This window comes from Tenacibaculum dicentrarchi (genome assembly GCF_964036635.1).
Lineage (GTDB): Bacteria > Bacteroidota > Bacteroidia > Flavobacteriales > Flavobacteriaceae > Polaribacter > Polaribacter dicentrarchi.
In genome coordinates this window covers 115,344-230,686 of the sequence record NZ_OZ038524.1, presented here as the reverse complement: position 1 = coordinate 230,686, position 115,343 = coordinate 115,344, and the positions used below count along the sequence as shown (strand labels likewise).

The 115,343-nt window shown below is 30.2% G+C and carries 97 protein-coding genes, 1 tRNA gene and 1 pseudogene (2 of these 99 cut by a window edge); 31 read left to right on the top strand and 68 right to left on the bottom strand.

Going from position 1 to position 115,343, the window contains the following annotated elements:
- The 4 genes from ABNT14_RS00965 to ABNT14_RS00950 all read right to left on the bottom strand — a co-directional run.
- A protein-coding gene (locus ABNT14_RS00965; RefSeq protein ID WP_101901916.1) for an inorganic phosphate transporter crosses the window boundary here: on the bottom strand, positions 1-24 show its 5' end (the start). 2,226 nt of this gene lie to the left of the window's left edge; only the first 24 of its 2,250 coding nucleotides appear in the window; its start codon is at positions 22-24; its stop codon lies beyond the left edge, outside the window.
- A 72-nt stretch (positions 25-96) separates the two neighbouring features.
- Positions 97-1,323 carry a porin gene (locus ABNT14_RS00960; RefSeq protein ID WP_101901914.1) on the bottom strand — a complete coding sequence of 409 codons (1,227 nt, stop codon included), beginning with the start codon at positions 1,321-1,323 and terminating at the stop codon, positions 97-99.
- A 381-nt stretch (positions 1,324-1,704) separates the two neighbouring features.
- Positions 1,705-3,699, bottom strand: coding sequence for a DUF5689 domain-containing protein (locus ABNT14_RS00955; protein ID WP_101901913.1), 1,995 nt, complete (start codon positions 3,697-3,699; stop codon positions 1,705-1,707).
- Between the two features lie 38 nt (positions 3,700-3,737).
- Positions 3,738-6,524 (bottom strand): carboxypeptidase-like regulatory domain-containing protein, encoded by a 2,787-nt coding sequence (locus ABNT14_RS00950; protein WP_101901911.1) that lies wholly within the window; start codon positions 6,522-6,524, stop codon positions 3,738-3,740.
- A 175-nt stretch (positions 6,525-6,699) separates the two neighbouring features.
- On the opposite strand from ABNT14_RS00950, the gene ABNT14_RS00945 reads away from it, so the two are divergent.
- Positions 6,700-7,755, top strand: coding sequence for an endonuclease (locus ABNT14_RS00945; RefSeq protein ID WP_101901909.1), 1,056 nt, complete (start codon positions 6,700-6,702; stop codon positions 7,753-7,755).
- 50 nt (positions 7,756-7,805) lie between these two features.
- On the opposite strand, the gene ABNT14_RS00940 is transcribed toward ABNT14_RS00945, so the two are convergent.
- The 4 genes from ABNT14_RS00940 to rimP form a co-directional block, all read right to left on the bottom strand.
- Positions 7,806-8,150: a hypothetical protein gene (locus ABNT14_RS00940; protein WP_101901907.1), complete on the bottom strand. Its 345-nt coding sequence runs from the start codon at positions 8,148-8,150 to the stop codon at positions 7,806-7,808.
- Positions 8,151-8,292: 142 nt separating this feature from the next.
- Positions 8,293-11,154 (bottom strand): translation initiation factor IF-2, encoded by a 2,862-nt coding sequence (gene infB, locus ABNT14_RS00935; RefSeq protein WP_101901905.1) that lies wholly within the window; start codon positions 11,152-11,154, stop codon positions 8,293-8,295.
- 130 nt (positions 11,155-11,284) lie between these two features.
- A complete protein-coding gene (nusA, locus tag ABNT14_RS00930; protein WP_101901903.1) occupies positions 11,285-12,541 on the bottom strand; it encodes a transcription termination factor NusA in 1,257 nt (418 codons plus the stop codon).
- A gap of 12 nt (positions 12,542-12,553) precedes the next feature.
- Positions 12,554-13,015, bottom strand: coding sequence for a ribosome assembly cofactor RimP (rimP, locus tag ABNT14_RS00925; protein ID WP_101901901.1), 462 nt, complete (start codon positions 13,013-13,015; stop codon positions 12,554-12,556).
- A gap of 165 nt (positions 13,016-13,180) precedes the next feature.
- Here rimP and ABNT14_RS00920 point away from each other — a divergent pair, with 165 nt between their 5' ends.
- Positions 13,181-14,008, top strand: a complete 828-nt coding sequence (locus ABNT14_RS00920) for a universal stress protein (protein WP_101901899.1) — start codon at positions 13,181-13,183, stop codon at positions 14,006-14,008.
- A gap of 66 nt (positions 14,009-14,074) precedes the next feature.
- Here the strand turns inward: ABNT14_RS00920 and ABNT14_RS00915 are convergent, their stop codons facing one another.
- Both ABNT14_RS00915 and ABNT14_RS00910 read right to left on the bottom strand, forming a co-directional pair.
- On the bottom strand, positions 14,075-14,821 hold the full coding sequence (locus tag ABNT14_RS00915) for a glycosyltransferase (protein ID WP_101901897.1): 747 nt from the start codon (positions 14,819-14,821) through the stop codon (positions 14,075-14,077).
- Positions 14,822-14,836: 15 nt separating this feature from the next.
- Positions 14,837-15,886 (bottom strand): hypothetical protein, encoded by a 1,050-nt coding sequence (locus tag ABNT14_RS00910; protein WP_101901896.1) that lies wholly within the window; start codon positions 15,884-15,886, stop codon positions 14,837-14,839.
- Between the two features lie 102 nt (positions 15,887-15,988).
- On the opposite strand from ABNT14_RS00910, the gene ABNT14_RS00905 reads away from it, so the two are divergent.
- The 5 genes from ABNT14_RS00905 to recJ all read left to right on the top strand — a co-directional run bounded on the left by ABNT14_RS00905 (position 15,989) and on the right by recJ (position 20,461).
- The gene (locus tag ABNT14_RS00905; RefSeq protein WP_101901894.1) at positions 15,989-16,600 is read left to right on the top strand and encodes a thymidine kinase; all 612 of its coding nucleotides are present in this window, start codon (positions 15,989-15,991) and stop codon (positions 16,598-16,600) included.
- On the top strand, positions 16,593-17,693 hold the full coding sequence (gene alr / locus ABNT14_RS00900) for an alanine racemase (RefSeq protein ID WP_101901893.1): 1,101 nt from the start codon (positions 16,593-16,595) through the stop codon (positions 17,691-17,693). The genes ABNT14_RS00905 and alr overlap by 8 nt, the downstream gene beginning before the upstream one ends.
- 51 nt (positions 17,694-17,744) lie before the next feature.
- On the top strand, positions 17,745-18,146 hold the full coding sequence (mscL, locus tag ABNT14_RS00895; protein WP_198912915.1) for a large-conductance mechanosensitive channel protein MscL: 402 nt from the start codon (positions 17,745-17,747) through the stop codon (positions 18,144-18,146).
- A gap of 184 nt (positions 18,147-18,330) precedes the next feature.
- Positions 18,331-18,756, top strand: coding sequence for an OsmC family protein (locus ABNT14_RS00890; RefSeq protein ID WP_101901890.1), 426 nt, complete (start codon positions 18,331-18,333; stop codon positions 18,754-18,756).
- A gap of 19 nt (positions 18,757-18,775) precedes the next feature.
- Positions 18,776-20,461: a single-stranded-DNA-specific exonuclease RecJ gene (gene recJ / locus ABNT14_RS00885; RefSeq protein WP_101901889.1), complete on the top strand. Its 1,686-nt coding sequence runs from the start codon at positions 18,776-18,778 to the stop codon at positions 20,459-20,461.
- A 169-nt stretch (positions 20,462-20,630) separates the two neighbouring features.
- Here recJ and ABNT14_RS00880 read toward each other — a convergent pair whose 3' ends face one another.
- From ABNT14_RS00880 to tyrS, 15 genes are all read right to left on the bottom strand, one after another.
- Positions 20,631-21,500 carry an acyl-CoA thioesterase gene (locus ABNT14_RS00880; RefSeq protein ID WP_101902077.1) on the bottom strand — a complete coding sequence of 290 codons (870 nt, stop codon included), beginning with the start codon at positions 21,498-21,500 and terminating at the stop codon, positions 20,631-20,633.
- Between the two features lie 2 nt (positions 21,501-21,502).
- Positions 21,503-22,711: a GNAT family N-acetyltransferase gene (locus tag ABNT14_RS00875; RefSeq protein WP_234984976.1), complete on the bottom strand. Its 1,209-nt coding sequence runs from the start codon at positions 22,709-22,711 to the stop codon at positions 21,503-21,505.
- Between the two features lie 52 nt (positions 22,712-22,763).
- The gene (locus ABNT14_RS00870) at positions 22,764-23,723 is read right to left on the bottom strand and encodes a hypothetical protein (RefSeq protein WP_101902078.1); all 960 of its coding nucleotides are present in this window, start codon (positions 23,721-23,723) and stop codon (positions 22,764-22,766) included.
- A gap of 99 nt (positions 23,724-23,822) precedes the next feature.
- Positions 23,823-24,443, bottom strand: coding sequence for a hypothetical protein (locus ABNT14_RS00865; RefSeq protein WP_101902079.1), 621 nt, complete (start codon positions 24,441-24,443; stop codon positions 23,823-23,825).
- Positions 24,444-24,546: 103 nt separating this feature from the next.
- Positions 24,547-27,864 carry a class I tRNA ligase family protein gene (locus ABNT14_RS00860; RefSeq protein ID WP_101902080.1) on the bottom strand — a complete coding sequence of 1,106 codons (3,318 nt, stop codon included), beginning with the start codon at positions 27,862-27,864 and terminating at the stop codon, positions 24,547-24,549.
- Between the two features lie 155 nt (positions 27,865-28,019).
- Positions 28,020-28,562, bottom strand: a complete 543-nt coding sequence (locus ABNT14_RS00855; protein ID WP_200809369.1) for a DUF2911 domain-containing protein — start codon at positions 28,560-28,562, stop codon at positions 28,020-28,022.
- Positions 28,563-28,674: 112 nt separating this feature from the next.
- Positions 28,675-29,916, bottom strand: coding sequence for a PepSY-associated TM helix domain-containing protein (locus tag ABNT14_RS00850; RefSeq protein WP_101902081.1), 1,242 nt, complete (start codon positions 29,914-29,916; stop codon positions 28,675-28,677).
- Positions 29,917-30,002: 86 nt separating this feature from the next.
- Positions 30,003-32,381 carry a TonB-dependent receptor gene (locus ABNT14_RS00845; RefSeq protein WP_101902082.1) on the bottom strand — a complete coding sequence of 793 codons (2,379 nt, stop codon included), beginning with the start codon at positions 32,379-32,381 and terminating at the stop codon, positions 30,003-30,005.
- 33 nt (positions 32,382-32,414) lie between these two features.
- Entirely contained in the window at positions 32,415-33,392 is a 978-nt protein-coding gene (locus ABNT14_RS00840) for a hypothetical protein (RefSeq protein WP_101902083.1), read from the bottom strand.
- Positions 33,373-34,407: a cytochrome-c peroxidase gene (locus tag ABNT14_RS00835; protein WP_101902084.1), complete on the bottom strand. Its 1,035-nt coding sequence runs from the start codon at positions 34,405-34,407 to the stop codon at positions 33,373-33,375. The genes ABNT14_RS00840 and ABNT14_RS00835 overlap by 20 nt, the downstream gene beginning before the upstream one ends.
- Positions 34,408-34,481: 74 nt before the next feature.
- On the bottom strand, positions 34,482-35,282 hold the full coding sequence (locus tag ABNT14_RS00830) for an MbnP family protein (RefSeq protein WP_101902085.1): 801 nt from the start codon (positions 35,280-35,282) through the stop codon (positions 34,482-34,484).
- Positions 35,283-35,337: 55 nt separating this feature from the next.
- Complete coding sequence (locus ABNT14_RS00825; RefSeq protein WP_101902086.1) at positions 35,338-36,192, bottom strand: formylglycine-generating enzyme family protein; 855 nt, start codon at positions 36,190-36,192, stop codon at positions 35,338-35,340.
- 200 nt (positions 36,193-36,392) lie between these two features.
- Positions 36,393-36,782: a hypothetical protein gene (locus tag ABNT14_RS00820; protein WP_145993559.1), complete on the bottom strand. Its 390-nt coding sequence runs from the start codon at positions 36,780-36,782 to the stop codon at positions 36,393-36,395.
- Positions 36,783-36,926: 144 nt separating this feature from the next.
- Complete coding sequence (locus ABNT14_RS00815) at positions 36,927-37,082, bottom strand: hypothetical protein (protein WP_180948555.1); 156 nt, start codon at positions 37,080-37,082, stop codon at positions 36,927-36,929.
- A gap of 49 nt (positions 37,083-37,131) precedes the next feature.
- Positions 37,132-38,433 (bottom strand): tyrosine--tRNA ligase, encoded by a 1,302-nt coding sequence (gene tyrS, locus ABNT14_RS00810; RefSeq protein ID WP_058884113.1) that lies wholly within the window; start codon positions 38,431-38,433, stop codon positions 37,132-37,134.
- A gap of 161 nt (positions 38,434-38,594) precedes the next feature.
- Here tyrS and ABNT14_RS00805 point away from each other — a divergent pair, with 161 nt between their 5' ends.
- Together ABNT14_RS00805 and ABNT14_RS00800 are read left to right on the top strand one after the other, a co-directional pair.
- Positions 38,595-39,707 carry a hypothetical protein gene (locus tag ABNT14_RS00805; protein WP_101902087.1) on the top strand — a complete coding sequence of 371 codons (1,113 nt, stop codon included), beginning with the start codon at positions 38,595-38,597 and terminating at the stop codon, positions 39,705-39,707.
- Between the two features lie 92 nt (positions 39,708-39,799).
- A complete protein-coding gene (locus tag ABNT14_RS00800; protein ID WP_101902088.1) occupies positions 39,800-40,804 on the top strand; it encodes an NAD-dependent epimerase/dehydratase family protein in 1,005 nt (334 codons plus the stop codon).
- A 2-nt stretch (positions 40,805-40,806) separates the two neighbouring features.
- On the opposite strand, the gene ABNT14_RS00795 is transcribed toward ABNT14_RS00800, so the two are convergent.
- Genes ABNT14_RS00795 through ABNT14_RS00780 form a run of 4 tightly spaced genes read right to left on the bottom strand, consistent with a single transcriptional unit; the run spans position 40,807 to position 43,625 of the window.
- Positions 40,807-41,268 (bottom strand): DUF4296 domain-containing protein, encoded by a 462-nt coding sequence (locus ABNT14_RS00795; RefSeq protein ID WP_101902089.1) that lies wholly within the window; start codon positions 41,266-41,268, stop codon positions 40,807-40,809.
- Positions 41,258-41,527, bottom strand: coding sequence for a hypothetical protein (locus ABNT14_RS00790; RefSeq protein ID WP_101902090.1), 270 nt, complete (start codon positions 41,525-41,527; stop codon positions 41,258-41,260). Before ABNT14_RS00790 ends, ABNT14_RS00795 begins: the two co-directional genes overlap by 11 nt.
- Positions 41,528-41,545: 18 nt before the next feature.
- Positions 41,546-42,886 (bottom strand): dihydroorotase, encoded by a 1,341-nt coding sequence (locus ABNT14_RS00785; RefSeq protein WP_101902091.1) that lies wholly within the window; start codon positions 42,884-42,886, stop codon positions 41,546-41,548.
- Positions 42,887-42,902: 16 nt separating this feature from the next.
- On the bottom strand, positions 42,903-43,625 hold the full coding sequence (locus ABNT14_RS00780; protein ID WP_101902092.1) for a polyprenol monophosphomannose synthase: 723 nt from the start codon (positions 43,623-43,625) through the stop codon (positions 42,903-42,905).
- An 81-nt stretch (positions 43,626-43,706) separates the two neighbouring features.
- On the opposite strand from ABNT14_RS00780, the gene ABNT14_RS12365 reads away from it, so the two are divergent.
- Both ABNT14_RS12365 and ABNT14_RS00775 read left to right on the top strand, forming a co-directional pair.
- Complete coding sequence (locus ABNT14_RS12365) at positions 43,707-44,345, top strand: DUF4271 domain-containing protein (RefSeq protein WP_101931574.1); 639 nt, start codon at positions 43,707-43,709, stop codon at positions 44,343-44,345.
- 13 nt (positions 44,346-44,358) lie between these two features.
- Positions 44,359-45,105, top strand: coding sequence for a uroporphyrinogen-III synthase (locus ABNT14_RS00775; RefSeq protein ID WP_101902094.1), 747 nt, complete (start codon positions 44,359-44,361; stop codon positions 45,103-45,105).
- Between the two features lie 286 nt (positions 45,106-45,391).
- On the opposite strand, the gene ABNT14_RS00770 is transcribed toward ABNT14_RS00775, so the two are convergent.
- The 6 genes from ABNT14_RS00770 to ABNT14_RS00745 all read right to left on the bottom strand — a co-directional run bounded on the left by ABNT14_RS00770 (position 45,392) and on the right by ABNT14_RS00745 (position 56,998).
- Positions 45,392-46,114 carry an energy transducer TonB gene (locus tag ABNT14_RS00770; RefSeq protein ID WP_101902095.1) on the bottom strand — a complete coding sequence of 241 codons (723 nt, stop codon included), beginning with the start codon at positions 46,112-46,114 and terminating at the stop codon, positions 45,392-45,394.
- 72 nt (positions 46,115-46,186) lie between these two features.
- Complete coding sequence (locus tag ABNT14_RS00765; RefSeq protein WP_232114152.1) at positions 46,187-46,561, bottom strand: VanZ family protein; 375 nt, start codon at positions 46,559-46,561, stop codon at positions 46,187-46,189.
- The gene (gene gcvH / locus ABNT14_RS00760; RefSeq protein ID WP_101902096.1) at positions 46,527-46,907 is read right to left on the bottom strand and encodes a glycine cleavage system protein GcvH; all 381 of its coding nucleotides are present in this window, start codon (positions 46,905-46,907) and stop codon (positions 46,527-46,529) included. Before gcvH ends, ABNT14_RS00765 begins: the two co-directional genes overlap by 35 nt.
- A 24-nt stretch (positions 46,908-46,931) precedes the next feature.
- Positions 46,932-54,074, bottom strand: coding sequence for a cell surface protein SprA (gene sprA, locus ABNT14_RS00755; RefSeq protein WP_234984977.1), 7,143 nt, complete (start codon positions 54,072-54,074; stop codon positions 46,932-46,934).
- 6 nt (positions 54,075-54,080) lie between these two features.
- Positions 54,081-54,662: a Holliday junction branch migration protein RuvA gene (gene ruvA, locus ABNT14_RS00750; RefSeq protein ID WP_101902097.1), complete on the bottom strand. Its 582-nt coding sequence runs from the start codon at positions 54,660-54,662 to the stop codon at positions 54,081-54,083.
- A gap of 53 nt (positions 54,663-54,715) precedes the next feature.
- A complete protein-coding gene (locus ABNT14_RS00745; protein ID WP_101902098.1) occupies positions 54,716-56,998 on the bottom strand; it encodes an NADP-dependent malic enzyme in 2,283 nt (760 codons plus the stop codon).
- Positions 56,999-57,138: 140 nt separating this feature from the next.
- Between ABNT14_RS00745 and ABNT14_RS00740 the strand changes: the two genes are divergently transcribed.
- The 5 genes and pseudogenes from ABNT14_RS00740 (at position 57,139) to ABNT14_RS00720 (ending at position 64,215) form a co-directional block, all read left to right on the top strand.
- Positions 57,139-57,777, top strand: coding sequence for a PAS domain-containing protein (locus tag ABNT14_RS00740; RefSeq protein WP_101902099.1), 639 nt, complete (start codon positions 57,139-57,141; stop codon positions 57,775-57,777).
- A 155-nt stretch (positions 57,778-57,932) separates the two neighbouring features.
- Entirely contained in the window at positions 57,933-58,544 is a 612-nt protein-coding gene (locus ABNT14_RS00735; protein WP_101902100.1) for a PAS domain-containing protein, read from the top strand.
- Positions 58,545-58,712: 168 nt separating this feature from the next.
- Positions 58,713-61,352: an AsmA-like C-terminal region-containing protein gene (locus ABNT14_RS00730; protein WP_101902101.1), complete on the top strand. Its 2,640-nt coding sequence runs from the start codon at positions 58,713-58,715 to the stop codon at positions 61,350-61,352.
- A 96-nt stretch (positions 61,353-61,448) separates the two neighbouring features.
- Positions 61,449-63,914, top strand: a pseudogene (locus ABNT14_RS00725) (DUF5686 family protein).
- Between the two features lie 58 nt (positions 63,915-63,972).
- A complete protein-coding gene (locus ABNT14_RS00720; protein WP_101902102.1) occupies positions 63,973-64,215 on the top strand; it encodes a MoaD/ThiS family protein in 243 nt (80 codons plus the stop codon).
- 12 nt (positions 64,216-64,227) lie between these two features.
- On the opposite strand, the gene ABNT14_RS00715 is transcribed toward ABNT14_RS00720, so the two are convergent.
- The 3 genes from ABNT14_RS00715 to ABNT14_RS00705 form a co-directional block, all read right to left on the bottom strand.
- Positions 64,228-66,894, bottom strand: coding sequence for a carboxypeptidase-like regulatory domain-containing protein (locus ABNT14_RS00715; RefSeq protein ID WP_101902103.1), 2,667 nt, complete (start codon positions 66,892-66,894; stop codon positions 64,228-64,230).
- Between the two features lie 63 nt (positions 66,895-66,957).
- Complete coding sequence (locus ABNT14_RS00710) at positions 66,958-67,695, bottom strand: GLPGLI family protein (protein ID WP_101902104.1); 738 nt, start codon at positions 67,693-67,695, stop codon at positions 66,958-66,960.
- A 61-nt stretch (positions 67,696-67,756) separates the two neighbouring features.
- Positions 67,757-67,954: a hypothetical protein gene (locus tag ABNT14_RS00705; protein ID WP_101902105.1), complete on the bottom strand. Its 198-nt coding sequence runs from the start codon at positions 67,952-67,954 to the stop codon at positions 67,757-67,759.
- A 593-nt stretch (positions 67,955-68,547) separates the two neighbouring features.
- Here ABNT14_RS00705 and ABNT14_RS00700 point away from each other — a divergent pair.
- Complete coding sequence (locus ABNT14_RS00700; RefSeq protein WP_101902106.1) at positions 68,548-69,018, top strand: CYTH domain-containing protein; 471 nt, start codon at positions 68,548-68,550, stop codon at positions 69,016-69,018.
- Between the two features lie 2 nt (positions 69,019-69,020).
- Here the strand turns inward: ABNT14_RS00700 and trhA are convergent, their stop codons facing one another.
- Entirely contained in the window at positions 69,021-69,662 is a 642-nt protein-coding gene (gene trhA, locus ABNT14_RS00695; RefSeq protein ID WP_101902107.1) for a PAQR family membrane homeostasis protein TrhA, read from the bottom strand.
- Positions 69,640-70,425 (bottom strand): lysophospholipid acyltransferase family protein, encoded by a 786-nt coding sequence (locus tag ABNT14_RS00690; RefSeq protein ID WP_101902108.1) that lies wholly within the window; start codon positions 70,423-70,425, stop codon positions 69,640-69,642. Before ABNT14_RS00690 ends, trhA begins: the two co-directional genes overlap by 23 nt.
- A 115-nt stretch (positions 70,426-70,540) precedes the next feature.
- Between ABNT14_RS00690 and trpS the strand changes: the two genes are divergently transcribed.
- Both trpS and ABNT14_RS00680 read left to right on the top strand, forming a co-directional pair.
- Entirely contained in the window at positions 70,541-71,509 is a 969-nt protein-coding gene (gene trpS / locus ABNT14_RS00685) for a tryptophan--tRNA ligase (protein WP_101902109.1), read from the top strand.
- Between the two features lie 23 nt (positions 71,510-71,532).
- A complete protein-coding gene (locus tag ABNT14_RS00680; RefSeq protein WP_101902110.1) occupies positions 71,533-71,838 on the top strand; it encodes a DUF6370 family protein in 306 nt (101 codons plus the stop codon).
- Positions 71,839-71,914: 76 nt separating this feature from the next.
- Here ABNT14_RS00680 and ABNT14_RS00675 read toward each other — a convergent pair whose 3' ends face one another.
- The 4 genes from ABNT14_RS00675 to ABNT14_RS00660 all read right to left on the bottom strand — a co-directional run bounded on the left by ABNT14_RS00675 (position 71,915) and on the right by ABNT14_RS00660 (position 76,960).
- On the bottom strand, positions 71,915-74,113 hold the full coding sequence (locus ABNT14_RS00675) for a DUF5723 family protein (protein ID WP_101902111.1): 2,199 nt from the start codon (positions 74,111-74,113) through the stop codon (positions 71,915-71,917).
- 170 nt (positions 74,114-74,283) lie between these two features.
- Positions 74,284-75,324, bottom strand: a complete 1,041-nt coding sequence (locus ABNT14_RS00670; protein WP_101902112.1) for an NADP(H)-dependent aldo-keto reductase — start codon at positions 75,322-75,324, stop codon at positions 74,284-74,286.
- Between the two features lie 12 nt (positions 75,325-75,336).
- The gene (locus ABNT14_RS00665) at positions 75,337-75,762 is read right to left on the bottom strand and encodes a hypothetical protein (protein ID WP_101902113.1); all 426 of its coding nucleotides are present in this window, start codon (positions 75,760-75,762) and stop codon (positions 75,337-75,339) included.
- Positions 75,763-75,772: 10 nt separating this feature from the next.
- Entirely contained in the window at positions 75,773-76,960 is a 1,188-nt protein-coding gene (locus ABNT14_RS00660) for a phosphoglycerate kinase (protein ID WP_101902114.1), read from the bottom strand.
- 121 nt (positions 76,961-77,081) lie between these two features.
- Here ABNT14_RS00660 and ABNT14_RS00655 point away from each other — a divergent pair, with 121 nt between their 5' ends.
- A complete protein-coding gene (locus ABNT14_RS00655) occupies positions 77,082-77,504 on the top strand; it encodes a molybdenum cofactor biosynthesis protein MoaE (protein ID WP_101902115.1) in 423 nt (140 codons plus the stop codon).
- Positions 77,505-77,516: 12 nt separating this feature from the next.
- Here ABNT14_RS00655 and ABNT14_RS00650 read toward each other — a convergent pair whose 3' ends face one another.
- A complete protein-coding gene (locus tag ABNT14_RS00650; protein ID WP_101902116.1) occupies positions 77,517-80,282 on the bottom strand; it encodes a PD-(D/E)XK nuclease family protein in 2,766 nt (921 codons plus the stop codon).
- Between the two features lie 75 nt (positions 80,283-80,357).
- On the opposite strand from ABNT14_RS00650, the gene ABNT14_RS00645 reads away from it, so the two are divergent.
- Positions 80,358-81,122, top strand: coding sequence for a nitrilase family protein (locus ABNT14_RS00645; protein ID WP_101902117.1), 765 nt, complete (start codon positions 80,358-80,360; stop codon positions 81,120-81,122).
- Between the two features lie 224 nt (positions 81,123-81,346).
- Here the strand turns inward: ABNT14_RS00645 and ABNT14_RS00640 are convergent, their stop codons facing one another.
- The 15 genes from ABNT14_RS00640 to ABNT14_RS00570 all read right to left on the bottom strand — a co-directional run bounded on the left by ABNT14_RS00640 (position 81,347) and on the right by ABNT14_RS00570 (position 100,007).
- Positions 81,347-82,327 carry an acyl-ACP desaturase gene (locus tag ABNT14_RS00640; protein ID WP_101902118.1) on the bottom strand — a complete coding sequence of 327 codons (981 nt, stop codon included), beginning with the start codon at positions 82,325-82,327 and terminating at the stop codon, positions 81,347-81,349.
- Positions 82,328-82,363: 36 nt separating this feature from the next.
- A complete protein-coding gene (locus ABNT14_RS00635; protein ID WP_101902119.1) occupies positions 82,364-83,095 on the bottom strand; it encodes a lysophospholipid acyltransferase family protein in 732 nt (243 codons plus the stop codon).
- Between the two features lie 85 nt (positions 83,096-83,180).
- On the bottom strand, positions 83,181-83,588 hold the full coding sequence (locus ABNT14_RS00630; protein ID WP_101902120.1) for a hypothetical protein: 408 nt from the start codon (positions 83,586-83,588) through the stop codon (positions 83,181-83,183).
- 106 nt (positions 83,589-83,694) lie between these two features.
- Positions 83,695-84,792, bottom strand: a complete 1,098-nt coding sequence (locus ABNT14_RS00625; RefSeq protein ID WP_101902121.1) for a hypothetical protein — start codon at positions 84,790-84,792, stop codon at positions 83,695-83,697.
- A gap of 11 nt (positions 84,793-84,803) precedes the next feature.
- A complete protein-coding gene (locus ABNT14_RS00620; RefSeq protein WP_101902122.1) occupies positions 84,804-87,308 on the bottom strand; it encodes a TonB-dependent receptor in 2,505 nt (834 codons plus the stop codon).
- Between the two features lie 136 nt (positions 87,309-87,444).
- Positions 87,445-89,013, bottom strand: coding sequence for a glucose-6-phosphate isomerase (gene pgi, locus ABNT14_RS00615; protein ID WP_101902123.1), 1,569 nt, complete (start codon positions 89,011-89,013; stop codon positions 87,445-87,447).
- 39 nt (positions 89,014-89,052) lie between these two features.
- On the bottom strand, positions 89,053-90,297 hold the full coding sequence (locus ABNT14_RS00610) for a peptidoglycan DD-metalloendopeptidase family protein (RefSeq protein WP_101902124.1): 1,245 nt from the start codon (positions 90,295-90,297) through the stop codon (positions 89,053-89,055).
- 86 nt (positions 90,298-90,383) lie between these two features.
- Positions 90,384-91,166, bottom strand: a complete 783-nt coding sequence (locus ABNT14_RS00605) for a DUF3108 domain-containing protein (RefSeq protein ID WP_101902125.1) — start codon at positions 91,164-91,166, stop codon at positions 90,384-90,386.
- Positions 91,167-91,266: 100 nt separating this feature from the next.
- Positions 91,267-92,187, bottom strand: coding sequence for a tryptophan 2,3-dioxygenase family protein (locus ABNT14_RS00600; RefSeq protein ID WP_101902126.1), 921 nt, complete (start codon positions 92,185-92,187; stop codon positions 91,267-91,269).
- A gap of 103 nt (positions 92,188-92,290) precedes the next feature.
- Complete coding sequence (gene hppD / locus ABNT14_RS00595; protein WP_101902127.1) at positions 92,291-93,454, bottom strand: 4-hydroxyphenylpyruvate dioxygenase; 1,164 nt, start codon at positions 93,452-93,454, stop codon at positions 92,291-92,293.
- Positions 93,455-93,690: 236 nt separating this feature from the next.
- Positions 93,691-94,848 (bottom strand): homogentisate 1,2-dioxygenase, encoded by a 1,158-nt coding sequence (locus tag ABNT14_RS00590; RefSeq protein ID WP_101902128.1) that lies wholly within the window; start codon positions 94,846-94,848, stop codon positions 93,691-93,693.
- Positions 94,849-95,049: 201 nt separating this feature from the next.
- A complete protein-coding gene (gene glpK / locus ABNT14_RS00585) occupies positions 95,050-96,531 on the bottom strand; it encodes a glycerol kinase GlpK (protein WP_101902129.1) in 1,482 nt (493 codons plus the stop codon).
- A gap of 269 nt (positions 96,532-96,800) precedes the next feature.
- On the bottom strand, positions 96,801-97,478 hold the full coding sequence (locus tag ABNT14_RS00580; RefSeq protein WP_101902130.1) for a response regulator: 678 nt from the start codon (positions 97,476-97,478) through the stop codon (positions 96,801-96,803).
- The gene (locus ABNT14_RS00575; protein WP_101902131.1) at positions 97,447-99,420 is read right to left on the bottom strand and encodes a tetratricopeptide repeat-containing sensor histidine kinase; all 1,974 of its coding nucleotides are present in this window, start codon (positions 99,418-99,420) and stop codon (positions 97,447-97,449) included. Before ABNT14_RS00575 ends, ABNT14_RS00580 begins: the two co-directional genes overlap by 32 nt.
- 59 nt (positions 99,421-99,479) lie before the next feature.
- Complete coding sequence (locus ABNT14_RS00570; RefSeq protein ID WP_101902132.1) at positions 99,480-100,007, bottom strand: RNA methyltransferase; 528 nt, start codon at positions 100,005-100,007, stop codon at positions 99,480-99,482.
- Positions 100,008-100,071: 64 nt separating this feature from the next.
- On the opposite strand from ABNT14_RS00570, the gene mutS reads away from it, so the two are divergent.
- The 5 genes from mutS to ABNT14_RS00545 all read left to right on the top strand — a co-directional run bounded on the left by mutS (position 100,072) and on the right by ABNT14_RS00545 (position 105,550).
- Positions 100,072-102,681: a DNA mismatch repair protein MutS gene (gene mutS, locus ABNT14_RS00565; RefSeq protein ID WP_101902133.1), complete on the top strand. Its 2,610-nt coding sequence runs from the start codon at positions 100,072-100,074 to the stop codon at positions 102,679-102,681.
- An 8-nt stretch (positions 102,682-102,689) separates the two neighbouring features.
- Positions 102,690-104,024: an MATE family efflux transporter gene (locus ABNT14_RS00560; RefSeq protein WP_101902134.1), complete on the top strand. Its 1,335-nt coding sequence runs from the start codon at positions 102,690-102,692 to the stop codon at positions 104,022-104,024.
- 22 nt (positions 104,025-104,046) lie between these two features.
- On the top strand, positions 104,047-104,814 hold the full coding sequence (locus tag ABNT14_RS00555) for an enoyl-CoA hydratase-related protein (protein WP_101902148.1): 768 nt from the start codon (positions 104,047-104,049) through the stop codon (positions 104,812-104,814).
- 3 nt (positions 104,815-104,817) lie between these two features.
- Positions 104,818-104,991 (top strand): hypothetical protein, encoded by a 174-nt coding sequence (locus tag ABNT14_RS00550; protein ID WP_159459517.1) that lies wholly within the window; start codon positions 104,818-104,820, stop codon positions 104,989-104,991.
- 106 nt (positions 104,992-105,097) lie between these two features.
- Positions 105,098-105,550, top strand: a complete 453-nt coding sequence (locus tag ABNT14_RS00545; RefSeq protein WP_101902135.1) for a 6-pyruvoyl trahydropterin synthase family protein — start codon at positions 105,098-105,100, stop codon at positions 105,548-105,550.
- A gap of 70 nt (positions 105,551-105,620) precedes the next feature.
- Here ABNT14_RS00545 and ABNT14_RS00540 read toward each other — a convergent pair whose 3' ends face one another.
- The 5 genes from ABNT14_RS00540 to ABNT14_RS00520 all read right to left on the bottom strand — a co-directional run bounded on the left by ABNT14_RS00540 (position 105,621) and on the right by ABNT14_RS00520 (position 109,230).
- On the bottom strand, positions 105,621-106,376 hold the full coding sequence (locus ABNT14_RS00540; protein ID WP_145993508.1) for a hypothetical protein: 756 nt from the start codon (positions 106,374-106,376) through the stop codon (positions 105,621-105,623).
- Positions 106,377-106,381: 5 nt separating this feature from the next.
- Complete coding sequence (locus tag ABNT14_RS00535; protein WP_101902137.1) at positions 106,382-106,867, bottom strand: hypothetical protein; 486 nt, start codon at positions 106,865-106,867, stop codon at positions 106,382-106,384.
- Positions 106,868-107,012: 145 nt separating this feature from the next.
- Complete coding sequence (gene pth, locus ABNT14_RS00530; RefSeq protein WP_101902138.1) at positions 107,013-107,579, bottom strand: aminoacyl-tRNA hydrolase; 567 nt, start codon at positions 107,577-107,579, stop codon at positions 107,013-107,015.
- Between the two features lie 105 nt (positions 107,580-107,684).
- Positions 107,685-108,263 (bottom strand): 50S ribosomal protein L25/general stress protein Ctc, encoded by a 579-nt coding sequence (locus ABNT14_RS00525; RefSeq protein WP_101902139.1) that lies wholly within the window; start codon positions 108,261-108,263, stop codon positions 107,685-107,687.
- Between the two features lie 25 nt (positions 108,264-108,288).
- Positions 108,289-109,230, bottom strand: coding sequence for a ribose-phosphate pyrophosphokinase (locus ABNT14_RS00520; protein ID WP_101902140.1), 942 nt, complete (start codon positions 109,228-109,230; stop codon positions 108,289-108,291).
- Positions 109,231-109,356: 126 nt separating this feature from the next.
- Here ABNT14_RS00520 and ABNT14_RS00515 point away from each other — a divergent pair.
- Positions 109,357-109,438 (top strand) — tRNA-Leu (locus ABNT14_RS00515).
- A 121-nt stretch (positions 109,439-109,559) separates the two neighbouring features.
- Here the strand turns inward: ABNT14_RS00515 and ABNT14_RS00510 are convergent.
- Both ABNT14_RS00510 and ABNT14_RS00505 read right to left on the bottom strand, forming a co-directional pair.
- On the bottom strand, positions 109,560-109,856 hold the full coding sequence (locus ABNT14_RS00510; protein ID WP_101902141.1) for a carboxypeptidase-like regulatory domain-containing protein: 297 nt from the start codon (positions 109,854-109,856) through the stop codon (positions 109,560-109,562).
- Between the two features lie 46 nt (positions 109,857-109,902).
- A complete protein-coding gene (locus tag ABNT14_RS00505) occupies positions 109,903-110,610 on the bottom strand; it encodes an energy transducer TonB (protein ID WP_101902142.1) in 708 nt (235 codons plus the stop codon).
- Positions 110,611-110,930: 320 nt separating this feature from the next.
- Here ABNT14_RS00505 and ABNT14_RS00500 point away from each other — a divergent pair, with 320 nt between their 5' ends.
- Positions 110,931-111,065: a hypothetical protein gene (locus ABNT14_RS00500; RefSeq protein WP_256461449.1), complete on the top strand. Its 135-nt coding sequence runs from the start codon at positions 110,931-110,933 to the stop codon at positions 111,063-111,065.
- A gap of 178 nt (positions 111,066-111,243) precedes the next feature.
- On the opposite strand, the gene ABNT14_RS00495 is transcribed toward ABNT14_RS00500, so the two are convergent.
- Complete coding sequence (locus ABNT14_RS00495) at positions 111,244-112,422, bottom strand: acyl-CoA dehydrogenase family protein (protein ID WP_101902143.1); 1,179 nt, start codon at positions 112,420-112,422, stop codon at positions 111,244-111,246.
- A gap of 266 nt (positions 112,423-112,688) precedes the next feature.
- On the opposite strand from ABNT14_RS00495, the gene rnpA reads away from it, so the two are divergent.
- The 3 genes in view from rnpA to ABNT14_RS00480 are tightly spaced (at most 37 nt apart) and all read left to right on the top strand, a layout consistent with a single transcriptional unit that may run on beyond the window.
- The gene (gene rnpA / locus ABNT14_RS00490; protein ID WP_058884051.1) at positions 112,689-113,072 is read left to right on the top strand and encodes a ribonuclease P protein component; all 384 of its coding nucleotides are present in this window, start codon (positions 112,689-112,691) and stop codon (positions 113,070-113,072) included.
- Positions 113,062-114,687, top strand: a complete 1,626-nt coding sequence (locus tag ABNT14_RS00485; protein WP_234985019.1) for a S41 family peptidase — start codon at positions 113,062-113,064, stop codon at positions 114,685-114,687. The genes rnpA and ABNT14_RS00485 overlap by 11 nt, the downstream gene beginning before the upstream one ends.
- A 37-nt stretch (positions 114,688-114,724) precedes the next feature.
- A protein-coding gene (locus ABNT14_RS00480) for a DUF6909 family protein (protein ID WP_101903791.1) crosses the window boundary here: on the top strand, positions 114,725-115,343 show its start. 1,061 nt of this gene lie beyond the right edge of the window; only the first 619 of its 1,680 coding nucleotides appear in the window; its start codon is at positions 114,725-114,727; its stop codon lies off the right edge, out of view.

Below are 115,343 nucleotides of genomic sequence, written 5' to 3'. Positions count from 1 at the left end.
CATCAAAATATATGGATCTCCCATTTTTGGTTTTTATTTTTTTTTGCGAAATTACAAACAGTACTATACTGCCTATGTTAGGTTTATGTTATTTTTTTAAAAGTGTATGTCTATTTGTAAACGATACACTAGCTTATTGCTACTATTAACTACGTCTAAATAACTGATATCTGTCTGTACCTTAAGCTTATGACCTACTATATATTTTGACACGCCTAAGGTATATTGATTCTCTAAATTTCTTTTAGTAATTTTGTCTAAATCAATATTGGTGTAACGCCCAGATACTTCCCAGTTTTTTGCTAATAAATAAGCTGCTTGTAAATTTAAACCACTACCTATCTGAACAATAGCTCCTGTTGAAGTTCCGTCAGAATTTCTTGCAATAGGATTTTTAGCGTCTCTATAGGCGTATTCACCCATAAAAGAAAATCCTCTATATTTAAACATTGCATCAATAAATAAGGTTGAAATATCCGTTTTATGGTATATTCTGTCGGCTAATTTATGGTCTTTACTGTTATCAATATACATATAAGCTCCCTGATTACTTCTGTTTTTAACGGCATTATTGTTAAAATCATAACTCGTACCAATAGCTAATTTTGGCGTTTCTTCTCTTTTTAAATCACTTCCTTTATAATCGCCTTTACTTTTAAAATTTCCGAAAGGTAAAAATTCTAAACGTGCCGTATATTGATGCCCTCCAATATTTCCAGTGGTAATATTTCGTCCTTCTCCTTGTGCTATCGATAAAGTTTCACGAACAACAAAAGTATCTGCTATTTTAAAATGATGCCTTAATTGCAGCCCCATATCTCTATCGATATTAAAACGTTTATTTAATAAAGATCTATCTACTCCTTGAAGGTTTCCAGAAGAAACAATTCGTTCTCTGTTTCCTGGTAATTTAGTTTGCCCTAACCATAATTCAAAATTTTGATAAAAATTCCATTTTAAAACAGCATCTAAAATATATCGAGGTGCATTATTTGTAAATACCGATGCACCGCCAATATCTTTATTAGAAAGTCCTAATTCGACTTTATAGCTTAATTTTGGGGAAAATGCAAAACCATTAAATTTTAAACGAGCTCTTCTTATTAAAAATGAAGATTTTGGGTTTGATAAACCATTAGAATTTGAATGCCATTGTGCTGTTGTTAAAAACTGTACTCTTGCTCCAATATTCATTGACCAAGAGTTGTAATTTCCTTTTAAATTAAAGAGTCCTTTACCAAATTTAGGAGCATTTGATTCTTGTGTATAGGCACATGATAACACAAGCATGCTTACAATTGTAAATGCTATTTTTATGTTCATTAGTAGGTATTAGTTTTTGTCGATGCAAAGAACCATTACTAATGTTAACTTATCGTAAACACGATGTTAAATAAAAAAACTGCCTTGATCAGAGGCAGCTAGCCTAATAAAATAGTCGACAAAAACTAATATTTACCCAATGGCTTATTTCTCATAATAAGAGATACCAAAAATATTCCATTACATACAACTTGATATTAAGAGAGGTTTACTAAATTGTTACTTATGCTTTAAATGTATTTCTAAATAGGTTCAGTTATTTTTATTACTACTGTAATTATTTAATAAATAACTTATAAAATTAACTAATTAGATACAATCCTTTAATAAAAAACACCTCTAAAACACTTATTTTCGATGACATTTTTTCTGATTTTGGGCTTATTTTTTTCCTACGGATGAAAAATCATCTTGCTCTTTTACTTCCCATTGAGAATTATTGGTAGTTGTGCCAGCGCTTGTATCCCAAGTAATATTCCCTTTAACCACGCTCGATTTTCTAATTAAAGTATGATTTTGAGTCGCATTTTCAATACCTGCAACCGCCCAACCTTTGCCAGGATCTTCTCCTAATAAACCGATTACATCTATAACAGTATCGTTGTTTTTTAAAACAAGCGCATCATCACCATTAAAAGAAGCTACCGATGAGCTACTAGTTCCATTGTTTTTAATAACATCTGAAGCTCTCGAATTATAGATTACCAATACGCCACCTTTCGTTAAAACAACATTTACCAAACTACTTAATGCTAAAATTTTAGGCTTATCTGTTGATCCATTAATATGTAATTCAATCGTGTAATTAGACAGGTCTATATCGGTATTTGTACCATTGTAAATTTCAATATATTTGTTATTACTTGACCCTTCGGCATATTCTGAAAAGAATAAATCGCCCGTTGGTGCCGGATTAATTGGCGGAGGAATAACCACAGGCGTACATCCGTAATTTTCAGTAAAATTCACATCCAATTCGTCTCTGATATATAATTTAACACCATTATTTTGGGTTATTATTCCTGTAATAGCCCCTTTTTTAGTGCTGACTAAATTATTAGCAAACACAGCTTCTTTTTCTACGGATAAAAGCGCTAATTCATTTTCACAATTAGTAGTTAGCATGTTTTCACCTTGATAATTTTTAGTAATATCTTTAAACTGAACACCTTCAATTTTAACCAACTTACTTTGATAAACACCCGATAAAGCCTCTTCAAAAGTAATAGTTTCGGGCGTTGGTAATACGCTTGGTTGTGAGCTTATTATATTTGAATTTTCAACGTTTAAAGTAAGTACGCCATTTGGATTGGTTAATTTTAATCCGCCAACGGCTATTTCTACTTGATCGCCTATATTTAAGTTATGAATCGCTGTAAAATTTAATAAAATTCCTGCGGAAGCATCTTGTGCAAAAGCATTTTTAGTTGAAATATTGCCTTTAGAAGCATCCGAAGTTATACTTATTTTTAGTTTTAAATTATCAGAAATTACGGTTTCTTCTTCTTTAAAAAAAGCTTTTATCGTAGCAACATCAGCAAGTGTAGGATTATTAAAACAGCCATATTCTTCTGTGAAATTAACATCCGAAGTATTTCTAATCGTTAGTATTTTTTCACTTTCTAACATGGTAAAAACCCCTGTAATACTTCCTTTTTTATCAGGAATTAACAATCCTTTAAAATCTGAAAAAATACTATTTCTGAAAATTATTTTTTGCAATGAATCACAGGAAATTAATGTTCTATCAATTGAATAATTGACACTTCCTGCTTTTGGCCAGGCATATTGTAAACCTTTTGTTTCGGCTTGTATTTTATTAATTTTGATTAAAATATTTTGATGTTTTTCATTTAATTCACTTATTTTCAAAAGAACAGGCGTAATTTTTGCAATTTCAGCACCTCTGTCTATAAAACGAACATAATCGTTTACCCCAATTCTGTCAATGCCATTCCCGAAGCTATTTCGAACACCTATTTGATAACTTCCGTCTTTACTTTTACTTAAAAATAAACCTTTTAGTTTGATAAAAATTTTACGCCCAACAGCATAGCGTTCATGTAAATTGGTAGCGTTAATTTTCATTTCAAAACCAATTGTTGGGTTTTCAGGTGCATCTTGAATAAAGATAGATTTAAAAAAATTTCCTGACCTATCACTAGAAACCACATAGCCCGATGTTGTTAGTTCTTCTTTAATTTCAACCAAACTCCCTTGATATAAACTAGCAATTTGCGTTAATGATTTTAAATTTTCGTATTCTTTTTCCACTGATAAAGTTGGAAGTGAAAAATCGTCATCTCCTACGCAAGAAGAAAAAGGCACTACTATAAAAATGATAAAAACCAGGATACTTAGCTTAACTATTTTCATTTTTGATGTTTTAATTTTTTGAATTTTTAGAAGTATTTTTAAAACCTATAATTGATATTCAGGAAATAACTCGCCCCTCTTCCGTACCAATATTTTGTACCAAAAACAGGTGTTCCATTAGTATTATCAGTACTTTCTAAGCCATAATTAGCGGTTCGTCCCTGCTCGTATCCGCCTGTTTTATAGGCTTTATTTAACAAATTACTAACGCTTGCAAAAAAACCGATGTACTTATTTTGACCAACCCGCCAGGTTTTACCGCCAATGGCATTTAAGGTAAAATATCCGTCAAATTGTTCTTGAGTTAATAGTTTTTTAGCCAAATCGGCATCATAATTTGGGAAAAGCTGAGTATCATCTGAAATAAAAGAAGTCGTTCTTTTTATCGCCGAAGGAGCAACATATATTTTATCTAAATAATTACCTGTTAGCCCTACAAACCAATAATCAGGGTCTCGATAATCAAAACCAAAAGAATAACTTCTTTGCGGTCCTGAGGCTATTTTATAATTTTTAAGGCTTGCTTTTCCGTAGTTTTTGATACCTCTTTTATCAAAACCTGCCTTTTGTGAATCGGCACTTATTTCTGATGCTAACGTAATGTTTGGATTATTAGCATAAATATAGTGTCCTAAATTTGCGGCTGCCCGTAAGTTAAACGTTGATAATATGGGCGCTTCAACACCTAATTCGACACCTAAATGTTGCTTATTTATTCCTGTTAAAACCTCTTGAACAAAAAGATTCTCAGAACCTGTAAAATAAAAAGCAATATTACTAGCGTCTTTAATTGTAGTATAATATCCTGTAAGTTTTGCTTTTAAAAAGGGCATTCTTACAATATAACTGGCATCAAAAGTGCTTATTTTTTCATTTAATAAACGACTAACCGAAGCAACAGTTAAATTATTTGATCTTGAATTGGCAAAAGAATTTCGAATTGAAGGTGCTTTACTAGTATAACCCCCGTTAAAATTTAACAAATGCCGTCCTGAAATTTTATAAGTAGCCCCCGCTTTTGCGCCATAGCCCATAAAATTTAGCTTTTCAGAATATCCTAATGAGTTTGGAATTTTGATATTTGTAATATCACCAGGATAAATACCATTTTTAAACAAACCTTTTCGCTGATAACTGCTACTATTAACAGTTCCTGCGATAAAAAAATCTACTTTATTATATTTAAATTGTAATTGCACAAAACCGCCATATACTTTTGCCGCTATTTCATAATTATATTTAAATTTATCGCCAACTTTTGCTATTTTATTGGGGTGTAATAAGTCATTTTGATAATCATCTTCACCTAAATTTCCGAATTTATTGATATCTACATACCCCGTTGCGCCAAATAAATCAACAATACGTGCATAATTTTCAGAAGACAATATCGTATAATCTAAACTACCACTTAAGGTAATATTCTCATTTATTTGGGTATTTAGAATTGTTTTAAGGCTTAATTGAGTATCATCGGTACAATCTTCATAAAGTGAAAACAAGGCATTATCGGCAGTTTTTTCATTTCCTACATATAAATTTTTCCAATTTAGCTGTCCATCATTTTGAAAATTCACTAATGATTTATAGGCATTTTCAAAATCTTTACCGTAATAAGAATCTTTTAAAAAATAATTTGGCAATTTTCGATAATAAGTAGGGTTTGGATCATTTCCCCCGTTAAAATCAAGACGAGAATTGCCCATTTCTCCAAATTGATACGCAATTCCTGTTTCTAAAGTCGTTTTATTTGTCATATTCCAATAATGATTTAACATCAAAATAGGTTCTTCAATTCTTTTTACGCGTGCATTTCTAATTTTCCCGTTTTGATAGCCCCAATACGGATTGTATTTAATGCCCTTAATATCGTACACTTCTTGTGTATTTGCGGCAGATTTCCCTCTGCTATTTTTAGCATAAATAGCCGTGGTATTGATACTATGATTTTCATTTATTATTTTTTCTAAAGAGATAAAAAAGGAGTTTGCGTTATACATTGTACCGTTAATAAATCCTTGGGATGCCGTTCTTTTACTTGCTGATGCGGTAACTGCCCAGCCATTTTTTAAAATCCCTGAAGCATACATTGCCATAAAACGATGGGAATAACTTCTGTTAGAAGAAGCGTAGGAAATTCGGGCACTTTTTCTATAATCAGAAGCTCGAGTATTCATATTTGTTGCACCTAAAACACCGCCAAACGTATAATTTGAAGGCGATAAACCACTGCTAAAATTTTGATTTCGCAACACATCATTCAAACCGCCCCAATTACTCCATTGCGGACGACCGTTGTATAATTTATTCATTTCAAAACCATTGATAAGCACTTTTGAATTTTCAGACGCCAGCCCTTTAATACTATAAAAAGAAGCACTCCATTCGTAGGCGGCAGTTCGTAAATAAACATCTTTTGATGCCTGTAATAAACCTGCAATATTATCGGCCGTATTTGCATCATCGCTTAATTCATCATCTGTAAGTATAATAGTGCTTAAATCTTGGTATTGCGTAGTGGCTTCATATAAAAAAATAGTCCCTAAATTTATAGAATTGTCAGATACTTGCAACGGAAAAGTTTGAGTCTCAAACCCATTTAATGATACAGAAAGGAGTTGATTTCCTTTGGGTAAATTGTTTAAAATAAAAGTACCATCAACAGCAGTTGTACTGGTAATAGCTGTTTTTTTTATATGGATGCTAACGCCCGACAATGCTATTTCAGTATCGGCATGTACAAGGATTCCTTTTACACTATTTTGTGCATTTAAATCAAATAAACTTAAAAATAATAATAAAATTGTTATTGTAAATTTCTTCATAAATAACCCTTTACATATATTAAACCACTAGTACAAAACACCTTAGATTATAGCGTGTAAATTAAGCAGTATAGCTATTTTATTTGTTAAGCTATTATTAATAAATTTAGGTGTTTTTCATTACAGTATTTTTAAGCTTAAAATTTGATTTATTTTTGATGTAAAATTTCTTATGATGAAAAAAATAATAGTACTTACAATTATGCTAGTTATTAGCTTATTTTCTGACATACTATATGCTCAAAAAAAATATAAAATAAGAACTATTGGTTTTTACAATCTTGAAAACTTATTTGATACGATTAATGATACTTCAAAAAATGATGAAGCAAGCCCTATCATGGCTATCAAAGGAAATAAACAAAAGATTTATTGGGATAAAATTGATAAACTTAGCAGTGTTATTTTGCAATTAGGGGCTGAAAAAACAAAAACAAGCCCTGCTATTTTAGGTGTTGCCGAAGTTGAAAACAAAAAGGTTTTAGAAGATTTAATAGAATCGAAAAATCTTAAAAATAAAAAGTACGGCATTATTCATTTTGATTCTCCTGATAAACGAGGTATTGATGTTGGTTTATTATATCAGAAAAGATATTTTAAACCGATTCATTATGAAGCTTTCAATCCTCGTATTTATAAAAATAATAAAAAAGTTTATACCCGTGATATTTTGTGGGTTGCCGGATATTTAGATGATGAATTGATTCATATACTTGTAAATCATTGGCCGTCTCGCAGAGGTGGCGAAGCAAAAAGTAGGCCTTTACGAGAAAAAGCAGCCTACAGAGTTATCCAAATTATTGAAAAAATTAAAATAAATGACCCGAGCCCTAAGATTTTAATTATGGGTGATTTTAATGATGATCCGATTAATAGTAGCTTTAAAAAAGTTTTAAAAACGGTAGCGAAAAAGAAAAATTTAAAAAAAGAAGATCTTTATAATCCTTTTGAAAATATGTTTCGCCGAGGGTTTAATACTTTAGGGTATCGCGATAATATTAATTTATTTGATCAAATAATTATCAGCAATAAATTAGTTTCTTCTAGTAAAAGAAAAAAAGATTTTACGAGCTTTAAGATGTTTAAAACAGGGGTTTTTAATAAGCATTTTTTAACACAAAAAAAAGGGCGCTACAAAGGCTATCCTTTTAGAAGTTTTTCGTTTGGTAAATACAGCGGCGGCTATAGCGATCATTATCCTGTTTATATGTACTTAATTAAAGAAGACTAATTTTGTTTGATAAAAAAGATTGAGCTTGTAGAAATACAAGCTCCTATTTTTTAATTTTTACACAAATCGTCTAAATAGTTATTCATGCGCATTTGAAATAATGTTCCTTTCAATAAATCATCTATTTGCCCTAACTCAATATGTGATACTGCCATGCTTACTTTATCTGACGGGGTTTGTAGTAAAATAGATTTACAGTTATTTCCCCTAGTACAAGTAGCACAGTTTTTTTGACTTTTAGAATCGAGAACTTTTTCTAGAAATGATTCAATTTGGTTTTCGTTTAAATGAAAACCTGTATCTCTAAAAATTATTTGAATTAAAGTGTTCGTTGTGTCTTTCCAACAAAATGAAATACCTATTTCATTGTCGTATATTTTTATAATGTTTTCCATAGTTAAAGTTATTACGGCAACAAATATACATCTTATTTAGATTTACTCTAAATAAAATTAACGCTATTTTTAGTACTTATTATAAACAAAAAAAAGACACCTTAATAAGGTGTCTTTTTTTAATTATATATTTTAGAATGTTTTATTTCAACTTCTTCTTAACTGCAATTTCAGTATAAGCTTCAATAACATCTCTTTCAATAATATCGTTGTAACCTTTTATCTGAAGACCACAATCGTATCCTTTTGTTACTTCTTTAACATCGTCTTTGAAACGTTTTAATGAAGATAAGAAACCATCATGAACTACAATACCATCTCTAATAATACGGATTTTAGCATCTCTGGTTACTTTACCATTCATTACCATACATCCTGCAATATTACCAACTTTAGAAATTTTATAAACTTCTCTAATTTCAATATTACCAAGAATTTCTTCTTTCATTTCAGGAGACAACATTCCTTCCATGGCATCTTTAAGATCGTTAATAGCATCATAAATAATAGAATATGTTCTAATATCTACTTCTTCTCTATCAGCAATTACTCTTGCATTTGCTTGTGGACGTACATTAAATCCAACAATAATTGCATCTGAAGCTGTTGCTAATAATACATCAGATTCTGTAATTGCTCCAACTCCTTTATGTAAAATATTTACTTGAATTTCTTCAGTAGATAATTTCTGGAAAGAATCGGTTAAGGCTTCTACAGAACCATCTACATCTCCTTTTAAGATAATGTTTAATTCTTTGAAATCTCCTAAAGCAATACGACGACCAATTTCGGCTAAGGTTAATGTTTTTTGAGTTCTTACAGATTGTTCACGTTGTAATTGAGAACGTTTTGCAGCAATTTGCTTTGCTTCACGCTCATCTTCAAATACATTAAACTTATCACCAGCTTGTGGCGCACCGTCTAAACCTAAAATTGATACTGGTGTAGATGGCCCTGCTTCTTTTACTTTATTTCCTTTATCATCAAACATAGCTCTAACTTTACCACTATGTTTTCCTGCTAAAATATAATCTCCAATTTTTAAAGTACCTGCTTGTACTAAAATTGTTGATACATATCCTCTACCTTTATCTAATAAAGCTTCTACAACTGCTCCTTTAGCATTTTTATTAGGATTTGCTTTTAATTCTAATATTTCAGCTTCTAATAATACTTTTTCAAGTAATTCTTCAACACCTTGCCCTGTTTTAGCAGAAATTTCTTGCGATTGAATATTTCCTCCCCAATCTTCAACTAATAAATTCATAGCTGATAATTGTGTTTTAATATTATCTGGGTTCGCATTAGGCTTATCAATTTTATTGATAGCAAATATAATTGGAACGCCAGCTGCTTGTGCGTGAGATATTGCTTCTTTTGTTTGAGGCATTACATCATCATCGGCAGCAACTACAATAATTACTAAATCGGTTACTTGAGCTCCACGGGCACGCATTGCTGTAAAGGCCTCGTGACCTGGTGTATCTAAAAAGGCAATTTTTTGTTCTCCAACTGGTACAGCGTATGCACCAATATGTTGAGTAATTCCTCCTGATTCACCTTCAATTACATTCGCTTTACGAATATAGTCTAATAACGATGTTTTACCATGATCTACGTGACCCATTACCGTAATAATTGGCGCACGGTTTATTAAATCTTCAGGTTTGTCTTCAACTTCTTCAATAGACTCTTCTACTTCAGCTCCAACAAACTCTACTTTATAATTAAATTCTTCAGCAACAATAACTAATGTTTCAGCATCTAAACGCTGGTTCATTGTTACCATCATTCCTAACATCATACATGAAGAAATAATGTTTGTTACAGGAACATCCATCATTGTAGCAACTTCACTTACAGTAACAAACTCTGTTACTTTTAATATTTTGTTATCTAACGCTTGAGCTTCTAATTCAGCTTCGGTATGTTCTCTGTGAGCATCTCTTTTATTTCTACGATACTTAGCACCTTTACCTCTTTTAGACTTACCTTGAAGTCTTTCTAAAGTTTCACGTACTTGTTTTTGTACTTCAGCTTCAGTTGGTTCTTCTTTTTTAACGGCTGGTCTTTGGGCTCCTCTACCTCTAAAAGGTGTACGATTTCCACCACTTCTATTTTGAGCAGGTCTAACTGTTCTAGTAGTTCCTGGTTTTGTAGAAGTTCCTGGTTTACTAATACGTTTACGCTTTCTTTTATCTGCGTCTGTTTTAGCATCAGGTTTCTTCTTTTTAGGACGTTCAAATTGTTTTAAATCAATTTTAATTCCTGTAATTTTAGGACCGTCTAATTTTTTATACTGTGTTTTTAATTTCACAGCATTTTCGGCAGTAATTTCAACAGGTTTCTCTGCCTTTACATCCTCTGGTTTTGTTTCCGCTACCTTTTTTACTTCCTTAATATCTATTTTCTTAGGTGTTTCTGCTTTCACAACCTCGGGCTTAACTTCTTTAATCTTAATTTCTTTAGGTTCTTGAACCTTAACTTTAATTGGTTCTATTTTCTTTTCAGCTACCTTTATAGTTTGTTTTTCAACAACTTTAGTTTCTTGAACAGGCACTTCTTTTTTAGGTGTTTCTATCACCACTTTTGGTACTTCTTTTAGAGGCGTAGCTGGCTTTTTATTTTCTACTGATTTTCCAGTTTTAATATCAATTTTCCCTACGGTTTTAACCTCTAATCTTTTAGCTTTGGCTTTTAAAACTTCTTGTTTTTTAGCTTCGTCTTCTACTCTTTTCTTCTCCTGATCTTCCTCTACACGTAGGCGATTAGCTTCTTTTTCCTTACGCTTTTCTTCGCTTACTTCCTTAGAGGCTACTTTTTTAGATTTATCTGTTTGAAATCCATCAAGTAATATTTGATATTCCGCATCAGAAATTTTAGCAGTAGGACGTGATTCTACTTTATGACCGTTTTTAGCCAAGTGTTCTACAGCTCTATCTAAAGAAATGTTAAATTCTCTTAATACTTTATTAAGTCTTATTAATTTGTTGCCTTCAGCCATAAATTATTTTATACTTTATATTCAAAAAACACACTTTACACGTTAGTATAGTTACGTTTTTTTTCTTTGGTTATCAGATTTTGTATTGATTATTATCAATTTTTCAGGATACTGATTTCCTTTATGTTGATTATTCTTCAAATTCTTCTCTTAGAACTCTCTGAACATCTAATATTGTTTCTTCCTCTAAATCAGTTCTTTGCACTAACATTGAAACATCTTTTTCAAGTACGCTTTTCGCAGTTTCTAAACCTATTTTATTAAATTCGGCAATTACCCAGTCTTCTATTTCATCAGAAAACTCTGTTAACTCTACATCTTCTTCTTCTAACCCTTCACGTTGCACATCAATTTCGTACCCTGTTAACTCACTTGCTAACCGTATATTTACTCCTGAACGACCAATTGCTTTTGATACTTCTTCTGGTTTTAATAAAACGCTTACACGTCCTTTTTTACCATTTTTCTCTTCTTCGTACGGCTTAATATCTACAGAAGTTACTTTTGCAGGACTTAAGGCTCTTGCTACAAATAACGATTCATTTTTAGTGTAATTGATTACGTCAATGTTTTCGTTTCCTAATTCACGTACAATTCCGTGAATACGAGACCCTTTTACACCAACACAAGCTCCTACAGGGTCAATTCTATCATCGTATGAATCTACGGCAATTTTTGCTTTATCACCAGGAATTCTTGCAACACCTTCAATTGTTATTAGTCCATCAAAAACTTCAGGAATTTCTTGTTCAAACAACTTCACTAAAAATGCTGGTGAAGTTCTTGATAAGATAATAGCAGGTTTATTTCCTCTTAATTCTACCGATTTTATAACTCCACGAACAGAATCTCCTTTTCTAAAAAAGTCTGAACGAATTTGCTCACTTTTAGGTAAAACAATTTCGTTTCCTTCATCGTCTAACAAAATTACGGCATTATGACGAATATGGTGTACTTCAGCACTATAAATTTCTCCTTCTAAATCTTTAAATTGCTTAAATATGTTCGTGCTGTCGTGTTCTTGTATTTTAGATATTAAGTTTTGACGTAAAGCTAAAATAGCACGTCTTCCTAAATCTATTAATTTTACCTCTTCAGATACGTCTTCACCAATTTCAAAATCTGGCTCAATTCTTCGTGCTTCAGCAAGTTCTATTTCTTCATTATCATCTTCAGAAAAACCGTCTGCTACTACAATTCTATTTCTCCAAATTTCTAAATCTCCTTTATCAGGATTAATAATTATATCGAAGTTTTCATCTGATCCAAACCTACGTTTTAATGCAGCACGAAATACTTCCTCTAATATAGACATTAGAGTTACTCTATCTATACTTTTATTATCTTTAAATTCTGAAAATGACTCAATTAACGCAATATTTTCCATTTCATTCTCTTATTAAAATATGATCTTCACTTTTGCTTCACTAATATCTTGATACAACAAAACCATTGTTTTTTCTACCGTATGCTTTCCTTTACCTATTGGTTTAGGCTCTCTTGCTTTCCAAAACAGGGTAATATCGTTATCTGTTACTTGAATTAACGTACCTTCAAATTCTTCGGTTGTTGTTTTAACCTTTAAAATTCTGTTTATATTCTTTTTATACTGACGCTTAACAGTTAAGGGGTGTGCAATATCTGGTGTTGTTACTTCTAAAGAAAAATCTTCATCTTCTCTATCTAAATTATGCTCTATTTTTCTACTAATGCGCATACATTCGTTTAAAGGGACTCCTGAATCACCATCAATAATTACTTTTATTTTACTGTTTGCTAAGAATTGTAAATCAATTAAATATAATGATTCATTTTCTAATAATGCTTCGTTTAATAATTCTTTGACTTTGTCTTGATTCATGCTAAGGTATAAAAAGAGGGGACTCTCGTCCCCTGTATCAATCTAATTAATAAATTTGGTGCAAATATAGTAAGTTATTCATTAACTTACAAATGTCTTTTCGTTTTCTAATTCAGAATAATTTTCGTAATTTAACAGCAGTATCTATCTTTAAATCTTTTAATTATGAAAAAAATATTACTTCCTATCGATTTTTCTAAGCATTCTAAATATGCTGCTAAACTAACTGCTAAAATAGCAAAAAAAACAGACGGTGAAATACACTTAATTCATATGATTGAACTACCTACCGGTTTTAAAGGTATGGGGTCTGGTGCTAATATTAGCATCCCTGAAAGCATGCTATACATTAAGATGATTAAAGAAAAATTACTCGATTACAAAAATACTTTCTTTGCTGATTTTGACAATGTATATCATTCAATACGTTTTCAAAATCCGTATGAAGGTATTCGTGATTATTCTAAAAAAATCAATGCCAATTTAATTGTTATGGGCTCTAAAGGACAAACAGCTTTAGAAGAAATTATAATTGGATCTAACACTGAAAAAACAGTTCGAAATTCTGAAATACCTGTTATTATTACTAAAAAAGATAACGATAATTTTAAATTGAAGAAACTTGTTTTTGCTTCTTCTTTTGAAAATAAAGAAGCAAAAGCATTTAAAGGTTTCCTAGAATTTGCAACAAAGTTTAAATGTAAAATTTACTTATTAAAAATTAACACTCCCGATAATTTTGAAAACACAAGTGATTCAAAAAAGAGAGTTGAAGCTTTTATTGAACCTTACAAAATAGTGGGGCACACCATAAAAGTATATAATGACACTTCAATACAAGAGGGGATTTTAAATTTTTCAAATGAAAATAACGTTGATTTAGTTTCTTTAGCAACACATGGAAGAAGTGGTTTATCTCAGTTTTTCAATGCTAGTGTTTCTATTGATTTATCTAAAAATGTATTAAAGCCAATACTTACTTTTAAGGTATAGTAATAACAAATAAAGTGATGTTAAGTTTTTCAAGTCCCCCCTTAACTTTTTTTACTTTGTTTTAAATTACTCAATCCAATAATCTGCTACCCAAGGTGCAGGACGAACATACCTATACCACTTACCTCGACCTCCTTTTATCGCATTATGAGGGTTGATTTCTCCATGAAAAATAATAATTTTAGCTCCTTCAGGAATTGTTGGTTTTTTCCAAAAAGCTAAAGGAAATCTTGAAACACAATCATACTTAAAACTAGGGCACCATTTTTTATCCCAATATTGAAGGCTTGAATTATCGTTAATACTATGTGTTAAATACTCTTGTTCATTTCGATGAATTTTTCTTAATTCGTCAAAATTTTTGATAAAATCATTAAAAACATAGCCATGTTTTCCTATTTCAAACCTATAAACAGAAGAGTTTCCTGTTATTCTCCAGGTTCTCCAACTATGGTCTTTGATAATTCTGAAAGAACCCTCAACGTCAAAAAAGCAATCAATTTTATCAACAATAACAATATCTAAATCTAAAAATAAGGCAGTTCCTTCAAGCCCGTATAAATCATCTTTAAGTGTTGTTAATTTTTTCCACATTCTTTCAGGTATATCTGTACGGATATTCATTTCGGGAATATCATAACAATCAACATCGTTGATAATTCCTGTGCTATCATCAGTAAAACAAACCATTTTAAAATCATATGATAAATTCTTTTTTACCATAGCATGTAGTCTGTTTACGTATTCAGGACCGTACAACGTACCCCATTTCATGCAAAATATATACTTCATTCCTGTATTCTTATTACTCATAATGTACTGTTTTTTTTAAGCAAATCTTCTTTCAATAATTTCAAATAATCTCGCTTCGTGCATCTCTTTACCTGACCAATTATAGTCTGGTTTTATCATTTGATTGATAAAATTTTTAGCTTCTACTTCTGTTTTGAAAGTATTGAGCTGCGAAATTACTCTATTAAAATCATTTTGATTGCCATTAAACAAATGTCTTACAAAAACAATTCTATCGTTTAGGTCTATTTTAATAGTACTTTGCAAGAAATCGTTTAACGATTTTTTTGCTGGTGCTTTTTCAAATAAATCAGCCATAATATCAACAGAAATTGTTCCATCTAACTCTTCTTCAAGGGTTTTTGTTTTTAACTCCTCAATATTCCCTTTGTCATTTTCAACTTCGTTATTAGGTTCAGATAGCAAACGAGCTATTTCATCGAAAGGTTGTTCTATAATTTCTTCGACAGGCTTTAAGTCAATTGGTTTTTCTGATTTTTCTTCGGATATTAAATCAATCGATTCTTTTAAAGTATCCTTTACCGATATAGCCTCCTTTTTTTCGGCTATTTCTTTTGTTTTTTTAACGAATACTTCCTCAATCTTTTCCTCAAATTTTTCATCAAGTTTTTTTGTTGTTTTCTCTTGAATTTTTTCAAAAGGACTTGCTAAATGATTTTTAACAGAGGTATCTTTAATAATTTTACTATCAAAAACAGTAGTATCAGCAATTTTTGTTTCAATTATCTTATTTTCAGAAATTTTAAACTTAGGAGTCTCATCAATTTCTTCTTCTAAATGATAAACAACGGTTTCTTGTTTTAATAAAGAAATTTCAAGGTCTCTTTTTTCAATTTTAGTCCTAGTTTTCTTTTGCTCCGCTAATAAAACATCACTCAATAATTCTTCTTTTGATTTCGAAGGATTAGGCGTATTATTTATATACTCTTCTATATAAACTAAAACCGAAAGTTTTTCATAAACCTCATATGCCTTCTGCTTTAACTCAAACACATCTTCCTTATTTTTCATCTGTAAAATAGCGTGTGCTAAACTGGTTAAATCTGACGCTAGCTTTTTGTGCATAAGTTGTTCTTTTGATTTTAATTTTTACTGTTTAATTTTAATAAATTTGTTCTTTACTCGAAAGTAAGACAAAAATCAATAATTAGCGCCTAAAAATACAAAATGTTTCTCGAAAATACAGTAAATCATACAGGGCAATTTGGTTGGATTGAAGTAATATGTGGTTCAATGTTTTCAGGAAAAACTGAAGAATTAATCCGCAGACTTAAACGTGCCGAATTTGCAAAACAACGTGTTGAAATTTTTAAACCAACTATAGATACTCGTTATGACAATCAACAAGTAGTATCTCATAATGCGACCAAAATTAGATCAACTCCCGTTCCTTGTTCTTCCAATATCTTATTACTAGCAAACAATGTTGATGTTGTTGGTATTGATGAAGCACAATTTTTTGACTCAGGCATCGTTGCTGTTTGTAATGAACTAGCCAATAGAGGTGTTCGAGTTATTGTGGCAGGTTTAGATATGGATTTTAAAGGAAATCCTTTTGGCCCAATGCCCGCTTTAATGGCTACCGCAGAATATGTTACAAAAGTACATGCTGTTTGCACACATACGGGTAACTTAGCACATTATAGTCATCGAAAAGCAGCCAGTGATGACCTTGTTTTATTAGGTGAAGTACAAGAATACGAGCCTTTAAGCAGAGCTGCTTATTACAAAGCTGTGCAAGAACAACATAAAAAGAACGAAAATTTATCCGATGAATAATCATGTAACTATTTTAGAAATTGATGCAAAATCAATTGAGTATAATCTTGCTTTTTTTAAGCAGAAACTAAATCCTGACACTAAAATTTTAGCTGTTGTAAAAGCTTTTGGATACGGAAGTGAAGCTACAGAAGTTGCCAAATTAGTACAAGATAAAGTTGATTATTTTGCCGTAGCATATTCAAATGAAGGAATTGTTTTGCGAGAAGCAGGGATTAAAACACCTATTTTAGTATTACATCCGCAGCTTCAAAATTTAGAAGATATTGTAAAATATAGACTAGAACCAAACTTGTACAATTTTAAAATATTTGATGCTTTTTTAAAATTGGCAGATGAAAAACCTTTAATGAATTACCCTATTCATATTAAATTTAACACGGGTTTAAATAGATTAGGGTTTTGGCATACCGATACACCAAAGCTTATTTCTGAATTAAAAAAATCGAATAATGTTAAGGTAGAATCTATTTTTTCGCATTTAGCTGCTAGTGAAGACCCTAATGAACAAGAATTTACCATCGGACAAATTAATAACTTTGCTTATATTGTAAAACAAATTTATGAACACTTAGGCTACAAACCGATGATTCATATTTTAAACACCTCAGGCGTTGTTAATTACCCACAAGCCCAGTTTGACATGGTGCGTATTGGCATTGGTTTATATGGTTTTGGAAGTAATCCTAAAGAAACTGCTCAATTAAAAAACACTCATAGTTTAAAATCAATTATTTCACAAATTCATCTTATTCAACCTGGTGAAACTGTTGGTTATAACCGTGCTTTTGTAGCAAATAAACCTACCCGTAGCGCAACAATCCCTATTGGTCATGCCGACGGAATTTCACGTAAACTAGGTAAAAAAGAAGGCTTTATTTTTATCAACAATAAACCAGCGCCTATTATTGGAAATGTTTGCATGGATATGATTATGGTCGATGTAACCAATATTGATTGCAATGAAGGTGATGAAGTTATTATTTTTAACCATCAGCAACATATCGAATACATTGCCCATAAATGTGAAACCATTCCGTATGAAACACTTACCGCTATATCTCAACGTGTAAAAAGAGTGGTTAAACACTAATTTTTACTTATAATTGCAAAGTATTAACTATTAAATCAAAAAAACATGAGTATGCTTAAGGAATTTAAAGAGTTTGCAATGAAAGGTAACTTAGTCGATATTGCTGTCGGTTTTGTGATGGGTGCTGCTTTTAAACAAGTAGTAACTTCTTTTACAGGCGGAATTGTATCTCCATTAATCGGGTTATTGTTTAATGCTGACTTTAAAGATTTAAAATACATCGCTAAAGAAGGTGTTGCCGATGCAGCAGGAAAAGTAACTGGTGAAGTTGCGATTCTTTATGGTGAATTTTTAACTAACATTATTGATTTTATCATCGTTGCTTTTGTAATGTTTATGGTTGTAAAAGGTGTGAACGCTTTAAAGAAAAAAGAAGTTCCAGCTCCTGAAGCTCCAAAAGGACCAAGTCAGGAAGATTTATTAGCTGAAATTAGAGACTTATTAAAAAAGTAATATAACCACTAACTACTATATTAAAGGCGATAAAATTATTTTTATCGCCTTTTTATTTGATAAAAAATAAGATATTTTACTTTTCTACAAATATTCTAAATGATTTTTTAAGATAAATTTATTCGAATATTGAACAAGTATTATTATCGCTTCCTTAAATTTGCTTGTATTAAAAAAACAAAATATGGCTTCACATACAGTTACAACAGTTTGGAAAGAAAACATGCAATTTGAAACCGACAACCCTAGCGGGCATAAAGTTTTTATAGATGTTGGTGAAGAAAGTGGTGGAAAAGGCGAAGGTTTAAGACCCAAAGCTATGATGTTATCAGCATTATCAGGCTGTTCAGGCTTAGATATTATTCCTCTTTTAAACAAAATGAGAACTTCAATAACTGACCTTAAAATGGAAGTTACTGGCGAATTAACAGAAGAACATCCTAAATATTATCATATAGTTACTGTTGATTATCATTTTTATGGAACTGATTTAAATGAAGATAAAATTAATAAAGCAGTACAATTATCTGTAGATAAATATTGTGGTGTAATGGAAATGTTTAGAAAATTTGCCGAAGTAAAAATTACATCTCATTTTCATAATCAATAACAAATAAGTATCAGAAAATATGCGTTGGACTTTAAAAAAAGAACCCGATTTATTAAAAGTAAATCAATTAGCTAAAGAGTTATCTGTTGAAAAAACATTGGCTAAAATTTTAGTACAACGCAATATTGATACTTTTGATAAAGCTCGAAAATTTTTTCGTCCTTCTTTAGATGATTTGCACGACCCTTTTTTAATGAAAGATATGCATATCGCCGTACAACGAATTGAAAAAGCCATTGCAAACAACGAAAATATTTTAGTTTTTGGAGATTATGATGTGGACGGAACAACAGCTGTTTCGTTACTTTCTTCTTATTTAAAAACAATTCACCCGAAGGTTGCTACATATATTCCTGATAGATATGCCGAAGGTTACGGAGTTTCTTACATGGGAATTGATTTTGCTGATGACAATGATTTCTCTTTAATTATTGCCTTAGATTGTGGAATTAAAGCTATTGATAAAGTTGCTTACGCTTCCGAAAAAAATATCGATTTTATTATTTGCGACCATCATAAACCTGGTAAAGAAATTCCGAAAGCAGTTGCTGTTTTAAATGCAAAACAAGAAGATTGTTTTTATCCTTATGATGAATTATGTGGTTGTGGTGTTGGTTTTAAACTGATTCAAGGTTTAGCATCAAAAAGAAATCAAACTATTGATGATTTAATACCGTATTTAGATTTGGTTGCCACTGCAATTGCAGCTGATATTGTTCCAATGACTGGCGAAAATAGAACCTTAACTTACTTCGGATTACAGGTTATTAATTCAAAACCAAGAAACGGAATTAAAGCCATTATTGAACAATTAGATAAAAAAGAATTAACTATTACCGACGTTGTTTTTATCATCGCTCCGCGGATAAATGCGGCTGGTAGAATGAAACACGGAATTCATGCCGTAGAACTTTTAACAGAAATAAATTTTGATTCGGCTGTTGAATTTGCTTCAGAAATTGAAAAATTTAATGCTGACAGAAAAGGTCTCGATAAAAAAATTACTCAAGAAGCTTTACTTCAAATTGAAAATAATAATGAAACTGAAAAATTTACTTCAGTTGTTTTTGATGAAAATTGGCACAAAGGCGTTATCGGAATTGTAGCATCAAGATTAATTGAAACCTATTACAGACCCACCTTAGTTTTTACAAAAAGTGGCGATAAATTAGCCGCTTCTGCCCGTTCTGTAAAAGGATTTGATGTATATAATGCCTTAGAACAATGTGCGGAATTTATTGAACAATTTGGTGGACATAAATATGCTGCGGGTTTAACTTTAGTTCCTGAACAATACGAGAATTTTAAAAATAAATTTGAAGAAGTAGTAAAAAATACTATCGATAAAAACTTATTAATTCCTGAAATTAGTATTGATTCTGAATTAGATTTATCAGAAATATCACCTAAATTTTTTAGAATTATTAAACAAATGGCACCTTTTGGTCCTTTAAATATGAGACCTACTTTTTCGACAACTGCCGTTAGAGATAATGGTTTTGGAAAACAAGTTGGTGCTGATAAAACACATTTAAAACTAAATATTATTTATGGAGCTGATAATAGGACTTATAATTCTATTGGTTTTAGTTTAGGGAAAAAACTTCCTTTAATTCAAAATGAATTTGATATTGCATACGCACTAGATGAAAATACTTGGAACGGAAATACAAGTATTCAACTGCTTTTAAAAGATATAAAATAATTATCGTCATGCTGAATTTAGTTTAAAGTACAAATGCCTAGCCCCGATTGAAGCATTTGTTTGAGCTCTTTTTTGTTTTTCTTTTTAAAAAACAAAAAAAGCGAGTGCGGAAAGCGGGAAATTGCTTCAAAAAACCTTTAAACTTTTTTATATAATTCTGATTTTATTATTAGTTCTTTTTAATAGCTCGCATCAAACCTTCTTGCGCTACCGATGCTACTAAAACGCCTTTTCGAGTGTAAATATTACCCGTTGCAAAACCACGAGCGCCAAATGTATTAGGGCTTTCGATTGAAAATAATAACCAATCGGAAAAATCAAAATCACGATAAAACCACATAGAATGGTCTAAACTTGCCATTTGCGTATTTCCGAAATGAGCAACACTCGCATTTGGGTTTAAACAAGTCGTTAAAATATTATAATCAGAAATATACGTTAAAATCTGTTGCTTTAAAGCCAAGTTTAAATCTTGAGAAGCATCTTTTAACTTAAACCAAACATCAACTACGGGAGGTAAATCTTTTAAATCGAAAGGATTTACTATATGAACAGGTTTAAAATCGACAGGTCGCTCGATACTTAAAAAAGCTTTTAATTTTTTAGGTAAAAAATCGCTGAATTGCACCAACATATCCGACCAACTTAACAATTCTTCAGGCTGTTTTATGTCTTTTTTAATTGGCTTTTGATGTTCGTAACCTTCCTCTTTTTTATGAAAAGAACACGCTAAAATAAAAATAGTTTTATCTTCTTGAATTGCTGTAACTCTTCGAGTAGAAAAACTTCCGCCATCACGAATTACTTGTACATTATAAGTAATTGAGAGTTCTAAATTTCCAGCTTCTAAAAAATACGAATGCAAAGAATGTAAAATACGCTCATCAGAAACTGTACGATATGCAGCGTTTAATGATTGTGCTAAAACCTGTCCGCCAAATACAATAGGGCTTCCAATATCTTTACTTATTCCGTTAAAATTATTGTTTCCTAGATTTTCTAGCGTTAATATCTTTAATAATTCTGCTGTATTTTTCATAGTTATAATTTAACTTCTGATAGTATTTTTTTCTCTTTAAAAGGATATTGCTGTTTAAATTCAGATGGTTGAATTTTTTTCAAAAACAAACTTAAAATCTTGTTTGTAATCGTTTTTTTGTGGCGTAAATAAATAGTTAAATCTTGAGGAATAGCACCAACCGAACTTTTTATTTCGCTAGCTGTTCTTCCAAAATTTATTGATTTTACTTGACTCTCTATTCCTAAAGAAATATAATCGTACAACATTCGCTGATAAATAGCGTACTCTTTATTGTTCTGATAATCGATTCCTACAAAATGAGCATCTAGTGAATTTTGATTAAAAATTCCTGATAAAAAACCAACTAATTTATCTTCTAACCAATATGCTTTTAAAAAATAAGCATCGCCTAAATTATCTTTTAAAGTTTGAAAAGTTTGTAAGTTAAAATCGCCTAAATTAAAACTAGCTTTGCTTGAAACTGTTTTATATAATACCGTCATTTCAGGAAATAAATCTTTCAATCTATCTGCAGTAATATCTTCAGTTTTTAAAACAATACTATTTTTCAATGCTTTTCTAGCTTTTACTCTAAATTTCGTTTTTAAATCTGCTAAATAATCATCTAACGAATTCCAGTTTTGGGCTATATGTAAAACCATATTTGGCTCTACATTAAAAGCACTATAACTTTCTTCTTTTAACACCGATTTACTAAACAGTGATTTATTTTCAAAATCCTTTAGCATAAAAGCATCCGCTATATTTTCAGGTTTTAAAGTAGAAAATACGAATACTGCTTCGGCTATTTTAGGAAGAATTTCATTTCTATTCTGATTTTCTTTAATAAAAATACCATGCTCTCCACTTACAAAAGTGTTTCCACAAGTGAGGATTTTAAATATTTTTTCAGGAGGTAAAAACCTAAATTTTCGTCCTATACATTTAACCCAATGTACAATTGATTGCATCTCATTTTGAACGCTATCTAAATAAAAATCGACAATTTGAATAGTCGCCAAAGCTACGGCACTATTTTGTTCATCAAACAAAACAATATATGCAAATTGTATTTTTGAGTTGTTTTGCTGTAATGCTTCTAAATACTTCGGATGAAAATACCAGTTATTCGTACAGTTTAATTCTTTCCAAATATTAATTGATATTTCGTTGATATTATAAAAATATCGAACATTTAAAGAAGATTTATTACAAGATAAAATATACACAGGTTTTGATTCTATTTAAAATCGAAATTACTAAAAGTTTATGTAATCGATGTTATACAACACCATTATTCCAAACAGGTAATTTTAAGAGTTTACTAATTTTTATCATATCGCTTAAAATATAAGTTTTATCGCCGTGATTTAATAAATTATAACGTTCGCCATTTTTAGTAATTAGGTTTAATTCATAAGAAAAATAACTTCCTGAAGAACTATTTCCTGATGTAAATTTTTCTAAAATCTGTAAAGCGTATATTTGTTGAAATGTTAATACTTCTCCTCCAACAATAATTTTTCTTTTTCGAGTATATATATATACTTTTGGCGAAAACATAAATAATAAAACAATCCCTACAATTAAAAAAGGACCACCTGATATAAAAAATAATTTTCCGCCTTTCATAAAAGTAAGTGGAATATCAGAAGTTTGATAAAATTCATAAAATGAAACAATTAAATAAATTAATCCTATTAAAAAAAAACTCCATGCAAAAACTTTGGTAAACGAACTTCCTGTTATTTTATAACCTTGTGCTGTTTTTTTAAAGGTTTCACTAGCAAAATTACTACTCAAATTTTCTAAACTATTCCACGAAATAGTTCTTCCTACTTTATCGGTAGTAAAATCATCAAAAATAAAGTCAATTTGTTTGTTTTTAGAGGATGTTTTTTTTCTATTAGAAAAATAAATTGTTACTAGCATACCGATTCCCATAAAAACTAAAACAAGTAACATTCCGCCTGTTTTATAATATAAAAATTTTTGTTTACCATACACTTTTTGATGAACAGGCACAGTTATTTCTAGTTTTTTAAGTAAATGTGTGCCTTTTCTATTTAGTTTTTTTGCGTATTTTAAAGAATCTAAAGTTCGAATATCATTTTGAAGGTTTATTTGATTATTGTTATATCTTTCATATTGCTTTTGAATTTGTGGTACAAATACAAAATAAATCATTCCGATAGGTATCAATAAAAAAAGCCACGAACTTTTGAAAGGTAATTTTTGCATTTACTATTTTTTAGTACAAGTTATTAATAATTAAAACTATAAATTCTGATAAACAAACGGGGTATTTATCAGAATTTAAATTATAAAACAAATATTAAGTTAGTTTAAAACAACTATTTTAATTCCGTGGTATCCATCAGATCGTACGCCGATTAACCCTGAAACTGTTGCGCCTTTTTTAATGGTGGTATTGGTTATATTATAGTCGAATAAATCTTTTTTAAATTTTTTATTTGCCGAATTTGCAGCAATCATATTTCCTCCTGCTATTCCTGGTCCTACAATTAAACCAACAGGTGTTGAGCTTGTTTGTTGATTGTATCCATTGCTAGAATCGGTAGTGTAAAATCTTAAAGGTGTTAATAATAAATACCATAAATAAGAGGCTACGCTTTGTTTTAATGATTTAAAAACCATTTCATTTTCCATAATATATAAACCTGCGCCATCGTCGTAGGTTAATTTTAAGTCTTTACCAAAAATAATATCTTTATCAGAATTATTAGTCAATTTAACTGCAATTAACCGAATATCTTTTAAAAGTTCTTTTTGATGATATTTTTTTTTCAATAACTCGTATTTATATTCAAGAATAACCCCTTTATCGGTACTTTTTGATACATAATTAAGTGTTTCAGGATTAATTATCTTATAACCTGAAGCACAGCTTGTTGCTAAAAATAGTAATACTAAAATAGAAATTGTTTTAAATAAATTCATTTTATATATTTTTATGATTCAAAAATAGCTTAAAAAATAAAACCACAAACAATTAATCATTTGTGGCTTTATATAAAAATTTAGTTACTTATTTATAAGGAAATTACCCTACAATATTAATTATTTTCCCAGGAACTATAATTATTTTTTTAGGTGTTCTTTCTCCTAATTGAGCCTGTGTTCTTTCTTCTGCCATTACAATTTTTTCGATTTCTTCTTTCGATAAATCTAATGGTAACTCTAAAGTAAAACGCATTTTTCCGTTAAATGATACAGGGTAATTTTTTGAACTTTCAACTAAATGAGAAGCTTCAAATTTAGGGAAATCGACAGTTGAAATTGAACCTTCATGCCCTAATTGACTCCATAATTCTTCAGCTATATGTGGTGCATACGGAGATATTAATGTTAATAAAGGTTCTAAAATAGTACGTTTATTACATTTTAAAGCATTTAATTCGTTTACTGCAATCATAAAAGTAGAAACCGAAGTATTGAAAGAGAAATTCTCAATATCTTCTTCTACCTTTTTAATTGTTTTGTGTAAAACTTTTAATTCATCTTTAGTTGGTTCAGCTTCGGTTACAATAACTCCTTCTTCGCCAACATATAATTTCCATAATTTCTTTAAGAAAGAATATACTCCTGAAATACCTGAAGTTTTCCAAGGTTTAGTTTGTTCTAAAGGACCTAAAAACATTTCGAATAAACGTAATGCATCTGCACCAAATTCTTCACAAATTAAATCAGGATTTACAACATTGTATTTAGATTTTGACATTTTCTCAACCTCTCTATGACATACAAATTGCTTATCTCTTCCGAAAACAAACTCAGCAGTTTCAAATTCTGATCTCCAAGCTTTTAATTTATCAATATTTACATTGATATCTCCTTCTAAAGTACTTACACAAATATGAATTGGGCGGTACGTTAACGATGCTTCAGTTTCTTCTGTTAAACCTGCTTCTACTAATTTTTTATGTAATCGAGAACCTAATTTATCATCAGCTTCAGTATCTTCTATTTGATTTTCTCCTTGAAAATAATCAGATGAAACATATAAATTATGTTTTTTACCATCAAACAGTGCTTCGTAAACAAGTGCTGAAGTTCCTAAAATCATTCCTTGATTGATTAGTTTTTTAGCAAATTCATCAACAGGTAAAACTCCTTTATCAAACAAGAATTTTTGCCAAAAACGAGCATATAATAAATGTCCTGTTGCGTGCTCAGAACCTCCAATATATAAATCGATTTCTTTCCAGTAATCAGCCGCTTCTTTGCTTACAAACTCACCATCATTTGTAGCATCCATATAACGGTTAAAGTACCACGAACTTCCTGCCCAACCTGGCATTGTATTTAATTCTAAAGGAAAAATAGTTTCGTTATTAATTAAATCGTTAGAAACTACTTCATTTTTTTGAACATCCCAAGCCCAAAAATCAGCATTTCCTAAAGGTGGTTTTCCATCTTCAGTTGGCAAATATTTTTCAACTTCTGGTAAAACGATTGGCAAGTATTTTGCGTCAATCATTTGTGGCATTCCATCTTTGTAATATACAGGAAAAGGCTCTCCCCAATAACGCTGACGACTAAATACAGCATCACGTAAACGGTAGTTTATTTTTCCAAAACCGAAACCTTGCTTCTCCATTTCGTAGATAGCTAATTTCATGGCTTTTTTATATGATAAACCATCTAAGAAATCAGAATTTGCAATTTTAGTTCCTTCTTTATCTGCATGAGCATTTTCAGAAATATCAACATCAGCAAAAACATTAGGAATTTCTAATCCGAAGTTTTTTGCAAAATCATAATCACGTTGGTCACCACAAGGAACTGCCATAACAGCACCTGTTCCGTAATTTGCTAATACATAATCACCAATCCAAATAGGAATTTGTTTTCCTGTAAATGGGTGTAAAGCATACGCTCCTGTAAATACTCCTGAAATAGTTTTTACATCTGCCATTCTATCTCTTTCAGAACGCTTTGCAGTTGCTTTTATATACGCATAAACAGCTTTCTTTTGAGTTTCACTTGTAATTTTAGTTACTAACTCATGTTCTGGAGCTAATGTCATAAAAGATACTCCATAAATAGTATCAGGTCTTGTAGTAAAAACGTCTATTTTATAATCGTTTTGTACTGCTGTTTCTGCTACCTCAACTGTTGATTTTTCAATAGGTTTTGCAAATTGAATGGTATTATTAATTTTAGATACAACACCTAAAACATTTTCTAAAACCTCTTCATTTGTAAAACGAACTATATGAAATCCTTCGTTTGTAAAATACGCTGTTCTTGCTGTTTCATCTTCTTTACCAGAAAATTCAACTACAATATTTTTTGCTAAACATACATAATCTACTAAAAATGTACCAATAGTATATTTTTTTCTAAATTTTGATGCTCCTTTTTTATTTTTTAATTCATTCCAAAGTACTTCTTCCGCCTTTGATAAATTTAAACGCATTTCTTTTAATGCCTCTAATTCTTTGAATGATAATTTTACACCAGCTTCTACTTCTAAAGCATCAACTTTAAAAGTTACCATTGCTCCTTGGCTTCTTCCAATCCAATTTGTTTGGCTATCTTTTAAAGGTTGTGGCCAGTCGATGTTTTCTAATCCGTCTAATAAACGTTGTGAATATGCTGAAATTCGCATAGACCATTGGGTCATTTTCTTACGAATTACAGGATGTCCTCCTCGTTCTGATACGCCATTTATAATTTCATCATTTGCTAATACCGTTCCTAACTCAGGACACCAGTTTACTTCAGTATCCGATAAGTAAGTTAAACGATATTGTAATAAAATAGTCTCTTTTTCTTTATCAGAAAATGCATTCCATTCATCCGCAGAAAAAACAGTAATATCTTCTTCTGATACAGCATTTACAGATGCATTCCCTTGCGTTTCAAATACTGAAATTAAAGTTGAAATATCTTCTGCTTTATCAGAATCTTTATTATACCAAGAATTAAATAATTGGATAAAAATCCACTGTGTCCATTTATAATATTCAGGACTAGAAGTTCTCACCTCACGAGACCAATCGAAAGAAAAACCAATATTATCTAACTGACGACGGTAGGTTTTAATGTTTGTTTCGGTAGTAATTGCTGGATGCTGACCTGTTTGAATTGCGTATTGTTCTGCTGGTAAACCAAAAGAATCATACCCTTGCGGATGTAATACATTAAATCCTTTATGACGCTTATAACGTGCATAAATATCAGATGCAATATATCCTAAAGGATGCCCAACATGTAAACCTGCTCCTGATGGATAAGGAAACATATCTAACACATAATATTTAGGTTTCTCTGATTCATTACTGGCTTTAAATGTTTGGTTATCTGCCCAAAACTGTTGCCATTTTTTTTCTATATCTTGATGATTATATTGCATTGTATTTCGTTTAAGAAGCTACAAATTTACGTTTATTTTAAATAATATATTTGTTTATTTTTCATCAATAAAAACAATGTGAAATAAAAAAAACTAGGTTCAAAAATCGTATGATTTTCAAACCTAGTTTTTTACTATTATTTAATCGCTTATGATTATCCTTTTACTGGTACAGATACAATTAATTTTCCCCACCCTAAATACATGGTTGCATCATTTTCTTGTCCGTTGAATGCAATTGAAAATGCTTCAATCGATTTTTTTGATTTAGAAATAGTAGCTGGTACTCTTACCACATCTTCAGATTCACTATAAGAATAAGCACCCCAAACATTTTTTGCTGTACTTAAAATTACTGTCCATTCTTTATCTCCAGGAATGGTAAATAATGTATAAGTTCCTGATTTTACTTCTTTACCTCCAAAATTTACATCTTTATAAAACGTAATTTCTGCAGCTTCATTAGCACCTGTTCTCCAAACTTTTTCATTTGGTGCTAATTTAGAAATAGCTCTTCTTTTTAATTGTGGACGACTATAAACTACTTTTACTAGCTTATCTGAAATACGATAACTACTAGGATATGCCGCTACATCCATAGGACTTTTATCTAATCTTGGAAAACTTTGTGCATTTAGTTGATTAGAAAATAATACAGTTATCATTAAAATTACTATTCCTAAAATTCTTTTTATCATTATAACTTATTTTAAAGTAGGTATTATTAAAATTTTTATCTTCAAAATTACAAATCCTTACAGAAAAAAAATCTTAATAATTACCTATACTTATGTTAAACTTACAACGTACTTAATCGGTTTTTATTCTTTTAAATACTTGTTCAAATAACAAAATTAATAATATACTTATACCAAACATAGGTAGTAAAACACCTAATAAAACAAGTATAAAAATAATTAATTTACCAACTTTAAATTGAGATGAGACTTTTGGAACTCCCCAATTTCCTTTCTCTTTCCTATATAAATAGGATAATAAACCTGCAATAGTCATTAATGTTAGCCCTAAAGAAACTAAAAACATTAACCACCAATTCCAACCACCAAATTGCCCTTGATGAAATGCCATTACCCACATTCTGCCACGCATTAAAAAACCGACATCACTCCAAGTATGTTCCTTTACTAATTCACCTGAATACTGGTCGAAATGTAATTTTCTTTGAGCAGTTAACGGAAAAGTTTTATTAGCCACACTAAAAGTACTTTTTGTTGATTTTGGCAAACCAATACTAACAGTTCCTTTTAATTTTTGCTGATTTGCAATCGCAACCATTTCTTCAATAGAAATAGTTTTTATATTTTCTTTTACTTCGGATGTTAAACCACGTCCGCTCCATGTTTTAGGAAATCCTGTATTGGTTACTTTTTGAACCCATTTAAAATTACTTCCAAAAACATCTGTCCAAGGTAAACCACCCGCTAAAACAAGTAATAATAAAAGAGACATCCAAAAACCTGTAACAGCATGTAAATCTCTAAATAAAATTCTTTTTCCTTCTTTAAATCGGATTGTAAAAACACCTTTTATTCCACTAGAAAATGGCCACCAAATATAGATTCCTGTTAAAATTAAAACCACCATCCAACTGGCAATTAACTCAATAATTTTAGTTCCTATTTTGCCTCCTAATAACTCACCATGTAATTTTCTAACGGTGTACATCCAAGTATCTTTAGGACTAAAAGTTCCTGTAGCTTCACCTGTATATTGATTTACAAAAACTGTTGTTTTATGACTGAATCTTCCAACTACAAATTCTGTAGCTTTTTGAGGATTGTCATTAATAACCATTGAACTTGGTTTCTTTTTTAATTTTTCTTTAGCATTCTCCCACTGTTGTTGATACGAAATTGGTGTTTTATGCAAATTCTCAACGTCTTGAATTTTTGCAACCTCTTTACTTTCTACATCTGGATTAAATAAATAAATAGCTCCAGTAATAGACAACACCAATATAAAAGGCAAAGAAACTAGCCCTGCAATAAAGTGCCATTTCCAAAGCCATTGATTTAGTTTTCTATTTTTCATTTTATAAAATTTTAAAAGTCTTTTTACTTTAGTTATTAAAAAAATAAAAAGGGAGTAAAAAGACTTTTTATTTTAAAAATTTGATATTAAAAATTGTACTTGACTCCAAAATGAAATGCTCTTGGAGCACCTACACCATATTTGGTACTTCCATATCTATAAGAAGCCCTTGTTGAATATAACGTGTCAAAAATATTCAAGCCCTGTGCCCAAATATCAAATTTTTTGTAGGTATAATTTGCTTTCAAATTAAAAATCTGATGCCCGTCATAAGTACTTGTTCCCATTATTTTATTTCCTGCAGCATCCTTTGCTATAACAGCTTCATTTTCAAGACTCGTATTATACGCTCCTATTTGTTCGTGCTGAAGTGTTACTAATAAATTATCGATTGGCGTGTATTTTAACGACATCGAAGCAATGTAATTTGGTGCCGTTGGCATATCGGTATTTGAATGATCAATTTTTGAATATGCCTTTGTTTTTTTATCTTTTACAGCCTTGTAAAACTCCAGATATTTATGTGTAGCGTAACTTGCATTATAATCGAAAGTTAAATTGTTTAAAATTTTCCAATTAACCCCTAACTCAATTCCTTGCGAACGCGTTTTTCCTGCGTTTTGCTTTAAATAATTTCCACTAGCATCCGAAGTGGTAACCAGCCTGTTTTTACCATCTAATCTGTAGGCGGTAACATCTAATTTTATATCAGAATTTATAGCTACATATCCTCCAACTTCATAATTATCAAAATTGGCAGGTTTTAGGGCATAAACTACCTCATCAACACCACTATTTCTAAACAACGACCCTACTTGTGGCGGTGTAAATCCTTTTGAATAATTTGAATAAAAACCAATATTGTTGGTAACATTAAAATTCATTCCTATTTTAGGAGATACATTATTATAACTTACTTTCTGGTCTTTTACACCCGATTTTCCTTCATCTTTATTATCGTAATCATAGTTAAAACCATCATAACGCACCGCAGCAGTTACCTTTAAGTTTTCTAGCGGCGAAATTTCAAACTGTGCATATCCTGCATAATTTAAAATATCAGCCTGATAAAACATTTTATATAGCTCTGTTTGCTGATAATCAGTAAATTTCTTGGTTGTTTTATCATAATTCACCTTTATTTTTTTCGCATAATAATCTTGTGGCGAATAATCAACCGTACCTCCCACAATTAAAGAAGCATCTGCAAAATTAAAATCTAATTTATGTTGAACCAACGCTACTGCACTGGTAAATTTATTCGAATTAATTTCACCAAAATTACTTCTTGTTGACATTCTGTAAGAAGGAATTTGATTCATTTCATTATTTCTGTAGATAAAATTAAAAGACGTTTTATTGCTGTCATTCCATGTTTTATCTAAAGTCGTACGAAAACGCAATGCCGTTGCTTCTCTTTCAGCAAACGTATGATTACTCTTATATTTTCCTGCCAAATAATTTTCTTCGGATAAAGAGCTTGACCCCATATCAGAACGAAAATCGATAAACGAAACAGTATTTGTCCAACGTAAGGTTTCAGAAAAATCATTTACATTTTTAAAAGTAATGGCAAATTTTTCATAATCGGAATGTTCAAGCAAACCATTTACACGGCGCACCTTATGAACTCCTACATAAAAACCATGCTTGTCTAAAGCCGTTGTAGATACTTCTGCTTGTACTTTTTGTAAGCCCAAAGTATTGGCTTCCATCGCAAACGAACCGCCAAATTCTTTTCTAGGATTTTTGGTGATAAAATTAATACTTCCTCCAATTGCTTCACTTCCGTAAATACTCGATGCAGGTCCTTTTACCACTTCAACCCTACCAAAAGCAGTGCTGTTCATTTCCAACAACGCATTATGATTAAACACCGCAACAGGACGGATTGGCAAGCCATCTTCTAAGTATAAAAACAATGATTTTGTTGATATTGGCGTACGAATTGCCATCATATGTTGCTCGTTACTTGCCGCCATTGAAGTACTCATGTACACTCCTGGAACTTGATTTACTAACTGTTCTATTCCAAAAGCTTTAGACTCCTCAATATCTTTTTCACTAACCAAACCAATTGATGCAGGAACATCTTTTCTTTTTTGAGCTTCACGAGAAGCCGAAACAATAACTTCTTCTAAACTTTCTAAATCTTCTTCTAATTGAATTGTGTTTAACTTATTTAAAAGTGTTACAATTTTTGTTTGATACCCAACTGTTGTAATTTTTACTTTTACATTTTTCTGATTTTTTAAGCTTGTTAATTTAATAGAAAAATCTCCATTTAAATCCGAGGCAGTTCCTATATTTTTATTATTTATTGAAATAACAGACGCTCCAACTATTGGATTATTATTTTTATCAATAATTTTTCCCTTATATATTTTTTGCTGATGTTGTTGTGCAAAATTCTTAGAAATAGGCATAAGAAATGCTATTACTAGAATTAGTAATATTTTTTTCATTATTATTTTATTAATAAATTTTTATTATTATAATTAAAAATTATAGTTTAAGTATAAGCTTGTTCGGAATTTCACCTCCACCTTTGCTTGTGCTAAATTTTGATTTATTGGATACATTCCTGATGCTCCAAAAGTTATTTTATTGGTATTATATTCTAAGCCAATACTCGAAAACAAGGCGTGTCCGTCAGAGCCTTTTACCTCCATGTTAAATTGTTTATTAACATTGTAAAACTCTCCTGAAATTCCTAATGATGGAATAAATACATTGTTTTTAGTATCTTTTAAAACGTAAAAAAGGGTGCTATTAAAATTAAATTGATTCCCAAAACGGTATTTTTTATTATTCGTGTTTTTATAGTAATAACTTAGGTAATTTGTTACACCAAAATCATTATATTTAAAAACATACTGTAGGTTCGACATATAGTCAACACTACCAGTTCCTAATTGAAAACTTGGGTTTGTTGAATTGTTAATTTCTTGGGTATATTTTCCTGTAGGAAGCTTTACACCAACACCCACTTTTACAACATGATTTACCATCGATGTTTTTTCGGTTTTCTCGTTATAATCACCTTGTTTTTTATCAAGAATCGTATAATTTGAAAGCAATGTAATATCGCCTAAGCCCGTTATATTTGTTGTTTTATCAACATAATTTCTATGATGTGCATGATACGGCACAAATACCTGCAATTCTAAATTTGTAGCAATCGGAATTCTTGACCAAAACTGAATCGTATTAAAAGATTCATCAATTTTAGGCGAATCTGTAAAAATTCCATCTTTCGATTCATATTGTTGATACAAATACCGAACTCCTACAAAATTATTGTCGATAATCCCGCCCATTCCTAGGCTTCCACCGTTATTGCTACATCCGCAGGCATCGCATTCTTCTTCTAAAAAAGCTTTGTATGACTTTGGAAATATCGTATTCGAAAAACCTTGTATTGCAATACTTAAGATTGCTATTGTTAGTATAATTTTATTCTGAAAAACGTTCATCGTTTATAAATTCTAAATCGGTTAATGTGTTTAAAAAGACAAGAATATTTTCTTTTTCTTCTTCGGATAATGCAATTCCTAAGCGTCCGTCTGAATGTTTTAAAATAGGATCTAAATTTGGCGTATTTTGAACATCATTGCTATAAAAATCAAGCACTCTTTTTAGGGTATAAAAACGCCCGTCGTGCATATATGGTTTTGTTAAGGCGATGTTTCGTAAACTTGGCACTTTAAATTTAAAATTGTCTTTTTCATTTAAAGTAACCTTAGCCCTTCCTAAATCTTTAAGTATCGGATGTTCCGCCAAACCATTATTTCGAAAAGAATCGTCTGTAAATAAATCTGTTTGATGACAAGAAGCACACTTTTCTTTAAAGCTTACTAATCCTTGTTTTTCTTGAGCTGTAAAATTTCCACCTTCTTCATTTCTTACATATTTATCATATTTAGAATTTGAAGAAACCATCATCATCATAAACTGCGATAAGGCTTTAAGCATATTTGACATATTAATTTCACCATCATCAAAAGCCTGTTCAAATAATTTCTGATATTCATTATCGGCTTTTAATTTATCTAAAACGCCTCCTATTGTTTCATTCATTTCAACAGGATTTGTTATTGGTAATATCGAAAAACGATTAAGGTTATCGGTGGCTCCATCGGCCATAAACTGCTTTAAAAAAGCAGCATTTTGAATAGGCGGCGTATTTCGAACCCCTTGCTGATCATCAATACCATGGCTAAATTGATGCCCGTGATGTGTAAACGCATTTGCTTGCAGATGACAAAAACCACATGAAATAGTTCCATCCGAAGATAATTTACCTTCATAAAATAGCTTTTTACCCAATTCAAAACCTTTTTCGGTTGGTGGGTTTGCCTCTAAATTATATGCTAAGTCGGGGAAATTAGCAGGTTTTTCAAAAACTAATGGAATTTTCACATAAGGTGCTTCTGCTTCTTTACACGATAACATCAATAAGAAACTAAAAAAAAACAGTGTTTTTTTCATAAAAACATTTTAGAAACCTCATCGTTTTTTTAAAGCCGATGAGGTTGATCAATATATATTTTACAAGGAGCTAATTAATGGTGTGCTCCTGAATTATGCACGTGATCTACAGTGAACATATGGTCTAATAAGTTGTCAAAAACTTTTCCTGCTTTTACACCGCCCATAATACTACTTTGTTCTGATAATTTTATAATATTTTTTCCTGCTAAAGTTTTAGAAACATCTACTTTTAAATGTACTTGAGGTGCATTTTCATCAGATACTGCAACATGTTCAATTGCTAAGGTTATTTCTTGATATAAAACAGTGTTTGCAAGGTGTACAGCATAGCCTGTTTCTTCTTTATTCGTTTGAGAAGTAAAAGAACCTTCAAAAGCTAAATTTTTATAACCTGCTGTCCAACTCCAAGTTAAACCGTATTTTCTTGCAGCTACCCAAAGGTCAATATTATCACCTGATTCATCTGCTTTATACGTTTCTTCGTGGTTTAAATATGTTTTTTTATCAACACCGATTCCAAATTTCATTTTGGTATATTTCCCAGCAGGAACATCTTTTAAATCAACTTTTAAATTTTTCACTTTTGTACCGCCACCTTCACTAATAATATAAAAACCTGGTACTGCTACTTCTTTTCCTTCTTCGTTAGTTAATGTAAAATTCCCTACAATATAATCTAAAGCATCAGGAGTTATTTTTTCATCATTTAAAGTATAGGTAGTCCCTAATATAAAATCGCCATCGGCCATTGCATGGTCAAATTCAACTGAAATGTCGTTTTTTCCTTTTAATGCTAATTCATCATCATTATTACTACATGATACAGATACTAATAGTGTTGCTGCTGCAACTAAACTTAAAATTTTATTCATTTTTTAATTTTATTGATGTTTTTAATTTTATTGATGTTTTTATAAAAAAACTGCATTATTTTTTATCGTATGCTACACGAAATCCGCTTAAACTACCACTCGCAGAACGTGGATAACCAAGACGTGAAAATACTTGACAAAGATGCTCTCCAAAATGAAAATTTCCACCACGGATAATACGATTATCATCTTCTCCGCCTAACATAGCACTACCATCTGTTGGCGTACCAATGTATCCTTGATTGTACCATTTGTCTTGACACCATTCGGTTACATTTCCGCTCATATCATAGATACCCAATTCGTTTGGGGTTTTTTGCCCTACGGGATGTGCATCAACTTTCGAGTTATCACGAAACCAAGCTACTTCATCTAAATTGTTACTTCCTGCATATAAATAGTCATTTGTTTTAGCACCACCTTTTGCGGCATATTCCCATTCTGCCTCTGTTGGAAGCCTTCCGCCAACCCAATCAGAATAAGCACGTGAGCCATACCAAGTAACTACGACAACAGGTAGTTTTTCAGCACCTTCTTTTACTTTAAATGTGCCATCTATCTGTTCTATTTGGCATTCTTTTCGTTCAATATTTAACCAGGTTGTAGCGTTTCCTTGATTATCTTGTCCTTCTATTTGATTTCCTTTCTCGTTCAAAAAAGCAGCATATTGGGCATTTGTTACCTCATATGTACCCATATAAAAGGTAGCAACGGAAACTTTATGTTCAGGAAATTCATCTAATTCCCAGTTCTCTACAGGTTTGTTATCGTCTTTTTTACGGCCCATTAAAAAAGAACCACCTTCCACTAAAACGCTGTCTATTTTTGGTTGCTCTTTACCTGTATTTTCTTCACTACAAGAAGTAAATAAAATTGCTGTAACGGCAACTATTTTTAAAACTATGTTCATGTTATTTTTTTAATATATTGATCTCATTACTTTTAACGTAATGATCTGTTTTTAAACCTCACGCGTTGTAAAACAGTGAGATTATTGATTATTAGTAATGATAAATAAATATCTTTAAATTATTCTAAGATATTTTTAACCATCATAATATCAATTTAATAAACAGCCTATAAAACCTATGTTAAAAACACAAGTATAAATTAGGCTAACCGATATAAAAAAGAAGTGTTGGGCGGATGAAATGTAGCATTTTCAAACAGATAAGAATATGTTTGATTGTAGGTAAATAATGTTTTTTTATGATAAGCTGTTAAAGTGTTTTTTGGTAAATTAACCAACTCTATAAAACCTATCGGATAATCTTTAAGAACAATTTGAAGCGATTCAAAATCGTCTTGCTGCTGCTGTTCTATTTTTAACATTAATTGACACTTACCATTACAGGCAAGTTCAGGCTTGTCTTTATTAATACACAAAACTTTAGAAATATAATCATAATTTATTGCATACTCCACAAACGGAGCCACTGGGCGCAACATAGCTACCAGATACAATAAAATAAAAAAATAGATACTTAACTTTTGTAACAAAACGTGTTTTTAAAATATAAAGAGCAAATATAGTTTAAGTATTTTTTTTACTACATTTTTTAGAGAATATAATATTATTTTTATTTGTTCTAAATAATTATTACATTTGCAGCGAAATTACAGCAAAATGATTATATTTTATACTCAAAATAAGGATGTTACAAAATTAACGCCGATTATTCCAATACAACCAAAAGCAGTAGCAAAAGTACTTACAGCAACTTCTTGTAGTAGTGTTTGCTCTTCTAATTGTATAAAACCTAAAACTAGGTGTTGTAATAAGTACCAAAAAAAAGGCATCAACTGTAAGCGATGCCCTTTAACTTTTGATATAAAAATTGCTTCTTAATTAAAGAACTTTTAATAAAAAATAGCTCTTTTTTCCACGTTGTAATAACACGTATTTATCGGCTATTAAATCTTTTGATGTAATTAAAAAATCTTCTTTTACCTTTTCTTTATTTACCGAAACAGCATTTTCTTTTAAAGCTCTTTTAGCATCTCCGTTCGATTTTAAAAAGCTTGTTTTTCCTGATAAAGCATCAATCATTGATAAACCTGCTTGAATATCATCTTTAGAAACTTCGGCTTGTGGCACACCATCAAACACATCTAAAAAAGTTTGTTCATCTAGACTTTTTAAATCATCTGCTGTTGATTTTCCAAATAAAATATTTGACGCTGCAATAGCTTTTTCTAATTCTTCTTGCGAATGCACAAAAGTAGTAACTGCGTTAGCCAATGTTTTTTGAAGCGCTCTTTCGTGTGGTACTTCTTGATGTTTTTCAATCAAATCGGCAATAGTTTGCTGATCTAAAAATGTAAATATCTTAATATATTTAGCCGCATCTTCATCCGAAGTATTTAACCAAAACTGGTAAAATTTATAAACTGATGTTTTATCGGCATCTAACCATACATTTCCGCCTTCTGATTTCCCAAATTTTGAACCATCAGCTTTGGTAATTAATGGGCAGGTCATTGCGTAGGCTTTTGCTTCTTGTCCAACGTTCATTCTACGAACTAATTCCGTTCCTGTAGTAATGTTTCCCCATTGGTCAGAACCTCCCATTTGTAATAAACAGTTGTGGTTTTTATATAAATGATAAAAATCGTATCCCTGAATTAATTGGTAGGTAAATTCGGTAAAACTCATCCCTCCGGTAGTATCACCTGAAATTCTTTTTTTAACAGATTCTTTTCCCATCATGTAGTTTACGGTAATTCGTTTCCCTACATCTCTAGCAAATTCGATGAAGGAGAAATCTTTCATCCAATCATAATTATTTACTAATAATGGAGCGTTTTTAGCAGTGCTTTCAAAATTTAAAAAACGTGCTAAAGTTCGTTGAATTCCTGCTACATTTTTGGCTAATGCTTCTTCGTTTAATAAATTACGTTCGTCTGATTTTCCTGACGGATCACCAATCATTCCTGTTGCACCACCTACTAAAGCTACGGGTTTATGCCCTGCTTTTTCTAAATGAACAAGTAATATAATAGGTACTAAACTTCCAATATGTAACGAATCAGAAGTTGGATCAAAACCAATATATGCTGCCGTCATTTCTTTTAGTAATTGCTCTTCAGTTCCTGGCATCATGTCGTGAATCATTCCACGCCAACGTAATTCTTCTACTAAGTTATTCATTTTATTACTTTGTTAAAATTTGCTAAAAATGTGACTTTAAAACACAAAATGTTTCTACTATTTAGAAATATTTATGTTTTAACACAAATATAAAGCTCTTTGGCATATATTTTGAAAAAGAATATATAGTTTTATCAAAAATAATTTAAACTAAAAGAAGAATGAAAAATTTATTAAAACCATTATTTATTGCCTGTAGTGCATTTTTAATCGGAACGACTTTTACGGGTTGTCAAGATGATACAGGGTTAATTGAGGGTGGAGAAACAAGTACAGAATATAAGCTAGATGTAACTGCAACTAAATTAGACCCTGTTTTAAAAATCAACTCAACAGCAAACAGTTTTGAAACTGTAAAAGTACATTTTGAAGGTGCTGAAAACAAAATGAGACGCCTATACATTACGCAAAGTCTTGATGGTGCTGATGCTAAATTATACGATATTTCGGCATCAAATATTACTGTTAAATTAAATAATGACGACAGTTCTTTAAATTTAGGAGATGAAGCAAAACAAGGCTTTACCTATGACATTGTTTTTGATACTCCAGCAAGAAATAATCAAACTTATGTATATCAATTATGGACTACTCACGGAGGATTTGCAAACTTAAATAGTAAAGGAGATATTTCTAACCCATATCATAAAAACTCTTATGATGAGGGAGCTCTTGGTACGATTGTCATCAATACAGGAAATGGAATTGGCGATGTAGCTGTAACCGAATTTACTACGGAATTATCTAATTCTATTAAATTAAATGCTCCTGATAGTAATGGAAAAACACAAAGTTTCGTTTCTATTTTAAATGGAAAAACGTATAAAATTACACAACAAAACGTAAATTCTGCAACGCATACTTTTACAGATGCTGAAAAAGAAAAAAATGCTGAAAATGTAGCTTATTGGGATTTTGGTTATTATTATGTAGGCGGTGCAAATTTTGCCTCTACAAATGTATATTCTGATAAATTCGAATTTATTGATATTAATAAAATTTCTGGATTAAATCAAGAGCAATTAAATAAATTTTACTTCAAAAAATCTTCTTTAGATTTTGATGCTATTACTAAAAATTCTGATTTAGAAAGTGTTACTAAAGGTTCTCAAGATATTAAGAATGTTAAAGTAAATGATGTGATTGAATTTGTTGATGGTAAATCAGGTGCTAAAGGAGTTATTAAAATTAATGCTATTAATGGAACTCATGGTAATAAAGATAACATCAAATTTAGCGTAAAGGTTCAAAATGCTAATTTTCTTAAATTATAATTTTCAATAATTATACTTTAATAGTTCTAAATAATTTAAAAGAGGTCGATATTTCGACCTCTTTTTTTGGTTAAAACATTTATCTTTGAGTCATGATTTTAGTTACAGGAGGAACAGGCTTAGTAGGCGCACATTTATTATATCATCTAACTCAAAAAGAGGATAAGATTCGGGCAATTTATAGAACCGATGAAAAACGAGAACATGTAAAAAAAATATTTTCTTTTTATACTGATAATATTGAACATCTTTTTTCTAAAATACAATGGATTCAAGCAGATATTACCGAAACCCCTTCATTAGAACACGTTTTTAAAGATATTACACAAGTATATCATTGTGCCGCATTGGTTTCTTTTAATCCGAAAGATTACCAAAAAATGCGTCAAGTAAATATTGAAGGAACCGCAAATATTGTTAATTTTTCTATTGAAAATAAGGTTAAAAAATTCTGTTTTGTAAGCTCAATCGCTGCAATTGGCGATGCCATAAACTCCAAACCAATCGATGAAGAAAATGAATGGTCAGATAGCGATACGCACAGCGGATATGCCATTACAAAATATGGCGCAGAAATGGAAGTTTGGCGAGGCAGTCAAGAAGGTTTAGAGGTTGTAATTGTAAACCCAGGCGTTATTTTAGGAAGCGGTTTTTGGCAAGAAGGATCTGGTAAATTATTTACCCAAATAAACAATGGTTTTAATTTTTATACCCAAGGAATTACAGGTTTTGTAGGCGTGCAAGACGTAGTAAAAGCCATGCTTTTATTAATGAAATCAGACAATAAAAATGTTAAAAACGAACGGTTTATTTTGGTTTCAGAAAACAAATCGTTTAAAGAAATTTTAGATACAATTGCCGATAGTTTACATAAAAAACCTCCTACAATAAAGGTATCAAAAACCCTAAGCGCATTGGCTTGGCGGGTTAGTTTCTTGGTGTCGTTACTAACAAAAAAGAAGCCGTTGCTAACTAAACATACAGCGCGGGCTTCTCATAATATATCGTACTATTCTTCTTCTAAAATAGAAAAAGCACTAGCCTTTAAATTTGAACTAATTAGTTCGCAAATTGCTAAAATTAGCAAAACGTTTTAATTTTATTTTTCAATCAAATAAGGCTTTCTTTGAGGTCTTTTTTCTATTGATAAATTTTTAGAACCTTTTCTTAACTTTTTATCGAAAGGTATCAACTCTTTTTTAGCTAAAGAATCTTTTATTTTTCTTTTTTCCATATAAAAAGAAGCCAATGAATCTATATTCGACTTTACTATTTTCAGTAAATCGGTATATTCCTCTGGCTTAGAGGTATAATATACGTTACTTTGATTAAAACGAGTACTGTCAATACTATATTTTTGATAAACATAATACATATAATTTTCATCTCGCTTTAAAAACTTGTTCTTTATATTTTTAGCCGACGATACAATATACATATCGGTTAATAAAGCAACCATAGAATCTTTTGGAATCAGGTTTTTAGGCTTTTCATACATCGTATTACTTGTGCTACAAGACGCTAAAATTAAAACACAAACAAGTAGTATCTTATTTTTCATTTTTTAATGATTTTTTAAATAAACCTTCATTGGTTTTAAACTGATAAAAATTTAAAACAATACATAGTATCATAAAAAATACTATATTTTTAAATAAAGGCATTATTAAATTTTGATCCACCAAAAAAGCGTTATCGCTTAGCGCAAATAAAATAGGTAGCACTAGTAAAAATAAAGAAACTTTAAAATTATTTAATAAAAGAAACTTTATTTTATTTTTACGTTTTTCTTCCCAATAAGATAAAAAATCATTGTTCATATTTCTCTTGTTTATCTTTTATAAAAGTTTAAATTCTAAACGTTTTCCTTTGATATTTTCATCAAAAACACCATTTTCATACATTAAATTACCGTTTACAAAAGTATGAGTAATTTTACTTGAAAACTCAGTCCCTTCAAAAGGAGCCCAACCGCATTTATATAAAATATTATCTTTCGAAACCGTCCATTTTTGATTGGTATCTACCAAAACTATATCGGCAAAATAACCTTCTTTTATAAACCCACGTTTTTCTACTCTAAATAATTTCGCAGGGTTATGACACATTTTTTCAACCGCTTTTTCAATTGGTAAAACACCTTCTTTTACTTTTTCAAAAATTGCTGTAACAGCATGCTGTACTAATGGTCCTCCACTTGGCGCTTTGGTGTACACATTGTCTTTTTCTTCTAAAGTATGTGGTGCATGATCGGTAGCAATTACATCGATTCTATCATCTAATAAAGCTTTCCATAATTCATCTTTATCTGCTTGAGTTTTTACCGCAGGATTCCATTTAATATGTGTTCCTTTTTGGTCATAGTCTTTGTCGGTAAACCATAAATGATGCACACAAACTTCGGCGGTAATTTTCTTTTCTTCTAACGGAATATCGTTTCTAAAAAGATGCGTTTCTTTTGCTGTTGATAAATGAAAAACATGTAACCTTGCTCCTGTTTTTTTAGCTAATTCGATGGCTTTTGATGAAGATAAATAACACGCCTGTTCACTTCTGATAATTGGGTGATATTTTAACGGAATATCATCGCCATATTTAGCCACATATTCTGCTGTATTTTTTCTGATAGTTGCTTCATCTTCGCAATGAACCGAAATTAGCATATCGGTAGAAGAGAATATTTTTTCTAAAGTTTCTTCATTATCAACCAACATATTTCCTGTTGATGAACCTAAAAACAACTTAATTCCCGCTACATTTTTAGGATTTGTTTTTAATAATTCGTCTAAATTATCGTTTGTTCCACCAAACATAAACGAATAGTTTGCATACGATGTTTCGGCAGCTCTTTGAAATTTACTTTCTAATAATTCTTGCGTTGTTGCTTGCGGAACGGTGTTTGGCATTTCAATAAATGAGGTAATTCCACCAGCAATAGCGGCTTTACTTTCGGTACCAATATTTGCTTTATGCGTTAAACCTGGTTCACGAAAATGCACTTGGTCATCAATCATTCCAGGAATTAAATACTTCCCCTGAGCATCGATCACTTGAATAGCTGAAGTTGTATTTATTTGAGTTGAAATTTCTTTGATATAATTTCCTTCGATTAAAACATCGCCTTTAAAAACCTTGTTTTCATTAACGATTTTTGCATTTTTAATTAAGTATGATTTCATAGTTGTAGTTGTGTTGTTATTTTGGTAAGCCTTTTAATGTCATTTTTATCACTCCAAATACGGCCTCTTTAATAATTCCAGAACTTAATTTTGAAGTTCCTAAAACTCTATCTGTAAAAATAACCGATACTTCTTTAATGGTAAATTTATGCTTCCATGCTTTAAATTTCATTTCAATTTGAAAAGCATATCCTATAAATTTAATTTTATCGAATCGAATAGTTTCGAGTACTTTTCGTTTCCAACATACAAAACCTGCGGTGGTATCGTGCACTGGTATTCTGGTAATAAAACGCACATATTTAGAGGCACAATACGATAATAAAACTCGTTTCATGGGCCAATTTACCACATTTACTCCTACCGAATATCGAGATCCGACAGAAACATCAGCTCCATCAATAGCACAGGCATTGTATAACTTAATTAAATCAGCAGGATTGTGCGAAAAATCAGCATCCATTTCAATAATATAATCGTATTTTTTAGCAATTGCCCATTTAAAACCATGAATATAAGCAGTTCCTAATCCATTTTTCCCGGTTCTTTTTTCAATATAAAGCCTGTTCGGGTATTCTTTTTGTAAATTCGCTACGATATTAGCAGTACCATCGGGTGAATTATCATCAACAACTAAAATATCAAACTCTTTTTCTTGACTAAAAGTTGCTTGTATTATTGCCGCTATGTTTTCTTTTTCGTTATAAGTAGGTATTATAACTAAAGCGTCTGATTTCATGTAATTTTCATCTAAAACTAAGCAAATATACACTAATTTATCACTAATTTTGTGTTAAATTAAAGCATAAAACAAATACGATTGCAAGCAATTGAACGCATTATAACCGACAATAACTGGATTACCTTAGTCATTTTATTTGCTATTATTTTAGTAGCGATAATGAAACTACTTGCACCTGATAAATTGCGAGATTATACCTTTGCTTTTTTTACTTCGGGGTTTTTTAAAAAAAAAGTAGAAGATAATCCGAGTGTTTTTTCCGTATTTTATATGCTCCTATTTTTTTTCTCTACAATAACAATTTCGTTGTTCTTGTTTTTAATGCTACTTCAAAAATATTATTTGCCTACTTTTTTCAACTATACGATAGCCCTCTGTTTTGTGGTTCTCTATTATGTATTAAAATATTCTTTAGAAACTATTTTGGCTAATATTATTAAGGCTAATTATAATACTAACTATTTCTTAGCTACAAAATCAGGTTATTTAAGCAATCTTAGCTTATGGTTATTTCCAGCCATAATTATCTATCAGTATGCGTTTAACTCTCCTTTATTTTTACTTATTTATAGCCTTATCTTATTTATTTTCAGGGCTTTTTTAATCTTTATTAATAACAAAAAAATAGTTATACGTAAGTTCTTTTATTTTATTTTGTACTTTTGCACCCTTGAAATAGCACCCCTACTAATTGTTTATAAAATAACTACTACGTAAAAGAGAAAAACATATGAAAGTGAAAACTATTTTAGTCTCTCAACCTGCTCCCAAAACGGAAACTTCTCCTTATTTTGATTTAGCAGAAAAACAAAAAGTAAAAATTGATTTTCGATCTTTTATTCATGTTGAGGGTATCGACGGAAAAGAGGTTAGAACTCAAAAAATTGATTTAAAAAACTATACTGCAATTATTCTAACAAGCAGAAATGCTGTTGATCATTTTTTTAGAATTGCCGAAGAAATGCGTTTTACAGTTCCTGACTCAATGAAGTATTTTTGTCAATCAGAAGCAGTTGCTTTTTATTTACAAAAATATGTTGTGTACAGAAAACGTAAAATTTATGTTGGAAGTAGAACTTTTCCTGACCTAATTAAATTGATAAAAAAACATAAAGATGAAAAGTTTTTATTACCATCTTCGGATAAATTAAAACCTTTAATCCCTGCTGAATTAGACAAACTAGGAGTTAACTGGAAACGTGCTAATTTATATAAAACAGTTGTTAGTGATTTATCTGACCTACAAAGTGTTTTTTATGATGTTTTAGTATTTTTTAGCCCTTCAGGAATTGATAGTTTATTCCAAAATTTTCCTAATTTTAAACAGAACGAAACAAAAATAGCAGTTTTTGGAAACTCAACTGTTAAAGCTGTTGAAGATAGAGGCTTGCGTGTAGATATTGCTGCACCAACACCTGAAACTCCTTCAATGACTATGGCTTTAGATAAATATATAAAAGATGTTAATAAAAAATAACATTATTTTTTAAAAGTAACCTATTAAGAGAAGCCTATCAAAATTATTTTGATAGGCTTTTTTATACTTTTTAAAAAATAAGTATAAAAAAACCCATTCAAAAAATGAATGGGAAAAATTGCTATGAAAAAGAAAAATTAGTGATTTTTAAATCACTATACAAATATACAAAACTAAACAACTGAAAACAAACATCTTAATTTATTTATTTTCAATTTAAATAAATTATTAACCATAAAAAAAGCAATCCTATTGGATTGCTTTTTTATATTTTACTAGAAGTAAATTATTCTACATTAAAAGTAATAGGTAATGTATACCCTACTCTTACTGCTCTACCTCTTTGTCTACCTGGTTTCATTTTAGGTATTTTTTTAGCTACACGAATAGCCTCTTTTTTTAATCTTGGGTGAGGAGCTCTTGCATTTACACTTGTAATAGAACCATCTTTATCAATTTTAAATTGAACATAAATACGTTTTTTACCTGGTGATAAACCTAACTCATTTGCTAATTCAGCATCAAAATTACGTTGTACATGTTTCTGTAATTTTTTATTTAAACAAGCTTTTTTTTCTGTTTTTGATCCTGTACAACCTGGAAAAATTGGCACTTCTTCAATAATAGCAAAAGGTACATCTTCTACTACAACTTCTTCCTCTTCAACTTCTTCGATATCTTCTACCTCAACAGCTTCAGATTCATCAGTTTCAGTCGACTCAATAACAGTTTCTTCTACTTCCTTCTCATCCTCTACAACTTCAATTTTATCTGGAGCTGGTGGTGGTGGAGTATTTTGTTTTGGTTTTGGTGGCTCAATGGTTAATTCAATTGTTTCTTCTTCAATTTCAGATGCCATTTCAACACCTTCTAAAACGCCATATGTTTTATCATATGTTTTATTTTCAATTGCAACATATGTTACAAATAAAGCTAAAACCAAACCTAGCTGCATAAACAGTTTACTATAATTCTCTAAATTTGACTTTGGATTCTTCTTAATTTCCATCCTAAATGTTTTTTAATAGTTCGCTAATTTAATTAATTTATTTCAACTTTTACAAGCTAATTCTTTAAATAGTTACATTTTTCTCAAAAAAAGAAAGTACATCATATAAGCTATTAAAATACCCGTCGTATTTGCTACAATATCTAAAACATCACCTGATCGGTATGTTGTTATTGTTACCTGAAGCCCTTCAATAATTATGCCGTAAAACAAACAGCATAAAACAATTATAATTTTATTTGTTTTTTTTTTATCAAAGGCAATTAACCAAACAAAGCATAAAACAAAATAAGCAAAAGCATGCTCGTATTTGTCTAAATTTTTTATTTGAATAATAGCGGGTGGTTTTCCAATTTTAATTAAACTAAGAATAGCAATACCGATGCTTATCAGTATTGCTATTATCGTTAAATTATCCTTTAATAAGCTCTTGATACGCTTGAGCACTTAATAAATCTTCCGTTTGTGAAGTTTCTGATAATTTAATTTTTATCATCCAACCATCACCGTAAGGATCTGAATTTACTAATTCTGGCTCGTCTTCTAATTTCTCATTAAATTCGATTACCTCTCCTGATAAAGGCATAAAAAGATCAGATACCGTTTTAACTGCTTCTACCGAACCAAAAACTTCTTCAATATCTAAAGTTTCGTCTAAAGTATCAACATCTACATAAACGATGTCACCTAATTCTCCTTGTGCAAAATCGGTAATACCAATTGTTGCTACACCTTGTTCAATTTTAACCCATTCGTGGTCTTTTGTAAACTTTAATTCTGATGGAATGTTCATTGTACTATTTTTATTGTGTTTGTTTTAATTTCCTAAATTATATATAATATTGATTCCCGCATTAATTGACTGCCTTGGAAATGTAGTTGACACCGCGTATTTAAACGTTTGATGGTTGTAATAAAACGACGCTGTTAAACTACTACTTAAATTATAATCGGCAATAAATTTTAACCCAAATAATTTCTCTCCTCCTGTTATTTGACTATTCTCTTTATCAACACTTCGTATTAAAGTTAAATTATCTCTTAAAGAAACATCTGCCCTTAAATTAATATCTCCTTTCACGGTTTGCTTTTTCCCAGTAAATTTGGTTACAAATTTAACATCTTTAATTTTATATCCAAAGCCAACAACATATTCTGTTCCTTTAACATCAGTTAAAGTATTATTATTAAAATTTAAAGTTAAGCTTCTATCTCTTCGTATTTCTCCTTTAAATGAAAATGAATTTTTCATTCTAAAATCGACTTTTACCAAAGGAGAAAACTCATCGATTAAAGTTGCTGACGAAAGTAGTAGTTCTGACTGATAATTACCAGAATTATTTGTATTTGTTGCTACCGATGTATCATATTGTAAATTATTGGTGTAATTTCCTATTGTATAAGATGATTTATACCCATGAGATACGGTAAATGATGAAAATGATTTTTTAAACCACTTATATTGCATTAACCCATTAAAACGCAATGTCCAGTTAGGAATTGGAATATTTTTAAACACATTGGTACTTACCTTACTGGCATTAATTCCTGAATATGCTGCTATAAATGCAGGAAGCATTACTTGTTGACCTGTTATTTTATATCCTGCATCTGGTGTGTTTGGTAATTTTGATGCAGCAGATAAGCGTTCTGAAATTGTTGCTCGGTTTGCTAAAAAGGTATCGTATAACGCATCATTGTTTGTAAAAATAGTTCCCATCATAAAATGACTCGTACTGTAATTACCTGTTTCGAAGGCTTTAATTTTTGGGTCTTGCTCAAAACCGCCAGCTCCATCAGAAATTATATCTAACTGTTGATTTAAATTACTGGTATGAATTTTATTTGCTCTTAAATCAATCGTTAAATTTTTAAAAGGTTTTACAGACACTGTATAATCTAACTTTTTATAGGCTGTTTTCCCGTAATTCTTACTATAATAAGGTTGTTTTTTATCTGTTTGACTTGTTCTTGTAACCAACCATCCGTTTTCAATAGCAGCATTTAAAATATCTGTTTGACTACCAAATACAAACCCTAAAGATGGCGCAGTACCACCAGCATAATTGTTTCTTCCTAAAAAACCAACTGAAGGTTTGTACCCCTGTAATAAAGTACCATTATTTTGAGAATAACTAATTTTACCTCTTTTTACTGATGTTAAAATATTATAGGTTCCTTTCAATATTTTACGCCCAAAAGAAGCATTCTTTTTTAAACTTGCTTTTTTAACAGGGCTCTTTTTAGTTCCTTTTAATAGTAGTTTATCAAGCTTTAAGGTTTTATAAAAACGCCCAAAATCAATCGTAGCATTTAAGTTGTGCGTGTTGGTATTCTGAATCATATTACCAACAACATCTTGGTAATCAATAGTGGTAATTTCACCCGTTAATTCATCTTTCTGATTAATGACACTCTGCGAACCTGCTTTCCAATCAAAATCGGCAGTGTAGCCGTAATCGGCAGTTACAAAATTCAAAAACGGTATTTTTTTAAGCGGTAATTTATAGGTGGTATTTAATTTCTGATGATAATTATCAGGGCGTCCAACGGTAAAAAACTGATCGTAGATTTCTAAATTTTCTTCCGTTCCAAAACTATCATAAATATAATTATTGGTTGCATTAAAATTCAATTGCAATGATTTTGTTAAATCAAAACCAACAGTATAATCCCAATTAAATAAAAATCTACGTTGAATTAATTCGGGCTGTGCAGTTAAACCTTCAATTAAATTTCGTGATTGTTGAGTATTATAACTTCTATTAATTTTAGAATTAACAGCAATTGTTTTAGGAACAGGATTTATATTTAAGTCTTTTATCAATTTTAAATACTTACTTTTAAATACTGTCGATTTTTTAAACGGTTCAATAACAAAAGGCTTGAAATTAAAATTATAACTCGCACCTGCCATTACATTGGTGTTTTCAAATTTTTCAATATTATAATCTCGATGTAACTCTTCATTATGCGCATAAGAAACCGATACATTTTCTACATCATAAAACTTTGGCGTTTTTTTACTTTCAGGATTTTTATTCTTTTTAACATTGATAAAGCTAATACTTTTTCTACGCGTATAGTCTTGCGCATTTTTACTATTTGGATTTTTATCTAACGCTTCTTTTAGTTCAATATCCTGAAATTGAGGATCGTATTTAGGATCTCTAAATTCTTCGCCATAACTGTAAGTCATCGGCAATTGAATATTCCATTTTTTAGGCATCATTTTACCCAATTGAACATTCGTGGCAACGCTATATTGCTTGGTTTGCTCAATACTTCGTTGCTGAACTCTATCTTCAATACTACCAAAACCAATGGTTGACATCCTACCTGCTAAAGATACATCCATTACATCGGCAAGGTTGGCATCGGCATTTACAACCGTTGCCCATCCTCCTTTATTATCAAAACCAACTGCTCGTAATTCGTTAAACCAAACCTCAGCTGTTTTGGTTGAATTCGATGTGTTTTTTACCCCTAACATTACCGTTTTTATTTGTGCCAATGTTGGGTTTCCTTTTACTGATATTTTTAAACCAGCTACTTTTGATGATGAAAATATTTCGGTAATACTCGCATCTAAAGGTCTTAATAATTTTAAGTTAGCAAGCTCTTTTAAAGGGATTTCTAAATTATTTTCTGCTGGCAACCAAACATCTTCAGAAGTTGCATTAGAAGTTGATAAACTTAACGGTTTTTCAATTTCGTAATAATTATCATTCAAATCTGTACCTAGGCGGATAACGGCAACCATATCGCCACTTTGAGTACCGCTACCCGTAGGAGTTTCGGCATGCAAAAACATTCGTAGTTTTTTATATCTACGCATATCAATACTAATATTTTTATAAATTGTTCTTACCTGATCGGCAGGTAAATCGGTTACTTTTAAGGTTACCGATTGCTCATTTTGACGTTGAATTCTGTTTGTTCCTTGTAATTCTTCTCGTTGAATTCCTGGAGGTAATTGATATCTTTCCTGATTTTGCTCAATACTAACAACACCCACTTCAAACTTATTAAGTTCGCTCGGTTTTAAAGCAACAGGAACACCATTTTCCGGGAATGTTTTGGTGTAACGTCGCCAATCGCCACGCACCAATTCTAATTCACCAAATCGTAAAACAACAGGCATTTTAAATTCGGTTAAAAACATTCTGATAAAGCGAATACTATTAAAATCAGAAATTCCATTTATTTTTTGATCTTCAGTAATATTTCGAATAGGTATTCTAAATTGATACCATTTAGGCGTTATTTTTTGTCCGTTTGATAAACTAACCGATACTCCTTCTTTAACATCAATAATATGATTTTGACCTTTTATTAAATCGGCTTTATTTAATGAAACTTCGTATTCAAAATAACTATTAACAGGGTTCATTGTTTGATCCTTATTAATATCTTCAGTATCAGGATATGCTGTTGATGATGTAGGATATGACTCCCCCGATTGGCTTGCCGTTGGCGAATTTCCTTGTGTACCGTTAAAGTTTTTATATCGTGATAAAATTGACGGATTTAACGCCTCTATTGCGCCTCCTCTAAAATATTGAAAATTATCGCCCGCAGGGTCATTTCCAAAGCTTGCTATTTGCTGATCTGTTAAATTATGTTTTCTTTTAAGAAAAGCTGTTTCTTCGGCATCATTCAATCCATCTAAACCAATATCCTGATTTTTTCTATGGTTGTTATCATTATCAAAAGCATATAAAATCGATGGATTAATTGGTATATTTCCCCAAGCGGTTTCGTTTACATTAAGCCCTTCGGTTTTATCACCATCTTCAGGTAAACCATTTTCATATTGCTTTCTACCATCTTTTAAAATATCTTCAGAAACATTTCCTAAATTGATAAATAACTTTCCTACCTGATTGCTAAAATCTTGAGGATTTACACCTGTTGGCAAACCTTCCGCCTGAGTAATCGAGTAATTTTCATACGGATCCATCAGCCAAAATTGAATATACTCCACATTTGACTGTTCAAAGTTATTGGTTGTTAACGGGCGCATAATTCCTGCCCAACGTTTTGTTGCTGTTTCTTGACCTACATTGTAATTATAAGGACCTCTTTCTGACGGATAATACGCCAAATCTAAGGTTCTTACTAAGTTTTGTTGGGTAATATCTAAATCTGTATTTGGAAATAATTCATTGTAACGAATTTGACGCACTTCATTTCTTGACAGTTCATTTTCATCAATATTTCCTGGTCTGTTTGATCCTGCATAAAAAAGCTGATCTACATTATACCAAGCTATTTTTGCCCTATTATAATTGTATGATAAATCGCCTGAACCACCATTTAATTGTTGTGATTCTGGCGTACTTGCCAAAAACCATTGCTGTGGCGAACCTAAATTAATAGGAATTTGAGACGCTTCAAAATCATCTAAATAAGAAGTTGCCGTTCCATCTACATTAATTCCGCTTGGCGAACCAGGAATTAAATATGCCAAATCGGCTCGAACCGATACATTTGACGGCGCATCCGTTTCTACAAAGGGTAATTTGTTGGCTAATTTTGTTAAAAAAGGCACTTCAGAAGAATATGCTAAATTAAACCCTAACATAGTGTTGTTAATTGGTTCACCTCCAAAATTCACCTTTGGTGTTATTGGTTTTTCGCTTACATTCAAATACGTTCCTCCTAAAGTAAAGTTTTCTGAAAAACGATGTTCTACATCAATTCCAATAAATGTTTTTCGTTGCTGACTAAATAAATTATTACTTTCGGTAGTCGCATTAATAGGAATCCCTGATGCTTCTAATCCTGCGTCTAAAATTTGTACACGCCCTAGTTGATAATCTACCACATAATCAATTCCTTCTACTAATTGTCGTCCGCCTGCGGTAACACGAACCGAACCTCTAGGAATGTTAAATCCGCCAAGCGATATTCCACGACTTGTTGCAGCTTTAAAATATCCTTTTAAAAAGAATTTATCTTTATTTTGATATTCGTTTTTTGCCTGAATTTTAGTGGTTAAATATAGTTCTTCAAAAAGGTATTTTTTTTGATCGCTTGTATTGGTCAAAGCATCTTTTAAACCATTTCCAAAAGGTTCTGGCTCTGGAAAAATAACATATCCTCTTTCAGAATTTACTGTTATTCCATCTACATAATCAAAAAAACCATCTCCTTTGGGTACGGCATATTCACTTTGGTCTAATTTATCTAAATTGAATATTCGCAGTAATGGTTTTTTTCGCACTGCTTTATCGGCATCATTTTTATCAGTTTCGGCATTTTGTAAAGTATTTTGTAGGGTTCCTGTTTGATCATCTCTATATAATAATTCAATACGAAAACCTTCACGTTGTAATGGAAAAGCGCCTAAAGCATACACGTTTTTCATCATTAATTGCCAGGTAGGAAATGCTTCTCCTAAAAAACCAGGCGCACTTGTATTAGGGCGAATGGTGTTTAAAATTTCACTACGCAGTAATTTTACCACTAAGTTAGACGGCGCAACTACGCCATCGTTTGAAAATTCTCCTACTTTAAAAACTGTTTCACCATTTGAAGCTCCAACAACAGTATATTCGTAGGCAACCGCTAAAACTTCACCATCATTTAAACGTCTGTTTAAAGAGATAAATCCTAGTTGATTGTGTACTCTAAATTCATTGGGTTGTAACTTTCGAGCATTTTGTAAATAGGAATAATTATAGCCTTGTTTTGCTATAATTCCTTCGCTTTTTATAGCGGCATCTATGGTAGCTACATCTCTAATTTGCCCTGATTCTGTTAATAAATTTGCTAATTTATTTACCTTATTATCAGGAATGTTAAAACCATTTGCAGTTACAGGACTACCGTTTAATTTTTTAACTTCAGTATTTACTAAACTCTTGGTATTCGACTCTCCTAAATCGGCAAGTCCTACAATACTTCGGTAATCGGTTACGTTTTGAGAGGTATTTGTTACCCAAACCTCAACCCTTGTAATATTTATCGGACTGTTTACTAGCGGATAATTAACTAAGGCTTCTTTGTAATTTTCTCTAAAATAATGCCCTAAAAAGAAGTGACGGTCATTGTCATAATCAGAAGCACGTAATTCAAAAGGTTCAATGGTAGCGCCTCCTTGAGCTACTACAGTTTTAGATTGTGAGTTTTGCTGCGAAAAAGCGGCAGTTATATGTGTTTTACCAAATTGTAGTTCGGTTTTTACTCCAAACAATGTTTGCGCACCGTTTATTAATGAGTTTTTAATAGGCATGCTAACATTTCCCGCTTCGATATTTCTAATAATATCATCTTCGGTTGGGGTATATTCTAACTTGATAATGTTTTGAAAATCAAAGGTAGATTGGGTATCGTAATTTGCGGTTACTTTTAGGCGTTCCCCTATTTTTGCTTGTAAACCAACACTTAATTGCTGATCAAAATCAAAGGTGAAATTACTTTGATTTTCAATAGATATTTGCGGGTTTTCATTTTTCTGATAAACCCCACCCAACTTAATATTTACCTGTCCTGTTGGCTTAACATCTACGGTATTTCCTCCGAAAATAGATTCAAAAAACTTTGAATTTACATAATATTTTGGTAATAAATTTTTTCGAGCTTTTTTACTCCCTTTACTCTTTGGGTTTGTTGCGGCTACTTTTTCTTGAAAATATGCTTTAATATCGTTTTTTAAGCGATACTTTTTATATTCATTAGGCGTCATAAAAATGGGTGTACCAATAGTATAATCACCAATTTTTTCTACCATCACAAATTTATTGATTGCCTTGTCATAGCGCACAATTTTTTCTGATGGATTATTTAAAAAAAGTGCCCCTTTTTGAGTATTGCTAAAACGATACTTTAAAGGTATAAGTGTATCTTTTTTTACAATATTATTGGCAGTACTTCCTGTATTTTGCGAAAACGAAACAACACTTACCAATAAAGCAAGTGTTGTTAAGAATATATTGATGATTTTTTTTTCCAACCCGTTTTATAAATTTTTCAACGCCTGTCTTATAAGTGTTTCAACACTTGCATCAGGTGTTTCTTTTAGTATATTTCCAATAACTTTTTCTGCTTGCTTGCGTAAAAAGCCTAAGACCTCTAAAGCTGATAACGCTTCTTCTTTATTTGTATTGTTTTGTGTGATTGAAACTTCATCTAAATCAAAAATCTTTACAATTTTATCTTTTAAATCAACAATAACACGTTGCGCTGTTTTAATTCCGATTCCTTTTACAGATTGAATTGCTTTTACGTTTTCTGAAGCAATAGCCTGTTGTATTTCTTCGGATGTCATTGACGATAACATGGTTCGGGCAATGCTTGGTCCTACACCAGATACAGAGGTAAGCAATCTAAAAATTTCTCGCTCTACTTTATTAAAAAAACCATATAAAGTGTGCGCATCTTCGCGGATAGCTAAATGTGTGTATAACAACACATTTTCATCCGCAGGTAAATTGGAATATGTATGTAAAGAAATATGTAATAAATAGCCTACTCCATTGCAGTCAATAACGGCATGTGTAGGGCTTTTTTCTACTAATTTCCCTTTTATTTGTGTAATCATTTAAATAAGTTTTACCACCTATAAATATAGGTGGTTTTTTGAACATTAAATTGTTATACCTTAGCTATTCGCTCTTTATTTTGAGCATCTACAACGGCAACTGCTGCCATATTAACCATTTCATCAACACTTGCACCTAATTGTAAAATATGTACAGGTTTACTCATTCCTAATAAAATAGGTCCGATAGATTCTACACCCTCCGCCTCTTTCATTAATTTATAAGTAATATTTGCTGATTCTAAATTAGGGAAGATTAAAATATTGGCTCTTTTTCCGTTTAATTTAGAAAAAGGAAATTCTTTGGCTAATAATTCTGGATTTAAAGCAAAATCGGCTTGTAATTCTCCATCAACAATTACATTTGGATGATTTCGATGTATGTAAGCAACGGCTTCTCTAATTTTTACAGAACTTTCTGATTTTGATGAGCCAAAATTTGAAAAACCTAACATAGCAATATGCGGGGTCATTCCAAACATTTTTGCCAATACAGAGGTTAACTGTGTTATTTTAGCTAAATCTTTTGCCGTTGGATTAATATTAATGGTTGTATCGGCTAAAAATATAGGTCCTTGTTTGGTTAGCATCATATTTGTTGCTGCAACCCTAGTAACACCTTTGTCTTTTTCGATTAACTCTAACATTGGTTTTACAACCGATGCGTATGACCTAGAATATCCTGTAATTAAAGCATCTGCTTCGCCAGTATTTACCATCATTGCGGCAAAATAATTACGCTCACGCATCCATTTTTGTGCCTCTAAAAACGTAATTCCTTTACGCTGTCTTGTTTTCCAGAAAAATTCAGCATATCTATTTCTTCGAGCTGATTCTTCATCTGTTTTAGGATCAATAATAGTAACTTCGGCATTAAAACCTAGTTCTTCTTTTAATTCTAAAATAACTTCTTTTCTACCTAATAAAATAGGGATTGCTATTTTTTCATCAGAAACACGTTGTGCAGCCTTTAATACATCTATATGATCTGCTTCAGCAAAAACAACACGTTTAGGATTTTTCTTTGCCCTGTTGTGTAATAACCTGATTTCTTTATTTCCATTACCCGACCTGTCCATTAATTGTTCACGGTAGGCTTTCCAATCGGTAATTGGTTCTTGAGCAACACCCGATTCCATCGCTGCTTTTGCAATTGCTGGTGGAATTTCATAAATTAATCGAGGGTCAAATGGTTTTGGAATAATATATTCACGCCCAAATGAAAGACTCACCTCATCATACACAATGTTTACCTGCTCTGGCACTGATTTTTTAGCCAAATCGGCTAAAGCATGTACGGCTGCCATTTTCATTTCTTCATTAATTTTGGTGGCTCTAACATCTAAAGCTCCTCTAAAAATAAACGGAAATCCAAGTACGTTATTTACTTGATTCGGATGGTCAGACCTTCCAGTTGCCATAATAATATCATCACGAGTATCAATGGCTGTTTGGTATTCAATTTCAGGATCAGGATTAGCCATTGCAAAAACAATCGGGTCTTTTGCCATTGCTAATAACATTTCTGGTGTTACCACATTTCCTTTAGATAAACCTATAAAAACATCGGCATTGTGCATTGCTTCTTCTAAAGTATTTAAGTCTTTATCGGTTGCAAATTCGGCTTTTTGTGACGTTAAATTATCTCTATCTTTTCGGATAACTCCTTTACTATCGCACATTACGATGTTTTCTCTTTTAGCTCCTAGCGCTAGGTATAAACGAGTACATGAAATTGCTGCTGCACCTGCTCCGTTTACAATAATTTTAATATTGGCAATGTTTTTATCAATAATTTCGATAGCATTTTTTAAGGCAGCTGTAGATATAATTGCAGTTCCATGCTGGTCATCGTGCATTACTGGAATGTCTAATTCTTCAATTAATCTTCGTTCTATTTCAAAAGCTTCAGGAGCTTTAATATCTTCTAAATTAATCCCTCCAAAAGTAGGAGCTATTGCTTTTACTGTTTCTACAAATTTATCTACATCAGTAGTATCTACTTCAATATCAAAAACATCAATATCTGCAAAAATTTTAAATAACAATCCTTTTCCTTCCATTACTGGTTTAGAGGCTTCAGGACCTATATCTCCTAGCCCTAGCACTGCTGTTCCGTTAGATATAACCGCTACTAAATTTCCTTTAGCAGTGTATTTATAAACATTGTTTTTATCTTTTGCTATTTCTAAACAAGGTTCTGCAACCCCAGGTGAATATGCTAATGCTAAATCGTGTTGTGTTGCATATTTTTTAGTAGGTACTACTGCTATTTTCCCTGGTTTTGGCTTGGCGTGGTATAACAAAGCTTCACGCCTTTTTCTAGAATCACTCATAGGTTCGTTCTTGTTTGTTTGAACTCACAAATATACATTTTTGTTATTTAGTTTAAACTTTAAAATATTAGTAAAAGAATCTCTATAGAAATAATTTTCTTCTTAAATTTGTATATATTATATAAATTAAACTACTAAATATGGAAACCCCTCCTATAAAACACATCATTGATGAAGAAGTTAAATGGAATAAAAACCAAACAATTGTAAGTAAAACAGACACTGCAGGAACAATTCTTTATGCAAATAGTGTTTTTACGGATGCCTGTGAATATACTGCTATTGAGTTAATTGGTGAGCCTCATAATATTATTAGGCACCCAGATATGCCTAAAGTTGCTTTTAAAGCACTTTGGGATGCTTTAAAACAAGGAAAAAATTATCATGCAATTGTAAAAAATTTAACAAAAACAGGTAGATATTACTGGGTTATTACTGATTTTACTATCGATAAAGATGATGCTGGAAATATTACAGGATACACTGCTCGAAGAAAATCGGTACCTACTAGTGTTGTTAAAAAAATTGAACCTTTATATAAAATATTGTTAGATATTGAAAAGCTTAAAGGTGAAAAAGCAAGTGAGTTATATTTTAATGCCTACCTAGAAGAAGAAGTTGGTAAAAGTTATGATGAATTTGTGGTTGATTTATTTAAAGAAGAAGCTTTAAATGAACAAAAACTTAAAAAAATAGCAGAAATAAAAGAAATAGAACCTGAACACGAAAGTAAACTTAAAAAAGGTTTAAATTGGTTTTTCTTTGGTGATTTTATCTAAAATATTAATTAATCAACTAGTAATAAGACTACTAAAAAAACAAGAAACTGCTTACTTAAAATATAAGCAGTTTTTCTGTCTTATACAAATAATTAATTTAACATTGCCGTGTTAAGTAAATGTTATAATTTCGCAACGTTAAAGATAAAAAAACCATGATAAAAAACCCACTTCGCCCCCAGCAAATTCTTGATGAAGAAATAAAATGGGATAAAACACAAACCATAATTAGTAAAACCGATGCTTCTGGTACTATTTTATATATGAACGATGCTTTTGAAACAGCTTCTGAATATAATAAAATTGAGCTAATCGGTGAACCTCATAATATTATTAGGCATCCTGATATGCCTAAAGTTATTTTCAAAGTATTATGGGAAAATTTAAAAGGGAAAAAAAACTTTCATGCAATTGTTAAAAACCTTACCAGAACAGGTAGGTATTACTGGGTAATTACCGATTTTACAATTGATAAAGATGAAAAAGGCAATGTAGCTGGTTATACTGGTCGTAGAAAAGCATTACCAAATAGTGTTATCGAAAAAATAGCTCCTCTTTATAAAACACTTTTAGAAATAGAAAAAATAAAAGGAGAGCCTGCTAGTCAATTATATTTTGAAGCTTATTTAAAAGAAGAAATTGGTAAAAGTTACGATGAATTTGTTGTTGATTTATTTACTGATGAATCTATGAAAAATGAAAAAATAGTTACTGAAGAAGTAGCAAAACCTAAAAAAGGGTTAAGTTGGTTTTTTTCTAAAAACTAATTAAATTTTCAAAATATAAAAGCCACCTAAGTTCATGAATTTAGGTGGCTTTTATTGTTAAAAACAACTCGAAAAAACTTATTTTTAGAGCTATTTATTATCTTTTTCTTAACAAATAATTTCGGAACTTTGTAACTTATAATAATCGATAGTCTAAATTTTTTATCCATGAAAAAAATATATAAAATACTGCTAACCATATTTATTGCATTATTAATGTTACTTATTTTAACGCCATTTTTATTTCAAGATAAAATTATTACACTGGTTAAAAAAACTGTTAATAATAACATTACTGCTCAGTTAGATTTTTCAAACTCTAACCTTAGTTTATTTAGAGATTTCCCAAATGCCTCTGTCCAACTTTCTAATGTGTCAATTATCAACAAAAAACCTTTTGAAGGAGACACCTTATTATTTGCTAAAAAGATTAACTTAGAGTTAAAACTTACTGAGTTATTCAAAAAAACATCAGAACAACTTAATATTCAGTCTTTTTCTATTGATGATGCAATTGTACATGTTTTAATCAACAAAAAAGGTATTGCTAATTATAATATTACAAAACCTTCGGATGTAAAAACTGAAAATACGGATGAAACTCCTTCTAATTTCGGACTTTCTATAAATTCGTATGCAATTAACAATGCATTAATAAAATACCATGATAAAAAAGGAAAGTTAAAAGTAAAATTAACTGATTTTAATCATAGCGGAAGTGGCGATTTTTCTCAAAAAAAATCAGAATTAAACACGAGTACATCAACATTAGTTTCTTTTGAAATGGATGGCGCTTCCTATGCCAAAAATCAAAAAATAACTTTAGATGCTATTTTAGGAATGGACTTAGTTAATAGCAAATTTTCATTCCTAAAAAACGAAGCTAAACTTAATAATTTACCTTTAATATTTGATGGTTACGTTCAAATAAATGACAATAATCAAGAAATTGACCTTAACTTTAAAACACCATCATCAGACTTTAAAAACTTTTTAGGATTAGTACCTGAAACATACACTAAAAGTATTGAAAATGTAAAAACAAGTGGTGATTTTAGCGTTGCAGGAACTGTTAAAGGACTTATTACAAATAAGAAAATTCCGCTTTTAGACATCAGCCTTAAATCGAATAATGCTTCATTTAAATATCCCGATTTACCTAAAAGTGTACGTGATATTGATATTGATGTACAATTAAAAAACACAAGTGGTTATCTTAATAAAACCTTTGTTGATATTAACAAATTATCTTTTAAAATTGATGAAGATGTTTTTTCTGGTAACGGAAAAGCATACAATATTACCACTAACCCAACTATTGATGCTAAATTAAACGGAACTTTAAATTTAGCCAATATCAATAAAGCATATCCTGTTGATTTAGAAAATGAATTACAAGGAATTTTAAAAGCCAATTTACATACTAAATTCGATTTAAAAGCAATTGAAAATAACACATTAAGTCGTATTAAAAATAATGGAAATATTGAGCTAAACGATTTTGTATATGCTTCTAAAGATATCGTTAATTCTATTAATATCAAAAACTCTAACGTAAGTTTTACTCCTGCTAAAATCATCTTAAATAAATTCAATGCAACTACTGGTAAAAGTGATTTAAACGCTACTGGAAACATTAATAATTTATTAGGATTTTTACTTGCTGATAAAAAATTACAAGGAACTTTTAACTTAAAATCGAACGCTTTTCATATTAGCGATTTTATGCAAGAAAGCACTGATGATAATCAAAAAGAAGAAGAAAATACTAAAGAAGAACAACAACCTGATACCGTTTTAAAAATTCCTGCTTTTTTAGATTGTAAAATTTTAGCAGATGCAAAAACAGTTTATTACGACAACTTAACATTAAAAAATGTAAAAGGAACTCTATTAATAAAGGATGAAAAAGCAATTTTACAGAATGTAAATGCAAATATGTTTAAAGGTCAAATTTCTTTTAACGGTGAAGTAAATACCAAAGAAAAAACACCTGTTTTTAATATGAATTTAGGAATGAAATCTTTTGATATTTCAGAGTCTTTTAACGGATTAGATTTATTAAAATCGATTAGTCCGATAGCAACAGTTTTAAACGGAAAGTTAAATTCTGATATTAATTTATCAGGAAATTTAAACGGCGACTTTACACCCGATTTAGCATCTGTTTCAGGAAAAGCTTTAGCAGAATTATTAAGCACTAAAATTGAACCTAAAAACAGTAAAGCTTTAAGTTTATTAAATAATAAATTATCTTTTTTAGATTTAAGTAAGTTAGATTTATCAGATATTAAAACAAAATTATCTTTTGATAAAGGTCAAGTATCTGTAAAACCTTTTAAGTTAAAATATAAAGACATCAATATAAATGTTGGCGGAAATCATAGTTTTGACCAAAAGATGAATTATAACGTAACTTTAGATGTACCTGCTAAATATTTAGGAAGCGAAGTTCAAGGATTACTTTCTAAAGTAAGTGCAAAAGACCAAAATACAACTGTACCTATTACTGCTAATATTACAGGAAATATGAAAAATCCTGCTGTAAAAACAGATTTATCATCATCAGTAACTAAATTGAGTCAAAAATTAATTCAACAACAAAAAGATAATTTAATTAACAGTGCTATAAGTAAAGTTTCTGAAAGTAAAACAATTGATAAAATCAATACTAAATTAGATAGTAAACTTGGAAATTTATTAGGAAATAAAAAAACAGATACCACCAAAACAAGTACTACTAAAACAGAAACTGTTAAAAAAGTAAAAGATGTTTTAGGCGGATTATTTGGTAAAAAGAAGAAATAAAAACGTATTTACTTTAGAGCTTAAACACTCTAAACAAAATATTTAACAGGTTTTAACAGTTAGTTGAAACCTGTTTTTTTATGTTTGTAATAAAAAATGAAAAGATTAATTCTTCTATTATTTGTAGTATTTACCAATATCACTATTGCTCAAATTAAAGGAAAAGTTACCGATACAAATAATAAAAATTTATCTTTTGTTAGTATTTATTTAGAAAATACAATTACAGGAACTACCACAAATAATAACGGTAATTATGAATTATCAGTAAATAAAAAAGGAGAATACATCGTTATTTTTCAACTTTTAGGATACAAAACAATTAAGAAAAATATTATTGTTAAAAATTTCCCTACTATTCTAAACATTGTTCTTTCTGAAGAAGAAGTTACTTTAGATGAAGTATTAATTTCATCCGAAGAAAATCCTGCAAATAAAATTATTCGAAATGTAATTGCTTCTAAAAAGAAAAATACAGCTAAATTTTCTCAATATACCGCCGATTTTTATTCTCGTGGATTATTTAAAGTTAAAAATCTTCCCAAAAAATTTCTAGGTAATAAAATTGATGATATGGGCGGTGGTTTAGATTCTACAAGAAGTGGAATTGTGTATCTTTCTGAAACCATTTCTAAAATTTCATATCAGAAAAAACCAACAAATTTTAAATAACATATTATTGCTTCTAAAGTTTCGGGAAGTAATAACGGAATTAGTTTTAATCAAGCTAAAGAAGTTGATTTTAACTTTTATAAAAACTCCTTTAATTTAGCAGATGCTCAAATGATTTCGCCAATTGCTAACGAAGCTTTTAGTTATTACAATTATCAATTAAATGGAAACTTTTATGATAAAAACGAAAAATTAATCAGTAAAATAAAATTACTTCCGAAAAGAAAAAACGACCGTGTTTTTAGCGGATTTATTTATATATCAGAAGATGATTGGGCTATTTACGGAACCGATGTTATAGTTACAGGTGCACAAGCAAATACACCTATGATTGATACTTTACACATCAAACAAAGCTATAATTATTCACTAAAAAATAAAGTTTGGATTCCTGTTACACAAACAATCGATTTTAAAGCTGGTATCTTTGGATTTAATTTTAACGGTCGTTTTTCGGCAGCATATTCAAATTATAATTTCGCACCTAATTTCACTAAAAAATCATTTAGTAATGAAGTTTTATCTTTTGCTGAAAATGCCACCGAAAAAGATAGTTTATATTGGAATAAAATTCGTCCTGTTACTTTAACATCCGAAGAAAATGCAGATTATAAATTAAAAGATAGCATTAAAACTGTCCGAAATTCTAAAAAATATTTAGATTCTACAGATACAAAACATAATAAATTTAATCTTATAAATATTGTTTCAGGTTATTCTTATTATAATACTTACGATAAATGGGGAATAGATATTTCTTCTCCTATTGAAGATTTAAACTTTAACACGGTACAAGGATGGAATTCATCTCTTGGAATTAAATATTCTAAAACAGTCAATAAAAAAGGAGAAAAATTTAATATTGGTACAAAAATAAATTATGGTTTTTCTGATAAAAAAGTACGACCAACAGCAAACTTTTTTTACAAATGGAATAATACAAATAAACCTATTTTAACTGCTTCAGTAGGTATTACTACTTCTCAATTTAATGCCCAAAAACCTATTTCAAAATTATGGAATACAATTAGTAGCACTTATTTTAAAAAAAATTACCTTAAAATTTATGAGAAAACATTTACTAAAATTGCTTTTTCAGAAGAAATAAATAATGGTATTCGTTTTTATTCTTCCTTAGAATACGCAGATAGAAAACCTTTATTTAATACAAGTGATTATGTGATGTTTTCTAATAAAGATGTTAATTATACAGCTAATAATCCGCAAGAACCTAAAAATTTTACCACTTCATTTACACCACATCATATGTGGTCTTTTAAGTTAGGAGCAAATATTAATTTCGAACAAAAATATATGTCATATCCTGATGGAAAATATAATATAGGAACTAATAAATATCCTACTTTATTTGTCGGATATACTAAAAATTTTGGTTCAGGAAATACTACATTAAATTCTGATATATTCTATTCTCAATTATCTCAAAAAATGAATTTAAGTAATTGGGGGGAATTTAAATATAAAGCTAAAGGGGGCGTGTTTTTAAAGAAAAAAGACATTCCGTTTATAGATTATACTCATTTTAACGGAAATCGCTTATTAATTGCTCCAAAAGATAATTATTTAGATAACTTTTATATGCTACCTTATTATCAATTAAGTACTAATAATAAATACGGAGAACTACATGGAGAATACAATTTTAAAGGTGCTTTATTAAGTAAAATTCCATTAATTAATAAATTAAATATTCATTTAATTACTAGTGCAAAAGGATTATTTACAGCAGAAAACAAACCTTATTCTGAATTTGCTATTGGTTTAGGTAATATCGGATTTGGTAAATGGCGATTTTTACGTGTAGATTTTGCCAAATCTAATTTCAATGAAAAATCTGAAAATAGAATACTTTTCGGAATTAATTTGTAAATTAGACTTTTAATCTGCTTATAGAGGTTATAAGCGAAAAAAAAATCAAAATACGAATATGAACATAACCGTACTACTTTTTGGTATTGCTACCGATTTGATAGGAAATACTTCTTTAGAAATAACACTTCCTGAAAATTGTAGCGTAAGCCATTTTAAAGAATTACTTACAGAAGAATATCCGAAGTTAGTAAAAATTAGCGCATATGCCGTGGCAATTAACGAAAGTTATGCCAAGCAAGAAACCCTTATTAAAAAAAATGATGTTATTGCCATTATTCCTCCTGTTAGTGGCGGATAAACCTATATTTTTTTACAACTTATAACCGATACTAAATAATACAACTCTTGGCATCATATAGGTTTTAGCATCAGTAATTAAATAATCAGAAAATCGATTACTTTGCTTAAATGTGGTGTCAAATAAGTTCTGAATAGTCAGCTTAAATAACCAAGGGCTATCTTGTTTTTGATACGACAACATTGCATTGGCAACTTCATAATTATTATAAGCTTTTTGTGCTTTATTTTGATAGTTATAATGCGTATAATCGGCATTGAAAATGAAACCGTTTAAAAAATCATAATCGATGTTTATATAAGGTTCGTTGGTCGTAAATTTAGCCTTGAAATTATTAGAAGTGTAATTTCCGATACTCTTTTTAAAGCCCATTTTTAAGGTTGGAAATTTATCAAATAAAGTTTCAAAACCTACATCAAAAGAATAATTATCGCTTTTGTTAGCTGCCAAAATAGTATTTATTTTCTGTGTAAAAACTGAACTACTATAACTTCCTACAAGCTTATATCTTATTTTTTTAATACGCTTTTTAAGCGATGCTCTAGCACGCCAATTTTCATTCGGATTGTCTAAAATTTCGGGCGATATAAACCTGTTTATTCCATCGAAATTAACCGAATTATTAAAGCCTTTAATTTTTTTAGTATAATTAGCACTGGCATGTAACATTAAACCTCGATACATACTAAAACGGCTATATCGTATACGTGCCGAATGAAATAATTCATTTTCTAAAGTTGAATTTCCTTTAAACACCGAATTATAAGATTGTAAATAAAATCGATTAGCGAGTTTAGAGGCGTCCGAAAAATTGGTTTTTAAATTATAACTTAATTCCACTTTTCTCGATTTATTAAAGGCGATTTTCATTAAAAAATCGGGTAATAAAATCCATTTATTTTTTTTAAAAATATTTTCTTGACTTATTTTCCACTTATAATTATGTAAATAAGCACCTTGTTTAAAGGTAAATATCCCTGTTCTAAATTTATAATGGATTCCTGCAAAAAAATCGTTATGCTTTAAAACTGTATTATTGTTAAAACCTCCTGTTGAAAAATTGTTAATTGTAGTATCATCTAATATTTGAAAATTATGGTTGCTAAATTTTTCTTGTTGATGTGTATTTCCAATAGTCGTATAAATATGGTGATTTCTATTTAACACCCAAAAATCTTTAAAAACACTGTGTAAATAATGCTTTTCAGTTTCGTTTAATTGCTGAATTTTCAGTAAATCCTGATTACTATTTAAAGGTTGAATAATGGGTTTAATTCGCGTTAAAAATGCTTTTGAAGCATTCCAAAAAGTAGTTGGATTATTTTTATCAAAAGTATAATTTACTACGGATGAAAAAGTATGATTTTGCGATTGGTTTTTATGCCATTCTATATTTTGATTTACATACCAAATATCATTTTCTTTAGTTGTTTCTATGTTATTTATAGCATTGTTTATTGATGAAGAAATAGCATTGTTATTATGTACACCTGATTTTTTAACCTGTGTTCTTAGCATCCATCGTTCTTCAAAATTTGGTGTATATTCAATACTTAAATTCCCGATTCCTAAAATATTATTTGACGTATTTTCATTTTTTTTATCTTCTAAAAAAGTAGTATATTGATTGTGTTCTTCTGTAAAACTCGTAGTATTATTATCAGAAAAAAGAGCATATCCTGAAACATCAAATTTATCGGCAACGGTTTTTGTGATGTTTAAAGCCGCAAAACGTTGTGTACTTTTTAAAATATCTTTGTTTTCTATAAATTGCGAGAAATCGCCACCTTTCCAATTAAAATTACCGCTAAAAACAGCATTTACACCTCCTTGAAAACTCATATAATCTTTAAAAGTGAAGGTTTTTTCACCGATATCGTTTAAGTTTCCTATAAAATTCACATTGGTTTTAGGCGAGTAATAAAATAAATTGGCATTGGCTTTATAAGAAGACTCATAACCAACACCCGACCCCGCTTCAACATCTCCAAAAATAAAGCGTTTTTTATCTTCTTTAAGCTGAATATTCATTGCCATTTTATCAGAATCGGTTAATCCTTTTAAAAATGACACTTCATTATAATTATCGATAACTTCAACTTTAGCCACTGCATCGGCAGGAATATTTTGAACACCTAACTTTGTTGCGCCACTAAAAAAGGCTTTTCCATCAACTAATAATTTGGTTACTTTTTTTCCTTGAACAGTAACCCCGCCATTTTTATCGACTTCAACACCTGGTAATTTTTTAAGTATATTTTGAAGTTTACGCTCGCTACCATTTACAAATTTATCGGTATTATAAATAATTGTGTCTTGTTTTGTAATTACTGGGAGTTCAATAACAACTTCGTCTAGCTGATTTTTAGCCTCTTTTAAAATAAAGTTTTTAAGCGTGTTTTCTGTTGGTGTTATTTCAAAGGTTTTTTTTTGATAGCCTAAATAACTGATATCAATGGTATATTTTTTATTTTTGCTAAGCTCTAAACGATACCGCCCTTGCTGATCAGTAATAGCAAAACTGATGTTTTTACGAATATCTTTTGGTTTTGCTATGATATTGGTATAAGACAACGGATTTTGTAAACTATCTTTTACAACACCTTTAAAAACGATAGTTTGAGCGTTTAAAGTACTAGCGATAATCAATAAGATAAACAGCATTTTTTTTTCTAACATATATTATTTTATCTTATAAATCATTAAAATAGTCTTAATAACAAATTGCAATAAGCCAGCCTTTTAATACCCTTTATTTTTCTTAAAATTACCCATAGCTTCACTTATCATTTCTCCCAATTTTTTACGAGTTATTTTTTTACCTTTTGTTAGTTTTGTAATCTTTATATTTTTTTTAGGATTTAAATTAATTTTAGTAGCTCTATACTTTATGTTTCCTTTATTTACTTCTAAAATTAAACCAGGTAAACCAGCAACACCAATAGGGCCAAAAGAACTACTTATTTCAGGGCAATACCAAGCCATGACAGGATACTCTTTCATTTTACCTCTATACATTTTTTTCTCTATTGCTATTGCTTTATAACATAAATAATCTCCTATTTTTTTTGTTTCATTTTTTAGTTGCCAATTCAACTGCTCATTACTGATTAAAAAATCTTCTCCAAAAATATTTTCCTCTGATAATCTTTCATTTTTAGCATTGTAAAACTTATTATTTCCAGAACCTGCCAAAGCTAATTTACCCCATCGACTTTCCTCCAAAGCCAAAGAAGGAATAACCGCAAAAAAACTTTCTTTTACATTAAATTTAAGCTCAAATTCTATATTTTTAAGTAGTTTATCAATTGATTTATTTACTCTTTCAAATTTATTAAAATTTGAAGCTTTTTTATCTTTTTCTGTTGGTATTTTTCTTTCAATACTTTTTTTATAAGTAACTATTCCTTGTTGTGACTGAGCTATGATATTATTTATAAAAAATAGCGTTATTATTGTTATTAATTTTATCTTATCCATAATATATATGTTTAGGAATATGCTAAATAATATTTAGCATATTCCCTTATTAAATTTATCTTTAACCTACACATCCAACATAATATGCATCCATTAATAGATATTCAATTTTCTCATTTCCTCCTCCATTTTTAATTCCATAATTCCATGCCTCTGAAGCACAATCATTAAACATAGCTTCACTTACTTCACTCGTATTCGCATTTACTAAACTACCTGTAGCAAATACCATTGCTACTACTAAAATTACTTTTTTCATTTTTTAAATTTTAAGTTTATTCATTAATTTTTACTCCTGTTATTTTAAAAACAAGGGTATTACATCAAAAAAATTAAAAAGAAAAATGCGCGCAATTTATAAACATCCTTCTTCTTTTTACTAGCTAGCAAGTATTAAAAAATAATTACTTCTTTAATACTGTTGTAAAACTAAATTTTTTTTATTTAAAAAATGTTAACGTTTTAAGGGTTAACCCTAATTGGATTAGGGTTAACCCTAATTATAAATTCATGAGATTAATGAGATTAATGAGATTAAATGTTAAAAAACACCTCTCAAAAACACAAACACCTTTAAGTCACACAATTAAAAAGTTAAATAAATGTTAACGTTTTTAGGGTTAACCCTAATTGAAAATAAGAAAACACAAATGTTAATTAAATGTTAATTACACGTGAATCATTATAAACCAACACACGGAGTATTCACAAGTATTTTACTTTTGATAAAAAACACGTTACAGCGATAATAAATTTATAAGTGACAAACCTGTTTAACTTGAATTGGAATATCTGTTTCGCTACACTATCTTTGATTTATTTACAAACGATTACCAATCCTCAAAAAAAATTATGACCTTTGAAATAGAACGTAAATTCTTAGTAACTTCGGATGCTTATAAGCAAGTTGCTTACAAAAAAAGCTATATAAAACAAGGTTTTTTAAACTCTCAAAAAGAACGCGTTGTACGAATTCGAATAAAAGATGATAGCGGTTTTTTAACCATCAAAGGTACATCAAATAAAAGCGGAACAACTCGTTATGAATGGGAAAAAGAGATTCCTTTGCAAGAAGCAAAAGATTTATTTAATTTATGCGAAGAAGGAATTATTGAAAAATATCGCTATTTAGTAAAAGCCAATAACCACACGTATGAAATTGATGATTTTCTAGGCGATAATAAAGGTTTAGTAGTTGCTGAAATAGAATTATCCGAAGAAAATGAACTCTTTGAAAAACCAACTTGGCTAGGAAAAGAAGTTACAGGAATTGTAAAATATTACAATTCTAATTTAAGTAAACTACCCTTTTGTAAGTGGTAAAATTACACATATTTATAAATTGCCCAAAAATGACTAAAGCTTCCTAAAAGCACAAAAACATGAAAAATAGCATGATTATACGGCACTTTTTTAATCGAATATAAAACAGCGCCAATCGTATAAAAAACACCACCTGCAATTAAATAAAATAACCCATTATAGGGTAAATTTTCCATTAATGGATTTATTAAAAAGATAACCTGCCAGCCCATTATCAAATATAAAGCCGTTGATAGTTTATCGAATTTCCCTGTAAAAAACAACTTTAAAATAACGCCTATCAAAGCAAATAACCATACAAAAACGAATAAATACCAACCTGTTTTTTCGGGCAATACGACCAAACAAAAAGGCGTATAACTTCCTGCAATTAATACATAAATTGCCGCATGGTCAAAAATATTAAGCCTTCGGCGGATTTTAGAGTTTTTAGCGGCATGGTAAAAAGTAGAAGCAGCATATAAAATAATTAAACTAAAACCAAAAATACTAAAACTAGCAATTTGCCAAAATCCTTGGTAAAAAACTGATTTTAAAATTAACAAAGGCAAGGCTATCATTGCCAATAACAAGCCAAAACCATGGGTTAAAACGTTTAATTTTTCTTCGATATTGCTATAATTATGATTTAATTTTTCGCTCATTATTTGCTAAATTAGTATCTTTCATATACTTTTTATCATTTAATAATTCATTCTCTAACAAATCAAAAGCTTGCTGATTTAAAACTTTTCTATCTTTTATCACTAAGCCTTTTACCTGTATAAAAGGAAGTTGTTTTACTCTAAAAACACCTGGGTGTCCTTTAAAAATATCCCAAGAAAACAAGCGTTTTGCATCAAAATATACCTGCGGTACAATTGGCATTTCATATTGTATTGCTAAATTAAATGCACCATTCATAAAAGGCGCTAAAACCACCTCTTCGGTTGGCACTAATCCTTCAGGATAAATGGCAATACTCAAGCCGCTATCTAATCGTTTTTTAATTCGGGCATAAACTTTTTTTCTACTATTAGGGTCGCTTCTGTCAACCATAATTACCGCTTTTTTATAAAAAAAACCAAATAAAGGCACTTTTGACAACTCTTTTTTTCCTACAAATAAAATCGGATTTTTACTAGATGCAATCATTATCCACGGGTCTAATAACGAAGTGTGATTTGCTATAAATATGTAACTTTTTTCAAGATTAAGCTTTTCTTGTCTTTCAAATTTAAGCCTAAAACCCATAGCGTAAATTAAAAAAAATGACCAAGCTCGCATTAGTTTCCAAAAAGAACCATAATATTTTTCATCAGATAAAAGCACCAATACAAAAGGCGCTATTACAAGCACCGAAACAATCATTAATAAGTAAAACCAAACTCGCCAAATTAATCGAAAAGGAAAAAGTATGTATTTCATAAATGCGAATGTAGTAATTTCTTTTGTTTGAACAATTTTAAGCCTATTTTTGCTAGTATAAAAATAGTAATTAATAATCGTAAAAATTACTATATAATTTTTTCAAAACAACCATATGTCAAGAATTTTAACAGGAGTACAAAGTACAGGAACTCCACACTTAGGAAACTTATTAGGTGCTATTTTACCAGCCATTGAAATGGCAAATGATGCTAAAAATGAATCGTATATTTTTATTGCTGATATGCACTCGTTAACCCAAATTAAAGACGGAAACGAATTAAGAGAAAACACTTATAGTGTGGCGGCTACTTGGCTTGCCTGCGGAATTGACATTAATAAAACTGTTTTTTATCGACAAAGTGATATTCCTCAAGTAACAGAATTATCTTGGTATTTGAGTTGTTATTTTCCGTATCAACGTTTAACATTGGCACATGGTTTTAAAGATAAATCTGACCGTTTATCAGACGTAAATAGTGGTTTATTTACATATCCTATGTTAATGGCTGCCGATATTTTATTATATGATGCCGAAATTGTTCCCGTAGGAAAAGACCAATTACAACATTTAGAAATGGCTCGTGATGTAGCTAGTAGAGTAAATAATACTGTTGGCGAAACCTTAATTTTACCTCAAGGAAAAACCAACGAAAACACCAAATTAGTGCCTGGTACTGATGGTGAAAAAATGAGTAAATCAAGAAATAATTTTATCAATATTTTCTTAGCAGATAAAAAATTACGCAAGCAAATAATGGGAATTCAAACAGATAGCAAAGCCCTTGAAGAACCTAAAAACCCTGATACAGATAATGTTTTTGCTATTTATAAATTATTAGCTTCGGATACTCAAATTGCTGAAATGCGAGCTAATTATGAAGGTGGAAATTATGGTTACGGTCATGCAAAACAAGCATTATACGAGTTAATTATTGAAGAGTTTGCTGAAGTTCGTGCAAAATATGCTCACTATATGGAAAACAGAAATGAAATAGATAAAGCCTTAGCAATTGGTGCCGAAAAAGCCCGTGTTGTAGCTACTGATGTTTTACAAAGAGTTCGTAAAAAAATAGGATATTAATTTGATGAAAATTTTAAAATAACATGAAAAAATTACTTTTTATATTTTTATTCGCAATAATAGCTTCTTGTTCAAATTCTGCTGAAAAAGCCTTTATTACAGAAGCTTCTTGCGGACAATGTCAGTTTGGAATTGATAGTCAAAAAGGCTGTGATTTAGCCATAAAAGTTGACGACAAAGCCTATTTTGTTGACGGTGCTAAAATTGATGATTTTGGTGATGCTCACGATAAAAATATTGGTTTATGTAACGTTATCAGAAAGGTATCAGTTACAGGGAAAATTGAAAATAATCGGTTTAAAGCAAGCGCTATTAAAATAGTAGAGTAGTTTTAAATTTAATCTTATAAACTAAAAAAGCCTTGAATTTCTTCAAGGCTTTTTTTTATAAAGTAAAGCGTTCTAATTATTTTACTAATTTTATTTCTACACGCCTGTTTTCTGCTCTTCCTGCTCTTGTTTTATTAGTTGAAATCGGATTGTTTTCACCATAACCTACAGAGGTTAATCTATCGGCTTTAATTCCTGCTGTTTTTACTAAGTAATCTAAAACTGCTTTGGCTCTTTTATCAGAAAAACGTTGATTAGTTACTGCTGAACCTACACTATCTGTATGTCCTTCAATGTTAAATTTTGCCGTAGCATATTCTTGCATAATTTTAGCCATTAAATCTAGTTTTGATGTAACGCCTGGCTTAAAAGTTGTTTTACCTGAGTTAAAATAAATAGCTCTTGCAAATTCATCTAATTTCGCTTTTGCTGCTTTGGTAATTACTACCTCAGGGCATCCTTGCTTTTCTAACAATCCTGCTACAGTTGGGCATTTATCATCCTTATCGGCAACGCCATCTTTGTCGGTATCGCTCCATGGACATCCTTTGTTTTCTAGAGGTCCTGCAAGGTCTTTACAGGCGTCTTTATCATCAGAAATTCCATCTTTATCAGTATCAGGGCAACCATTATTTTCAGCTGTTCCTGCTAATTCTGGGCAAGTATCATCTTTATCTAAAATAGTATCGCCATCGGTATCTTTCCAAGGGCAACCTTTATTTTCAGGCGTTCCTGCTACTTCTGGGCAGGTATCATCTTTATCTAAAACAGTATCGCCGTCGGTATCTTTCCAAGGACAACCATCGTTTTCAAGAGGTCCTGCTTGCTTAGGACACATATCTAACTTGTCAAAAATACCATCCTTGTCTTTATCTTTTAATTTCCCTTGATAAATAGGAATTTTTAAACCAACATATACATCTGCTGACTTCGATTCTTTTGAAATTAAATTTGATAAAACAGATCCTGACCCTACAAATAAAGGTCCTGCACGAAGCCCTGCTCCCCATGAAAAATTATTGTGTTTATTAATTCCGATAGGTGAATAAAAGCTAAACCATTTTGATTCAAATCGTGGTGTTAAAGTAATACTACTTGCAATATTATTGGTGTTTTCTGCTACTTTTCTTAAACCTGCATCGTAGTTTAAATTTACATAAAATAGGTTGTTAATATTATAATCAACCGCCATATGTAAAGCCGTTGGAAGTGAAATACGAACATCTTCTGTAGTAGTTGTTTCAGTATAAATGTTCTCTAAAGCAGCCTCTAAATCGTCATAACTATTAAAAGTGTCTTCATTAATATTAAGCCCTAATAAATTATAGCTGTTTTTTTCTGATCCTTTATAAGAAATTCCACCGATATCAGTTACCGATAATGACGCTTTTAATTTGTATTTATTCTTATTTTTAAAGTCAAATGATTTCCCATTTTTATTACTTACTTTATAGTCTTTATGATCAGGACGCCATTCATATACAAAACCAAAATCAGCAGCAAAACTCGTAGCACCATCAATAAGTTCAAAATCGTTTGAATCGTCTATTAAATTACTACTTCTTGAATACGATAATGCTCCATCTGAATCAATAGAACCTGTAGTTTGACCATTTGGTAAAGCAGTTCCATCTACATCATACTCAAATTGAACATCATTACCTTGAGCTGTGTAAAACCCTATCCCTTGAAGGTATTTTAACGACAAACCTCCTTTTAAAAAGTGCTCTTGATTATTAAAGATTACTCTTGCGTAAGAAACGCCAACTTCTGCCCAAGCATGAGCGCTTCCACTGAAGTCTCCTTCATTAATATTAAAGTCTTTTTCATCATCAAAATCATTACTTAATTCATCAAAAAGATTTCCATTTATTTCAGATATATTTGCAACCGATCGGGCTCTAGTAAAAACAGCAATCGAATTATTTTTGTTGATATTAAACATAAACGAAGGTCCCATAACATCTACATTTGCAAACAAATTATTGTTGTTTGTTGGTGTTTTTAAGGTGTTTCTATCGTTATCAAAGGTGTTTTCATCAAAAGTATTGCTATCTATTTTATTTAGATTAAGCCCAAAATAATCATTACTTAAAAGCGCACTTGCCGACACTATATTTACATCGGTTTTAAAACGAGAATCTACAATATTTGCAGGGTTAAAAATTACACCATGCACCCCGTTATAATTATCAGAATGAAAGCCAACATACGATTGTGCTTTCATAATTAAACTACTACATAAAAGAAATCCGAAAAGTCCTATTTTTTTCATATTATTTTTTAAAAACAAAAATATACATTATATTTCAATCAGACCTTTCTTAATAGAATTCTAAACAGATAAATTTTACTAGAATAAATATAAAATAGTCTCATAAAAAAATCCGAAGTAAAATTACTTCGGATTTTTTTATCTATAAAACTCTATTAAAACCGCATTTATTACGGTGCAGGATTCGGAATTAAAGCATGAACAGCTTCAATTTCGTTTAAAATATCTTCGGATAAATCAATATTTATAGAATTGATATTTTCTTTTAGCTGACTCATTTTAGTAGCTCCAATAATATTACTTGTTACAAAAGGTAATTGATTAATATATGCTAATGATAATTCAGCAAGTGTTAAACCATTTTTTTCTGCAATTTTCAAATATTCGGCAACCGCTTTTAATGAACCTTCACTCATATAACGTGCTATAAAGCGTGGAAATAAGGTTCCTCTTGCCCCTTCGGGATGTTTTCCATCTAAATATTTTCCTGATAAAACACCTTGTGCTAATGGCGAATATGCCAATAAACCGATATTTTCACGCATAGAAACCTCGCTCATTCCCTGCTCATAACCTCTATGAATTAACGAATACGAATTTTGAATTGTAGTCATTCTTGGTAAATTATATTGCTCAGAAGTTTGCAAATATTTCATTGTACCCCAAGGAGTTTCATTTGATAAACCAATCTGTTTTATCTTTCCTTGCTTTACTAAATCATTTAAAGTTTCTAAAATTTCTAAATGATTTTCAGCCTCTTCTGCCGATGTTTTATAAGGATAATCACGCACACCAAAACAATTTACGCCACGAGAAGGCCAATGTAATTGATACAAATCCATATAATCGGTTTGTAAACGATTTAAACTTCCTTCAACAGCATCAATAATATTTTGTTTTGTAAATCCACCAGTACGAATATGTTTGGTATAATCGCCACCACCAGCAATTTTACTTGCCAATACTATTTTATCACGATTTCCAGTTTTTTTAAACCAAGAACCAATGATTTTTTCCGTTGCTCCATAAGTTTCAGGAGTTGCAGGAACGGAATATAATTCGGCTGTATCAAAGAAATTTACACCTTGCGATAAAGCATAATCCATTTGCTGGTGTCCATCAGCTTCTGTGTTCTGATTTCCCCAAGTCATGGTTCCTAAACAGATTTTAGAAACTTTGGTATCGGTATTTGGTAGTGTTGTATATTTCATACTAATTTTAGATTATTTATATAATTGACCACATTTACTTCTAACTAACTTACTATAAACTACTCTTTCGTATGGTGTTATTACTCTTTTTTCTCTTAGAATTAAACCGATAGATCTTCTATTAAAAGGCTTAAATACAAAAGCTGAATCTATCTTTGGGTAAAATAAAACAAGAGTTTGACTTTTCTTATCATCCTCAAATTCATAAATAAAATCGGGATATTCTCGTTTATTTAAAAAATTATATAAATCTGTTTTTCCATGATGCCCTAAATGGTATTTAATTCTTCTATTACCAATAAATTTATCATTTTTATTTATCAAAATAAAACTGTTTATAGCTCTACCGTGGGTATATCCAAGGTTAAAACTAGAACAGCTCATCATAAAATAGATAAACCCTAGTAAAAGAAAATATTTTAAATTCAAAAATTTCATATTTTAATTTTTACTTTAAAATAGCATCAATTCCTGGTAATGTTTTTCCTTCTAACATTTCTAACATTGCACCTCCACCTGTAGAAACATAACTTACTTTATCACCAAAACCAAACTGTTTTACAGCGGCTACAGAATCTCCTCCTCCAACTAAAGAAAATGCACCGTTTTCAGTTGCTTTTGAAATAGCATTTCCTAATTCAATAGTACCTTTTGAAAAATTTTCTAATTCAAAAACACCTAAAGGACCATTCCATAAAATAGTTTTCGATTTAGCTATTACTGCTGCAAAATTTTCTGAAGTTTTTACTCCACAATCAAGTCCCATCCATCCTTCAGGAATTTTTGTAGTATCTACTGTTTGCGTATTTGCATCATTAGAAAAAGCATCAGCAATTACAGCATCTACAGGTAAGTGAATTTCTGTATTTTTTTCTTTTGCTAATTTCAAAATAGCCAATGCTAAACTTAATTTATCATCTTCCACTAATGAATTTCCGATGTTTCCACCTAATGCTTTTATAAAAGTAAAAGTCATTCCTCCACCAACAATAATATGGTCTACTTTTTCAATAATATTTTCAATAACTCCAATTTTAGATGATACTTTTGCACCTCCTAAAATAGCTGTTACAGGCTTTTCAGAATCATTTAAAACCTTATCAATACTTTCTATTTCAGTAGCTAATAAATTACCAAAACATTTATTATCAGTAAAAAACTGAGCAATTACAGCTGTTGAAGCATGCGCTCTGTGTGCTGTACCAAAAGCGTCATTTACATAAATATCTCCCCACTTTGATAACTTTTCAGCAAAAGCAATATCTCCTGTTTTTTCTTCTGGATAAAAACGTAAGTTTTCTAATAATAAAATTTCGCCACTTTTTAAATTTGCTACGGCATCAGCAACTTCATCACCAATACAATCATTTACAAATTTTACTTGAACGCCTAAATTTTTAGTTACTTCAGCAACAATATGACGTAGTGAAAAGGCATCTTCTTGGGCTTTAGGACGTCCTAAATGCGACATTAAAACACAGCTTCCACCATCTTCTAAAACTTTAATAATTGTTGCTTTTGCTGCCTGAATTCTTGTAGCATCAGTTACTTCAAATACATCATTTAAAGGCACATTAAAATCTACACGGATTAATGCTTTTTTATTTTCGAAATTAAAATCGTTAAGTGTTTTCATATATTTTATTAAAAAGGTGTCTTCTTTTATTTTAAAGCTACAAAAATAATTATTTAAATCTTATTCATTTGTACTATTTAACTTTTCAAACATATATATTTGTAAATGTTTATTATTTAATATGAATACGACCTCAATAAAAGTAACTGCTGAAAAACTAAATTTACAAGAATGTTATAATTTTGTAGAAGATTCTGCTTGTGGTGGAATTGCTGTTTTTGTTGGAACAGTTAGAAATGCTACACAAAACAAAAATGTTACACAATTAGATTTTTCTACTTACAAACCAATGGCAATTAAAGAAATGCAAAAAATTGCCGATTTAGCAATGACTAAATTTAGCATCAAAAAAATTGCTATTCATCATGCCGAAGGAATGTTACAAATTAAAGATATCCCTGTAATTATTACCGTTTCTTCTCCGCACAGAAATGCTGCTTTTGAGGCTTGTCAATTTGCTATTGATACTTTAAAAGAAACCGTACCAATCTGGAAAAAAGAATATTTTGAAGATGGTGAAGTTTGGGTAAATGCACATCCTTAAAATATAGTTTTATTAGTAAAGCAAATCAGCTGGTTCAATAAAATCAACTTCAGAATTGTATATTTCTAGTAAAAACTGTTTTATTTCATCCATAAAATCGGCTAATTTTTCTTCTGTAACTAAGTTATCAACACCTCCTCTTTTAGGTGAAAAATTCATCTTCAAAAACCCATTATTTAAATTTTTAAAGGATATAATTCCTGCTTCTAAATTCTTCGAAAAATCAAAATTCTTATTTTTAGTATATAAAAAAGCGTACAACATTACTTGAATTGCTTTATGATGTTTTAAATCTCTGATATTTGTAAAATCAGAAGCTTTTAAGTTAGCTGAATTTACCATTCCTGTTTTATAATCTATAATTCTAATAACGCCATTTAACTCGTCTATTCTATCTACTTTTCCGTGTATTTTTATAGGAAAATCAATACCTTCAATCATAATTTCAGTAGCTAAAAAATCTTCTACTCCTATAATTTTTAGGCGATTATTTTCATCCTTTAACAGTTCTTTTTCTTTGGATAAAAAATTTTCAACAAAACGATTTGCTACTTCAAAAATTAGTCTATTTTTTCCTGTAATAATATTTCCATTTTTAAAATGTTGTGAAAAATAATAAACGACTAATTTTTTTGTTTTTAATTGCATTTTAGCAATATCGGCAACTGATAAAAATTTACCAACATATGGTTTATACAAATTATCTAAAACATCATGAACTACATTACCCATAGTATTTGAAGCAACAGTTTCTTCTACATTTTCAAACTCATCTATTTTTAAAATTTTCTGCTTATAAAATGCTATCGGATTGTATAAATAATTAGTTAAAGCCGATGGAGATATTCCTTTTTGAGCAAGTTCTCGCAAACATTCTAATGCTTTTGTATCTTTTTTTATCTGTTTTAATTTTACAGGTGATGTTACTAATTTAGGAGTAATTGTTTTTTCAATAATATCATTTCGCATCATTTCTAATTGTGTTACGAAACGACTTTTTTCACCGCTTCCAAACACATCATGTTCGGTATTATATAGAATATAAATATTTTTAGCTCGTTGTAATAATCTAAAAAAATGATACGAAAAAAGTGCATCTTTTTCTTTGTAAGTAGGCAAGCCAAATTCAATTTTTACATCAAAAGGAATAAACGTATTTTGTTGACTACTTGCAGGTAACACACCCTCATTTACAGATGTTATAATTACATTTTCAAAGTCTAACATTCTGGTTTCTAAAACTCCCATTAATTGTAATCCTTGTAATGGTTCTCCTTGAAATGATAAACTTTCAGATTGAATTAATTGTTTAAAAAACTGATGTAAAGTTTTTAAATCTTGTACATAATTAAACTGATTATGTAAGGTTTGTAATTGTGTAAAAGCGGTATAAAAACGGAATAAATATTCCTTTTCTAAATCGTTTGCCCTATCTTTTAAAACATTTATTAACTGTAATATTCTTGATAAAAATTCTGATATTGTTGAAAACTTCGAAAAAACAAGCCCAATAATTTGTTTAATTTCATCATCTAAAGGCGCTAAAAAATCATTGATTTTAGTGCTACTTATAAACGTATTATTTTCTTTAACAATTGCAGATGCTATAATTTCTGCTACATTTTCAAGATCATCAATTTGTAATAGTTTATATATTGCCGCATCTTTTACAAAACGAACCACATCTTTATGATAAAACAGATTTTCAGTTTGTTTTTGTAATTTTTCTTGATTATTGAACAGCTGAAAAATAGCGAAAATTAAAGTAGTTGTAGGAATATCTTTTAACGGATATCCCATGGTAATATTAATCGCCTTCACACTTTCTGGCAATGAATTTAAGGTAATAGGTAGTAAAGTTTCATCTGCTAAAACCAAAGCAGTATTATTATAGCTTGGTAATTTTGCTAAAATTTCGCCTGCATATTTTACTTGTGTTATATTTTTTGAAGCGCCAATTACTTGAATATTTTTAGTTTCAGCAAAATAATTTTTAATGGTTTCAAGCTTATTTCCTGTACTTTTTTCGTAATATTTCCAGTTTTTCTTATACTTCCTTAAAAAACTTCCCGCCTGATGATTTGTTTGATAAAATGATTTATCAACATCCCAATATACTTTGGTATTTCCTTCGGATAAAAAGGCTTGAAACAAAAATTCTTCAGCAGTATTTAAGGCATTAAATCCGATGAAAAAATATTTTTTATGTTCATTTTTTTTAAGAAAACTCGTTACTTTTTTAGTTGCTTCACGATATAAAACACCTTGATACCCTATTTCATTTTCAAGTAAAAACTTATAAAATACTTTATAAAATTTTTCTAATCGTTCTATAAAAGAGAAATGATCTTTTATCAATTCGGTTTCTTTAAACTCTCCTTTTACCGACCATTTTTGTAAGCGATGAATATCTCGTAAATACACGAAAATTTTAGTCGGATCAATTAAATGCTGGTCGATTTCATTAAAATCTGTTAAAACAGTAAAAGCCCAAGTAGAAAAAATATCAAAAGAAACTGGATTTTCTTCTGCTTGTTTATAAATCGTATAAAAATGAAATAATAATTGTACCGAATCTACTTTTGTAATTTCAGATATATCTTCCACTAAATCTCCAATATTAATAACTTCAGGTAAAAAACCTGCAAAAATTTTATCTTTAAATGTTTGTTTTACAAACACCCCTGCTCTTTGAGAAGGAAGAATAAATACAACATCTTCAAATGATTTAGTGGTTTCTAAAATGGCATCTAAAGTTTCAGAAATAAACGAATTCATAGCTTTTTTTTAATCAACCCAAAGTACAAATTTTATCTTATTTTTGATAAGAATAACCACTTCATTTTTTGAATAATGAATACTTATAATAAACTTAAAGCAGTACTTATACAATCTGATTTAGTTTGGGAAAATCCGACCGAAAACAGAATAAAATTTGAAGAAAAAATAAATAAACTTTCTTCGGATGTCGATTTAATTATTTTACCTGAAATGTTTACAACTGGTTTTAGCATGAAAGCAAATCATTTAGCAGAAACCATGAGTGGCGATACTGTAAATTGGATGAAAAGACTATCCAAAGAAAAAGAGCTTTATTATAACAGATTATTATTTGTGTATCCTTCAGGTAAAATTGATTTTTATGATAAAAAACACTTATTTACCCTTGCTGGAGAACAAAAAATATTTACCGCTGGAACTAAAAAAAATATTGTTAATTATAAAGACTGGAAAATTTGTCTGTTAATTTGTTATGATTTACGTTTTCCTGCATGGGCTAGAAACACCGATAATTACGATTTATTACTATATGTAGCAAGTTGGCCAAGTTCAAGAATTGAAGCTTGGAATACTTTATTAAAAGCTCGTTCCATAGAAAATATGAGTTATACAATTGGTGTAAATAGAGTTGGAACAGATGCTAATGGACATCAATATAACGGAAATTCTGTTTGTTATGATATGCTTGGAAATTGTATTTCTAAAAATAATAACAGTGAAGAAATTTCATTATCAATTACTTTAGATAAAGAAAAACAAACTGAAATTCGTAGTAAATTTGGTTTTTTAAATGATAAAGATGCGTTTGTTTTTAAAGCCTGTTTAAATTTCATCTGAAAAAAAATATAACATAAAAATAAGGAATTGAATCCGTCAAACTAAATTTATTTCAGTTTCACATCCTGATTTTCCGTAGTTCTCCTGTTGATGCGATGCTGAAATAAATTCAGCATGACGAGAATTTAATTTTAATTTTTAAACATATTATTAATTAATTTCTTCAAGATTTTTAAATAAAAAAAGCAACCTTAAGGCTGCTTTTTCTCTTGAATATTTATTTTTTATGCTGGAATCATCCATTTAAAGTTGAATTTTGTATCAGGAATTATCATTCGTTCTGTAATTCGGTACATTCTGTCTGGTAATTTCATTAAATAATCACGGGCTTTTTCAGCCTCTGGCGTTAAGCCTGTAATTTTATCAATTTCCCAAGCAGCATTTAACTTTTTAAGAATATCAACATAGTCAAAACCTGTATAAACGCCAACTCTTTGTGCTACTGTTGAAAAATCATCAAATAAAGTTCCTTTTGCAGCAAAAGACTCTCTTAAATGATAAGCTGGCATTACAATTTTATGCTTCATCATGTGTTGAAAAGCCAACATCATTTCGCTAGGGTCAATCGCAAAAATTTGCTTAATAAACTCGGTATATGCCAAATGATGACGCATTTCATCTCCAGCGATAATTCGAGACATTTTAGCCAACGATTTATGCCCTTGTTTTTTTGCTATTTTCCCAACATTTAAGTGTGAAATATAAGTAGCTAATTCTTGAAAACTCGTATAAACAAAGTTTTTATACGGGTCACTAGCAGTTCCAATATCAAATCCATCGGTAATTAAATGCTGTGTGGTAATTTCTACTTCACGCATATTTACACGTCCTGAAAGATATAAATATTTGTTTAACACATCACCATGACGGTTTTCTTCTGCTGTCCAAGCACGAATCCATTTTGCCCAGCCGTTATCGGGGTGTTGTGTAACTCCATCTAAATCTAACAACCATGATTCGTAGGTTGGTAAAGCTTCTTCTGTAATGGTATCACCTACTAAAACCACCCAAAAATCATCGTCTAATTCTTTCGATAATTCTCTAATTTCTTCTACTTCCGATATAAAAGTATCTTTTTGTGAGTTTGGTAAAAAATCAGTTGGTTGCCAAATTTTTTCAGCAGGGATTAAAAATTTATCTACGAAAAGATCAATGTTCTTTTCGAGCGTTTTCATTACTTCCTTTCGGATGTTTTGTATTGACATAATATATATTTTATAGTTGTTTGTTTTGTTTCTATTTTAGTAATCGATTGCTTCTTTAATGGTGTTTTCCACACTATCTATCAACTCTTTAAACGGTAAACTATTCACTTTTATTGGCGTATGTGTTTTAATTTTGATAGGACTTCCTAAGCCTAATGGAAATTTCCCATATTTAAACACTTTCCATGAATTATTTATGGTTAACGGAACAATATAAGCTTCGGGATTGTATTTTGCAATCATTTTTAAGCCGTTTGGTGAAAATGATTTTGGCACGCCTGTTACACTTCTTGTTCCTTCAGGAAAAATAGCCGCAGACCAGTTATTTTTATCAATAGTTTTTGAGAAATTTGCCAATTCGGTTAAAGCTTGTCTTGGGTCTTTTCTATCGATTAAAGCTGCTCCTCCGTGTCTTAAATTAAATGAAATACTTGGAATACCTTTTCCTAATTCTTTTTTAGAAACAAACTTTGGATTGTTCTTTCTAAAATGCCAAATAATTGGCGATATATCAAAAGTACTTTGATGGTTTGATACAAATATTAAACTGGTGTTTTCTGGCAATTCTTGCTCATTTTCTACTTGTACTCGAATCCCTAAAATTAATAATGATTTAATTAAAAACCAATTCATAATATTCACTACTTTTTGATGCCCTTTCTGCCCAAAAAATTTCAATCCTAACCATTGTATAGGATGAAATATTAATAGTAGTGAAAAGAAAACTACTGCAAATATTGAAGAGATAATATAACTTATAAATTTCATTAGTATTATAGTTTAGTATAATACAAAAATAAAAAATCCCACGAAAGTGGGACTATATATTTCAATTAAAACGAATTAAGTACTATTAAAACCAATTATTCCAAGGGATTCTTGATAATATTACTACTAATGCTAGCCCATAAAAGATGGTAAAGGTTTTAAATTTATCTTCACTTTTTACTTGTTTTTTGTGTTTTGACCATCCTACAGTAATTAATACGATTGCGATAATCATCATTAATGGATGCTCTAAAGCTAATAATCTTACAGGAGCATCTTTCATTTCACCTAACCCTTTTTGAAAACCACCTATAAAATACACAAAAAAACCTAATAATAATTGAATATGTGTAGTAATTAAGCTAAACAATCCTAAACGAAACTCTTTGTGTGTAAATTCTTTTTTCTGAATTAATCCTATAATGGCATTTACTACTGTAAAAATTAATACTGCTAGCACAATATATGCCCAATAAGAGTGTAATGTTTTCATCATGATGTGTCTGTGTTTATTTTTGTTATTGGCAAATTTAGTGAATTTTAAGCATAAAAAAACCACCCCGATTGAGGTGGTTTTTAAATTGTTTTATTGAATATTTTTATGCTTGTTCTTTTTGAATAACATAAACAGTACCTTCTTTTATAAGTTTCATTGTAAAAACTTTATTAGATCCATCATATACTGAATATGAAACAATATATTTTTGACCTTCAAGATCTGTAGGGAAATTGTTTAATAAAATTGTATTAATTTTATCTAAACGAACAGCTTCTGTTTCGTCATCTTTACCTGCTCTTACATCAAAGTTATTGTATCTATCATTACCAATTAAAGCGTAATCAGCTGCTGTTAAAGTATATTTGATAGTATTATCAGGCACCCAATTAGTTCCGTCATGCCCAAACTTAACTGTTTGTTCAATAGTATTGGTATATTTAGCCCATTTAGTTCCATCATAGATAAAATAAATTACTGAACTATCTGTTACACCTCCACCAAGATACATTTTGTACATAAATCCTTGAATAGTTCCTGCTTCTTTTGGCTCGTATTTATATTTATCTAATAAAAATACTGGAATTTTAGCATAGGCTTCATCTTTACTAGAAAAATTAGGATGAGACTCCCCCATTTGCTTGTATTCTTCTTTTGAAAAACCTGTAACTAATTCCCAAGCACCATTGTTAAATAAAAAACCGTTGTTTAATGTTGATACAGCCCCAGAATAATATTTATAAGTTAAAGAAACTAATAATCTGTTTGCTGGATTTGTGTATTTACGGTTTAAAAAATCAGTAATATGAGAAAACTTACTAAAGTTACCATATTTCTGTCCTGCTTCAGTATAATCTGCTTTTGTTACTTCATAGCTTTCTAAACTTTTTTCAGTATTTTTTTTGCTATAAACTTTAAAAGTTACTACTGCTGATGATTTTTTTCCAAAAACAGGATACTTGTTTGCTAAAAATGCAGGTAATTCTGCTTTTGCATCTGCTTCCGAATTAAAATTAGGGTATTTAAAACCTAATCCTCCTTTTGTAATTTTGTTTGTATAATCGGCATCTTCAAGAGTATACTCTACATCTGCTACAATAGCATTTTCTTGTGCATCAATTTCTGCATTGATATCTTCCAATGGTTCACATGAAGTAAAAACCATTGCAAAAACAGCTACTAATAAAAATATATTTTTCATGATTCTATTTTTTAAAATTTAACTTTTAATCCTAAACTAAACGTTCTTCCTGCTCCGTAATATACCGTAGCATCTTGTGCTGTATGGTTTAATCCATCAAAAGCATCTGAAATATATTCTGTATCTAAAATATTATTTAATTTACCGTTTACAGTAGCGTTAAAGTCTCCTATTTTAAATCCATGTCTAAAACCTAAATCAAATAAATGATAATTTGGCATTTTCCAAGAATCTTGTCTGTCTGTACTTTCGTTGATATTCAATTTAGAATAGATATCACCTGCATAATTATAATCAACAAAAAACTTTGTCTTTTTAATTGGCTCATACGATAATCCTGCGGCATATGTAGTTTGTGCTGCGTCATTTACTTTTAACCCTTTCGCGTTAATTTCTATTTCTTTTCGCTTAGTTCCTAATTCATTTTCAATGATTCCTTTTACATCACTTTGCCATGTCCAATCTCCAAGAGATGCCATACCTGTTAACTTTAACTTATCTGTTACTTTATAAACAAAGTCAAATTCTACACCTTGGTGTAAAGCATCTAAACCTGTAAAGTTACCATACAAACGTTCATCTGTAACACGGTCTACAATAGAGCTGGTAACCGACTTGTCTAACCAAGAAGTTCTATAAACATTTAAATTAGCTGAAAAAATTTCCGATTTAAAACCGTACCCTAATTCTGCACTAAATACTTTTTCGTTAACAGCTTCTTTATTGAATTCATTATTTCTTTGATTTGTAAATACGGCATTCATAAATGGTGCATTTGATAAATACCCGATGTTTCCGAATACGTTATGCTTTTCATCTATATTATAATTAACACCACCTTTGTTACCAAAACCAATAAAATTATAATTATCAGACATTCCTAAAGCATTCATATTTTCTTCTTTACTGTAGTTTGTATTTGATACAGAAGAAGAGAAAAATGCTGATAAATCTCCATTAGAGTATTCTAATTGTGTAAATACTCCGTTACGTTTTACATAACCATCGTAATCTTTACTAAAACGATCACCAACTTTTAAGGCTTTGTTATTGTTTAACCAATAGTCACCTCCTAATAAATCGTTTACTTCATAATAATGAGAACCTACATAATATCTTGCGTCTAAACCTCCAGAGAAAGTAAATTCTTCATCGATATCATATTTTAAGGTAGATAATACCCCGTACCATTTATGATCGTTCATTGAAGATGTAAAAACATTAGAAGCTCCATTTACCCCATTTGCAATATTTTCTTGAACAATTTTATCATAACCGATAGGTTGATCAACACCACCTAATCTGTAATTATCAAGTTGACTAGCACTAAACGCATCTCCTTGAGTTCTTCTACCTCCTCCTGAAGCTACAGAAGCGTACAAAGCAGTCGTTACAAATGCCTTCTCAGAAATAGTCCAATCATGGTTTAATGATAACTGAGGTTTATGGTAAAAGTTATAAGATGAATTTTCAATTTTTCCATTTCTATATCCCCAATCTGGATTAAATCTTCTTCCCCCTTGTTCGGTATTTCTATTAAATTTAATAGATTTTCTATTATAACGCTGTCCGTGCTCTTGTTTTGCACCAAAACCTGTAAAAGATAACTTATGTTTAGCGTTTATACGTTTTGAGATATTTAAAAAATAATTAAACCCTTCAAATTGCGTTCCATCTACGTATCCGTCTCCTGACATCTTATTTAAAGAAGCAGTAACAGCTAAACCATTATCTAATAAACCTGTAGAGAGTGTCATTCCGTATTTAAGGTACCCATCATTCGCTACTGAACTATTAATACTCCCACCTTTTTTAACATCAGTAGATTTTGTAATGATATTAATCGTACCACCAATAGAAGGCACAGCTACTTTAGAAGCACCTAACCCTCTTTGAACCTGCATTGCTGCAGTTACATCTGATAAACCAGCCCAGTTAGACCAATATACCTTACCACTTTCCATGTCATTAATAGGAACTCCATTAATCATAACCGCTACATTTGCAGAAGCAAAACCACGTAAATTAATTCGAGAATCTCCATAACCTCCTCCTGTTTTGGTAGCATATACTCCAGGGGTAGATTTTAAAATTTCAGGAAATTCTTGTGTTCCTAATTTTGCTTGGATATCAGCCGATTTAAGGGTTGATACTGCTACTGGAGTTTTTCTACCAACCGCAAAAGATGTTGCTGTAATTACAACTTCGTTTAAAACATTTGAAGGCTCTAATTTAATAGTACCTAAGTTACTTTTTGAAGCTGTATAAGCTATTTTTTGATTAACGTATCCAATAAATGATACGATTACAACTCCTGATTTCGATTTAGCACTTAGCTTAAAATTCCCATCAAAATCTGTTGCTGTTCCGTTCGCAGTTGCTTTAACGATAACACCAGCTCCAGGAAGGGGTTGTCCCATTTCGTCAACTACTTTACCTGTAAGTTGAATTTGTCCTAAAACTGTTGCAGCCACAAAGAACAGCGCTATTAGTAAAACATTTTTAATTTTCTTCATTTCTAATCTAAATTATTATTAAATGCGCTGCAAAGGTCTTGCTTTTACACCTTGTCAATATTAACTTAATGTTAAGCTTTTAAGTAAGTAGCAACTAATAAAAAAAGAAACAAACAGATTTTAAATTATATTTATACTAATTAACTAGCATTTTTTTTGCTAATTCCTTACCTAATTCAACTCCAAACTGGTCATATGAAAAAATATTCCATAAAACTCCTTGTGTAAAAATCTTATGTTCATAGGTTGCAATAAGCATTCCTAACGATTTTGGTGTTAACTTTTTAAATAAAAATGAAGTACTCGGTCGATTACCCTCAAAAGTTTTATAAGGTAATAATTGATTTATTTTATCTAATTTATTTGCTAATTTTAATTCTAAATGTATTTCTTGTTTTGTTTTACCATATGCCAAAGCATCCATTTGTGCATAATAATTAGCCATTAATTTTTTATGTTGCGCTGTTAAACCATGTAAAGGTTCTTCAAAACCAATAAAATCTGCGGGTATTAATTTTGTTCCTTGATGTAATAACTGCATAAAAGCGTGTTGAATATCAGTACCAGCACCTCCCCAAATAACGCCACCTGTTTGATAGTTAATTTCTTTACCATTTCTATCAATACTTTTACCATTACTTTCCATAATTGCTTGTTGTAAATATGCTGGTAATTTACATAAGTATTGACTATATGGTAAAATGACTTCAGTTTCTGATTTAAAAAAATTATTATACCAAATACTTATAAGAGCCAATATTACAGGAATATTTTTATCAAAGTCGGTTGTTTTAAAATGTTCATCAACCTGTTCGGCACCATTTAATAACTCTTTAAAATTATCATATCCGATAGATAAACTAATAGATAATCCTACAGCTGACCATAGAGAGAATCTACCACCAACCCAATTCCACATTGGAAAAATGTTTTCTTGATTAATTCCAAAACTTATCGCTTCTTCTATATTAGACGATACAGCAACAAAATGCTTTGAAACATCAGTAATTGTTGCCGATTTTAAAAACCAATCTCTAATTGTATTTGCATTTGTAATTGTTTCATCAGTCATAAATGATTTTGAAACTATTACAAATAATGTTGTTTCAGTGTCAAGTTTTTTTAAGATTTCAAATACATGATCACCGTCTACATTTGATACAAAATGTGAATTCAATTTATTTCGATAAAATTGCAATGCCTCTACTACCATATTTGGTCCTAAATCAGAACCTCCTACACCTATATTAACAATATCGGTAATTGGTTTACCAGTAAACCCTTTCCAATTTCCAGAAATTACAGTATCAGTAAAAGCCTTCATTTTATTTAATGTTGCTTTTATTTTTGGTTTTATATTTTGTTTATCAACTAAAACTGGTTCTTTCGAATTACTTCTCAAAGCTGTATGTAATACAGCTCTATTTTCTGTTACATTAATTTTATCACCTGAAAAATATTTAGAAATCGCGTCTTTAAGCTTTACCTCTTCAGCTAATAATACTAATAAATCGATGGTTTCTTTGGTAATGTGATTTTTTGAATAATCAACTTTAAAATCATCTAAAGAAATAGAAAAACATTCTTTTCTATTTTTGTCTTTTTTAAAAAGCGTTTTTAGCTCATATTCCTTTGCTTTGGTAAAATGAGTCGTTAATTTTTTCCAAGCATCAGTTTCAGTTGGGTTAATGTTCTCTAGAGACATAATTTATGTTATAGCTTTTTTATTTTTGTTTGAAGATGTCTAAATTGTATCTTTTTCAATTAAACTTATAGCATCTAATTTTATTTTCAAGGGTTTTATAAACTCAAAATATTTTGGTTTAATTTTAGGGTCTAAAGGTTCGGCTGTTGGAAGTTTTTCACGAAAAGGATCTACTTGTTTGCCATTTTTCCAAAAACGATAACAAACATGAGGACCACTAGTGTTTCCTGTCATACCTACCCAGCCTATTATATCGCCTTGTTTTACATAATCGCCTACACGTACATTTCTTTTCTTCATATGTAAATACTGTGTTGTGTAGGTAGTATTATGCTGAACTTTTACATAATTACCGTTTCCTCCTCGTCTTGCAGAAGCTACAACAGTTCCACTTGCGGTTGTCATTATTGGCGTACCATATTTTGCTGCAAAATCTGTTCCTTTATGTGGGCGTACCCTTCCATAAAGCGCAATTTTTCTTCTTAAATTATATCGTGATGAAATTCGATATTGAAATTTGATTGGTGATTTTAAAAATGCCCTACGAAGCATATTTCCTTTTTCGTTATAAAATTCTGGTGTTTTAGAAATAGAATCACCTACAAATTTATACGCATATAAATTTTCTCCTTTATGATTAAAAACGGCTGCTTTTACTGCACCATAACCTACAAAAGTAGTATCATTAATAAATTTTTCATCATAAATTAATTTAAAACTATCTCCTTTTTGTAGGCTATAAAAGTCAAGAGTCCAAGCATAAATATCGGCCACGGTATTTGTTAAACTAGCTTTTAAACCTAAGCTATCCATAGTTACAGATAAATTTGATGAAATTTTACCTGTCACTTGCTTTTCTTTAGTTGTAATTTTTTTCTGAATTTTATAAGCTGATATAATTGAGTCGTTAAAGTTGATAATTGTTGCATCGACTTTATTATGTTTATAAATAAAAACACGTGCTTTTTCTAGCGAATCTTTTGAAGTAAGAACTGTATATTTTTTACCTGAACGAATACGACGAACATCAAAAGTATCTTTAATTGTACTAGCAATTTCATTAATTTTAGGATACATTACATGATGACGGTCTAAAATAACACCAAAACTTTCTCCTTTTTTTATGGTATCATTAATAATTTTAAAATTATCTAAATTAAAACCGTAGGCATAAACTGATTTAGGTTTTATTATTTCAACAGGAAGTTTTACATTTTTTTCAACATCTTTTTTACAAGAGAAAAACAAACAACAAACAAGTAGTAAAAGAATATATTTTTTCAAAAAAGATGATTTAAAATTATAAGCATCTGCAAAAATACAAATAAAAACAATTGATTATTGTACTTTAACAATAAGTAAATAACTTATTATTTTGAATCTAAAACTGTTTTGAATGGATTTGCTAATCCTTTATAAGAAGAAAGCTCAGCACGGAGTGAACCTACAGCTAGAGATGCTTTTATTTTTACAGGAATTTTATTTTCATCGGCGGTTATCCAAACGGTAACACTTTCTTGTTCTTTAAACACTCGCCCTGCTTTTACGATGGGTCTAAATTTTTGAGTTTTTACTTTTCCAAACTTTGTTGTTAGTATTTCGCTTCCTAAAAAGCGTAATTTAAAGGGATAAGTATGATTATCAAAAAACATATCAATTTTTATCTCTTCTCCTTTTTTCATCTTTTTGGTACCATAACTTCTTAAAAAATAAAAAGCAGAAATCATGTCTTGCACATTTACAGCGCTAATTAGTGTATCTTTTTTGTTCCGAAAGTTTTGAACATATGCCGTATTTTCTTGCTGATTAAAGGTTATTTGTTTGTGTTTTTTATGTCCACCTTCATTTATTTTCCTTTTAAAAACATATGGTTTTCCTGATTTTTCATCAAAATAAGATTGATAATCATCATTTACTTTAAAAAACCACTTAATCATACCAGTAGTCCAACCTTTACCTGTAGCATGGAATACTTTTTTATCTTTAAATTGTTCTTCTTTTAATGCTAAGGTAGCATTCCCTGCTTTTAAAAAACCACTATAGCTCATTTTAAATTTAAGAAACTCACCATCTTTAAACGGTTCATTTTTTTCTTGACTAAACATCAGTATGCTAAAAAATAATACGGAAATAAATAATAAGTGTTTTTTCATAATATTCAAACTTGTATCTAAAGTTAGACAAATATTATTCCAAAAAAAAAGACTACTTGAATTTAAAATTCGAACAGTCTCTTTTTTATTTTTATTATGATTAAAAAACACCCCAATTTTTTAACTCTTCTTCACTCCATAAATAAGGAAAAAATATTCTTTTTTGGTATTTTGGGTGCATGTATTTGCGCCAATTACTTCCGCCTGTAGCTTCTAAATCTTTATCGCCACCACCTAAATACTTTCCTGCAGCATTGTAATGTGCCATTACCCATTTTATATTTACTGTATAATCATAATGACGCATTGCTGCTATTAATTCAGTATTATTTTGAGCTTCTTTAGGTAATTCTTGAAATTTTTTAGATAAATTACACTCTTTATAATTCCCCATAAAGTCTATCAAGTTATCCATATATTTGTTTTCGAATAAACGTAATACTGTTGATTTTTCGCCAGTTTTATAATCTTTTCCTGCAGCTTGCCAATATAAATGGTCAAAGGTGTTTTTTAAAGATGATTCTTTATCCATCGTATTTCTAAAACGTGCATCAATTAAATTAATTAGCTCTGTCGATGCAAATTCAATTTTACGATATTGTGCACTTTGATACCCACTTGCTGGCGTTAAAGTATTTCTAAATTTCAAATACTGCTCTACATCCATTCCGTCTTGCATTACGCTAAAAGAATTGCAAAGCATGTCAAAATAACGACTTACACGCATTAGGTGTTTTGAAAATTTTTCGGCAGTAATTGTTTCTTTAGCCAATGAAATTTGGTCAATTTCCCACAAAACCATTTTAAATAACAACTCATTTACTTGATGATACATGATAAAAATCATTTCATCTTTTTGAGTTGTTCTTGGAATTTGTAAACTTAATAAAGCATCTGTTTGAATATAATCCCAATATGTAATTGGAATACCATGAAGTAATCCTTCTAGTAGGGTTTCTAACGGAACTCCTATTTTTTTAGATTTTTCTTCTATTGCTTTTAAAATTTCTTCTTTATTCATTTTTATATTTTATATAAAAATTAGTATTAAAAGAACCATTAAAATAAGCTGTTTAACTTATTATAATGGCTCTTGATTTATCTATATTATAATTAGATTCTAATTATAAGGTTCCTCTTTTTGATTGTTCTCTTTCTATAGATTCGAATAAGGCTTTAAAATTACCTGCTCCAAAACCTTTAGCTCCCATTCGTTGGATGATTTCAAAAAATAACGTTGGACGGTCTTCTACTGGTTTTGTGAAAATTTGTAATAAATATCCTTCTTCATCGGCATCAATCATAATTGATAATTCTTGTAATTTAGAAATATCTTCTTTCATCATGCTCATGTGTTCGCCTAAACGCTCAGGAATACCGTCATAATATGCCTGTGGTGGTGGTGGTAAAAATTCTATTCCGTTTGCTTTTAATTGCGATACTGTTTTAATAATATCATCGGTAGCAACTGCTATATGTTGTACACCTTCGCCTTCGTAAAAATCTAAATATTCTTCAATTTGTGAACGTTTTGCAGCTTTTGCAGGCTCGTTAATTGGGAATTTAATTCGACCGTTTCCGTTACTCATTACTTTACTCATTAAAGCCGAATATTCAGTGTGAATTTGCTTGTCATCAAAAGATAAAAAATTAACAAATCCCATAACTTCTTCGTACCATTTTACCCAAACGTCCATTTGATTCCAACCTACGTTTCCTACCATATGGTCAATGTATTTTAAACCAGCACTTGGCGGATTATAATCGGATTTCCACTGAGTAAATCCTGGCAAAAATACACCTTTATAATTCTTACGCTCTACAAACATATGAACTGTTTCGCCATAAGTGTAAATACCTGCACGAATTACCTCACCATGTTCGTCTGTTTCAACGGTTGGCTCTAAGTATGATTTGGCACCTCTTTTAATGGTTTCTTCGTAGGATTTTCGAGCATCTTCTACCCATAAAGCGACTATTTTTACGCCATCTCCATGTTTTACAATATGGTCGTTAATTGCTGATTTACTGTTTAATGGTGATGTTAATACTAAACGGATTTTATCTTGTTTTAACACATAACTTACCGTGTCTTTTGAGCCTGTTTCTAAACCTTTATAAGCATGCGATTGAAAACCAAAAGCTGTTTTATAAAAATGTGCCGCTTGCTTTGCATTACCAACATAAAATTCTACGTAATCTGTTCCTAAAAGCGGTAAGAAATCTTGTGCTCCTTCAAATATTTTTTCTAAACCGTAGTTTACTGATGTTACTTCTTTTTTACTCATTCTTTATATTTTTATGAACCTCAAAGCTTTTTAAAAGCTGTGAGGTCTTTTATTTTTTAATAGATATCTATCTTTTCTATAAATGATAAATTATTAAATTAGTACTAAACTTTGTTGAGGAGTTTAGCCCTGATTGAACGGTTTGTTTGAGCTCTTTTTTTGATTTTTCTTCAAAAAAAAGCGAGTAGTGAAAGCAGGATTAGCTTCTAATAATTATTTTTATAAATCTAGTTTTATTATTCTAACCACGATTTATAATAATTTTCATCGGCAATTTTCATGGCTTCTTCGGTTACTTGTAAGGGCTTAAAAGTATCTACCATAACGGCTAATTCTTCGGTTTTTTTATGCCCAATACTTCTTTCAGCGGCTCCTGGATGCGGTCCGTGAGGAATCCCTGCTGGATGCAAGGAAATATGTCCTTGATCGATGTCGTTTCTGCTCATAAAATCGCCATCAACATAATATAAAACCTCATCAGAATCGATGTTACTATGATTGTAAGGCGCAGGAATTGCATTTGGATGATAATCATACAAACGAGGTACAAAACTACAAATTACAAAGGTGTTTGTTTCAAAAGTTTGATGCACTGGTGGCGGTTGATGCACACGTCCTGTGATAGGTTCAAAATCATGAATTGAAAAGGCATATGGGTAATTATAACCGTCATAACCAACCACGTCAAAAGGGTGTGAGGCATAAATCATTTCTATAATTTCGCCTTGTTTTTTTACGTTGATTAAAAAATCACCAAGTTCATTATGGGTTTCTAATTCTTGTGGTCGGCGGATATCTCTCTCGCAAAAAGGGGCGTGTTCTAATAATTGCCCAAAATGATTTCGATATCTTTTTGGTGTATAAACTGGCGAATATGATTCAACAATAAAAAGCCTGTTATTTTGATCGTCAAAATCTAGTTTGTAAATAATACCTCGTGGAATTACTAAATAATCGCCATATTTAAAGTTGATATTCCCTAGCATGGTACGCAACTTTCCTGTTCCTTTATGTATGAAAATTACCTCATCGGCATCGGTATTTTTATAGAAATAATCTGTTGTTGATTCCTTTGGCGCTGCTAAAATAATATTACAATCAGTATTTGTTAAAACGATTTTTCTACTTTCTAGATAATCATTTTCAGGGGCTACCTGAAACCCTCTAAAACGATACGATTGAATATTATTAGCTTTGGCTATTTTTGGTTTTACCGAATATTGTCTGCGAATTTCTTTAACCATGGTTGGTCTAAATTCGTGATAAGAATTTGTTGACATTCCATCAAATCCTATTGTTCCAAATAATTGCTCGTAATATAAGCTTCCGTCTTCTTTGCGAAATTGGGTGTGACGCTTGGGTGGTATTTTCCCTAGTTTATGATAAAATGGCATAATTTTAATGTTTTAAATTAATAGATTATTGTAATAATTACAGTGCGCTATTAATTTTATTCAGGATTACGCTTTATCAGGTATTTTAAATATGATAGCAGGTCTATATACATTTTTTGTGTTTTTAAGATGCTTTTTACAAATATACAGTATTTATAAAAACTATGTAAACGCAAAAATCTGTCTTAAAACAGGGTGTTTTCAATCAATCCAATCTTTAGTACGTGCCACTGCTTTTTGCCATTTTGAGTATAATTTTTCACGTTTTTCTAAACTAAAAGTAGGCTGAAAAGTTTCAGGAATTTTTCGTTTTTTTAAAATATCTTCTTGTTTCCATAAACCAACGCAAATACCTGCTAAATACGCAGCGCCCATAATAGTGGTTTCAATAATTTCGGGACGTTCAACTTTTACATTTAAAATATTCGCTTGAAACTGCATTAAATAATTATTTGCACTCGCACCACCATCTACTTTTAATGATGTTAGTTTAACCTGACTATCTTTTTGCATTACCTCTAAAATATCTTTTGTTTGGTAGGCAAGGGAATCTAAGGTTGCTTTTATCAAATGGTTTTTACCTGTGCTATGCGTTAAACCAAACACAGCGCCACGGGCATACATATCCCAATAAGGAGCGCCTAAACCAGCAAAAGCAGGAACTACATAAACAGGGTTTTCATCGGTAATTTTTTTTGCATAAATTTCACTTTCTTCGGCATTTTCAATTATTTTTAAACCGTCTCGCAACCATTGAATTGCCGACCCTGCAACAAAAACACTTCCTTCAAGGGCATAATATATTTTATTTTCAATTCCCCAAGCAATTGTCGTTAACAATCCATTTTTAGAATATTCAAGATTTTCGCCAGTGTTCATTAGCATAAAACAACCAGTTCCGTAAGTATTTTTTGCATTGCCTTTTTCAAAACAAGCCTGCCCAAAAAGTGCTGCTTGCTGATCGCCTGCAATTCCTGCTATCGGAATTTTATAGCCATCTAATTCATAATCGCCAAAATAATGAGAAGACGGTTTTACCTCTGGTAACATTGATATAGGAATATCAAGAGCTGCTAATATTTTTTTATCCCAGCATAAATTTTTAATATCGTACAACATAGTACGAGAAGCATTACTGTAATCGGTAGCATGTACCTTACCCTTAGTTAAATTAAAAAGTAACCAAGTGTCAATCGTTCCAAATAATAAATTTCCATTTTCAGCTTCTAGCTTTGCTCCTTGAACATTGTTTAAAATCCAATGTATTTTTGTTGCCGAAAAATAACTATCAATAACCAACCCCGTAGTTTTACTCACATGGTTTTCTAATCCTTTTTCTTTTAATTTTTCACAAATATCTGCTGTTCGTTTGTCTTGCCAAACAATAGCATTGTAAATAGGTTCCCCGTTGTGTTTATTCCAAACTACGGTAGTTTCTCGTTGGTTTGCAATACCAATACCCATTATTTCTGATGGATGAATTCCTGCTTTTTTAGTCGCTTTTTTTAAGGTAGAAAGTTGTGTTTTTAAAATTTGTAGAGCATTGTGTTCTACCCAACCCGATTCTGGAAAAATTTGTTCAAAATCTTGCTGATTCATTCCAACAATAGCCCCGTGTTCATTAATAATTACCGAACGAGAACTAGTAGTTCCTTGATCTAGGGCGACAATATATTTAGCCATTTAAAATTTATATAATTAAATAGCAATCTACAATTTAAAGTTTGGCTATTAAAAAAAAAGGTAAATTTTAATAAGAAGCTTCATTTTTTATAGTAAATAGTAACATTATTGGCAAAAAAACCTTTCAGAGTAAACTGAAAGGTTTTTTAACTTTTTTCTTTTTCAAAATATTTCCCCAAATAATATTGAATTGTACTGCAAATATACAAGCAGTTTATTAACTTTAAAAAGGGATTACCGCAATAAAAAATGCAGATTACCGCAATATTCTAATCTAAAACACCTAATTCTTTTGCTTTTAATACTAAATCAGTATTATTACATGCTTGTAAATCTCCTCGAAGTTTTGCTAACTTAGCTTCTATAGACCTTGTTTTAACTAAAGATCCATCTGTTTTTTTTATAAATCCTTCTAAATTTGTAATTTTAGCATGTTTTGGTAATTCTTTTAATATTTGAATAGCAACATCATCCATTTGAATTTCAATTAAAGCTCTTTTTAACAATTTTTGATGTATTTCATGCGTATAATATAGCTCATCTTTTAGCATTTTTTTTATAGCAAATGTTAATTCATCTGTATTACAGCTTCCTTTTAAAATATAAGCATTAGGGCTTAAGTTACTAATAACATTAAAAACCCGATTGGTTTCAAAATGCCCTGTAATAACACCTGTTTTAATAGGTATGTTTTCTTTTTGAATAGCTTTTATTAAAGCTTCTCCACCATCTAATACAGTACATCCTTTTGTATCTTCAAAACTTAAATCAGTAAAAACAATATCAAAAGGCTTGCTATGAATTGCTGTTTTTATTTTAGAAAAAGCTTCATCACAACAATTAGTTGTTTCTATAACTAAATTATCAATATTTTTTAGGCAGGAGAGTATTCCTTCGAGTATTAATTGATGATCATCAACTAAGAGTATTTTTGTTGGTCCAAGCATTTAGGGGTATTTGAATACTAGTTAAGGTTCCAGTACCTACTTCACTTTTTATCTGTAGAGTTCCGTTTAACTCTTCAATACGTTCTTGTAGATTTTGTAAACCAATTCCTTTTTTATTGATATTGGCATCAAAACCAATGCCATTATCTTTAATTTGTAAAAATACATGATTTTTATATATTGCAAATGTTATTATTACTTTACTAGCTTTTGCATATTTTTTACAATTTTGAATAGTTTCCCGTACACTTAAATACAATAATCTGTTAATAGCGTTATTTAATTCTTGCCAATTATGTTCCTTTAAACCTGTAACACTTATTCTAAAATTAATTTCAAAATAATCACTTACTAAATTAATTATTTGATCTTTAAAAGAAACTTTATTAAAGCTAATACTACTTAATTGATGCGATAGATTTCGAACATTTTCTTTAACTGCATTTAGTTTTTTAGCTTCTTCTAATAAGTTAGATTTTTTTAATTTTTGATGTAATAAACTTAAATCACCCGCAACTTCATCATGTAATGATTTTGCAATTTGTTGTCGTTCATCTTCTCTAGCTGTTATTATTTCTAATTGCGCTTGATACAACAATTTTCTTTTTCGATAAAAATAGAACAAAACACTACTAATAAATAATAATAAACCAGTTGCGGCAACTAACCTACCAATAGTTCGTTGTTGTTTATGATATACTATTTCTAGTTGTTTACTTTTATTTTCTGTTTTTAAAAATGTATTCTCTTTCTCTTTTTTATCGGTTTCATACCTAATTTTAGCAAACTGATTTTTTAATCGGCGTTCTTTTTCAAATAAACTATCGTTAAGTTGTATATATTGTTCTAAATATTTTTTAGCTTTTTGTCCTTTATTAAGGTCTGATAAAAGTTTTAAACATTCTAAAACTTTTTTATTATTTCTTGTTTTTCTAGCTAGTTTTAATCCAATATTTGCGTGTTTTTCTGCTAGTGTATAGTTTTTGTTTTTTATATATGCTTCTGCTAAAAAAGTATGAGAAAAACTTTCTGCATAGGCATTTTTAAGTTTTTTTCTACTTTCTAAAACTATTTTATAACCTTCTATTGCTTTTTTTGTATCGCCTTGTAAAAAATAAATTGACGATAAGTTTCCTAAAAAAGATTGGTAATTTTTAGGATATTTTATTTCTAAACTATCTGTATTTAAACCTTCTTGAAATAAATAAGTTGCTTTTTCATAATTACCTTCATCTTTATAAGTCATCCCTATATTATTCAAAAGATTTAAATAATTTCGTTCTCTTTTACGTTTTACTTTATTGTACTTTACAATATTTTGTGCTTTGTAATAATAAATTCGAGCTTCTTTTGGTCTTTTTAAACTCGCTAAAGTGTTTCCTAAAGTTTGATATAACGAAATTAAAATACGATATTTCTTTAAAGGTTCTATATATTTTAATCCCTCAACTGTTGTTATTTCACAACCTAAGAAATCTAGCTCTTTTACCTGAAGAATTGCCATAGACAAGAGCCTTCTACCTATTTCAGCAGAGTCTTTTAAAGCAATAGATATATTTTTTGATTTATGATAATAGTAAAAAGTACTATCTAAATTATTTTTTATTTTATTATTTAAAGCGGCAAAATGATACGCTTTTGCCAAAGAGAAAGAGTCTTTTTTTACGGCATAGTGTTTTAGTAGTTTATTCTTTGAGAATGTTATTCCTAAGGTATCTTTACTAAAATAGCTTTGTTTACCATACTTCATACTTGCTTTTTTTAAAAGCGTATCTTTCTTTAAATTATCTGAAAGTATTACTGCTTTTTTCAGGTATGGTAATTTATTGACTCCTTTAACCTTTTTAGCACTCTTTAAATAAAAAGAAATAGAATCTTTTTCTTCTTGAGAGTAAACAAAAAACGTAGTAAATAATAAAAAAAAAATAAGATTTTTTTTCATAAAATAAAAGGGGATTTATTTATATTAATAAAGAAAAATACTGTTGTTTTTCAAAAAAACTATGACATCTTACTAAATAAATCCCAAATTACAATACCTGTTGTAACTGATATATTTAAAGAATGTTTTGTTCCTAATTGCGGAATTTCAATACAAAAATCCGAAGCAGAAACAACTTCTTGTTGCACACCTTTTACTTCATTTCCCATAACAACCGCATATTTTTGATTTGCTTTTGGAATAAACTCATTTAACATCGTGCTATTTTCAGCCTGTTCGATAGATAAAACAGTAACATTATCTTTTTTTAGTTTCTCAACTAACTCAATAGTATTTTCAACATGTTCCCAAGCAACAGATTCGGTAGCACCTAAAGCAGTTTTATGAATTTCTTTATTAGGAGGAATTGCAGTAATTCCGCACAAATATATTTTTTCAATTAAAAAAGCATCCGAAGTTCTAAAAACCGAACCAACATTATTTAAACTTCTGATGTTATCTAAGATTACAATAATAGGTGTTTTTTTAGTTTCTTTAAATTGGTCAACTGTAATTCTACCTAACTCACTATTTTTTAGTTTTCTCATAAAAAATGTTCACTTTAAAATCGAATATTTATCTTCGCAAAACTAATTTAAAAAAACTAAAAAATTGGCAAAAACAAAGGCAAAAAAGGTAACTCCATTAATGCAACAGTACAACGGAATTAAAGCCAAATATCCTGATGCAATGTTACTTTTTAGAGTAGGTGATTTTTACGAAACCTTTGGTGAAGATGCCGTAAAAGCATCTAATGTTTTAGGTATTATTTTAACTAAAAGAGGTGCAGGAAGTGAAAGTGAAACTGCTTTAGCTGGTTTTCCGCATCATTCATTAAATACGTATTTACCTAAATTAGTAAAATCGGGTTTACGAGTTGCTATTTGCGACCAGTTAGAAGACCCTAAAATGACAAAAAAAATAGTAAAACGTGGTGTTACAGAATTGGTAACTCCAGGTGTGGCTTTAAATGATGAAGTTTTACAATCAAAATCTAATAATTTTTTAGCTGCTGTACATTTTAATAAAAAAATAATAGGAGTTTCTTTTTTAGATGTTTCTACAGGTGAGTTTTTAATAGCTCAAGGAAATCAAGAATATATTGATAAACTTTTACAAAACTTTTCGCCAAGTGAAGTTTTAGTTGAAAAAAAGCATAAACAGCAATTTCTAGAATTTTTTACAAATCGTTTTCATACTTTTTATTTAGATGATTGGGTTTTTCAAAAAGAATATGGAAATGAATTATTAACAAATCATTTTAAAGTTAATAATTTAAAAGGATTTGGTGTTGAAGATTTAAAACAAGGTATTGTAGCTGGTGGTGTGGCTATGTATTATTTATCAGAAACACAACATAATAAAATAGAACATATTCAATCTATCAGCAGAATTGCGGAAGATAATTATGTTTGGATGGATAGGTTTACCGTTAAAAATTTAGAATTATACGGTGGAAACTCGTTAAATTCAGTATCATTATTAAATGTTATTGATAAAACAATTTCGCCTATGGGCGGAAGATTATTAAAACGTTGGTTGGCTTTACCTTTAAAAGATTTAGCTCAAATAAAAGAACGTCATGAGTTGGTTGCTTTTTTAATTGATAACGAAACTTTTTTCGAAACAGTAACCTATCAATTAAAACAAATTTCTGATATAGAGCGATTAATATCAAAAGTTGCCACAGGAAAAGTATCGCCTAGAGAAGTTATTTTATTGAAAAACTCCTTAAAAGCTATTCTTCCGATAAAAACATCCGCAGAAAAAAGTACGAATAAAACAGTTAAACAAATAGGAAAAAAATTACACGATTGTGAAATTTTAATTGCTAAAATTATTGAAACTGTTTTAGAAGATGCGCCTGTAAACATCAATAAAGGAAATGCTATTGCAAGTGGTGTTTCTGATGAATTAGATGAACTTCGTAATATTTCTAATTCTGGAAAAGAATATTTAGATATGATGTTGGCTCGTGAAACAGAAAGAACAGGAATTACAAGTTTAAAAATAGCTTTTAATAACGTTTTTGGATATTATATTGAAGTTAGAAATAAATTTAAAGACCAAGTTCCTGAAGAATGGATTCGTAAGCAAACTCTTGTAAATGCAGAACGATATATTACTGAAGAACTAAAGGAATACGAAACAAAAATTTTAGGAGCAGAAGAAAAAATTCAACAAATAGAAACTGAACTTTTTGCAAAATTGGTTCAATTTATTATTGGTTTTGTTAAGCCGATACAAGAAAATGCTCAAAATATTGCCAAAATAGATGTGTTATTATCATTTTCCAAATTGGCGATGGATAATAATTATGTACGTCCAGAAATGGATAATACTACGGATATTGATATTAAAAATGGGCGTCATCCTGTAATAGAAAAACAACTTCCACTTGGCGAAGAATATATTGCAAATGATGTTGTTTTAAATAGAGATAATCAACAAATAATTATGATTACTGGACCAAATATGTCGGGTAAATCGGCAATATTACGTCAAACGGCTTTAATCGTTTTATTAGCTCAAATGGGAAGTTATATTCCTGCACAAAGTGCCAGAATTGGTATGGTAGATAAAATTTTTACCAGAGTAGGGGCAAGCGATAATATTTCGATGGGAGAATCTACTTTTATGGTAGAAATGAATGAAACAGCATCAATTTTAAATAATATATCAGAACGTAGTTTGGTGTTATTAGATGAAATTGGGCGTGGAACTTCTACTTATGATGGAATTTCAATTGCTTGGGCTATTGCCGAATATTTACACGAACATCCATCGAAAGGAAAAACATTATTTGCTACGCATTATCATGAATTAAATGAAATGACAAGCAGTTTTAAGCGTATTAAAAACTTTAATGTATCGGTAAAAGAATTAAAAGATAGTATTATTTTTTTACGAAAATTAGTGGAAGGTGGAAGTAATCATAGTTTTGGAATTCATGTAGCAAAATTAGCAGGAATGCCTGCTATGGTAATTAATAGAGCTCAGAAAATTTTAAAACAATTAGAAGAAAATAACGCTCAAAAAGAAGTTAAAGAGGTTTTAAAAGAAACACAGAAAGAAGATATGCAAATGAGCTTTTTTCAATTAGATGACCCTTTATTAGAGAATGTTAGAGATGAAATTTTAGCCACAAATATTGATACACTTACGCCAATTGAAGCTTTAATGAAGTTGAACGAAATTAAGCGAATGCTTATTAAAAAATAATTTTTTTAATGCAACAAGACATTAGTTTTAAAAGGATAAATAAATTGGCTTTTCCTGCTTTAATTGCAGGAGTTGCCGAACCTTTATTATCAACTACCGATTTGGCTATTGTAGGAAATATCAATCATAATGCAACTGAAAGTATTGCCGCTATTGGAATTGTAGGTGCTTTTTTATCGATGTTAATTTGGGTTTTTGGGCAAGCACGTAGTAGTATTTCGTCAATTATTTCACAATATATTGGTGCTGATAAATTATCCGAAGTAAAAAATTTACCTGCTCAAGCTATCGCTATTATTTTAGTAACAAGTTTGGTTATTTTAGGTGTTACGTATCCGTTTGCTAAAGAAATATTTCAGTTTTATAATGCTTCTGATGCTATTTTAGATTATTCGATTGAATATTATAAAATACGTGTTTTTGGCTTTCCGTTTACATTATTTGTAATTGCTATTTTTGGAACATTTAGAGGTTTGCAAAACACGTTGTACCCGATGATAATTGCCATAATTGGTACAGTTGTAAATATTCTACTAGATGTTGTTTTTGTGTACGGAATTGAAGGGTATATTCCTGCAATGAACATTTCAGGTGCTGGGTATGCAAGTGTAATTGCACAAATAGTTATGGCGCTTGTTTCCGTGTATTTACTGTTAACTAAAACAGAAATATCTTTAAAATTTGAGCTTCCTTTTAATAAAGAAATTCCGAAGTTTATCAATATGATGTTAAACTTATTTGTGCGAACTATTGCTTTAAATCTAGCTTTATATTTTGCTACTTCTTATGCCGTTTCTTATGGAAAAGAATACATTGCAGCCTACACCATCGGTTTTAATATATGGCTAATGGGTGCTTTTATGATTGATGGATATTCATCTGCAGGAAATATTTTATCAGGAAAATTATTAGGAGCAAAAGCTTATCAATCATTACTTAAATTAGGGAATAATTTGCTTCTTTATGGATTTGTCTTTGGTGTTTTTTTAGCAATTATTGGGTTTGTTTTTTATGATTTTATAGGAAGAATTTTTACACAAGAACAAGCCGTATTAGAACATTTTTATAATACTTTTTGGATTATTTTAATAATGCAACCTATTTGTGCTATCGCTTTTATTTATGATGGAATGTTTAAAGGAATGGGGAAAATGAAGTATCTACGAAATTTATTATTGATATCAACAGCGGTTATTTTTATACCTATTTTATTATTTTTTGATTTTTTAGATTATAAATTACACGCTATTTGGATTGCTTTTTATGCATGGATAATTGCACGTGCACTTCCTTTAATTCTTAAATTTAGAAATACTTTTTTATCACACTCTCAAAATGAGTAAATTTGAGAATAAAATATTAAGCATGACAACAACAAGAGAAAACGGAAGTTTATATACTCATATTGATAAAAAAATAGCAACTATTGAATTTGGACATCCTGCAAGTAATTCATTTCCAGGTGAATTATTAGCACGTTTAGCGAATGAATTTAATACTTTATCAAATAATGATGAAGTGGCAATTATCATTTTAAAATCCGAAGGAAATAAAGCTTTTTGTGCTGGTGCTTCTTTTGATGAATTGGTTGCTATTGATAGTTTAGAGTCTGGTAAACAATTTTTCTCAGGATTTGCCAATGTAATAAATGCAATGCGCTGTTGTTCAAAATTAATTATTGGACGTGTACAAGGTAAAACCGTTGGCGGAGGTGTTGGTTTAGCTTCAGCTTGTGACTATGTTTTTGCTACTGAAAGTGCTAGTATTAAATTATCAGAATTAAGTATCGGAATTGGTCCTTTTGTTATTGCTCCTGCGGTTTCTCGTAAGATTAATGTAAGCGGTTTAGCTGAATTAACTTTAGATGCTACTAGTTGGAAAAATGCGTATTGGGCAAAAGATAAAGGATTATATGCTCGTGTTTTTGAATCGATAGAAGATTTAGATAAAGAAGTTGAAATTTTTACTGAAAAATTAGCATCTTATAATTATGAAGCTTTATCAGAAATGAAAAAAACCTTGTGGATTGGTACAGAACATTGGCAAGAATTATTAATAGAAAATGCCCAAATATCAGGGAAATTGGTTTTATCCGAAGCAACTAAAAAAGCTTTATCAAAATTTAAAAAATAAAAAATGTTTTTATTTCAAGAGATAAAAAATATTCAAAATAAAACAACAGGACAGGAAATTGCAAGGTGGATACTTGAGAATCAAATAGTGTTTTTACTAGTAGGAGTATTGTTTTCAGTAGTTTTCGTATGGATTTTAACAAAAGTTGCCAAACAAATTCGTACTTTCGGCAAATAAAAAATAAAATTATGGGTGGAGATTATTTATTTGCCATTTTAGCAGCAGGCGTAGCAATTGTGTATTTTTACAATAAATACAGAGCAAACAAAAAATTTAAGAGATAGTGAATAATATAAGAATTACAAAACAGTTTACTTTTGAAACAGGGCATGCGTTGTATGGTTATGATGGAAAATGTAAAAACGTTCACGGGCATAGTTATAAGCTTTTTGTAACCGTAATGGGACAGCCAATTATGGATACTACCAATGTAAAATTTGGTATGGTCATCGATTTTGGTGATTTAAAGAAAATTGTCAAAGAAGAAATTGTTGATATTTTTGACCACGCAACTGTTTTTAATCAAAATACGCCTCATATTGAATTAGCCAAAGAGTTAAAAGATAGAGGACATCATGTTATTTTAGTTGATTATCAGCCAACAAGTGAAATGATGGCGATTGATTTTGCTAAAAAAATTAAAGATAGACTTCCTGAAAATATTAAGCTTCACGCAATAAAATTACAAGAAACTGACAGCAGTTTCGCAGAATGGTTTGCAAGTGATAATCAATAGTAAGCATTAACAAAATTTAGATTGAAATATAAAAAAAGCCCTAAAATTTTAAATCTTAGGGCTTTTTTTGTTAAAAATTAAAAGTACTTATTTTAATAAAACTTTCAATATTCGTGGCATCTAATTCATATTGGTCAATGCTATTGTCAGAAATAATAAACGCATGATTATCTCTTATGATAATATCCAAGGCATTTTTTGTCGGAATTTCATTAATATATTTTGAATTTTTTGGGTTTGATATATCGAAAATTTTAACCGTATCATCACAAACTAATAAGTAATTATTTCCATATAAACTTAATCCTTTAGGTTGAGTTAAACCTCTATTATTTAATAATATTGGATTTTTTATATCGGTAATATCGTAGGTTTTTAATTCATTTACCGTTCCCTGACACCCCGAATTACTATGTAAAGTTACATAGGCATTTGTGCCGTTGGCAACCACAGGGTCACAGGAAGTAAAATGATTAGATTGTGCTAATTTTTTAGGCAATTCTTTGTTGGTAATATCATAAATAAACATCGCATTTTGTGAGCCTATAAATAAATAATTATCAAAACTAAATAAGGTTTCAATATTAAAACCAACATCAATAGTGTTTACTTTTACAGGATTTTGAGTATCTGAAATATTAAAAACAGTTAATTTATAAAAATCAACGGTGTATAAATAAGCATCTTTTAAAATAAAAGTAGCTAAAGAACCACCCGTTCCATCACCTGACGAATTACTTGAAACATCGTTATTACTCGAATCTTGACTGCAAGAAATTGTAAGCGTTAAAATAGCTATAATTAGTAGTGTATATATCTTTTTCATCGCCTTTATTTTTGTGTCCAATTAACAATAACTTCTTCATTTTTAACCGATTCATAAAAACCATCTGGCGATTCTAATTTCGGAAAAACATTTTCTAATCGTTTATTAATTTTGAAATTAAAAGTGTTCAAATCGATGCTTAACGATACTAAATCAGTCGCTTGATTGATAAAAAAAACATTATCTCGAATGGCAACATCCGTTGCCCCTGGCATTTTTAAGAATTTCTTCTTTACAGGATTTTTAGGGTCGGAATTATCAAAAATATGAAAGCCTTTTCTTTTATCGTTGATAAAAATATAATCGTTAAAAATATAAATTTTAGACGATTCGCTCATTACCTCTGTATCTTGAAAAGCTATAGAAGCATTTAAATCGGCTCTTTTGATAATTACAGGTTCGTAAGATGATTTAAAACTCTCCCCTCCTACACAGCCGATATCAAAACAATTTGAAAAAAACAAAAAAGAGATTAGTAATAGTATTTTCATAGTCAGGTATTTAAGGTTCTAAAATAATACTATTTTTTAAAAAAAATAACTCTTTATTTATAATAATTACAAATAATTTTCATCAAAAAAATAAAGCTAAAAAATAAAGCTAAAAAATAAGCTTAGAAAATAATATATTCTATGTTTATTTACCGTTAAATTCATTCATAGTATTTGCCATTCCAGCACAAATAAAAGAGGTAACAGCATTTACTGAAGTAGGAATTCGTTCAATCATTTCACTTTCTTCGTCTTTGCTCCATTGTCCTAAAACATAATCAACTTGACGACCTCTACCATAATCTGCGCCAACACCAAAACGAAAACGAGGATACGCACCTGTATTAAATTTAGCTTGAATATCTTTTAAACCGTTATGACCACCAGAACTTCCTTTTGGTTTTATGCGTATTTTTCCAAAGTCTATATTTAAATCATCAGTAATAACTAATATATTTTCAACTTGAATATTTTCTTGTTGCATCCAATACATCACGGCTTTTCCGCTCAAGTTCATATAGGTACTTGGTTTTAAAACAACAACAGTTTTTCCTTTGATTTTTAGCTTGGCGATATCTCCTAATTTTTCAGTTTCAAAACTAGCATTATGTTCTTTTACAAAAGCATCTACTATTTTAAAACCAATATTATGACGTGTATTATTATATTGTTCACCGATATTTCCTAAGCCTACGATTAAAAATTTTTTCATCAAGATTGTTTCTAAAAAATATTAAAATTAAATTCCAAAAATAGAAAAAGCGTTACATATAATGTAACGCTTTTTTTATTTATAGTAAAACTATAATAGCTTTTTTTAAGCTTCTTCTTCTGCTGCTGCTGCTTTAGCTGCATTACGAGACATACGTACTTGAGCTACCACAGTGTTATCTGGGTGTAATAAAGCATATTTATCATTTCTTAACTCAGTAACATATAATTTATTACCAATAGCTAATTCAGTAATATCAGCTTCAATAAAGTCAGGTAAATTACCAGGTAAACCTTTTACTTTTAACTTACGTAAGTTATGACGTAAAGCACCACCTAACATAATACCTTTAGCAGTACCTACTAAACGTACAGGAATATCCATAGTAAGTTCTTTATCATCAAAAATTTGATAAAAATCTACGTGTAAAATAGCATCTGTTACTGGGTGAAATTGGATATCTTGTAAAACAGCACTGTATTTTGTACCATCTAATTCAATCGTAGCAGTAAATACATCAGGAGTAAATACTAAAGGCTTGAATAATTTTTCAGCTGCTGAAAAATGAACAAGTTCTTCTCCTCCGTATAATACGCAAGGAACCTTTCCAGCATTACGTAGGTCTTTAGTTGCTCTTTTACCTACGCTTTCTCTTTTTGATCCGTTGATTGTAATTGATTTCATTACTTTATTTATTTATTTAATTTATTTACATTAAAAACTCATCGCTAATTGATACATTGTCATGAACTTTACGCATTACATCAGCAAATAAGGGAGCGCAATTTACAACTTTTATTTTAGACACACTCTTCTTTAACGGAATAGTGTTTGAAACAATTAATTCTGTTAGTTTAGAGTTCTGAATTCTTTCATAAGCATCACCAGAAAGAATAGGGTGTGTACAAATTGCACGTACACTTAAAGCACCTCTTTCCATCATTAAATCGGCAGCTTTTGTTAGTGTTCCTCCTGTATCAATCATATCATCTACAAGAATCACATTTTTACCTTTTACATCACCAATTAACTCCATATGAGAAATTACATTAGCTTTTTGACGTTGTTTATAACAAATTACTACATCACTTTCTAAAAATTTAGAATAAGCATATGCTCTTTTTGAACCACCCATATCAGGTGAAGCAATAGTAAGATTGTCTAATCTTAAGCTTTCTACATATGGCAAGAAAATAGTAGAACCAAATAAATGATCTACTGGTTTTTCAAAAAAACCTTGAATTTGATCAGCATGTAAATCCATAGTCATAATTCTAGTTGCCCCTGCTGATTCTAATAATTTTGCCACTAATTTAGCACCAATAGCTACACGAGGTTTGTCTTTTCTGTCTTGACGTGCCCATCCAAAATAAGGCATAACAGCTGTAATATGTCTTGCAGAAGCACGTTTCGCAGCATCACACATTAATAACATTTCCATTAAATTATCTGTTGATGGAAAAGTAGACCCAATTAAAAAGATTCTTCTTCCTCGAATAGATTCTTCAAACGCTGGTTGAAATTCACCATCACTAAAATGTGTAGTTGTTACGTCTCCTAGTGGTATTCCGTATTCTTTAGCAATTTTTTCTGCAAGTTCAGTACTTTGAGAACATGCAAAAATTTTTGGCATTAATTGATCTTTAGGCATTTACAAGGTTTTGTTAAAAGTTAATGTTGTTGTTACCGCAAAAGTAAAACTATTTTAATACTTTAAAAGTTATTTTAAGTGAATTTAATTAAAAAAAAATATATAAATTTGCAGCACCAATACAATGCTCGAGTGGCGGAATTGGTAGACGCGCTGGATTCAAAATCCAGTGACTTAGGTCGTGCGGGTTCGATTCCCGCCTCGAGTACATATTTAAAGCCTATTGATTTTCAATATATTGTTAATCAATAGGTTATTTTTCTTAAAAAAGATAAAAATGATCAGTTTTTTTATGAAGAATAAAATATATAGAAAAGAGAAAACTACTACTATTTAAGCTCTTTTAAAACAATATTCAATTCTTGATCTAAGCTTTTAATTTGAATCACTTCTTTTTTATACCCAGTAGTAGAAACTTGAATAATACATGGAAGTTTTCGGGCTATTATTAAAGTAAAATTTCCAGAAATAGTCGAAGTTGTAGCTGCAATACTTTCTAACGATCTGATGCTTACATTAGGTAAAGGATCTAAATACTCATCATAAACCTTTCCTTTTAAATTAATTTGTGCCGATAAAGCAACACTAAAAATCATCAAAAAAAAGAACAGTATTTTTTTTAACATGTTATATTGTTTTTAATTTTTTACTTGGTTTATAATTACGAGTTAATTATTCTAACGCCAATGAAATTGGAAAACCATACTTTACAGAAATACGTTTACCCTGTTTTTTTCCAGGAATAAATTGCGGTAATTTAGCTACAACCCTAAGCGCTTCTTTATGTAATAAAGTCCCATTTTTAGGTACAAGTGTTTTAATATTTTTTACCTCACCATTTTTATCAATAATAAAACTTACCCAAATACTTCCTTGTATTGATTTTCGAATAGCATCGGTTGGATACTTAAAATGTGTCGAAATATGATTTACCATATTTTTATTAAAACAAAAAGCACGTCTTGTTTTACGTACATTTTTACAAGCATTAAATAGTGGAATTTTATCTGCCTTATTAAATTTAACCGCTATATCTAACTCTTCTTTTGATAGTTTATTGGTGATTTTAATTATATTTTGCTCTAAAGAAGGTTCTTTTTCAAGCGCTAATTTTTTATTTTCATTTTGAGGAGTAATATGAATTTTAGCAATACCTGCTCCTACTCCCTTGGTTATTTTTCGTTTTTTTAAACTTCTTCTACTAACAGGAATTTCTCTGTTTTTTTTAACTTGATTCTTTTTCGTTTTTTTTATATCACATTTAGCAATGCTAATACTATTTAAATCTTCCACAATTTCTTTTGAAGATTCACACACCTTTTGAGCACATATATTTATTGACAAAGAAACAGTCAAAATTAATACTAATAAATTTTTCATAATACGGGTGGTTTACTGTTTCTAATGTTAATTTCAGTGCTAATTTAATAATTATTTAGACTTATTAAAAATAATTGTCGATAAAAAAACTTTGTAACAAACACAAAAAAAGTGAACAACACAGGACTAATGAAAAAAGAAGATTAATTTTCTCTCTTTTTCATAGATATAACTCATACGAATACTTAAAAAGGCAAAACTTCCTAGTGTTTTTTCATTCTATAAAAAACAACCTTTCTTAGTTCTTATTAAAAACATGATAAATGTCATATTTTAAACAAAACAGTAGAGCTATTTTTGTCGCAAAAAAGTAAGTGATTATGATACAATTGATTAATTTACCTTTAGTTTCTTGGACATACGGTACCGTTATAATAGGGTTTTTTGCACTTGTTTGTGTAGGTTTAGTAGCCACTCTTTTAATACTTATAGGTACAGGCAAGAAAAAGGAATAAGAAATTGTATTTAAATTTTTAATAGTTGATTTTAAGAAGAAGCTCGCTATATATATGTTGGTGGTTTAACGTGTATAGTACTTCTTCTTTTTTTAAAACAGTTCATTTAGTGTGCTTTATTATAAGAAGAAATAACTACAATGTAAGCTGGGGGGCTTAATTTTTAGCGTATTTCTTCTTATTTAAAAGCATTTAAACCAGTAATATCCAAGCCTGTAATTAACAAATGCACATCATGTGTTCCTTCGTAGGTAATTACACTTTCTAAATTCATTGCATGTCTCATAATCGAATATTCGCCCGATATTCCCATAGCACCTAAAATTTGTCGTGCCTCTCTAGCTATTTTTATTGCCATTTCCACATTATTTCTTTTCGCCATTGATATTTGCGCCGACGTTGCCCGATTTTCATTTTTCAACACCCCCAATCGCCATGTTAATAACTGCGCTTTGGTAATTTCGGTAATCATTTCGGCTAATTTTTTTTGCTGTAACTGAAACTGCCCAATCGGTTTACCAAATTGTGTACGCTCTTTTGCATATCGCAAGGCGGTATCATAACAATCCATCGCCGCTCCAATTGCACCCCAAGCAATTCCATAACGAGCAGAATCTAAACATAATAAAGGCGCTCCTAAACCCGATTTATTAGGCAATATATTTTCTTTTGGAATTTTTACATTATCAAAAATAAGCTCCCCAGTAATCGAAGCTCTTAACGACCATTTATGATGAGTTTCAGGAGTCGAAAAACCTTGCATACCTCTTTCAACAAGTAAACCATGAACCCGTCCTTGTTCATTTTTAGCCCAAACTACGGCAACATCACAAATTGGCGCATTCGAAATCCACATTTTTGCACCATTTAACAAATAATGATCTCCCATATCTTTAAACTTCGTTTCCATCCCACTAGGATTAGACCCGTGGTTTGGCTCGGTTAAACCAAAGCTTCCAATCCACTCACCCGACGCTAATTTTGGTAAATATTTTTGTCGCTGTGTTTCATTTCCATACTTATAAATAGGCAACATTACCAATGACGATTGCACCGAAGCAGTTGAGCGAATACCGCTATCGCCACGCTCCAATTCTTGCATTATTAATCCGTAGGAAATTTGGTCTAAACCAGCACCGCCATATTGCTCAGGAATATATGAGCCAAAAGCACCAACATCGGCCAATCCCTTTATCAATTCGCTAGGAAACTTAGCATCTTGCGCTGCATTTTCAATAATTGGCGACACCTTTTTTTTAACCCAATTACGAGCCGTTTCACGAATAAGTTTATGTTCATCAGTTAATAAATCATCGGTTTGATAATAATCAGGAGCTTGAAATAAATCAGGTTTCATACAGTTGTTTTAAGGTTTTTTTAAAGGATTTTTTTTTGGAGCTATTTCCCGCTTTCCGCACTCGCTCTTTTTTGAAAAAAATCAAAAAAGGAGCTCAAACAATTGCTACAATCGGGGCTAGGCATCACTATAAAGTTTTGAACTTTACAAAGTACTTTATAGCTATAAATATAAAAAAATTAAAAGCAAGAATTAAAAAATACGTAAAAAAGGTTTTTACAATAGATTTGTGCTGTTTTGTGTAGGTTTATGTATGTTTGTAGCACATGAAATTTACACTAGGACAACAAGAAAGATTAAAGAGCAAAAAGCTAATAGGCAAGCTCTATGAAGAAGGGAAATCAGTTAAAGTTTTTCCACTTCGAATGGTATATATACAAACCGAACACACTTCAAAATTCCCTGTTCAGGTAGGAGTCTCTGTTCCAAAAAGAAACTTTAAAAGTGCGGTAGACAGAAACCGCATAAAACGCTTACTACGCGAAACCTATCGAAAAGAAAAATACACCGTGTATGATGCTGTAAATAAGCCATATGTATTTATGATTTCTTATATTGCAAGAGACGAATGGACTTATGCCGATTTGGAAGTTAAAATGAAGAAATTATTAACACTATTTGTCGCTGAAACTCATAAAAATGAAGAATAAAAAAGCGCTTTTTTTTGGTTTACTTGTAATTATTGCTATTTTTTTTTCGTTTCAATCCCGATTTTTTGAAATTGCAAAACAAATAGAAATTTACAACAATTTATTCAAGGAATTAAACATCAATTATATTGATGAAATTAATCCTGGAGAATTGACTGATAAAGCCATTAAAAATACGCTTAAAAATTTAGATCCTTACACCCGTTTTTACAACGAGCAAGATGTTGAAGACGCTCGTATTGGTCGTGAAGGAGAATACGGAGGCATTGGTATTGCTGTTTATTACACTAAAAAAGGTATTCTTATATCGGAGGTTTATAAAGGTTTTCCTGCTGATAAATCAGGACTAAAAGCAGGCGATATTATTACAACTATCAACGGGCAAAATTTAACAGAAATAGCCAAAAGCCAATACGCACAAATGCTAAAAGGAACGCCTAACAAAGCACTTTCTTTAGGCGTTAACAGCAACGGAAACACCAAAAAAATCAGCTTAAAACTAGATAGAATTACAGTAAACCCCGTTCCGTTTTACCGAATGATTGATACTCAAACAGGCTATATTGTTTTAACAAAATTCACCAGTCAAAAAGCCACCGAACAAGTTGCCAAAGCCTTCAACGAGCTCAAGGAAAAAGGCATGAAAAACTTGGTTTTTGATTTGCGTAACAACCCTGGTGGTTCATTATTCGATGCTGTAAATATTACCAATTTATTTATCGATAAAGGTTTAAAAGTTGTCGATACTCGTGGAAAAACTAAAAAAAACACTAGAGTTTATAAAACAAAAAGAGAACCTTTAGACACTAAAATTCCTGTTGTTGTTTTAATAAACGACCGTTCGGCTTCGGCTTCTGAAATTGTATCGGGTGCTTTGCAAGACTATGACCGTGCCGTTATTATGGGTGAACGTTCTTTCGGAAAAGGCTTAGTGCAACGTTATTTTAAACTAAATTACGGCACACAAATGAAAGCCACTATTTCAAAATATTATACACCTAGCGGACGTTGTATTCAAGAATTAGATTATAGTAACAGAAATATTAAAACAGGCAAAGTTCCTAAATTTTCTGATGGAATTGTAAGTACATTCAAAACAAAAAACGGAAGAACAGTTTATGATGGCGGTGGCGTAACACCTGATGTAAAAATAGGGTTTTCTAAAAAATCAACAGAAACAAAAAAGCTATTAAAATCAAAAGCTATTTTTAATTTTGTTACCGATTTCACCCATAAAAACCCCAACCTAAACACAGATAACTTTCTTTTTAAAGCTAAGAATTTTAATGATTTTAAAAATTACTTACTTACAATCGATACTAGCTTTGTAACAACTCAAGAAAAATTATTTAAAAAAGCCTATCTTTCTGTAAAAAAGAACAATGCTATTGTATCGGAATATCAAAAAATAATCAACAAATTAAAGGCAGATAAAGTTGATCAAATTAGCCTAAACCAAGCTTTTTTAAGTGCCGAAATACAAAATCAAATTATAAAAAGATACGTTTATAAACAAGGACTATTTGCACATCAGCTTCAAAATGACAAAACCATAAGTAAAGCAGTACATCTATTAAAAAATCAAAAAAAGTATAACAAAATTTTAACAAGATAACATCTCTAACATATTTGTATCTTTGAACCCAAAAAAAATGTCAAAACCCAACCATAAAGAACGTAGTAGAGCGCAAGAATCAACCAACGCTATTGAAAAATTATACATTTCAATGCGTCATTTATTTAGTCGTGGTTTTTATAAACCCATGGGAATTTCAGGAGAAACATTGCGTAAATCATTACTGCAATTAAGACCCGAAATTTATGGTTCAATTGCCGAAGATAAAACCGAATTAAATGGTTTGGTTTACATTATTGAACGATTACCTGAAGGTATTGAAGAGTGTCAGTTTATCAATTTAACTGCCGATGAAGGATATCGAAATTCAAAATTTGAAACAATTATTCCTCCTAAAAGAAGAAGAAATTGTTACCGTATTGATAAAGATCAAATGAATATCGAAATTACACGTGGGCGTTCTGAAATTTACGATATTCTTACTCATATTACCTTTTTATTTATTGAATCTCACAAAATAAAAGACCGTGTTATTTCTGATAACGAAGATGGTTTTATTAGAGAATGGCTTCTTTTAGAAGATGTTGTTCTTTATAACAAAACGCTTTCAGACCAAGAAAAAGACGTAATTGTGGTACATCTTGGAAACATTCTAGGACGAACTTACGATGAGGTTTACGAAGCCTATAATACCT

Coding starts and splice junctions, on each gene's coding strand:
- ABNT14_RS00710 (WP_101902104.1), bottom strand. CDS start 67,695: ATGGATAAGATAAAATTAATAACAATAATAACGCTATTTTTTATAAAT.
- ABNT14_RS00850 (WP_101902081.1), bottom strand. CDS start 29,916: ATGAAAAATAGAAAACTAAATCAATGGCTTTGGAAATGGCACTTTATT.
- ABNT14_RS00915 (WP_101901897.1), bottom strand. CDS start 14,821: ATGAGTAATAAGAATACAGGAATGAAGTATATATTTTGCATGAAATGG.
- nusA (WP_101901903.1), bottom strand. CDS start 12,541: ATGGAAAATATTGCGTTAATTGAGTCATTTTCAGAATTTAAAGATAAT.
- ABNT14_RS00910 (WP_101901896.1), bottom strand. CDS start 15,886: ATGCACAAAAAGCTAGCGTCAGATTTAACCAGTTTAGCACACGCTATT.
- ABNT14_RS00655 (WP_101902115.1), top strand. CDS start 77,082: ATGAATACGACCTCAATAAAAGTAACTGCTGAAAAACTAAATTTACAA.
- ABNT14_RS00665 (WP_101902113.1), bottom strand. CDS start 75,762: ATGAAATTTTTGAATTTAAAATATTTTCTTTTACTAGGGTTTATCTAT.
- ABNT14_RS00940 (WP_101901907.1), bottom strand. CDS start 8,150: ATGGAAAACATTATAAAAATATACGACAATGAAATAGGTATTTCATTT.
- pth (WP_101902138.1), bottom strand. CDS start 107,579: ATGAAAAAATTTTTAATCGTAGGCTTAGGAAATATCGGTGAACAATAT.
- rimP (WP_101901901.1), bottom strand. CDS start 13,015: ATGAATCAAGACAAAGTCAAAGAATTATTAAACGAAGCATTATTAGAA.
- ABNT14_RS00840 (WP_101902083.1), bottom strand. CDS start 33,392: ATGAACGTTTTTCAGAATAAAATTATACTAACAATAGCAATCTTAAGT.
- ABNT14_RS00575 (WP_101902131.1), bottom strand. CDS start 99,420: ATGAAAAAAAATCTTATTTTTTTTTTATTATTTACTACGTTTTTTGTT.
- ABNT14_RS00605 (WP_101902125.1), bottom strand. CDS start 91,166: ATGAAAAAACACTTATTATTTATTTCCGTATTATTTTTTAGCATACTG.
- ABNT14_RS00500 (WP_256461449.1), top strand. CDS start 110,931: ATGATACAATTGATTAATTTACCTTTAGTTTCTTGGACATACGGTACC.
- ABNT14_RS00780 (WP_101902092.1), bottom strand. CDS start 43,625: ATGAAATCAGACGCTTTAGTTATAATACCTACTTATAACGAAAAAGAA.
- ABNT14_RS00550 (WP_159459517.1), top strand. CDS start 104,818: ATGTTTTTATTTCAAGAGATAAAAAATATTCAAAATAAAACAACAGGA.
- ABNT14_RS00700 (WP_101902106.1), top strand. CDS start 68,548: ATGACCTTTGAAATAGAACGTAAATTCTTAGTAACTTCGGATGCTTAT.
- ABNT14_RS00705 (WP_101902105.1), bottom strand. CDS start 67,954: ATGAAAAAAGTAATTTTAGTAGTAGCAATGGTATTTGCTACAGGTAGT.
- ABNT14_RS00640 (WP_101902118.1), bottom strand. CDS start 82,327: ATGTCAATACAAAACATCCGAAAGGAAGTAATGAAAACGCTCGAAAAG.
- pgi (WP_101902123.1), bottom strand. CDS start 89,013: ATGTCTCTAGAGAACATTAACCCAACTGAAACTGATGCTTGGAAAAAA.
- ABNT14_RS00785 (WP_101902091.1), bottom strand. CDS start 42,886: ATGAAATCATACTTAATTAAAAATGCAAAAATCGTTAATGAAAACAAG.
- ABNT14_RS00835 (WP_101902084.1), bottom strand. CDS start 34,407: ATGAAAAAAACACTGTTTTTTTTTAGTTTCTTATTGATGTTATCGTGT.
- ABNT14_RS00805 (WP_101902087.1), top strand. CDS start 38,595: ATGAAAAATTTATTAAAACCATTATTTATTGCCTGTAGTGCATTTTTA.
- ABNT14_RS00570 (WP_101902132.1), bottom strand. CDS start 100,007: ATGAGAAAACTAAAAAATAGTGAGTTAGGTAGAATTACAGTTGACCAA.
- ruvA (WP_101902097.1), bottom strand. CDS start 54,662: ATGATTACACAAATAAAAGGGAAATTAGTAGAAAAAAGCCCTACACAT.
- ABNT14_RS00790 (WP_101902090.1), bottom strand. CDS start 41,527: ATGAACAATGATTTTTTATCTTATTGGGAAGAAAAACGTAAAAATAAA.
- ABNT14_RS00645 (WP_101902117.1), top strand. CDS start 80,358: ATGAATACTTATAATAAACTTAAAGCAGTACTTATACAATCTGATTTA.
- ABNT14_RS00485 (WP_234985019.1), top strand. CDS start 113,062: ATGAAGAATAAAAAAGCGCTTTTTTTTGGTTTACTTGTAATTATTGCT.
- ABNT14_RS00955 (WP_101901913.1), bottom strand. CDS start 3,699: ATGAAAATAGTTAAGCTAAGTATCCTGGTTTTTATCATTTTTATAGTA.
- ABNT14_RS00600 (WP_101902126.1), bottom strand. CDS start 92,187: ATGAATAAAGAAGAAATTTTAAAAGCAATAGAAGAAAAATCTAAAAAA.
- ABNT14_RS00680 (WP_101902110.1), top strand. CDS start 71,533: ATGAAAAAATTACTTTTTATATTTTTATTCGCAATAATAGCTTCTTGT.
- ABNT14_RS00540 (WP_145993508.1), bottom strand. CDS start 106,376: ATGAAAAAGATATATACACTACTAATTATAGCTATTTTAACGCTTACA.
- tyrS (WP_058884113.1), bottom strand. CDS start 38,433: ATGAATAACTTAGTAGAAGAATTACGTTGGCGTGGAATGATTCACGAC.
- ABNT14_RS00830 (WP_101902085.1), bottom strand. CDS start 35,282: ATGAATAAAATTTTAAGTTTAGTTGCAGCAGCAACACTATTAGTATCT.
- ABNT14_RS00815 (WP_180948555.1), bottom strand. CDS start 37,082: ATGCCTTTTTTTTGGTACTTATTACAACACCTAGTTTTAGGTTTTATA.
- ABNT14_RS00950 (WP_101901911.1), bottom strand. CDS start 6,524: ATGAAGAAATTTACAATAACAATTTTATTATTATTTTTAAGTTTATTT.
- ABNT14_RS00845 (WP_101902082.1), bottom strand. CDS start 32,381: ATGAAAAAAATATTACTAATTCTAGTAATAGCATTTCTTATGCCTATT.
- ABNT14_RS00730 (WP_101902101.1), top strand. CDS start 58,713: ATGAAAAAAATATATAAAATACTGCTAACCATATTTATTGCATTATTA.
- ABNT14_RS00620 (WP_101902122.1), bottom strand. CDS start 87,308: ATGAAGAAAATTAAAAATGTTTTACTAATAGCGCTGTTCTTTGTGGCT.
- ABNT14_RS00495 (WP_101902143.1), bottom strand. CDS start 112,422: ATGAAACCTGATTTATTTCAAGCTCCTGATTATTATCAAACCGATGAT.
- gcvH (WP_101902096.1), bottom strand. CDS start 46,907: ATGAACATTCCATCAGAATTAAAGTTTACAAAAGACCACGAATGGGTT.
- ABNT14_RS00960 (WP_101901914.1), bottom strand. CDS start 1,323: ATGAACATAAAAATAGCATTTACAATTGTAAGCATGCTTGTGTTATCA.
- ABNT14_RS00905 (WP_101901894.1), top strand. CDS start 15,989: ATGTTTCTCGAAAATACAGTAAATCATACAGGGCAATTTGGTTGGATT.
- ABNT14_RS00880 (WP_101902077.1), bottom strand. CDS start 21,500: ATGAAAAATACAGCAGAATTATTAAAGATATTAACGCTAGAAAATCTA.
- ABNT14_RS00860 (WP_101902080.1), bottom strand. CDS start 27,864: ATGCAATATAATCATCAAGATATAGAAAAAAAATGGCAACAGTTTTGG.
- ABNT14_RS00650 (WP_101902116.1), bottom strand. CDS start 80,282: ATGAATTCGTTTATTTCTGAAACTTTAGATGCCATTTTAGAAACCACT.
- infB (WP_101901905.1), bottom strand. CDS start 11,154: ATGGCTGAAGGCAACAAATTAATAAGACTTAATAAAGTATTAAGAGAA.
- ABNT14_RS00795 (WP_101902089.1), bottom strand. CDS start 41,268: ATGAAAAATAAGATACTACTTGTTTGTGTTTTAATTTTAGCGTCTTGT.
- ABNT14_RS00635 (WP_101902119.1), bottom strand. CDS start 83,095: ATGAAATTTATAAGTTATATTATCTCTTCAATATTTGCAGTAGTTTTC.
- ABNT14_RS00535 (WP_101902137.1), bottom strand. CDS start 106,867: ATGAAAATACTATTACTAATCTCTTTTTTGTTTTTTTCAAATTGTTTT.
- ABNT14_RS00525 (WP_101902139.1), bottom strand. CDS start 108,263: ATGAAATCAATTACAATCAACGGATCAAAAAGAGAAAGCGTAGGTAAA.
- ABNT14_RS00735 (WP_101902100.1), top strand. CDS start 57,933: ATGATAAAAAACCCACTTCGCCCCCAGCAAATTCTTGATGAAGAAATA.
- ABNT14_RS00870 (WP_101902078.1), bottom strand. CDS start 23,723: ATGCAAAAATTACCTTTCAAAAGTTCGTGGCTTTTTTTATTGATACCT.
- glpK (WP_101902129.1), bottom strand. CDS start 96,531: ATGGCTAAATATATTGTCGCCCTAGATCAAGGAACTACTAGTTCTCGT.
- ABNT14_RS00580 (WP_101902130.1), bottom strand. CDS start 97,478: ATGCTTGGACCAACAAAAATACTCTTAGTTGATGATCATCAATTAATA.
- ABNT14_RS00715 (WP_101902103.1), bottom strand. CDS start 66,894: ATGTTAGAAAAAAAAATGCTGTTTATCTTATTGATTATCGCTAGTACT.
- ABNT14_RS00720 (WP_101902102.1), top strand. CDS start 63,973: ATGAACATAACCGTACTACTTTTTGGTATTGCTACCGATTTGATAGGA.
- ABNT14_RS00555 (WP_101902148.1), top strand. CDS start 104,047: ATGACAACAACAAGAGAAAACGGAAGTTTATATACTCATATTGATAAA.
- ABNT14_RS00800 (WP_101902088.1), top strand. CDS start 39,800: ATGATTTTAGTTACAGGAGGAACAGGCTTAGTAGGCGCACATTTATTA.
- hppD (WP_101902127.1), bottom strand. CDS start 93,454: ATGAGTAAAAAAGAAGTAACATCAGTAAACTACGGTTTAGAAAAAATA.
- ABNT14_RS00855 (WP_200809369.1), bottom strand. CDS start 28,562: ATGATAAAAAGAATTTTAGGAATAGTAATTTTAATGATAACTGTATTA.
- recJ (WP_101901889.1), top strand. CDS start 18,776: ATGCGTTGGACTTTAAAAAAAGAACCCGATTTATTAAAAGTAAATCAA.
- ABNT14_RS00770 (WP_101902095.1), bottom strand. CDS start 46,114: ATGGAAATTAAGAAGAATCCAAAGTCAAATTTAGAGAATTATAGTAAA.
- ABNT14_RS00890 (WP_101901890.1), top strand. CDS start 18,331: ATGGCTTCACATACAGTTACAACAGTTTGGAAAGAAAACATGCAATTT.
- ABNT14_RS00520 (WP_101902140.1), bottom strand. CDS start 109,230: ATGCCTAAAGATCAATTAATGCCAAAAATTTTTGCATGTTCTCAAAGT.
- ABNT14_RS00510 (WP_101902141.1), bottom strand. CDS start 109,856: ATGTTAAAAAAAATACTGTTCTTTTTTTTGATGATTTTTAGTGTTGCT.
- ABNT14_RS00560 (WP_101902134.1), top strand. CDS start 102,690: ATGCAACAAGACATTAGTTTTAAAAGGATAAATAAATTGGCTTTTCCT.
- ABNT14_RS00590 (WP_101902128.1), bottom strand. CDS start 94,848: ATGCCATTTTATCATAAACTAGGGAAAATACCACCCAAGCGTCACACC.
- ABNT14_RS00775 (WP_101902094.1), top strand. CDS start 44,359: ATGAAAGTGAAAACTATTTTAGTCTCTCAACCTGCTCCCAAAACGGAA.
- ABNT14_RS00865 (WP_101902079.1), bottom strand. CDS start 24,443: ATGAATTTATTTAAAACAATTTCTATTTTAGTATTACTATTTTTAGCA.
- ABNT14_RS00740 (WP_101902099.1), top strand. CDS start 57,139: ATGGAAACCCCTCCTATAAAACACATCATTGATGAAGAAGTTAAATGG.
- trhA (WP_101902107.1), bottom strand. CDS start 69,662: ATGAGCGAAAAATTAAATCATAATTATAGCAATATCGAAGAAAAATTA.
- ABNT14_RS00630 (WP_101902120.1), bottom strand. CDS start 83,588: ATGAAAACATTACACTCTTATTGGGCATATATTGTGCTAGCAGTATTA.
- ABNT14_RS00825 (WP_101902086.1), bottom strand. CDS start 36,192: ATGAACATAGTTTTAAAAATAGTTGCCGTTACAGCAATTTTATTTACT.
- ABNT14_RS00920 (WP_101901899.1), top strand. CDS start 13,181: ATGAAAAAAATATTACTTCCTATCGATTTTTCTAAGCATTCTAAATAT.
- trpS (WP_101902109.1), top strand. CDS start 70,541: ATGTCAAGAATTTTAACAGGAGTACAAAGTACAGGAACTCCACACTTA.
- ABNT14_RS00625 (WP_101902121.1), bottom strand. CDS start 84,792: ATGAAAAATATATTTTTATTAGTAGCTGTTTTTGCAATGGTTTTTACT.
- ABNT14_RS00675 (WP_101902111.1), bottom strand. CDS start 74,113: ATGAAAAAAATAGGACTTTTCGGATTTCTTTTATGTAGTAGTTTAATT.
- ABNT14_RS00945 (WP_101901909.1), top strand. CDS start 6,700: ATGAAAAAAATAATAGTACTTACAATTATGCTAGTTATTAGCTTATTT.
- ABNT14_RS00670 (WP_101902112.1), bottom strand. CDS start 75,324: ATGAAATATACAACACTACCAAATACCGATACCAAAGTTTCTAAAATC.
- ABNT14_RS00690 (WP_101902108.1), bottom strand. CDS start 70,425: ATGAAATACATACTTTTTCCTTTTCGATTAATTTGGCGAGTTTGGTTT.
- rnpA (WP_058884051.1), top strand. CDS start 112,689: ATGAAATTTACACTAGGACAACAAGAAAGATTAAAGAGCAAAAAGCTA.
- mscL (WP_198912915.1), top strand. CDS start 17,745: ATGCTTAAGGAATTTAAAGAGTTTGCAATGAAAGGTAACTTAGTCGAT.
- alr (WP_101901893.1), top strand. CDS start 16,593: ATGAATAATCATGTAACTATTTTAGAAATTGATGCAAAATCAATTGAG.
- ABNT14_RS00660 (WP_101902114.1), bottom strand. CDS start 76,960: ATGAAAACACTTAACGATTTTAATTTCGAAAATAAAAAAGCATTAATC.
- ABNT14_RS00505 (WP_101902142.1), bottom strand. CDS start 110,610: ATGAAAAATTTATTAGTATTAATTTTGACTGTTTCTTTGTCAATAAAT.
- ABNT14_RS00745 (WP_101902098.1), bottom strand. CDS start 56,998: ATGAGTGATTCTAGAAAAAGGCGTGAAGCTTTGTTATACCACGCCAAG.